The following is a 115,343-nucleotide window of genomic DNA, read 5'->3' as shown; positions in this document are numbered from 1 at the left end:
TTGCCGGCGTGATAATGACAGGAATGGATTTCGAGGTTGGCGTACCGGTGCCGTCGCCAAAACGCGTCAGCGGAACCAGTGGGTTCGTTTCCGGATAATAGGCCGCCAGGTTGCCGCGCGGGATGTCATAAGCGACAAGACGGAAATCCTCAACGCGGCGCTGCACGCCATCAGTCGACTGGGTTTCAATATCCACCCGGTCGCCATCATTCAGCCCAAGCGCGCGAATATCTTGCGGATGCATAAACAGCACGTCGCGCTGCCCATAAACCCCACGGTAACGGTCATCGAGCCCGTAAATGGTGGTGTTGTACTGGTCATGCGAGCGTAATGTCTGCAGGACAAACGGCGCTTGCGTCTCCGGGCAGACCGACAGCGGCAGGGCGGCGGCGCTGAATTCCGCTTTGCCGGAAGGCGTATTAAAACGCAACTCTGCGGCAGCATTCCCCAGCCAGAAACCACCTGGTTCTTCGCAACGAGCATTAAAGTTCTGAAAGCCGGGAATAGTGGCGGCGATATGATCGCGGATCAGGTTGTAATCACCCGCCAGCGCCAGCCAGTCAACCTTGTCACTGCCCAGCGTGGCATGGGCGATGCCAGCGACAATCGCGGTTTCCGAACGCTGCGTGGCGGCCAGCGGTTTGCCAATGCCTTCAGAGGCATGCACCATGCTGAAAGAGTCTTCCACGGTGACGAACTGACGCCCGCTTGCCTGCATATCTTCTTCGGTTCGGCCAAGCGTCGGCAGGATCAGCGACTGTTTACCCGGCATTAAATGGCTGCGGTTCAGTTTGGTGCTAATGTAGACCGTCAGCCCGCAACGGCGCAGCGCGGCGCAGGTAAGTGGCGTATCCGGCGCGGCGGCGGCCAGATTGCCACCGAGGGCAAGCAGCACTTTCACTTCGTCACGCAGCATTGCCGAAATGGCCTCTACCGTATGGTGCCCGTGCTCGCGCGGCGGCTCGAAACTGAAATGGCGAGCAAGGCTGTCGAGCAGGGTAGCCGGCGGTTTTTCGTCAATCCCCATCGTGCGGTTGCCCTGCACATTGCTGTGGCCGCGCACCGGACACAACCCCGCGCCCGGTTTGCCTAAGTGACCGCCAAGCAGTTGCAGGTTGGTGATTTCCCGTACCGTGTCCAGCGAGTGTTTATGCTGGGTAATACCCATCGCCCAGGTACAAATCACCCGTTTTGCGTTCTGCCAGATGGCGGCTGCGTCGCGCAACTGTTGCTGAGTGAGACCGGACTGTTGCTCAATGGTCTGCCAGTCGGTTGCATCGATTTGCGCAAACCACGCGTCAATGCCGTGGGTGTGCTGCGCAATAAAGGCATCGTCAAAAATGCTCGCTTCACCGTTAGCCAGCCGCTGGCGCTGTGTTTCCAGCAACGCTTTCGCCATTCCGCGCACCGCCGCCATATCACCGCCGAGATTGGGCTGATAGTAAGACGAGCTGATCGCACCCGCCATCGGCGTAACCACTTCCAGCGGTTTTTGCGGATCGGCAAATCGCTCAAGACCGCGTTCGCGCAGAGTGTTAAAAGTGACAATGCGCGCCCCGCGATCGGCGGCGTGCCGCAGGCTGTGCAGCATACGCGGGTGGTTGGTGCCGGGGTTTTGCCCGAAGACAAAAATGGCGTCTGCTTTCTCAAAATCGGCCAGGTGAATGGTGCCTTTACCCACGCCAATGCTGCGTTTCAGCCCCGCGCCGCTCGCTTCGTGGCACATGTTGGAGCAATCCGGGAAGTTATTGGTGCCGACCATGCGGCCAAACAGCTGATAAAGCCAGGACGATTCGTTGCTGGCACGGCCGGACGTATACAGTTCGAGCTGATTGGGGTTATCCATTGCCTTAATATGCTCGCCAATCATCGCCAGCGCATCGTCCCAGGAAATTGGTTCGTAGTGATCGGTTTGCGGGTTGTAACGCAGTGGTTCGGTCAACCGGCCCTGGTATTCAAGGAAATAGTCACTCTGGCGGTTAAGCGCTGTCACGCTGTGTTGCGCAAAAAAGGTGGCGTCAATCTGGCGACGGGTCGCTTCCCAGGTCACGGCTTTCGCGCCGTTTTCGCAAAAACTGAAGGTGCTTTTATTGTCATCACCCCAGGCGCAGCCGGGGCAGTCGAAGCCGCGCGCTTTGTTCATGCGCAACAGGTTGCGCATATTTTTCAGCGCGTTTTTACTGTCAATAACGAAGCGCGTTGTCGCTTCCAGCGAGCCCAGACCACCGGCAGCAGCGTGGTAGGGTTTAATTGCGGTTTTGAATTTCATCTCTTCTTCCGGCTGCGGATTGTTACAGCGTTAGTGTAAGTTGCGTAACAACAACCCTTATTCAACAACCTATTTTTATCACACAATTAACGAGTTGTTCACCTGTTGCGCAAACGGAAGAGAAGATAAACCAGCCGGGATCAACCCGGCATCGTTTTGCGAATCGCCGCTATCAGCGCGTGAGCGGCAGGTGGCAGGGGGCTATCCACGCGGGTGATGATGCCAATCGGATCGCCAATACCGGGCGGCGTAATGGGCAGCGCCACCAGCGAGCCCAGCCGCAAATCATCTTTTACCGCACCGGAAGGGACAAACCACACGTAGTCATATTCCACCGTGAGCTGGCGTGACAGCGACGCGGAAAGCGTCTCCAGGCAACCAGACGGCAGCGCGCAGTTCTGGCTGGCGAGCAGATCCTCTGTGTTTTGCCGTGGCACGGTGCCTTCCGGCAAGACCACCACTGGCCATTCCAGCACTTTGCTTAGCGTGACGGTGGTTTGCAGCAATGGATGTCGCGGGCGTACCACCAGTTTTAGCGACTCGAGAAACAGCAGTTCATAACTCAAGCCGCTCATCAAATCCGGGTCTGACATGCGACCAATGCCCAGATCCAGTTCACCGGATTTCAGCCCGGCGAGGATCATCGGGTTATTGGCGGTGGCAACCTGAATGGTGATATCCGGCTGCTGCTTGTGCAGCTGGCCAATGACCGCCGGTAAGATCCCCAGCGCGGCGGTCGGCAGCGCGCCGATACGGATCAGGTCGTTTTTGAGTTCGGTTTTGTGGCTCAGCGACTGCCCGGCAATGTTAACCGCGTCCAGAACGCGAACCGCGTGGGTAAGAAACTGTTCGCCGACCAGCGTGAGTTGCGCGCCCATGCGGCCACGTTCAAACAGGCGCTTACCGGTGAGTTGCTCGAGTTCGTTGAGGGTTTTCGACAGCGCAGGCTGACTTAAGTTAAGGGTTTCAGCCGCGCGCCCCAAAGTTCCTTGTTGAGCGACGGCAACGAATGTATGCAAATGGCGCAGACGAATGCGCTGTGAAAACAGACCGTTTTTTTCCATAAGATGATGTTAAAAACCGTGCAGAACCGCTGGCAAGTTAAGTTGTTTAATTTTGATAACCAGATAGCAAAATATTATTAACATTTAATCTCTTTGAGTTACAAACGGATTCTGCCCGCAATGTGACGTAACCTGCATGTTGATAAGGGTTTTTGGCGGCGCTGTTCCATAATCTTTCGTTATGTTCGTTACCGCGCGGCGCACGCGCGTTTTCTGCCACGATCACACTTTGTAAATTTCCCATCACGCACGTAAAAAGGCTTCTCTACACTCCAGAGAGAACACACTGGAGGGATTACACTATGGCGTACAGCATCACGGCTGATGAGATTCGGGAACAATTTTCACAGGCGATGTCAGCCATGTACCAGCAGGAAGTTCCACAATACGGCACGCTGCTGGAGCTGGTCGCGGATGTGAATCTGGCGGTGCTGGAGAACAATCCGCGTCTGCATGAACAACTGGCCAACGCCGATGAATTAGCGCGGCTCAATGTCGAGCGTCACGGCGCCATCAGGGTAGGGACGGCCGAGGAGCTTTCTACTTTGCGGCGCATGTTTGCCATTATGGGGATGTTTCCGGTCAGCTATTACGATCTCTCGCAGGCGGGCGTTCCGGTGCACTCAACCGCCTTTCGCCCGATCGAAGACGCGGCGCTGGCGCGTAACCCATTTCGTATTTTTACCTCGCTGCTGCGCCTGGAGCTTATCGAGAACGACACGCTGCGTGATAAAGCCGCCGCCATTCTGGCAAAGCGTGACATATTCACCCCGGCATGCCGCCAGCTGATTGAGCTGCATGAACTGAATGGCGGTTTTACCCCGCAGCAAGCTAAAGCCTTTGTTGAGGAAGCGCTGGAAACGTTCCGCTGGCACCGCCATGCCACGGTGGATGCGCAAACCTATCAGGCGCTGCATGATGAGCACCGCCTGATTGCCGACGTGGTCTGTTTCCCTGGCTGCCATATCAATCACTTAACGCCACGCACGCTGGATATTGACCGTGTTCAGGCGTTGATGCCGGAGTACGGCATAGAACCGAAAATCCTCATTGAAGGGCCACCGCGTCGCGATGTGCCGATTTTGCTGCGCCAGACCAGTTTCAAAGCGCTGGATGAACCGGTGCTGTTTAACGGTGAGCACCAGGGCACGCATACCGCGCGTTTTGGCGAAATCGAACAGCGCGGCGTCGCGTTAACGCAGAAAGGGCGCGCACTCTATGATCAACTGCTGACCAGCGCCGGAACCGGCAAAGATAACCTGACGCATCAGTTGCATTTGCAGGAGGTATTTAAAGCCTTCCCTGACAGCGAAATGTTGCTGCGCAAGCAGGGGCTGGCGTGGTTCCGCTATCGCCTGACGCCAACGGGTGAAGCGCACCGGCAGGCGATTCATCCCGGCGACGATCCCCAGCCGTTGATCGAGCGCGGCTGGGTGGTGGCGCAACCCATTACCTATGAGGATTTTCTGCCGGTCAGCGCGGCGGGGATCTTCCAGTCTAACCTCGGCAACGAAACCCAGGCGCGTAGCCACGGCAACGCCAGCCAGGCGCAGTTTGAGGCCGCGCTGGGTTGCCCGGTGTTCGATGAATTCACACTCTATGCGGAAGCCGAAGCGCGCAGCAAACGGCGTTGCGGTCTGCTGTAAAACAGGTAATCTGCCAGAAATCAGTTATTTCTGGATATTGTTATGGAAAATCCATTAACGCCGCTGGCACACACCCGCCAGGGCAGTGTGCTGGGATGCAGTGAAGATGCCTTTCATGTCTGGCGCGGTATTCCCTTTGCCGCGCCGCCCACTGGTGCGCTGCGCTGGCGCGCGCCACAGCCGCCGCAACCCTGGCAGGGGGTGCGCATCCCCGACACGTTTTCCGCCGCCAGCTGGCAAAACAGTGATTACTGCCAGCAGGTCGGCGGCGGCGATCCGGGGCGTTTCTCCGAAGATTGTCTCTATCTGAATATCTGGTCACCGGCTTCGCGGACAAAACCGCTGCCGGTGATGGTCTGGCTGCACGGCGGCGGGTTTACTATTGGCTCCGGCGGGTTGCCGCCGTATGACGGAAAAGCGCTTGCGGCACGCGGCGTCGTGCTGGTGACGATCAATTATCGCCTTGGCCACCTTGGCTTTTTCGCCCATCCGGCGCTTGAGCAGGAGAGCGGTGAGCGTGTCTACAACTTTGGCTTGCTTGATCAGATAGCCGCGCTGCGTTGGGTACAGGAGAATATTGCTGCTTTCGGTGGTGATGCGGCAAATGTGACGCTGTTTGGCGAATCGGCGGGTGCGCGTAGCGTGATGGCGCTGATGGCCTCGCCGCTGGCTGAAGGGTTGTTTCACAAAGCCATTATTCAGAGCAGTTATACCTTGCCGGATACGCCGCGCGAAGCGGCGCTGGCAAAAGGTGAAGCGATTGCCGCACATTTTGGCCTGGAAAATGCCAGTGCCGGGCAGCTGCGCGCGCTGCCGGCAGAAGCCTTCTGGCCGCTGGAAGCGCCATTGAAAATTGCGCCTGCGCCCATCGCGGGTGACTGCGTGTTACCGGAACCGATGCTCGATACCTTTTTCGCCGGTCGACAACACCCGATGCCGGTCATTATCGGGTCGAACAGTGATGAAGCCAGCGTGATGGCCGAGTTTGGCGTCGATCTCGCCGGGCAAATCGAAAAGATGCGCCGCGAACAGCGGCTCGGACTGGGGCTTATCCGCCTGCTTTATCCGGGGGTGAAAGGGGATGCGGAACTGGGTCGCCAGGTGTGCCGCGATATGGCCTTTACCACCCTTGGCCTGGTGGTGATGCAGGCTCAGCAGCGTGTCGGGCACCCCTGCTGGCGTTACTGGTTTGATTATGTTGCCGAAGCGGCACACGACACCTATATCAACGGCGCGTGGCACGGTAATGAAGTGCCGTATGTATTCGACAATCTTATGCTTTCGGAACCGTCCTGCCATTATGTCAACCCGCACGATCTCGCCTTTGCCGCGCATATTGCCGATTACTGGGTCCGTTTTGCCGCCCAGGCCAGTCGCCGTACAGAAGCGTTACCCGGCCCGGTCAACTGGCTGGCCTGCGTGCGCGGCCGCGATCGGTTGTTACGCATGGGATTGAATAAACATGCAGGATTTCGCCTGGTTAACCGCTTTATGCGTGCCCGTCTGAGCTTCTTTCGCCGGGTTATGCGCCACCATGTGAAGCTTGATTAGCCCCCAGCAACCCCTCTCTGAACGCCGCCAGCCCGGCGGCTTTATTCTCCGTTTCCCGCAGCACCAGGCGGTAACTGGCACCGGTTTTGACACTCTGTGAAAACGGGCGTAGCAAGCGTCCGGCCTCGATATCTTCGGCTACCAGCGTCTCATCGGCGATGGCCATCCCCAGTCCCTGAATGGCGGCGGTAATGGCTAAATCCATGGTGTCGAAGTGTTGATTTTTACTCATGACGGGCTGAAAAGCGCTTTGTCTTGCCAGCCACAGCGACCAGTCGGTTTTGTCCCGTGTCGGATGTAATAACGTGGCGGTTTCCAGCGCATTGCGCTGCGCCAGCGCGTGGCTAATCACCGGCGTTAGCGCTTCCTCAAACAGCAGATCCCCGGCGCTTAATTGGGTGCCAAACACAATCGCCGCGTCATAAGGTTCTGTTTTGAAGTTAATGGTGTGATCGGTGGTGGTCGTCAATGCCACCTGTAATTCCGGGGAACGTTGTTCCAGATTCACCAGCCGCGGCACCAGCCAGCGAATCGCACAGGTCGGCGCTTTCAGGCGCACCACCGTTTGTTGCGAGCGCGCCTGGAAGGCGACCGCTACCAGTTGTTCATACGCGCCGCGCAGTTCCGGTAACAGGGCGCTGCCCTGCGGCGACAGGTGTAAACCGCGCGCGTGGCGCTCAAACAGCGGAAAGCCGAACCAGTTTTCCAGCGCGGCGATTTTGCGGCTAACCGCGCCCTGTGTCAGGCACAACTCTTTTGCTGCGTGCGTCAAATTAAGATGGCGGGCGGTGACCAGAAAAGCGTCGATGGCATTGAGCGGCAAAGATCGGGGCGACATGACAACTCCAGCTATGCAATTTATTCATGACTATTATGACAACAATTCGGTTGTCGGCTCAACAGGGTTTAGTTTGAATGGTTATGCACTTTTTATGTGAAAGGATCAGGCATGACTCTGCGTACCCCGGTGAAAACTCGCTCCAAATTACCCGATGTCGGCACCACCATTTTTACCGTTATCGGCCAGCTTTCCGCCAAACATAATGCGATAAACCTTTCTCAGGGCGCGCCCAACTTTCCTTGCGATCAGCAGCTGATTGCCGGGGTGACGCGCGCCATGCAGGCCAATCATAACCAGTACGCATCAATGACCGGTCTGCACCCGTTAAAAGAGCGGATTGCGCAAAAAATCAGCGAGCTGTACCGCACGGATTACGACGTAGACAGTGAAATCCTTATCACCGCCAGCGCCAGCGAAGGGTTGTACTCCGCTATCAGCGGGCTGGTGCATCCGGGTGATGAAGTGATTTACTTTGAACCCTCGTTCGACAGCTACGCACCCATTGTCCGTTTGCAGGGGGCAACGCCTGTAGCCATCAAACTGACGGTGCCGGATTTCGCGGTGAACTGGAACGAAGTGCGCGCGGCAATCACACCGCGCACGCGCATGATTATCGTGAACACGCCGCACAACCCCAGCGGGCAGGTGTTTTCCCGCGCCGATCTTGAGCAACTGGCGGCGATCACCCGGCACACCGATATTGTGATCCTCTCCGATGAAGTTTACGAACATGTGGTATTTGACGGTGAGCCGCATCACGGCATGGCAACCCATCCGCAACTGGCGGAGCGCAGCGTGATTATCTCGTCGTTTGGCAAGACCTACCATGTGACGGGCTGGCGCGTGGGCTACTGCGTTGCGCCTGCGGAACTGATGGATGAGATCTGCAAAGTACACCAGTTTTTGATGTTTTCCGCCGATACCCCCATGCAGCATGCCTTTGCCGATCATATGCGTGACCCGCAGGGTTGGCTGTCGCTGGCGGCGTTTTACCAGCGTAAGCGCGACCTGCTGCAAACCTTGCTCGCTGAGTCGCCGTTTCGTTTACTACCCAGCGCCGGATCGTTTTTCCTGCTGGCGGATTACAGCCACTTCAGCGATGAAAGCGACAGCGAGATGGTAAAAAGGCTGATTATTGACTGCGGGGTCGCCACCATTCCGTTGTCGGCGTTTTATACCGATGGTACAGATAACAAGTTGATCCGCCTCTCTTTTGCGAAAGATGAGGCAACATTAAGAGCAGGCGCGCAGGCCCTGTGTCGTGTTAAGCCACGCTAAGGAGCGTTAATGATGAAATTTAAAGCACTCTGTCTGGGCATGGGTTTGCTCTGCTCATTCTCCTCGTTTGCCGAAAACGCGCTGCGTTACGGCGTGGAAGCGGAATATCCCCCGTTTGAAAGCCGCAACGCGTCAGGCGAACTGGAAGGTTTTGATATCGAACTGGGGAACGCTGTCTGCAAAGCGGCGCAACTGAAATGTAGCTGGGTGGAAACCTCGTTTGACGCCTTGATCCCAGGGCTGACTGCCAAGAAATTTGATGCCATCAACTCGGCGATGAACATTACCGAACAGCGGCGTAAAAGCATCGATTTCACCCAGCCGATTTATCGCATTCCATCACAACTGGTCGGCAAAAGTGGCGACGGCATGGAAGCGACCGCCGAGGGGCTGAAAGGCAAAACCATTGGCGTGTTGCAGGGATCAATTCAGGAAACCTACGCCAAAGAGCACTGGGAAAAGCACGGTGTCACGGTGGTGTCGTATAAAGATCAGAATATGGCGTGGGGAGATTTGCTGAACGGCCGCATTGACGCCTCACTGGTGATGTCGGCGGCGGGGCAGGCAGGTTTCCTCAGCAAGCCGCAGGGGAAAGGGTTTGGCTTTATTGGCAAACCGGTATCGGACGATACGATCCTCGGCAGTGGTATCGGTTTCGGGCTGCGTAAAGGTGATGAGGCCACCAAAAAGCAACTTGATGCCGCCATCGATAAAATCCGCGCTGATGGCACCATCAAAAAACTGGCGGAGAAGTACTTCCCCGGCATTGATGTTAGTGTCAGCGCACAATAAAGCATGACCACTCTGGCGCCTGCCGTTGATGTCCGGCAGGCGCTTTTTTATTTCCGCCGCAAACGCCCACCGTTATACAGATCTTTACGCCGCTTTCGGGCTGCTCTTATCGACAGAAAATATTTCATGTTTCGTTCATATATTCGGCAGCCAACAATTGGATTCTCAATGAATTTTGTCTAGAGTGATGCGTTCATTAATGAACGCTTTTGCCGCTGTTTCGCGCCATCGCGAAATGCCATTTGACGACCAGAAGGACGTGTTACCAGGCATGAACCGCAGACGATTTATTCAAGCATCCATGGCCCTTGCCGCAACTTACGGCACCACCGGTGTTGCATCGCTCTTTTCCCGCGCGGCGTTCGCGGCGGAAACGGACATCGCCGATGGCCAGAGCCGCCGTTTTGATTTCTCCGTGCTGCAGTCCATGGCGCACGATCTGGCGCAACAGCAGTGGGGCGGCGCGCCAAAAGCGCTCCCCAATACGCTGGCGAACCTGACGCCGCAGGCTTACAACAGCATTCAGTACGATGCGCAGCACTCGCTGTGGAACAACGTTGATGGCCGCCTGCTGGACGTGCAGTTTTTCCACGTCGGCATGGGGTTTCGCCGCCGCGTTCGCATGTTCTCCCTCGATCAGGAGACGCACCAGGCGCGTGAAATTCACTTCCGCCCGGAGCTGTTTAACTACCACGACGCGGGCGTCGATACCAAACAGCTGGAAGGGCAAAGCGATCTCGGTTTCGCCGGTTTCCGCGCGTTTAAAGCGCCTGAACTGGCGCGCCGCGATATCGTCTCGTTCCTTGGCGCAAGTTATTTCCGCGCGGTAGACAGCACCTTCCAGTATGGTCTTTCCGCACGCGGCGTGGCGATTGATACCTTTACCGATACGCCGGAAGAGTTCCCGGATTTCACCGCCTTCTGGTTTGAGACGGCAAAACCCGCCGACACCACCTTTACCGTTTATGCGTTGCTAGACAGCCCGAGTATTACCGGCGCGTATAAGTTCGTGATCCACTGCGAAGAGAGCCAGGTGATCATGGATGTCGATAACCGCCTGTATGCGCGCAAAGATATTAAGCAACTGGGTATCGCGCCGATGACCAGTATGTTCAGCTGCGGTAATAACGAGCGCCGCGTCTGCGATACCATTCATCCGCAAATCCACGACTCCGATCGTCTGGCGATGTGGCGCGGGAACGGCGAGTGGATCTGCCGCCCGCTGAACAACCCGCAAAAATTGCAGTTCAACGCTTATCAGGATGAAAACCCGAAAGGGTTCGGCCTGCTGCAACTCGATCGTGATTTCTCCCACTACCAGGATGTGATGGGCTGGTACAACAAACGCCCGAGTCTGTGGGTGGAGCCGCGTAACAAGTGGGGCAAAGGGGCGGTCAGCCTGATGGAGATCCCGACCACCGGCGAAACGCTGGATAACATTGTCTGCTTCTGGCAGCCGGAAAAACCGGTCAAAGCGGGCGATGATTTTGCCTTCCAGTACCGCTTGTACTGGAGTGCGATGCCGCCGGTGCGTTCTCCGCTGGCCCGCGTTTACGCCACCCGTACCGGCATGGGCGGCTTCCCGGAAGGCTGGGCACCGGGCGAACACTATCCGGATAAATGGGCGCGTCGTTTCGCCATTGATTTTGTTGGCGGTGACCTGAAAGCGGCCGCGCCGAAAGGCATTGAACCGGTGATCACGCTTTCAAACGGGGAAGCGAAACAGGTTGAGATCCTCTATGTCGAACCGTTTGACGGTTATCGCATTCTGTTCGACTGGTATCCGACCAATGATTCCACCGATCCGGTAGACATGCGTCTGTTCCTGCGCTGCCAGGGTGACGCCATCAGCGAAACCTGGCTTTATCAATACTTCCCGCCCGCGCCGGACAAACGTAACTACGTTGATGACCGCGTCATGCGCTAAATCCACTTCGCCCCCGTCAGGGGGCGAATGCTTTATGGAGCCGCAATGGACGATACCGTTATACCGGTGAATGACCATCTCACGCTGCATGCCGCCGACGAGCGGTTTGTGCACGATCTGCACCAGTTAATTGTCAAAAACCGCGACTGGCTACAGCAGTTTCTCAACTGGCCGCAGTCGGTCACGTCCGTTGATGACACCCGTAAAACCGTGCAGAGCAATATACTGTTGCACCAGCGCGGCTACGCCAAAATGTTCATGATTGTGCGCGACGATGTGCTGGTGGGCGTGCTGGCGTTTAACGCGATTGAGCCGTTAAACAAAACGGCTTATATCGGCTACTGGCTGGATGAGGAGTGCCAGCGGCAGGGGATATTGTCTCAGGCCATGCAGGCAATGATCGATTTTTATGCCCGCCGCGGCGATATCCGCCGCTTTGTCATCAAATGCCGGGTGGCGAATCATGCCAGCAATCAGGTTGCCGGGCGCAACGGCTTTACGCTCGAAGGCTGCCTTAAACAGGCAGAATTTCTCAACGGCAGCTACGACGATCAGAATATCTGGGCGAAGATCGTCGATAAGGCCTGATCGCGCTAACTGGTGGCCTGCGACACCGCTTTGCGCAGGCCGTTTACCGCCGATGAGTTCATCGGTGTGACCAGCGCGTAGTTGTAGTGATCATCACTCCAGTACTGGGCCATCACATCTTCGGCCTCGCGTTCCCCGTGAGGGAGTTTGACCGGGCTTAACGGGCGGATATACCAGCCGACCCGCGTTCCGTTCCTGTCCTGATACATAATCAGCGCCGCCGGGCCTTGCGCGGTGGCGATAAGCCGCGCACCGGATAAGGTGAAACCATACTGTTCGAGATTCGGCGGCTGGTTACCGTTAATAAAATACCGGGCGACCCAGCGGGTGAGTTCGGTTTGCTGGCTTGCCACCACATCCATTGGCGTGACGGCGGCATTATCAAAAAGTTTATAAGCCTGAACCGCGTCCTCCATCGGCTGATGAGTCATTAACATCTGCGACTCTTTCAGCTCCCAGCCCGTATAACCGCCCACGCTTAACGCCAGTACCAGCGCGAACGCGGTGGCCAGTTTCCACTGTCGCTGCTGGCGTACCTGGCGGCGTAAATAGTATGGCTCCGGTTTTTCCAGGGCGATAGTTTGCTGGCTCATGGCCTGGCGGAGTTGCTGCGCGTCACGCCGCCAGCCTGCAACCTGCGCGGCGGCATCGGGGTTTTCTGCCAGATAGCGCTCGATACGCGCTGAGGTCGCCTCATCGGTTTCGCCATCCATCCAGGCATGCAGATCGTGTTCATCCGGTGGCAACGTCATTTCAGTCTCCTCAGCGGCAGCGGTGCTGCCGTACCGTCTAATTTCTCATGTAGCAATTTACGTGCGCGCGACAGGCGCGACATCACGGTGCCGGTCGGGATATCGAGCGTTTGGGCGACTTCTTTATAACTCAGCCCTTCAATGCTCACCAGCAACAGAATGGCACGATAATCGGTCGGCAGCGTGGCGAACACCGCCAGCGTATCATCCGCCATGGCCAGTGATTCGGTTGACGCGCCGGTGGCCTCCTCGCCGGTGAAAAAGGCGAGGATTTTCATATACCGCCGCTTACGCCGCTCGCCGTCAATAAATTGACGGTAAAGAATGGCGAACAGCCAGGCGCGCAGGCTCCGTTCGCCATCACTATTTGGGCTACGCGTCAGCGCTTTCATCAGGCAGCTTTGCACCAAATCTTCCGCGCTGTGCGGGTTGCGGGTTAGCCACAGCGCAAAGCGTTGCAAATGTGGCATCACCTGACGAATCTCATCATCAGTCAGTTGCATAGCTTGCCTTCATCGCTTGCGGGTTCCCGTCATACTTTCAAAAACGCCATCGCGGAGCACGAGGGCATGAAACAGTGCGGCGGCCAGATGCAGCATCACCGTTGCGAACAGCGCCAGCGCCACCAGGGAATGCAGTGGCTGCAGTAGCGCGTAAGTATCATTATTCACCGGCAGGACGGGCGGCAACACCCAACCGGCGACAGTCACCGGATAGCCCGCTGCCGAGAGCATTCCCCAGCCAATCAGCGGTTGCGCAAGCATCATGGCATAGAGCGCCCAGTGTGAAAGATGCGCCATGGCGCGTTGCCAGCCCGCAAGCGTCGCCGGTAACGCCGGCGTGGCAGTATAAAACCGCAGCCACAGACGAACCAGCACCAGCACAAAAATCATTAAACCCAGTGGCTTATGGATCGACACCAGTAGACTGTGCAGGGATGAGACGGTGGAAACCATCACGACGCCAATAAACAGCATCGCGATGATCGCCGCCGCCATTAACCAGTGCAGCACGCGCAGCGCCGGGTGGAAATAGGCAACCTGTTTCATAAATGAGCTCCAGCCTGGGCGGATTGTTCACGGGTGCGCGCATTGTAAGATTTAGCATAAGCCGCAGAACGCGCATTGAGTAACGGATCGTCGGAGGCGGCAATGCCGTCCGGCAGGATCAGCGGATCGTAATTGATGTCATTGCATGGCCCGTATTGCTGTTCGGTTGCCCGGGTGAGAACCAGCGTTCCGGCGTTGATGGTTTGCCGGTCGGCCGGCCAGACTTTCGCCGCATTGCTGCCATCATCCCCCGGCTGGGCGACGGTGATCAGCAGATCCCATTTCAGTGGCCCCTGCGCCAGACGCTGTTTGAGATCCGTTTGCAGGAAATTATTATCACGTTTTTCGTCGGCGCTGATGGGCTGATAATCGGTGTGTGGCACCATGCTCCAGCGCACCAGATGCGCGACATCTGCTTTATCCATAAACCGGAATGCGTTCAGGCTGTTAAACCGATCGCTGGCCCAGCTCGACGAAGGCACATTCTGTTTTGCCCATGCCAGAAACGGCGCGACCTCCGGGTTGTTTTGCACGAAGGCTTTGAATTTCCCGGCATCCGGTTTGCCGGTTGCCGCATCGGGCAGCGAGGCAACCTGTAATTCATAGAATTGCTCAACGGTGGAGACCGGGAAGAAGGGCATTGCGTTCATGCCGGTGCGCCACTGTTCACCGTTTGCTAACTGAAACGCCAGCGCCAGGCTGCGCACAGGCACAGCATAATCCGGCGCGGCGGGGTTTCCTCCGGCGATGGCAAAACGCCCGGTTACTGGCGTTTCTCCGACAGCAAATACCGAGGCGCGCGATAGCGTGCTGGCATTACCGTTAGAGATAAAACGGCCCGTAACGCAGAGCCCTTTGGCGTGATTTCGCCGATAGCCCGGATGCTCGCCGCCCGCTTGTTGTAAGACATTAACCAGTTTATCTGCGCTCAGGCGCGCAGGAGTTAACCAGCCTCCGCCCCACAGGAACAGCACAATCAACACCAGCGGAACAAATGCGATTGCCGCAAGGCGTGCAAGGATCTGGCCGGTCGTAAAAGGAGTGTTTGTCATAGTCGCTCACCTGCTAATCATGAGCGGATAAGACGAAGCAACGGCGGGTTTATTCCACACGAAAGAAAAAAATTTTTTATGAAAAAAGCCTGCAACAGAGTGTTCGTTGCAGGCCCGGTGTTATCAGGGATGACTCGTCGCAAAGCGAGTGGCAAAGGTGCCGTCTTTGCAGCCAGCCGGGTGACGGCCGCTACGGTTTACAAAAACTGCGCATAGGTTGTTGAAGCGAAAATCCCGCAGCCTGGCAGGAGGAAAGTGAACAGGTCAGGGGGGGGCGTTTTCTCCGCCGGGTGCCTCATAAACCACCTGCAACAATATGAAAAGTCGCGGATAAACGACGTCGGCTTTGATAACAGACAAGCGCCTTACAAAGAGCCAACCAGCGGCGTGCGGGTAATGTGCTGCGTGTCATTAATCACTTTCGGCCCGCGTAACAGAATGCTTTCGCCTTCCTGCGCCTCGACGACCGCATCGCCGTAAATTTCGATCTGATGCTCGATCAGCACATTGCCGTGAATGCGCGCATTGCCCTGAATCACCACTTTTTCATCCAGCTGCAATGGCCCGCCGCGTAGCCAGGCGCGACCGCCTACCAGCACGTGGTGTTTTAAAATACAGTTGCCTTCAACGACGGCGTTTTCGGCTACCTGCGAGCTGTAGCGAATGGTCGGGATCTCATCGTCAAGCGTCCCGGCGACCACGCGTGCGGAGCCATACACTTTGGCGCAGTCGCACACCCAGACATCATTGAGCTCGTTGCCTTCGAGCAGGGCGAAATCAAAGACTTCGGCGCGGTGTTCAATAAAGGCGTAATTGACGATGGCATCGCCATAAATTTGCGCCTGATGCACCACGCGCGAATGGCTGACGGTGGCGCGATCGTAAATCTGTAAAATTTGTTCGTTATCCAGCGTTAAACCTTTCGCGGCAATGATGTCGCAGCCGCTGAGAATGCGCGCATCGCCGCGTAAATGACATCCACCGCGCACCGTAGAGGCCTGAACGGTGACGTTGTCACTTAATTGCGCGCCGTGGCTTATCTCACTGCCGTCAACCCAGGCGTTGTCCGCAATCATGACATCGTGGCAAATCACGCACGGCTGGGTGATCCGCGCATTGCCACGCACTGCGCTGCCAAGAAAAACCATGCTGTTTTCATCGTAAATCCAGCAGTTTCCTTGCTGATCGAGCACGTTTTCATTATCGACCCAGCCACCGGCGCTGCCCGCCACAACATCGTTGAAATCGCGCAGGGCAATAATCTGGCGCAGGGCGACGGATCGCTTCTCGCCGCCAATCTGGTAATGCATTGTCCGTTGCTCATCACTGAGCCGATACTTATTCATGCTACATTTCCCCCATCTGCCTGAGTTAAACGTAGCAAATTTTACGCCGCTGGCTATCCGCCAGCGAAACCAATAAAATGCACAAAAAATGCAACTTATAAATTCGCGACGTATTGAGGAACAGCATGACCACCCGCACTGATAACTACTTTACTGAAAAATACAGCATGACCCCGACCCATTCGGAAGTGCTTAACGCCATGAATTATGTCCAGCCGGGTAAAGCGCTGGATCTCGGCTGCGGTAATGGACGCAACAGTCTGTTTCTCGCCAACCGGGGTTTTGATGTCACCGCGTGGGATAAAAACCCGAACAGTCTGAGCAACTTACAAAATATTCGTGAAACAGAAGGGCTGGAAAACTTACATATTGAGGCGGTTGATCTCAACCATCTCAGTTTTGACGGCGAGTACGATTTTATTCTCTCGACCGTAGTGCTGATGTTTCTGGAAGCGAAAACCATCCCAGGGCTGATTGCCAATATGCAGCGCTGCACCAAACCCGGCGGCTATAACCTGATTGTCGCGGCAATGGACACGGCAGATTTCCCGTGCACGGTCGGCTTCCCGTTTGCTTTTAAAGAGGGGGAGTTGCGCGATTACTACGCCGGTTGGGAACTGCTGAAATACAACGAAGAGGTGGGTGAACTTCACCGCACCGATGCCAACGGTAACCGCATCAAATTACGTTTCGCCACGATGCTGGCACGCAAATCCGCGTAACTTATCCTGCTGCGGCAGTAAAAGCGCCGGAAGCCGGCCTCCGGTTTTTTTACTGCCAGCCCTCCGTATTTCTCTTTCAATCTCTACTGCGCCACTTCCCGCTATTCGCCGGGTAAATGCCTCCTGCAAAGGGTTGAAGGATTACAGTGATGAATTGTCATCGCATGGGTAGCAAATGCCGGATTACAAGGCCATCCGGCAGGTTAGATCGGACTATCATTACGGGGTGAACGCCGTTCCGACGCCATCCCCGGTCTGTTTTAACGCGCCGCCAGCAGGCAGAGCTGCAGCGCAACGTTATAAGAGGCTTCGAAAGCGCGTAGCGGCAGGAACTCAAAACGCGAGTGGAAGTTATGCGCACCGGTGAAGAAATTTGGCGTCAGCAAACCTTTAGCAGAAAGCGCCGCACCGTCGGTGCCGCCGCGCATCGGCGTCGGTTTTGGCGTGATACCCAGTGATTCCATGGCTGTGAACAGTAAATCAATCGCCCGGCGATCTTCGCCAATCGCGTTGCTGATATTGCTGTAGGTATCGCTGATGCTGTACTCCACTTTCGCGGTGGGATACTGAGCCGCAATTTTTGCCGCAACATCGGCGACTTGCTGCTTGCGTTTAGCAAAACGCTCGCTGTCGAAATCACGAATGTTGGCGTTCAGCGTCGCGTAGCTCTGCACGGCATTGATACCGTTAAACCAGATATAACCTTCGCGTCCTTCCGTGTGCTCCGGCGTTTGTTGACGATCAAAGTGGCTGATGTAATCCATTGCCATTAACAGCGGGTTCACCAGCACGCCTTTCGCCGACATCGGGTGCGCGGTCACCCCGGTAAACTGAATTTGCGCGCTGGCGGCGTTAAAGTTCTCGTAAACGATTTCGCCCAGTTCGCAGCAGTCGATTGTCCAGGCAAAATCAACATCAAAACGCGCTAAATCCAGCGCCTTCGCGCCACGCAGGCCCACTTCTTCATCGGGTACAAAGGCCACCACGATATCGCCGTGACGCTGTTCTGGCGTCAGGTTTTCCAGCAGCGTCATCACCACGGTAACCGCGGCTTTGTTATCCGCACCGAGTACGCTGGTGCCGTCACTGAAGATTATCTCCTCATTCGGATAAGCGAGGATCTCCGGATGCTCATCAACGCGCAGCCAGATATCCTGCGCGCGGTTCAGGCAGAGATCTTGCCCCTCAAAGCGCAGGATCTGCGGATGAATATGCGGGGATAAACCGACGTCCACGGTGTCGATATGGGTGATAAAACCAATGCGCGGCGCACCGGGAACATTGCCTTTTTTGACGGCGGTGACGGTCGCGTGATCGTCAATAATGATCTCTTCAAGACCCAGTGTTTTCAACTCATTAGCCAGTTCACGCGCCATATCAAACTGCCCGACGGTGGTGGGTAAAGTGGTGGCCGCCGGATCACTTTGGCTGGTGATGCTGAGATAGCGAAAGAAGCGATGCGTTAATTGACTGGAGAGCGACGACGTCATAGTGATTCCTTCTTTATTCGAATTATCAGGTGTTTGCAAATTCACTTTAATGTTATTTATGAGAGGGCAAACAACAAGCCTTTACAATAAAACAACAGGAAAAACTATGATTAGCAAACCGACAACACTTGCTCTGGCGTTGGCCGCGATGATAGTGAGTTCTTCTGTGGCGGCGAAAACGCTGGTCTATTGCTCGGAAGGCTCGCCGGAAAACTTCAACCCACAAATCTATACCTCGGGCACCAGCGTGGATGCCAGCGCGGTGCCGGTCTATAACCGGCTGGTGGATTTCAAAGTGGGCACCACGCAACTGCAACCCAGCCTCGCAGAAAGCTGGGATGTCAGTGAAGACGGCAAGATTTACACCTTCCATCTGCGCAAGGGGGTGAAATTCCAGAGCAATAAATACTTCACGCCAACGCGCGACTTCAATGCCGATGATGTGATCTTCTCGTTTATGCGGCAAAAAGACGCCAGTAATCCCTATCACAATGTCTCTAACGGCACTTACTCGAACTTTGAAAGCCTGGAGTTCGGTTCGCTGATCACCGCGATTGATAAACTCGACGACCATACGGTGCGCTTTACGCTGGCGCACCCGGAAGCGCCGTTTGTCGCCGATCTTGGCTGGTATTTTGCGTCGATCCTCTCAGCGGAATACGCCGATGCGATGTTAAAGGCAGGAACCCCGGAACGTGTCGATATGGATCCGATTGGCACCGGTCCGTTCCGCCTGGCGCAGTACCAGAAAGATTCGCGCATTCTGTTTACCGCGTTCGACGGCTACTGGCAGGGCAAAGCCAAAATTGATCGTCTGGTCTTCAGCATCACGCCGGATGCGTCCGTGCGGGTGGCAAAACTGGAGAAGAACGAGTGCCAGGTCATGCCATTCCCCAATCCGGCCGATTTACCGCGCCTGAAAGAGAATAAAGACATCACGCTGATGAGCAAAGCCGGGTTGAACACCGGGTTCCTGTCGTTCAATACACAAAAAGCGCCGCTGGATAATGTCAAAGTGCGCCAGGCGCTGGCGATGGCGATCAACAAACCGGCGATCATTCAGGCCGTGTTCCAGGGAACGGGCACCGCAGCGAAAAACCTGCTGCCGCCGGGCGTCTGGAGCGCGGATAGCGAACTGAAGGATTACGACTACGATCCGGAAAAAGCCAAAGCGCTGCTGAAAGAGGCCGGATTTGCGCCGGGAACAACCATCGATTTATGGGCCATGCCGGTGCAACGCCCCTATAACCCGAACGCCAAACGGATGGCCGAGATGATCCAGGCGGACTGGGCGAAAGTGGGCGTGCAGACCAAAATCGTCACTTACGAGTGGGGCGAATACCTGAAACGGGTGAAGGGTGGCGAACACCAGGCAGCCTTGATGGGCTGGACTACCGCCACCGGCGATCCGGATAACTTCTTTGGCCCGCTGTTTACCTGTACTTCTGCCAATGGCGGCTCTAACTCGGCGAAATGGTGCTACGCGCCATTTGACAAAATTATCGCCGAAGCGAAAGCCACGACCGATCATGAAAAACGCGTCGCGCTGTATAAAGAGGCGCAGCAGATGATGCATGATCAAATGCCGGCGGTGATGATTGCCCACTCAACGATTTTCGAACCGGTACGCAAAGAGGTGCAGGGCTACGAAATCGACCCGTTTGGCAAACATATTTTCTGGCAAGTAGATCTGAAGAAATAGCCATCAATGGGCGAGCGAACCCTGTACGTTAGCGGTTTGCTTGTCCATTTCTCTGCGCGTTAACCATGAGGGTATCGGCGTTGTCAACGCTGCCGTTTTTCCCCCACAAAACGCCGCTGCGTTTGCTATACCTTAAGAGCAATTCCGCACTCACAGGGACATCCTCATGCGTACTCATGCATTGGTTAGCGTTGCCGTCTTTTCCGGCCTGCTGGCGTTATCAGGCTGCGCGTCAAAAGTGACGCAACCGGAAAAATACTCCGGGTTTCTAAAAGATTATTCAGGGCTGCAGGAAACCACTTCCGCCACCGGTAAACCGGTACTTCGCTGGGTGGCCCCGGGTTTTGATCCGGCGAAATACGACAGTATTGTCTATCACCCGGTGGTCTATTATCCGCTGGCGAAACCTACCAGCCAGGTAAATCAACAGGTGCTGGATGGCGTTCTCAACTACACCAACAGCAAGTTGAAAGCTGCCGCCGCCGCGCGTAAACCGCTGGTGACATCGCCAGGCCAGCACAGCCTGATTTTCCGCGGGGCGATAACCGGCGTGGACGCCAGCAAACAGGGGTTGCAGTTCTATGAAGTGGTGCCGGTGGCCATGGTCGTGGCGGGAACGCAGATGGCAACCGGTCATCGCACGATGAACACGCACCTCTATTTTGAAGGCGAGCTAATTGATGCGCAGACCAATGCGCCGGTGCTGAAAGTGGTGCGCCAGGGACAAGGGAAAGATGTGAATAACGAAAATGCGCCGGTCACCGTCGACTCTCTGAAACAAGTTATTGACGATATGGCGACCGACGCGACGATGTTTGATATCAGCAAGCGTTAGCTTTTCGCCGTGTTCCGCGCCCGCCCAGCCACGTTTCCGGGCGGGCAAACATCACCAGATTGCCGGTAAGGATCAGCAGTAACCCGGCAACGCCATTGAAATGCCAGATATAGCCCTCGAAAAACGTCGAAACCGTCAGCGCAACCAGCGGAAACAGCAGGGTGCTGTAAGCCGCTTTGCTGGGGCCAATGCGCCCGACCAGCGTAAAATACGCGCCAAAGCCAATCACCGATCCGAACAGCGCCAGGTAGACCAGCGCGCCGAGGTAACTGGCCGTCCATTGCGGGGTGAAATCGTCACCGCGCAGCAGGCCAATCGCTCCCATAATTAACGTCCCGTAAAGCATCGCCCAACTGTTGGTGGTGATGGTTTCCAGCCCTTTGCGCTGATGGCGGAGGCTTATCATATTGCCAAACGAGAAACCCAGCGTGCCCAGCGCCGACAGGCCAATCCCCATCAGTAACGTTATGCTCCAGCCGCTGGTGACCAGATCCTCCCAGAACAGCGTCACAATCCCCGTCAGGCCGAGGAGCGCCGCGACAAAAAAGCGCGCCGGGGGCTTTTGACCAAAAAAGAGATAGCTGTTTACCGCGTTAAATAAGACCGCCATCGAGAAGATCACCGACTCCAGCCCGGTGCTGATCCACGCCGCAGCGGTATAGAAGCACCAGAAGTTAAAACCAAACACGCAGCAGCCCTGGAGCAGGCAAAACAGATGATCGCGCAGCGGCAGGGCGCGCAACTTACGCTGCGCCAGCAGTACCAGCATCATTGCTACTGTGGCCAGTGCAAAGCGCCAGAAGATCGACACCGGCGCGGCGACCGGCCCTTGTTGTAGAAAAATCGCAATCCAGGTTGTCCCCCAGATAACCACCACCAAACCGTACAGCAATGCGTTCATATTGAGTTCCAGTGCGTAAAACGAATGCTGAGTGTGGCAAAACCGCAACGCAGGCGATTGCACCGGTTTGCGCCGGACTTGCATATTCTTGCGCTTTTCTTTACACAACGCTGGTATCCGCCGCCAGCTATTCATAGACTGGAGTTCTGGTGAATTTATGATAATTTCCGTGAATGTCTGAACACTACGAAGCCTTTGAAAACTTGAGTAAACACAACGCCGTATTGCACAACTCGGTGGCGCTGCACTCTGGCATTCAACTGGCGGCCTGGTCGAACAAACGCGACAACATCACCCAATATTGCAATCACCATACCCTGAGTTTGTACGTTGCCGACGGCTATGAGAGCTATCACAAAACCGCCTACGGCTGGAAAAATGGCGGCGGGCCGGATCGCTTTTGCCTGATGCCGAAAGAGAGCGAATCGGTGTGGGATATCCGCGATACGTTGTCCTTTGTCCACCTTTACTGCACCGATGAGCATCTGCGTGAAGTGGGTGAGCAGGTGTGGGATCGCAGCCCGGCATCGTTCACGCTGGATGAGAAAACATTCTCCCAGGATGCGCGTATCACCGCGCTTTATCGCCAGTTTTTGCTCGGTTGCGACTGGCAGCAAAACGCCAACCAGTTAACGCTGAGTACCGCATCGACGCTGTTACTGACGCACCTGGTGCAGCACTACAGCAACGTGCAGTGGCAACTGCCGACCGTAACGGGCGGCTTAGCGCCCGTGGTGCTTCGCACGGTGCTGGAGTATATCGATGCGCATCTGGCAGAACCGCTGCTGCTGGCGGATCTGGCCGCGCAGGCAGCGCTGAGCGAATACCATTTTGCCCGCATGTTCCGCCAGTCAATGGGCGTGGCGCCGCACCAGTTCGTGATGCAACGGCGCATGGCGCGGGCGAAAGATCTGTTGCTTCATAGCGATCAGCCGCTGACCACCATTGCGCTGGCCTGCGGTTTTAACTCGGCCAGCCACTTCAGTAACCGCTTCAAAGCGGCGAAGGGCATTACGCCCTCGCAGTTACGCGCGTCGCGCTAAGCGTAATGCGCTGTAGCAGATCCCGCCGATCGCTAAGCCCCAGAATGCAGAACCAATCCCCAGCAGCGTGACGCCGCTTGCGGTAACCAGAAAGGTGACCATCGCGGCATCGCGATCGCGTTCGGTGATCAGCGCCTGGTGCAGGCTGCCGCTCATCGTGCCCAGCAGTGCCAGCCCTGCCAGCGTCTGGATCCAGCTTAATGGCAAGGCGGTGAGCAGCGAGGTTATCGAGCCGCCAAACAGACCGGCTAGCAGGTAAAACACCCCGGCTGCCGCCGCGGCCAGCCAGCGTTTTTCCGCCTGCGGGTGAGCATCCGGGCTCTGGCAAATCGCCGCCGTGATGGCGGCAATACAGATGGAATAGACACCAAACGGCGAGAACAGCAGTGCCAGCGCGCCGGTAAAAATAATCAACGGTGAAACCGGCACGTGGTATCCCGCCGCCTGCATCGTGGCAAAACCGGGCGCATTCTGTGAGGCCATTGTCACCAGAAAGAAGGGTATACCGATGCTCACCAGCGAGGACCAGTGGAATTCCGGCGCGATATAAGTCGGGGCAACGACCGCGATAGTGATTTTTTGCGTGACAACGTCACCGCTTAGCCACGCCACCAGCCCCCCGACCAGAAGTGTGGCGACAATGGCATAGCGCGGTACCAGCGCTTTGCAGATAAGCCAGGCCAGCAGCATGCTGCCACACAAGACGAAATGCCCCTGAATATTGCTAAACGCCTGCAAACCGAAGCGCAGCAAAATGCCCGCCAGCATGGCCGCGGCCAGCGTGTGGGGAATGATTTTCATCAGCCTGGCGAACAGCCCGGTAATGCCACACAGGACAATTAATGCATTGGCAAAGATAAATACGCCCACCACTTCATTCAGTGAAACCCCTTGTAAGCTGGTCGCCAGCAGCGCGGCGCCTGGTGTTGACCAGGCCGTAAGCACCGGCATGCGATACCAAAGACTTAACACCAGCGTGCTGATGCCCATACCCAGACCGAGCGCGGTCATCCAGCCGGCGATTTGCGTGGCAGTTGCGCCCGCCGCCGATGCCGCTTGCCAGATAATGGCGGCGGAGCTGGCATAACCGACCAGCACCGCGACAAAGCCAGCCAGCAGGCTGGAAAAAGGCAGGGCAGACGCGCGAGTAAAGGTGGCGTGCGACATGAAGTAATCCTTGTGCGTTATAGCATCCGCATAAAATATCACTGGCCGTTATAGCGCACAAGCTGGCAGTGCAATAAGGTATTTAGCGTGGTTATAGTTTCGCTCTCTAAAAAAGAAACGCTGCGCTATACTGCCCCGGATTTTTCTTCCCGGAGGCGTAATGAACATCGCAGACTACCTGGCAAGCACCTTAAAACTTCTCCGTCAGGGCCGTGGCTGGAGCCTTTCCAGGCTGGCAGAAGAAACGGGCGTTTCCAAAGCGATGCTCGGGCAAATTGAGCGTAATGAATCAAGCCCGACAGTGGCCACACTCTGGAAAATCGCCACCGGCCTGAACGTGCCGTTTTCTACCTTTATTGCGCCGCCGGAGAGCGATACCCCGCACGCCTACGATCCTGAACAGCAGGCGATGGTAATCACGCCCATTTTCCCGTGGGATGAAAAGCTGCACTTTGATCTCTTTTCAATTGCACTGGCGCCAGGGGCGATAAGTGAATCGACGCCGCACGAAAGCGGGGTGATTGAGCATGTGATTGTCATCAATGGTGCGCTGGATTTATGTCTCGGCGGGCAGTGGAAAACATTTACCAGCGGAATGGGTGTGCGCTTTGCGGGCGATGAGGCCCATGCCTATCGCAACAGTTCCGCACACACCGTGCATTTCCACTCGTTGATTCATTATCCAAAAGAAAAAGCCGCAAGCACGCCTGCGGCTAAAAACGACGACGATAAATAACATGACAACGTTGACCCGCGATACTTCGGGCTGCAGGAAAGTTCAGCCTCACCTGCAACCGGCAGTACGGTGGATAAAACGTGACGAGGAATGTCCGAGCCACCACTCTATCGCCGCATGAAACGCAGCGGAAATAGCAATTTCGACATTGCATTGCCGACAGACGCAAATTCCCCCTGCGGCAGGTGGTGAAACGCCCCGGTTGTGACTACAATAGCCGCCATTTTGTACATAATGGATAACGACGATTGTATGCGCCTGCACCCCCATCATCTTGAACTGTTAAGCCCGGCCCGCGACACCGCCATCGCCCGTGAAGCGATCCTTCATGGCGCTGACGCGGTCTACATTGGCGGCCCTGGCTTTGGCGCGCGCCACAACGCCGGTAACAGCCTGCGCGATATCGCCGAACTGGTGCCGTTCGCGCATCGCTACGGCGCGAAAGTGTTTATCACCCTGAACACGATCCTTCATGATGACGAGCTGGAACCGGCGCAGAGCCTGATCCATGACCTGTACCAGGCCGGTGTCGATGCGCTGATCGTGCAGGATATGGGCGTACTTGAGCTGGATATCCCGCCGATTGAGCTGCACGCCAGTACGCAGTGCGACATTCGCAGCGTGGAAAAAGCCAAATTCCTCTCCGATGTCGGTTTTAGCCAGATTGTGCTGGCGCGTGAGCTGAACCTGGAGCAGATCCGCGCCATTCATAACGCGACCGACGCCACCATTGAGTTCTTTATCCACGGCGCGCTGTGCGTGGCGTACTCCGGACAGTGCAATATCTCTCATGCGCAGACCGGGCGCAGCGCCAACCGCGGCGACTGCTCTCAGGCGTGCCGCTTGCCCTATACGCTGAAAGACGATCAGGGCCGCGTGGTGGCTTATGAAAAACACCTGTTGTCGATGAAAGATAACGATCAGACTGCCAACCTGGCGGCGCTGATCGATGCCGGTGTGCGCTCCTTCAAAATTGAAGGGCGCTACAAAGATATGAGCTACGTGAAGAACATCACCGCGCATTATCGCCAGATGCTGGACGCCATTATCGAAGATCGCGGCGACCTGGCGCGTGCGTCCGCCGGACGTACCGAACATTTCTTTATTCCCTCGACGGACAAAACCTTCCATCGCGGCAGCACCGATTATTTTGTCAATGCGCGCAAAATTGATATCGGCGCGTTTGATTCCCCGAAATTTATCGGCCTGCCGGTCGGTGAAGTGCTGAAAGTGGCGAAAGATCATCTCGATGTTGAAGTGACCGAACCGCTGGCCAACGGTGATGGCCTGAACGTGCTGGTGAAGCGTGAAGTGGTGGGTTTTCGTGTCAACGTCGCCGAGAAAACGGGCGAGAACCGCTACCGCGTATTCCCGAACGAAATGCCGGACGCGCTGCGAACACTGCGCCCGCACCACGCGCTGAACCGTAACCTTGACCATAACTGGCAGCAGGCATTACTGAAAACCTCCAGCGAGCGTCGCATCGGCGTGGATATTGAGCTGGGCGGCTGGCAGGAGCAACTGGTGCTGACGTTGACCAGCGAAGATGGCGTCAGCGTGACGCACACGCTGGACGGGCAGTTTGACGAAGCCAATAATGCGCAAAAAGCGCTGGAAAGCCTGAAAGACGGGCTGGCGAAACTGGGGCAAACCCGGTATTACGCACAGGCGATCACCGTGAATCTGCCGGGTGCGCTGTTTGTGCCCAACAGTCTGCTCAACCAGCTGCGTCGCGAAACGGTAGAGATGCTGGAAGAGGCTCGGCTGGCGAATTACCAGCGCGGCAGCCGCAAACCGGTGGCGACACCCGCGCCGATTTATCCGGAAACACACTTGTCGTTCCTGGCAAACGTCTATAACCATAAAGCGCGTGAATTTTATCACCGCTACGGTGTGCAGCTGATTGATGCCGCCTTCGAAGCACATGAAGAGAAGGGCGATGTGCCGGTGATGATCACCAAACACTGTTTGCGCTTCGCCTTCAACCTGTGCCCGAAACAGGCGAAAGGCAACATCAAAAGCTGGCGCGCGACGCCGATGCAACTGGTGCATGGCGACGAAGTGCTGACGCTGAAGTTTGACTGCCGTCCGTGTGAAATGCATGTGATTGGCAAAATTAAGAACCATATCCTGAAAATGCCCCTGCCGGGCAGCGTAGTGGCGTCGATAAGCGCCGATGACTTAGTAAAAACGTTGCCAAAACGCAAATAAACAAAGGGTGGCGCAATGCCACCCTGTTTTTTTACTGTCCCTAAAACAATTCTTCTGAATAGCTATAAATTATCCCGCTGCGCTAATAACAAGCATGCGTTAATAACCGTAATACGTTAATCTAGCCGGGCGAAAATAATAAGAAATGGCTTATTGATGATATTCACGGAGAGGAAATGCGTAAATTTACGTTAAGCGCCTTGCTTGTTGCTGGTGCTTTTTTATTGTCTGCCTGTACGCCTGGCCCGCTCGGAACGCAGCGTTATCAGGCCTATACCGGTAGCGACGCGACAGTGGTCTACACCCAGGCGAATAAGGCTCATCAGGGGCTTTTTTATTTCCAGCGTTATAACAAAGAGGGCGACTGCTTTAATTCCGCCGAGATGATTTACATCAGCAATAATATGCTGGAAGGCGTTGTTGACCGGCTTTTTACCAGCCGTCTGAAAGGCGATCAATACTGGACATTAATCGTTCAGGATAATTCAAGCGGCAGGATGTGGATCCATGAGACCGCATTTTTCCTTGAAAAAGGAAAACACTATGTGGCAATCAGCTCCCGCGGCGCGGTCGAAATTCCGGCGGATTTGAATATCACCAGCCAGGACGATCTGGATAAAGTGTATGACCGCTACCAGGATAAACCGGCGAAACCGTGGAATTTACGCCGTGGCATCTGCAAGTCGTGGTTATCCAAAGCGATGGGATCGTAATCTCCTGAGCAAGCGACGTTAAAACCGTATCTGCCAGATAAAAAAACAGGCCTTTCGCCATCACGAAAGGCCTGTTTGCATTGCGGGCTGGATTAGCGGCCGTCACCCGGACGACTTTCTTCCGGCAGCGGTGGTTTCTTACCGTTGTGTTTGTCGCGGTGTTTGTCATCCGGGCGCGGCGGCTTATCTTGCTTATGTTTCGGCGGCGGCGCATCGTGCGACGGTTTTTTATCACCGTTATGCTGCGGGCCATTTTGGTACTGTTCCGGCGGTAGCGGCGGACGTTCGTCTGCAAACGCCATCGAAGAGAAGCTCACCGCCAGAATGGCAGATACCAGTGCACTCTTTTTCATCTTTTTCATCCTTACTCGTTCTGTTGCGTGGCGACGATTTGACGATAAAAAAGTGAAGGGATTATGGAGCGTTACGCCTTCGGGATTATTCCTGGCGGCGCGGTGGAAGATAGCGCCAGTAGGGCGGTGAACCGAAACTCGCCAGTAAAAAGTCGATTACCGTGCGGGTGTTAAGCGACGGGTATTTCCCGCCAGGATAGAGCAACCACAGCGACTGCGGCGTTGCCGAATAACTGGCGGTGAAATCGGGCATGAGCGCTACAAGCTCGTTGCGATTCAACATTTCACCCACTTGCCAGTCCGGGAAAAGTAATATTCCCGCATCACTCAGTGCGGCCTGTAACAGCAATTCCGCGTTATCGGAAACGATTTTGGCCTGCGGCGAAAACTGGACATATTTCTCCTCCCGCTGAAAACGCCAGCGCTGCAAACCACTTTTCCCGCGATACGCCAGTAACCGGTGCGACTGCAACTCCTCTGGCGTGTTGGGTTGACCATAACGGCGCACGTAGGCGGGGGTCGCCACCAAATGGCACTGCTGATGCGCAATCAGCCGACCGTGCAACTCAGAATCCTGCAGCGCCGCGATACGCAGCAGCAGATCCGTACCGTCGGCAAACGGGTCGATATAGTCATCGTTCAGGTTCAGTTCGATATGCAGACGCGGATAGCGCTCGCTCAGTTCGCTGATTTTGGGGCCAATATGGCGCAGGCCAAACGAGATCGGCGCATTAATGCGAATGCGTCCGCCAGGCTCATCGCGACGCTCGTCCACCTGCGTTTGCGCGTCCGCAAGCTGCTGTAACATGGCGCGAAACGTGTCGGCATAGATATGACCCGCCTCAGTGGCAATCACCGCGCGCGTGTTGCGGTACAACAACTGGGTTTCCAGCGCCTGCTCCAGTTGCTGAACCACGCGCGACAGCGATGAGGCCGCCAGACCTTCATTGCGTGCGACTTCGGAAAAATTTCCCTCGCGAACAATGGCGAGAAACAGCTGCATTGAGCGGGCGCTAATTTGACTGAGCTTATTCATCTGTGCGTAATCCGCAAAGGTCCATGGCGCATTGTAGTGTTTTTGCGAACAGGTTTCATCGTTAAGCTACGCGAACAATTAATACGGAGAAGAATCATGAGCACTGTAGTGAAAGCCTTCGATGAAACCGTCCGCCAGCGTTTTTCCGCCCGCGCATTTTTACCAACCCCGTTAACGGACGAGCAAATTCGGGACGTGTTGCAGGATGCGCAATATTCCCCGTCTAACTGCAACACCCAGCCGTGGCATGTGCATGTGGTTTCCGGTGAAACGAAAAATCGTCTTGGAAAAAGGATGACGGAAAACGATCTGCAAGGGCACCAGACGCCGGATTTCACCTTTTCTTATGATGATTTTCATGGCGACTATGTTGAGCGCGCTCATGAGCAAGCGCGGATTTATTACGAGGCGATAGGCGTGGCGCGTGAAGATAAAGCACAGCGCAAAGAGGCTTATCTGCGAAATTATCAATTTTTTAACGCGCCACACGCCGCTTTTCTGTTTATGCCATCTTTTGGCGACAACATCCGCGTTGCCTCCGACATTGGCATGTATGCGCAGAGCTTTTTGCTGTCATTGACGGCGCGTGGTTTTGCCGGAATTCCGCAGACTTTACTGGGTTTTCACGCCGATATGATCCGCGAAGAACTCGGTGTTTCCGCTGATTATCGGCTGCTGTTCGGCATCTCGTTTGGCTATGCTGATATGTCTGCGCCCTCTGCGAAAACACGCATGCCGCGGATTTCCGTTGAGCAAAGTGTGGTGATGCACGGGTAACGCCGTGGTGACCAGAGACGCTAATCACGAGCGTCTCTGGTCGGTGTTATGCCGCACAAAGCGCGCGGGCGCTTTGTTTCCACTCATCAACCTGATCGGGGTGCAGAAAGGAGAAATAAACGGTGGTGTTATCAGGCAGGATATTTTGCAACGCCTGCATGCAGTTGGCTTCGCAGGGGCGTAATTCGATATACACGCTGGTGATCGGCAACTGTTCATCGCCGTTGCCGGCGTTCTCAATGCGTCGTATCGCCGCAATCAGTGCCGCCATTTCGCCATGCAATTTTACCCAGTTATTGGTGTAAATATCCGGTGGCATCTCAATACGCATCTGGCTATTGCCAAAGGCGTAGCGGGAATTACCGCGCAGCGTGTATTCGACGGTGGCGCAGCACGATTCCGGGCCAAAACCATCTTGTTTAACCAACTTCTTTTTGTCTTCCAGCGTACGGCGAACAATCGGGTAACCCGACCGGAGATTGTAAGGCGTCTGAACGAGGTTAATCATTATTTCTCCCTAAACGCATGAAAAATCGCAGCTCTAATGTAAATTTGACAACAAAAAGCGTAGTGAACGATCCCGGAAATTTCTAGCCGGGATCGTGCGTTGCCCATGGCCATTTAGTGCGATTTAAACCCCGCCGCCGACATCAGAAGCCGGAACACCATACTGACCGCAAACAGTGCCAGCACGCTGCCTCCCCAGATTATTAACATCCACAACAGGCGGTTAAAAAACGACTGTTTCATCAATGGTACCCCGCGCCATGTTGCACCTTGCCGCGAAACACGTAGTAACTCCACAAGGTATAAACCAGAATAATCGGGATGATCAGCAGGGCGCCGACCAGCATAAAGCCCTGGCTTTGCGGAGGTGCCGCGGCCTGCCACAACGTGATATCCGGCGGAATAATGTGCGGCCAGATACTGATGCCAAGCCCGCTAAACCCGAGAAAAATCAGCCCCAGTGTCTGCACAAACGGCAGCGTGTGGGAGTCCGGGTTGCCGAGACTGCGCCACAGCCAGGCACTCAGTACCACAACTAACAGCGGTACCGGCGAGAAGAAATAGAGATTCGGCAAGCTGAACCAGCGATCGGCAATTGCGGAATGCGTCAGCGGCGTCCACAGGCTAATCACGGCAATCACCACCAACATCGCCAGCAACAGTTTTCTCGCGGCCTTGCGCATTTTCCCCTGCAACGGCTCTTCGCTTTTCATCACCAGCCAGCTCGCGCCGAGCAGGGCGTAAGTGATGACCAGCCCGACGCCGCAAAACAGGTTAAACGGCGTCAGCCAGTCGAGCGCACCGCCGCTAAACGTACGGCCCGTCACCGGAAAACCGTTCAGCACCGCGCCCACCACCACCCCCTGGGTAAAGGTGGCAAGCAGCGAGCCGGAGAGAAACGCTTTGTCCCAGAACGGCCGGTGCGCGGGTGTGGCTTTGAAGCGAAACTCAAAGGCCACGCCGCGAAAGATAAGACCGATCAGCATTAAGGTCAGCGGAATGGTCAGCGCATCGACAATCACCGCATAGGCCAGCGGAAACGCGCCGAATAACCCCGCGCCGCCGAGCACCAGCCAGGTCTCGTTGCCATCCCAGACCGGCGCGACACTGTTGACCATCACGTCGCGATCGTGAGCGTCACGCGTGACGGGAAACAGGATACCGATACCAAGGTCAAAACCGTCCATCACGATATACATCAGGGTGGCGAAGACGATAATGACAAACCAGATTAACGAAAGATCGATGCCCATTATTTATCCTCATCCGCCTGGAGATGTTCGCCCGCCGCCGACAGCGGTCGCGCCGGAGTACCTTGCGTGGCGTGCTCATCACGCTCCTGCGGCCCTTTGGTGATCAGCCGCACCATATAGCTGTAACCCACGCCAAAAACGGAACAGTAGACAACAAAAAACGCCAGCAAACTGAGGCTCATTTGCAGATCGCCATGGGCGGAAACCGCATCGGCCGTACGCAACAAGCCGTATACCACCCACGGTTGTCGACCCACTTCTGTCGTAACCCAACCGGCAAGAATGGCAATCAACCCCGCAGGCCCCATCCATAGCGCGAAGTGTAAAAACGGTCGCGACTGATAGAGCCGGTCGCGAAAACGCAGCCATAGCGCCGCGACGCCCAGGCCAATCATCAGCACGCCGAGCCCGACCATAATGCGAAATGACCAGAAAACAATCGGGGAATAGGGGCGCTGATCTTTAGGGAAATCTTTCAGCGCCGGCACTTGCTTGTCGAGGCTGTGCGTCAGGATCAGGCTACCGAGCGCCGGGATCGCCACGGCATAACGCGTGCGCTCCTGCTCCATATCCGGCAGGCCAAACAGCAGCAGCGGCGTCGCTTCGCCGGGCGGGTTCTCCCAGTGGCCTTCGATGGCGGCAATTTTTGCCGGTTGATGTTCAAGCGTATTCAGCCCGTGCATATCGCCGACCATCGCCTGAATCGGCGCCACAACCAGCGCCATCCACATCGCCATAGAAAACATCTTGCGGATAGCTGGCGTATTATTGCCGCGTAACAGATGCCAGGCGGCAGACGCGCCGACAAACAACGCACTGCTTAAGAATGCCGCAATGGTCATGTGCATCAGCCGGTACGGGAAGGAGGGATTAAAGATAACCTTAAACCAGTCGACCGGCACCACCTGCCCATTTTCAACGATAAAGCCCTGCGGCGTATGCATCCAGCTATTGGACGCGAGGATCCAGAAGGTGGACATAATGGTGCCCAGCGCGACCATACAGGTGGCCAAAAAGTGCAGGCCAGGGCCGACTTTGTTCCAGCCAAACAGCATCACGCCAAGAAAACCTGCTTCAAGGAAGAAGGCGGTCAGCACTTCATAGGTCAGTAATGGCCCGGTAATGCTACCGGCGAACTGGGAAAAACCGCTCCAGTTCGTGCCGAACTGATACGCCATCACCAGCCCGGACACCACCCCCATACCGAAGTTAACGGCGAAGATCTTCGACCAGAAATGGTACAGCGTGCGCCAGTCCGGGTTGCGGGTTTTAAGCCACAAACCTTCAAGCACCGCCAGATAGCTGGCAAGGCCGATGGTAATTGCCGGAAAAATGATATGAAAAGAAACGGTGAAGGCGAACTGTATTCTCGCCAGGTAAAACGCGTCTAAACCGAACATGCACAACCCCAATGTCAATGTTGTGGCGTCAATGTTAATGAGCACAAGCGTGAACTTGCAGAAACAGATACAGGTAATTTTCGTATAACAGTTCCCTGTAAAGGGTATGGCAGGTTGCGGATTAGTCCAGACGAAGCGGTAACCTGTAACCATAACAGTGCGCATAATGGGCTGTTTTGTATAAACTGATATAGCAAGATGGCGCACCGCGTGCCATGATGTAGTCGTTTTGTTAACACGTGAAAAATCATGAAAAAATACCAGCGCCTGGCGCAGCAAATCGCAGAACAAATTGAGCTTGGGGTCTGGCGACCCGGAGAGAAGCTGCCGTCGCTGCGCGAGCAGGTCGTCAGCAGCGGGCTGAGTTTTATGACCGTCGGTCATGCGTATCAGTTGCTGGAAAGCCAGGGACGGGTGATTGCCAGGCCACAGTCCGGCTATTTTGTCGCGCCAGCGCCTGGCTTGCCGCGTGCGCCGGCGGCCAGGATCACGCGTGACGAAGCGGTGGACATCAATACCTATATTTTTGACGTGTTACAGGCCAGCTGCGATGCTTCGGTGCTGCCGTTTGGTTCCGCCTTTCCCGACCCCAAACTGTTCCCGATGCCGCAGCTCAACCGGTCGCTGGCAAAGGTGAGCAAAAGCGCCACCGCCATGAGCGTGATAGAAAACCTGCCGCCGGGAAACAGCCAGTTGCGCCACGCCATTGCCAAACGCTATGCCCGCCAGGGGATGAACATTTCGCCGGATGAGATTGTTATCACCGCAGGCGCGCTGGAAGCGCTGAACCTCAGCCTGCAGGCGGTGACAGAACCGGGGGACTGGGTAATTATTGAAAGCCCCTGTTTCTACGGCGCGTTGCAGGCGCTGGAACGGCTGAAGTTAAAAGCGCTGTCGGTACCGACTGATGTAAAAGAGGGCATCGATCTTGAGGCGCTGGCGCAGGCGTTAAGCGACTATCCGGTCAAAGCCTGCTGGCTGATGACCAATGCGCAGAACCCGCTCGGGTTTACCTTAAGTGCTGCGAAAAAGGCGCAACTGGTCGCGCTGCTGGCACAACATAACGTCACGCTGATTGAAGACGATGTTTACAGCGAGCTTTACTACGGGCGTGAACAGCCATTACCGGCCAAAGCCTGGGACACGCAAGACATGACGTTGCACTGTTCCTCCTTTTCAAAATGTCTGGTCGCCGGGTTTCGCGTCGGCTGGGTCGCGGCCGGACGCCACGCCAGGCGCATTCAGCAATTGCAATTGATGAGCACTTTATCCACCAGTTCCCCGCTGCAACTGGCGCTGGTCGATTATTTATCGACGCACCACTACGACGCTCATTTGCGCCGCCTGCGTCGACAGCTTGCCGAGCGCAAACATCTGGCCTGGCAGGCGTTGCTGCGGCATCTGCCGCCGGAAGTGAAAATCTATCGTAATGAGAGCGGCTATTTCTTATGGCTGGAGTTGCCCACCGGGCTGGATGCCGGTGAACTGAGCCAGCAGGCGCTGGCGCACCATATCAGCATTGCGCCAGGGAAAATGTTTTCGACATCCGACAACTGGCGTTCGTTTTTCCGCTTTAATTGCGCCTGGGTCTGGGGCGATAAAGAGGAGCGGGCGGCAATGCAATTGGGTGAATTAATTCGCCAGATGATGAATTAACCGCACCCGTCTTTCTTATTTTCTGAATAACTTATTCTCCCGTTAAAAATAACGGCGGCGAAAATATGACGTGCGCCGTCATTATTTTCTGCGCTCCCGAACCTGGTATTCATAGGAAATGTGAATAGCAACACAGATTAACGGACGTTCGCTAACCCCTTGTCTATACTCTAAAAGAGCGCGCAGTAGCATTTTCATTGTTAACGCAATGCGTCATCTGTCACATCCTTGCGAAATTTCCGACGGGCCACATTCATGCCGTCAGCGCGCCGTCTATTTTTATTAAGGGAGATATATTTACGGCAAGGCTGCCGCACTTTTTTCATTGCGACAGGAGTAGAAAATAATGAGCAAGAAATTTGCCCGCAGCAGCCTGTGTGCACTGGGTCTGACCGTCATGACCGCACACGCCGCCGAACCAACCGAAGTGGGAAAGGGAGAAGGTCGGCTGGATATTATCGCCTGGCCTGGCTATATCGAGCGCGGTCAGACCGATAAGCAATATGACTGGGTGACCGCCTTTGAAAAAGAGACCGGTTGCGCAGTGAATGTGAAAACCGCCGCCACGTCCGATGAGATGGTGAGCCTGATGGCGAAAGGCGGCTACGACCTGGTGACCGCCTCCGGCGATGCCTCTTTACGCCTGATCATGGGGAAACGCGTCCAGCCAATAAACACCGCGCTTATTCCCAACTGGAAAACGCTTGATCCGAAGCTGGTCAAAGGCGAATGGTTTAACGTCGGTGGAAAAACCTACGGCACACCGTATCAGTGGGGGCCCAACCTGCTGATGTATAACACCAAAACGTTCCCGACGCCGCCGGATAGCTGGTCGGTGGTCTTTGTGCAGCAAAATCTGCCGGATGGCAAAAGTAATAAAGGGCGCGTGCAGGCCTACGATGGCCCGATTTATATCGCCGATGCCGCGCTGTTCCTGAAAGCCACGCAACCGCAACTCAGTATTGACGATCCGTACCAGCTTACCGAAGCGCAGTATCAGGCGGTGCTGAAAACCCTGCGCGATCAGCATTTGCTCATTCACCGTTACTGGCATGACACCACGGTACAGATGAGCGACTTCAAGAATGAAGGCGTGGTGGCTTCCAGCGCGTGGCCTTATCAGGCGAATGCCCTGAAAGGTGAAAATCAGCCGATTGCCACTGTCTTTCCCAAAGAAGGGGTAACCGGCTGGGCGGATACCACCATGCTGCATGCCGACGCGAAACACCCGAACTGCGCCTATAAGTGGATGAACTGGTCGCTGACGCCAAAAGTGCAGGGCGATGTGGCGGCGTGGTTTGGTTCACTGCCGGTGGTACCGGAAGGGTGCAAAGCCAGCACCTTGCTGGGTGAAAAGGGCTGCGAAACCAACGGTTACAGCTTCTTTGACAAAATCGCCTTCTGGAAAACGCCGGTAGCGCAAGGCGGCAAATATGTGCCTTACAGCCGCTGGACGCAGGATTACATCGCCATAATGGGCGGCCGTTAACCTGCCAGGAGCGCGCTATGACCTATGCGGTAGAATTCCTGGATGTCGCCAGAGTCTATGGTGATGTCCGGGCGGTTGACGGCGTAACGTTCGCCGTCAACGACGGGGAGTTTTTCTCCATGCTGGGGCCATCCGGCTCCGGCAAAACCACCTGCCTGCGGCTGATTGCCGGGTTTGAACAGCTTAGCGGCGGTGCCATTCGTATTTTTGGCCGCGAAGCCAGCGAGCTGCCGCCCTGGGAGCGGGACGTGAATACCGTCTTTCAGGATTACGCGCTGTTTCCGCACATGTCTGTTCTCGATAACGTCGCCTACGGGCTGATGGTGAAAGGCATGGACAAAAAACAGCGCCATGCCCGCGCCCGTGACGCGCTGGAAAAAGTGGCGCTCGGTTTTGTGCATGCGCGTAAACCCTCGCAGCTATCCGGTGGCCAGCGGCAACGCGTCGCCATCGCCCGCGCGCTGGTAAATGAACCCAGAGTGTTATTGCTCGATGAACCCCTGGGCGCGCTGGATCTGAAGCTGCGTGAACAGATGCAACTGGAGCTGAAAAAGCTGCAACAGGATCTCGGCATTACCTTTATTTTTGTCACCCACGATCAGGGCGAAGCCTTGTCGATGTCCAACCGCGTGGCGGTGTTCAATAATGGCCGTATCGAGCAAATCGATACACCACGCGAGCTTTACCTGCGCCCGCGCACGCCGTTTGTCGCCGGGTTTGTCGGCACCTCAAATGTGTTTGATGCGAAGCTTTCGGAAAAACTCTGCGGCATGAACGGGGTTTACTCGCTGCGACCGGAACATATTCGCTTGAATACGCCAGGGGAGATCGAGGCCAGCGCGGTGGTGCAGGCAGTGCAATATCAGGGCGCAGCCACCCGCTTTGAACTGGCGCTGCCGCACGGAGAAAAACTGTTAGTCAGCCAGGCGAACCTCTCCGATGCGTTACTGCCGGAAACGCTGGCACCGGGCCAATCGGTGCGGGTTTCCTGGTCGCGCGAGGCGATGGTGCCGTTACATGGAGCGGGGTGAAAGGGTGATGAGTATTGCGCAACATTCGCCGCGCCGCCTCAATCTTAGCGCCATCTTCTGGCGCAAACCGGTGTACGGGCTGCTTTTGCTGCTGCTCGGCCCGCTGATGTGGTTTGGCATTGTCTATTTAGGTTCACTGCTCACGTTGTTATGGCAGGGGTTTTACACCTTCGATGACTTCACCATGTCGGTCACGCCGGATTTAACGTTCGCCAATCTGCTGGCGCTGTTTAATCCGGCCAATTACGACATCATTCTTCGTACCCTGCTGATGGCACTATGTGTGACGGTAGCGAGCGCCATTCTCGCCTTTCCGATGGCGTGGTATATGGCGCGTTATGCGCAGGGCAAATGGAAAGCCTTCTTTTATATCGCAGTGATGTTGCCGATGTGGGCGAGCTACATCGTTAAAGCCTACGCCTGGACGTTGCTGCTGGCGAAAGATGGCGTGGCGCAGTGGTTTTTAAGCCATCTTGGGCTGGAGCCGCTACTTGCTGCGTTTTTGACACTACCCGCCGTGGGCGGCAATACGCTCTCCACTTCAGGATTGGGCCGTTTTCTGGTGTTCGTCTATATCTGGCTGCCGTTTATGATTTTGCCGGTTCAGGCGGCGCTCGAACGCTTACCCCCGTCGCTGCTGCAAGCTTCAGCCGATTTAGGCGCCCATCCGCGTCAGACCTTCCGTTATGTGGTGTTACCGCTGGCGGTACCGGGCGTGGCGGCCGGTTCGATATTTACCTTTTCGCTGACGCTGGGGGATTTTATCGTGCCGCAGTTAGTTGGCCCGCCGGGCTATTTCATCGGCAGTATGGTTTATTCGCAGCAAGGGGCGATTGGTAATATGCCGATGGCCGCCGCGTTTACCCTTGTACCGATGGTGTTGATAGCCCTTTATCTGGCGTTTGTGAAACGCCTGGGAGCGTTTGATGCACTCTGAACGCGCACCGTTTTTGCTCAAAGTCGCCACCTGGGGCGGCGTCATCTTTCTGCACTTTCCGCTTTTGATCATCGCCATCTATGCTTTCAATACTGAGGATGCCGCGTTCAGCTTCCCGCCGCAGGGCTTCACGCTGCGCTGGTTTAGCGTGGCGGCGGCGAGGGGAGATATTCTCGATGCGGTGACACTGTCACTGCAAATCGCGGCGCTGGCGACGGCAATTGCCCTGGTTCTTGGCACACTTGCTGCAATGGCCTTATGGCGCAGCGAATTTTTCGGTAAAAACGCCATTTCCTTGCTGCTGCTGTTACCGATTGCTTTACCGGGAATTATCACCGGGCTTGCGCTGTTGACCGCGTTTAAAGCGGTCAATCTGGAGCCGGGCTTTTTCACCATCGTCGTGGGGCATGCCACGTTCTGCGTCGTGGTGGTGTTTAACAACGTGATAGCCAGGTTTCGGCGAACCTCCTGGAGCCTGGTCGAAGCATCAATGGATTTGGGCGCGAACGGCTGGCAAACCTTCCGTTATGTGGTGTTACCCAATCTGGGTTCGGCGCTCCTGGCGGGTGGCATGCTGGCGTTTGCGTTGTCATTTGACGAAATCATTGTCACCACGTTTACCGCAGGTCACGAGCGTACGCTGCCGCTGTGGTTGCTCAACCAGTTGGGGCGGCCGCGCGATGTGCCCGTCACCAACGTTGTGGCGTTGCTGGTAATGCTGGTGACGATGATTCCGATTCTGGGGGCCTGGTGGCTGACCCGTGATACCGACACGATTGCCGGAACCGGCAAATAACTGACCATGCTAAAAGGACTGAACTATGCAACATCAACTGCTTATCAATGGAGTACTGGTTAACGGCGAAGGTGAGAAGCAGCCCGTTTATAACCCGGCTACCGGTGACGTGTTGCTGGAGATCGCCGAAGCGTCTGCCGCGCAAGTCGACGCCGCCGTGCAGGCTGCCGATCGCGCGTTTGCCAGCTGGGGGCAAACGACGCCTAAGGTGCGCGCCGAATGCCTGCTGCAACTGGCGCAGGTGATTGAGGATAATGCGGAAACTTTCGCCCGGCTGGAATCCCTCAATTGCGGTAAGCCTCTGCACTGTGTCCTGAATGACGAAATTCCGGCGGTAGTGGATGTGTTCCGCTTCTTCGCTGGCGCAGCGCGTTGCCTGAATGGGCTGGCGGCAGGTGAATACCTGGAAGGGCACACGTCGATGATCCGCCGCGATCCGCTGGGTGTGGTCGCCTCGATTGCGCCTTGGAACTACCCACTGATGATGGCGGCCTGGAAGCTCGGCCCGGCGCTGGCGGCGGGTAACTGCGTGGTGATCAAACCGTCGGAAATTACGCCTCTCACCGCGTTAAAACTGGCGGAACTGGCGAAAGATATCTTCCCGGCGGGTGTACTGAATGTGTTGTTCGGGCGCGGCAGCACCGTGGGCGCTCCGCTGACCGGCCATGAAAAAGTGCGCATGGTTTCCCTGACGGGCTCGATTGCCACTGGTGAACACATTATTGGTCATACTGCCTCGTCGATTAAGCGCACCCATATGGAACTCGGCGGCAAAGCGCCGGTGATCGTCTTTGACGACGCGGATCTCGATGCGGTGGTGGAAGGCGTTCGTACCTTCGGTTTTTACAATGCCGGGCAGGATTGCACTGCCGCGTGCCGTATCTACGCGCAAAAAGGTATTTACGACGCACTGGTGGAAAAACTGGGTGCGGCGGTCGCCAGCCTGAAAATGGGCGCGCCGGACGATGAATCGACAGAGCTTGGGCCGCTCAGTTCCGCAGCGCATCTGGCGCGAGTTAGCAAGGCAGTCGATGAAGCCAAAGCGCTCAGCCATATTCGTGTGGTGACCGGTGGTCAAAGGCATGAAGGCGCAGGCTATTATTACCCGCCAACGCTGCTGGCAGGCGCAAAACAGGAGGACGCTATTGTACAGCGGGAAGTGTTTGGCCCGGTGGTGAGCGTCACGGTGTTTGATGATGAGGAGCAGGTGCTGCGCTGGGCCAACGATTCGCAATATGGCCTGGCGTCATCGGTGTGGACCAGGGATGTGGGTCGCGCGCATCGCCTGAGTGCGCGTCTGCAATATGGCTGCACCTGGGTAAATACGCATTTTATGCTGGTGAGTGAAATGCCGCACGGCGGGCAGAAACTCTCAGGTTATGGCAAAGATATGTCGCTCTACGGCCTGGAAGATTACACCGTAGTTCGCCATGTGATGATCAAACATTAATCCACAAATAAACGCCACGGACGGCGTTTATCGCGTTTATTTCCTTAGGAAACATGAGGTAAATCGCATAGTAAATTAAGTGTGTTGTTATTAATGAAAAACTGGTTTAATAATAGCCAGCCATCAGCGGAGTGGCGAAATAAAAACATTTAAATAAAACCGCACACAGACATTGCCCCGATTGGTTGTCACATGAATGTCATCAGCGCGAAAAATGGCAGTCATTACTGTGGGCAAGAATGTCTGGCTTTTAAAAAAATCAGGCAAGGAAAAAAGAGTAATGAGTAAAATCGTAGTCGTGCTCGTACCAGGGGGCGCGTCTGAATTTTTGACCGTTGAAGATGGCGAAACCTCGGTACAATGGGCGATAGCGGGGCTTGATGGCGGGGCGGCAAGTGCCAGCATGCCTATCGAAACCTACTATTGCGAAGGTGAAGAGTTTTATTTTGCCCGCGTTGAAAGTCTCGCGGGTAATGAAACGGCACCCTCCATGCTGAATTAAAAAATAAGGGCTCATCAGAGCCCTTATTTATTTAACAATGCAATTAATTTGCAGGCTTACCTTTTCAGGAATACTTCATTTTCACGCGGTGCCCAATCTTTCTCTGAAAAATCATAGGTCGAGAAGGGCTCATCTTTTACACCCTGCGAACGCAGAACGGCGCGCACTTCCGCCGGCAGCGTTTCATCGCGGAATAATTCTGCCAGCACGAACATGGCATCAATAAACGAGAGTTGTTTTACTTCAAAGGGTTTCCAGCCGGTGCGTTTAAATATTAAATGATAAAGCGCCTCTTCACCGGCAAGCGGAACGAAGCTGCTGGCGTACTTTTCCCGGTGGCGAGAGAGCAACACTTCAAGGACGAATATCTGCGCGATGCGCTGCCGGGCCGCATTACCCCGGGCGGTATCAGTGGTCATATCGACGTGCGTTATGTCATTGTTTTCACGCACCCGAACTTCTATGGCTTGCCACAGGTCGTCATATTTCTGCATAACCTTACCTTGTTTCATCTGATGTCTGCCTTGCCGGTAGACAATATCAGAGATGATCGCGGCTCGCCAAACTTCCCGACATTATTAGCGGCCGCAATAACACATCAGTTAATCCTTAAGTTAAATTACTGGATATATCGTTTCATTGCCCTTCGTCTACCACGCTGATGCGATACCATGCATTTTCAAACAGGAGACACAGGGCAACGCGGATTAACCTTGTTTTATTATTACTGCCCTCATCGTCAGCCATAAAGTGGCAATGTGCAGCTCAGCAAGCGTTGCCAGATACCGCCATTTATTTGCATTAACATCGTTCCCGAACGCATTGAAGCATCTTGCAAATACTGCTTTGCCCATAATGGTGAAAGCGATCAGATGTTTTATCCTTTTTTATTGTCAGGCGACACGAAAAAAATCAGTGGCTAAATCAGAAAGAGAATGAATACCATCAACAATCACTCCCTGCGTTACTGATAATATGCCACTAAGCATCCGCATAAGCGGTGAAATAAAATTAATGCCAGCGCTGGCAGATGTTTTTGTGTACGGGCTGAACGTTACTGACACCCATTATCATTACGCATACGGCTGCCACGCGAAATAAAAAACAGATTTGGGATTATACTCAGGTGATCTTAATGTGGTGTTAAGGCTGAGAGAATAAATTACCGGCTAACGCAGCTTTTTAATATCAGTAATGTATGAATTATTAATTATTGATTAACAGGAAAACCGCACAATGCATCTGGAACGACACAGTATCGGAACAGTGGGATGGTTAAGGGCGGCAGTGCTGGGGGCAAATGACGGTATCGTGTCTACAGCGAGTCTCGTGCTCGGTATTGCCTCGGCGGGCACTCCATCATCAGGTATTTTGTTGGCAGGGATTGCCGGGCTTGTCGCGGGCGCAATGTCGATGGCAACCGGAGAATATGTCTCCGTTTCCTCCCAGACAGATACAGAAAACGCAGCTCTCGCTCAGGAGAAAAGGGAGCTGGTTGACGACTATGAGGGCGAAGTGCTGGAGCTGACTTCGTTGTACATTCAGCGGGGTCTGGAGCCTCTTCTTGCTCATCAGGTTGCACAGCAGCTTATGGCAAAGGATGCGCTGGACGCACATGCCCGTGAGGAGCTGGGACTGACGGAAACCAATTCGGCACAACCTCTGCAAGCGGCCATTTTCTCGGCGCTGAGTTTTTCTGCGGGCGCGGTGTTGCCGTTGATTGTTGCATGGCTGGCGCCCGCAACACTGGTTTTTCCCTTCGTCATCCTTTCCACACTCTTTTCACTCACTCTCCTTGGCTATATCTCATCGATTGTGGGCAAAGCATCACCATTGAAAGCGATACTCAGAATCACTTTCTGGAGTGCCATGGCAATGGCTGTATCAATGGGCGCAGGCACACTCGCTGGCCATGTACTGGCTTAGAAGATCGTTTAATTCTCAGGAAAGATAAGAAATGAAAAAATATTCGGGTAGTCAGATAGCGTTACACTGGCTGGTTTTATTACTGATTGCGATAACGTACGCAGCGATGGAATTTAAGGGTATTTTCCCTAAAGAGTCTGCAGGGCGTTACTGGATGGCTATTACTCATTATACGTGTGGCGTTTCTATATTTATTCTGATGCTGGTCAGAATGATATTCCGGTTTGTTACGCCGGAGCCACCGGTTGTCCCACCATTACCACAATGGCAGAAACTCAGCGCCACTGTTGTTCATTTTATTTTATATGCGCTTTTTATCGTACTTCCTCTTCTTGGTGTAGTTTCGCTCTATTTTGGGCAGAAAGATTGGGTTTTCTTGTTTATTACAATGCCCGTAGCGGGCGTTAAAAATACCTTTTTACAACACAGCCTGAAGGAAATTCACGAATTACTGGCTAACATCGGTTATTTCATCATTGGTATACATGCCGCGGCAGCCCTGATGCATCACTATATCTGGCGGGATAACACGTTAAAAAGAATGATGCCGGGGAAATTCAGGGATTAAGCAGGCGTCACGAAACTTTTTATTTGAGCAGACCCGAACGCTGGTGACACGCTATGCTGTTCAGCGCTTATCCGCGGCAGAGCAGGGTCTGCAATATCCTTCACTGGCGTCGCCAGATCGCTGGCTCGGCAGCCTTGCAGAATCTTGTAATGAGCGCTGGGTTGTTTCGTCCGGGACAACTCGGCAGTGCCTACCGCCTTAATACAGGCAAGATTTACCATGCTTCTCTTTTTCTTCATACCGACATGTCGCAAGCGATTGCCAGCGCGCTTTGCCCCGAAACGTTTTGTCACTGACAAAATCAGCATTCTGTTCAGCAAATTACACGGTTGTGGCACAGCGGCGTGAAGCGTATTGGCAGGTCGAAGGCCGAGACAGTGCTTACTGCTTCTTTCGAACTATCAGCCTGTTAAATCAAAGCTCGCCGCTACACCTTTCGTGGTAATCCTTATTCGACTTGATATATATCAATAAAAAGAGCATATTGCGTTCGTTTTGTTATTTCTGGGTTAATGTTTGTTATGTCGTTATACCAAAAAATGTTGGTTTTCTACTTTGTCATGGCGCTGATTTGCGCGCTGATAACCTGGTTTCTTTCTCACGATCGTAAACGTATTCGCCTGCTGAGCGCGTTTTTAGTGGGGTCGACATGGCCCATGAGCTTCCCGGTTGCGCTGTTATTTTCCATATTCTAAATTTTGCCAGCAAAGCGTGACGGCGAAAGCGATAACGCCTTGAAAATTAGTGCAACATGTTAGGCGGATGTTTTACCTAAGGACAGGAGACAGACGTTGGAACTCTACACCAAACTGCTTATTTTCTACGTTGTCATGGCGGTGTTATGCGCCGTGGCAACCTGGTTTCTCGCCAAAGATAGCCGCAAAATCCGCCTGCTTAGCGCTTTGTTAGTCGGTGCGACCTGGCCCATCAGTTTTCCCGTCGCGTTACTTTTTTCTCTCTTTTAATCGTGTCCTTGCCATAATGCTGTGATACTGTATATAAAAACAGTATTACAGCAGAGAGGGCAGGTATGAACAGTCTCTATTCGCTCCACGCGCAGGCGCAGGTGCGCTGGCACGCGTTACCGGGCAAAGGCGATCCGGTGGTTTTTATTCATGGGCTGGGCTGCGCGTCTTCGTACGAATACCCGCGCATCGTCGCCGATCCGGCGTTTGCTGGCAGGTGCGCCATTCTTATCGATTTGCCGGGCTACGGTTACAGTGAACGTCCGGCGAGCTTCTCTTATCGCACCAGCGATCAGGCGCAAGTGGTGATTGAACTGCTGGATCATCTTGGGCTCGACGCATTCTGGTTATACGGCCACAGCATGGGCGGCAGTATCGCCATTGAAGTCGCTTCGCGTATCCCGCAGCGTGTCAACGCGCTGGCGGTATCTGAACCTAATTTTCACGCCGGTGGCGGGGCGTTTAGCCGCATTATCGCGGCCCAGGATGAGGCCGATTTTGTCACCTGCGGCTACGCGGCGATGCTGGCGCAGGAAAAAACTGCCTGGGCCGGAAGCCTGCAAAGCAGCGCGCCCTGGGCAGTATGGCGTGGCGCGAAAAGCCTGGTTGATGGTATTGAGCCGTCGTGGATGTCGTTATTTGCCCGGTTTCCGCACCCTAAAACGCTGATTTTTGGCGAGCTGTCACTACCTGATAACGATGCCGACAGTGTGCTGCAACAAGGGATTGAGCTGCGCATTATTCCGCGAGCCGGTCATTCAATGTCTGACGAACAGCCCGCCTTACTGGCACAGTCATTAGCGGCATTTATTGCGGAACACGAGTAAAAAGAAACCCGGCACATTTGCATGGCCGGGTGATTTTCAGGGAAGCAGGGATTTGAGTTTTTTGCGCGCCGCCGGGCTGATATCCAGCGGATGGCTGTAACCAATGTTTTCGATAGCCCGGTGGTACAACGCCACCAGCCAGTCATAAACATAGCGGGTGGCGGCGTGTACCGGCTGTTCGCTCAGACGGGTTAACCGCGCCTGGGTAGCGCCATCCGTACCGCTGGAAAAAATGGTACTGCCTTTGTTGACACGGCTTTCCGGGCGATCCGCTTGTGCGATCTCCGCATAACCCAGCCAGGCGACAAAGTTACCAATCGCGGCGTACAGTTGCGCGGCACATGCGGTATCGCGCTGCATAATTTTTTGCAACTGATCGGGTAAATTCAGCCGGTAGCTGCTGACGATAACAATCTCCGCCATCTGGCGCAGCGTGGCAGGGCTGAGCCCCAGACGCGCGGCATTATCATCGTTGCGGCTCCACTGGCGCACATGGTTGACCCACAAGGCATGCGCCTGCTGACCGATATCTTTCGACACCGCCTGCGGTTCGCTGCTTTCTGCGGATTCAGCAAACAGATCGATAGATTCATTAAACAAGCCGCTGACTTTCTCTTCGCGCGGCTGCTGAACTTTCCACAGCGTATCGAACTGCTGCATATCCGGCTGTAAACCTTCCAGCAACTCACCATGGCGTGAAGCCTGGCCTTGCAGTTCCCGCACCACGGACTCCGCGCTCGCGCGTTGCGCCGCCGCGTCTTTCGCGGCGGTGGCAAGCCAGGGTTGCAGCAGATCGCGAAGGGCGCGCTGATGGCGCTCAGTCAGCGCTTTCAGACGCTGCTGACGCAGGCCAGGCGCTGTCGCCTGCACCAGCCACTCCAGCAGACGCTGCAGACTGCTGGCATCCAGCGCCTGCAACGTTCCCCAGTGCTGACCCGGTTTACCGATGAGCTGTTGTACGGCTTCGTCCAGATTCTGTGCCAGCGTAAAGCGCGCATCCTGCGGCGTAATCGCCCAGACCAGCCCCGGCAGCGCCGTTTCCTGACCGGATTGTGTCTCCTTGACCCAGTTTAATAATGCGCGCGCAGTGGCTGCGGTTGCTGAGCGCTCCAGCGTCGCATTGCAAATCATCAACACATCCGGTTGCAGGCGCTGGCGGTAACTTTCCAGCAACCAGCGGCATTTGCTACGCCACAACGGCTGGCCATCCTGTGGGCCCGGTGTCGGAATATCGAGAATATCCACGGCCGTTAACACCGCGTTTTCCACCGGCAACACCAGTTCGCGCGTAATCAGCGCAAGGGTGGCCAGCGGAATACTGACCGCATTGTGCAACTGCTCGTTTGACCACGGGTGAACCACCACTTCGTCATGGATCTCATCGCTACCGGGTTCCGATGGCGTTAAGAAACCATCCGTTGGCAGGGCAAAGGTATCCACCAGAATACTGAGCGGCGCCGCCAGTTCCTGCGCGTTCCCGGTCTGGTGAAGGGTGTGCGCCAGCGACAACCACTGCTGCGTGAGTTCCTGCTGCTCGCCCCATAACAGCGACCAGGCGCTGGCACGGGCGCTGAGATCGAGGGATGGCAACAGGCAGGCAAACTGATACCACAGCGCATCATCCATCTGTTGCTGCGACGAAGGCACTGCCGCGCGCCAGAAGCGGGCAATCGCGCCGATATCTTCCGCCGTGATCCCCGGCACCGCATTCGGCTGGCGCAGTGAGCGCCATTTCGCGACGCGGTCTTCGATCACCGATTTATCAACGGCGCGCAATTCCGGCTGCTGAACGGCATGAGCGATAAAGATCTGCACCAGCTCGGCTTCGCTGATAATGCGCAGGCACAGCGGGAAACCCTCATCCATCGGCGCGAGATGCTGGCTAAAGCGCAGCGCCATGCTGGTCAGGGCATGGCCGGGATTGATATGGGTGAAGTAATCCAGTGTTTTTTCGCCGGGACGTACATTAAGCCGCCCGTTACCGCTGCCGCACAGGGCTGTCAGCAGATGCGCTTTGGCCGCTTGTGAATGACCATACAACCCAACGGTGCAGGGCGCGTCAACCGCTTCACGCAGCGCGCTTTCCTCGGCGGCGGCAGTCGTCAGACGCGACAGCAGCGCGTCGGCATCATCATCCAGTAAAGGTGCGTGCTGGCGGTTTTCGTTGATCCATGTCGCCAGTGCCTGGGTGGTTTTTACGCTCGCACTCATTTCAGATACACACTCCCGCTGTCGATCCAGTAATGGCTGCCGCTATGGCGGCGATCGGCCAGCGTATTCAGTTTAAAAGTTAACGCGTCTGCGGCGACCGGCGTACCGTCCTGGAGCCAGGCCTCACTCAAGGTGAACGATTCCGGCCCGTGCTGTTTATTGCCGCCGCTGAACTGCAAACGGACATTCAGCACGCCGTCGCCCGCGATGGTTTTCGCCAGTTCCTGCGAGTTGATACTCAGCGTGTAGAGCGGCGTAGCCGGCCAGCGGGCGTTCGCGAGCTGGCGGAAACCGAGCGTAACATTGCCGCGCAGCGGGAAGTGTAAACGCGCGTCCAGTTTCGCGCCGGGTTTATCAAGGTCGATATCGTGATACCAGATATTCTCATCGCGCAAGGTATTGACGACGTTATCCAGCACACCGAGGTAGCGCACGGTGGAATAGGCACCGATGTCCGCCGCTTTAAAGTTAAAACGCGGCAGACGCAAATCGAGCGCCAGGCTGCACAGCATCGCGCCAACGGCGGCGGTTGATTTCGGGTTGCCGATCTTACCCTGCTGGCTGAACGGATACCACTCATGTACGCGGTATTTATCAAGCCAGATCATGCGGTTAACCGGCACGGGTTGCAGGTGGCGAATCAGCGCCTGCACGCCGGGTAAGCAGCCAGGACGGCCGGTGATCAGCAGCACATCGCAGCAGTAGTGGCTGATGGCTTCGCAAACCGCATGCAGCGGAGCGGTCAGGGTAAATTGTCCGGCCAGCATCGCATCCTGCAACTCGCGGAAATTGACCTGCAGCGGGACAGCCAGCACATCGAATTCCGCTGAACCGGACGGCAGCGCATGATCGATCGCCTGCTTCAGGTAGTTCATGACATTGCGCGTCGGCAATTGCGTGAGCAGTTCGCCGAAGGTTGCATGCAATCCGGCGAGCGGATCGTTAATGTCGCTCTCTTCCCACGCGGCAAGAATGGCGTGACCAATCGGCATAAACAGTTGCAGCGTCGTCTGCTGGCGCAGTACGGCCTGAGTATCAATACGCCCGGAATCGCCAAACAGCGTCGCCATGATCGCCGCGGCATCGGTAATGCCCGCTTTCTGCATCTGCGTTTGCAGCGCCGGCAGCACACAGCGCTGAATGATATCCAGCAGAATGTCATCCCCGGCGACTTTAAACCCTTCGCGGAACAGCAGTTGCGGGGTGATTTTGACGTTACTGCCGGTGCCATCATCCAGTTGATAATGGGTGATCGCCATATCTGTCGTGCCGCCGCCGATATCGACGGAGGCCACGCGCAGCGAACGGCCTTTTACCGCGCCAGGAGCTTCTTCGCGATCCGGACGGGCAAGCGAGGCGAAAAACGTTTCAGTTTGCCCGGCAAAACGGGAAATCGCTTCGTTATACAGCCATACCAGTTGGCCACAGCTGGCTTCGTCCCACTCCATCTGAATGTGCGGCACGGGCACCACGCTTTTTTCCTGCTGTTTGCGGTTAGCAAAGTCTTCATCCTGCGGATGCCAGCCCATGGCTTTCCATACCAGCGCGATGGCCTCAAACATGCGGCGACGGAAAATTTCACGCTCCTGCTTCGGCATCGCCGAGGGCAGGGTAAGAATAATGGTGCGCAACTGGCGCGGTGACGCCGGAAAACCCAAACGCAGACGCGTGGCGACACTGTTGATCTGCCCGAGCGCCTGCGACAGCAATTCACACAGCATGTGAGTCATCAGCGTGCTGCGGCTGTACTGGGGGGAGAAGACCGGTAAACGCTCATCCAGCGGCAAGCTATACAGAGGCTGGCCTTCGTCGTTCATCAGGTTCATTAACGGGAAGGCGGTCGCCAGCGGTTCGCGCTGGGTTTTGCTGTTCATCTGGCTAAAGCGCCAGTCCTGCAATACCGGTGTTTCGTCCCACAGATAGCGGCGCGGGCTGGAGATACCGCTATTGCCTTCAGTACCAAGGCGCTGCGTTGCCAGTTTGCGGGCTTCATCGCCCACGCGGACAATAGAAGGCCAAATAAAGGCGTCTTCGCGACCGCTCTCGACCGAGAAGTGCTGTTTGCCGAAGCGCGCTTCAGAAAACTCGAGACGGCTGGTAAACAGCGGCTCATTGAGGAACTGAGGCTCACTGAGCGAACGCACCTGCAATTCCGCCGTCTGGCGCAACCCATCGTTGGCATCGCCGTGATCTTCAATGATCACGCCGCAGGTGTGGGTGTTGCCAACATCCAGAATCAGATCGACCGGGATCGCCGGGGTGCTCAGCGTGTGCGTGACGATTTTGACTTCCGGCACCTGCAATTGCATGCCGAGCAGGCTCATCAGATTCAGCCAGTGCGCCTGGTATTCAAAACCGCGCAATGCCTGGTTAATTTCGCGCTCACTGCGGGTTTCGTGTTGCGTAATGAATTGCAAAAACGCTTCGCGCAGCCAGCCATCGACCCAGGTTTGATCGAGGAAATCCGCCACTTCGTCGTCACGCCAGGCCAGTGAGAACCGCGTACCATTGAGAATATCGTTTTCCTGCGGCGCCAGTGCGGCAGGCGAGTTGCCGTTAATCTGGCTGTCGAGCGCCAGCGCCACGCGGTGGGTATTTCCGGCGCTGTCCGGTTCGCTGAGCTTGCGGATCTGCACGCGCGCCCAGTTATCCGGGCCTTCAACGAAAGTACGGGGCGGGTTGAAACGCAGGAACGGGATCGGCAGCCAGATACCATCGAGGATCGACAACGAATATTGCAGCGAATGTGTGCTTTCGGGTTTTACCACTTCCGGCTGACCGCCGTCGCGGTTCGGCAGCGTATAACGCTCGTTGACCAGATCGAAATCCAGACGCAGCAGCGGGCCGTTGGCGGTTTTACGCACAAATCGACCGCTGTTGGCGGAATCCTGCGGTGTCAGGCCAAAATCAAGAAACTGCACGCCGCTATTGGCAATCAGCGTCACGCTCTGTTTGTAGTCGCAAAGATTAACCAGCATAAACTCAGTCACCTGTTTTTCTGAACGTCACCGGAACGGTGGTGTTGGCGTCAAAACGCGCGCTGCATTCCGCGACGTCATTGCTGCTTGCTTTACAGGAAATTTCCGGCATGGGGTAACGCGTCCCGTCGCTGCAACGTGCGTTGCTGCGGCTCTTAATCAGCAGTTCGCCGGTTTCATGCAGGCCGGAGAACAGATCGGCGCGGCAGGTCACATTTTTACCCATCACAATACGCGCCGTCCCTTTATTGTTCTGGATCTGGTAACGCACGGCAGGGGCTTTGCCAGTGACCGGATCTTTCACATCCATCGTCACACGCCAGTTACCGTTAAGGAATTTGGTGGAGCCAATTTTCACTTCTAGCGCATCCATCACCAGTACATCTTTCGGGATAGAGGCGATAACCACCGGCCCTTTGTCAACCGGTTTGACTTCCGGTGTTTTGACCGCAGGCGCAACAATTTCAGCCTGATGCAGCGGCAATTTCCCCGCCAGTTCAGGCAGCGGCTCGGCTTGCATCGGCGGCGGCGCAATAGCGACCGGCTCTGCTTTTGGTTCGGCGGGGGCAGGGGCAGTCGCAGGCGCTTGTTGTTGCTGATTAAGCACCAGCGGCACGGCAATTGCCGCCGCGACTGCCGCGGCAACGGGCAATGCCCACAGACCGTAGCGGCGGCGTTTTTTCACCACCGGTGCAGGTTCAGGCTGAGGAGCGGGTTCAGGGGCAACCACCGGTGCTGCTTCCTGCACGGGCGGTGCGGCTACGGGCTGCGGTTTGATTTCCGCTTGCGGCGTGAGTAGCGGCGCATCTGCCTGGCTGAATGTCACCTCGACAGCGGGCTCTTCTTCCGGCTCTGGCTCCGGTTCGATAATAATTTCAGGGATTTCTGGCTCCGGCTCTTGCAGGCACTCGAGCACATTTTCGCGGGCGCTTTCATTGAGATTCACAAAGCCCCAGAAGGTGATGACCGGTTTGCCATCAACAAGGAAAACATGGTTTTCGCCGGGGAATTGCAGCGCTTTTTCCAGCAGCGAGCCAAACAGTTGCTGCGCGGTTTTCGGTGATTGCAGGCATTTGCGGCTCAGCGCGGCCGCGCTGTCCAGCGTGCTCTCAAGGTAACGCAGCGCACGGGCGCGCGCCTCGGGTTCCGCCGCTTTCCATGACTGGGCGCGGCCATCAATGGGCGAATACCAGTCGACACGATCCCCTTCATCATTGACCTGGGGTATTGCCAGGCAATCTACCAGCGCCTGCTGCTTACGCAGACGCAGTGCTTCACGAATTTGCAATGCCGAATCGAATACGGCCTGACCGCCGCCGCCAACGGCCTGGAAATCATCCAAATCGCCGCTACGCAAGAGAGTTTTTGCCACGTTTTCATCCCATAGACTTCTTCACGCGTCTACTATACGCAAACTTCTTACCAGTAAAAGGCAGAAGAAAGCGCAAAACCATTGAATTCTCGACGCATTGAGCGCGTCGAACCCGCTTGACGGCACGAAATTTATTTAACGCAAATTTATTCATTAATAATGGTGGATATTTCAGCAAAAACAAATGCTTTAGAATAACCTGATGCGGAATCATTATTTGCCAGTTCTCATCTGCTGTGCTGAGATTAATGCTCCATATAAAAAAAGAAGGCTCCTGATAATGTCCACGGGAAAAACGCTGCTCGCCCTTGCGCTGAGCACACTGTTACCGGCAAGTGCCGCATGGGCGGCGTCCAACGATACAATCATTTACTGCTCCGAAGCGTCACCGGAATCCTTCAACCCGCAAATTGCCAGCTCCGGGCCGACATTTGTTGCCAGCTCGCAGGTGCTTTATAACCGCCTGGTCACCTTTGATCCGGTGAAAAACACACCGGTGCCGTCGCTGGCGACCGACTGGAAAGTCTCTGAAGACGGTAAAACCTGGACCTTTACGCTGCGCCAGGGCGTTAAATTTAATAGCAATAAATATTTCAAACCGACGCGCGACTTTAACGCCGATGACGTCGTCTTCTCTGTGATGCGCCAGATGGATCCGAAACATCCTTATCATAATGTTTCGCAAGGTAATTACGAATACTTCACCGATGTCGGCCTTGATAAGCTGATCAAAGAAGTGAAAAAAATCGATGATAACCATGTTCAGTTTGTACTGAATGAGCCGAATGCCGCGTTTCTTGCCGACTGGGGCATGGATTTCGCCTCGATTCTCTCTGCGGAATACGCGGATGCGATGCTGAAAAAAGGCACGCCGGAAAATGTCGATAACTGGCCAATCGGCACCGGCCCGTACGCCTTGCAGCAGTACAAAACCGACGCGCAAATCCGTTATATCGCCAACCCAAATTACTGGGAAGGTGAAGTGCCTACCAAACATCTGATCTTCTCTATTACGCCGGATGTGCAAACCCGTCTGGCGAAGCTGCAAACCAATGAATGCCAGATTATTCCCGCCCCGGCACCGGTGCAGTTTGATCAGATCAAAAACAACAAAGACTTAACGCTGCATACCATTGATGCGCTGAATGTGGGCTACCTCGCGTTTAACACCGAGAAAAAGCCGTTTGATAATGTGCTGGTGCGCCAGGCGCTGAACTATGCGACCGACAAACAAGCTATCGTCAATGCGGTGTTCCTCGGCTCCGGTACGGTGGCAAAATCACCGCTGCCGCCGAACATGCTCGGGTTTAATAAAGATCTGAAGGATTACAGCTACGATCCTGAAAAAGCCAAAGCACTGCTCAAGCAGGCCGGGCTGGAAAAGGGCTTTGAAGCCACGCTGTGGTCGATGCCGGTGCAGCGTCCGTATAACCCGAATTCGCGGCGCATCGCCGAGATGATTCAGGCAGACTGGGCGAAAGTTGGCGTGAAGGCGAAGATCGTCTCGTACGAGTGGGGTGAATATCTGGCCGGGATGCGCAAAGGGGAACACGATACCGCGCTGTTCGGCTGGATGTCGGATAACGGCGACCCGGACAACTTTGCTGATGTGCTGCTCGGTTGCAACAGCATCAAAACCGGCTCCAACGCCGCCCGCTGGTGCGATAAGGGGTATGATGCCCTGGTGCAGAAAGCCAAAGTCACTGCCGCTCCTGCCGAGCGCGCCAAACTTTACAGCCAGGCGCAGGAGATTTTCTACCAGCAGGCACCGTGGATCGCGCTGGCTAACGGCAAAACGTTTTACGCTACCCGCAGTAATGTCAGCGGTTATACCGTCAGCCTGATGGGCAGCGATTTTTCTAAAGCGAAGCTGAATTAAAGGAGAGGCTATGTCACATCTGGATGAGGTTATCGCACGTGTCGACGCGGCTATCGAACAGGGCGTTATTATCGGGATGAATGCGTTACTGGTTGAACTCAGCGATGATGCGGCACTGAGCCGGGATGAACGCTACACCCAGCAACAGCGCCTGCGTCAGGCAATTGCGCACCATGGTCGGCAGCACAAAGAAGATATGGAAGCGCGACGCGAACAGCTCACCAAAGGTGGCGAGATCCTGTAATTAAAACTGGCGTCTGGCTACCAGCCAGGCGCCAATCACCAGCAGCACTGCGCCGCATACCGGGCCAATCAGCGCTTTCAGCGCCACGCCCTGGCTTCTCACCACATCCATTACCAGACCACCGATAAGCTGGCTTGCCACCAGTACCGCAATGGTGGTTGCCGCACCGACATATTGATAACCGCTGATACTGGCAAAGACAAAAAACGACCCCAGCAGACCGGGAATAAGCGTCCACCATTTAACACTGGCGTACAACTCCTGAAACCCGGCGACACCGTGTTTGATCAGCAAAATAGAGACAAACAGCACAATGCCGACCAACGAATTCAGCAGCATGGCGATAAGGATCGTCGAGGCCGACTGGGTAATGCGCACCATTAACGTGTTTTGCACCACCAGGCCAATACCGGCAGCAATCAAAAAGGTGAGGGTGAGCGACTGATTCATGCAATGGCGTCCGGTTCGGTGCGGTCATCGAGTTGCAGCTGCATAAACGTCAGATCCAGCCAGCGGCCAAACTTCGTGCCGACCTGCGGCATTTGCCCGGTAATCACAAACCCAAGTTTGCGGTGCAAATGAATCGAGCCGTGATTCTGCGCTTCGATACCCGCGACCATCACATGTTTACCGATGCGTTTGGCTTCCTCAATTAAGCGCTCCATCAGCGCAAGGCCGATGCCTTTGCCCTGATGTTCCGGGTGGACATAAACCGAGTGCTCAACCGTGTGGCGAAAACCGTCAAAAGCGCGCCAGTCGCCAAATGAGGCATAGCCGGTGATTGCGCCGTTTTCTTCGCTGACCAGCACCGGATAGCCGAGTGCGGCGCGTGCTTCAAACCAGGCGATACGGTTGTCGACATCGACCGTCTGGTCATTCCAGATGGCTGCGGTATTAACCACTGCATGATTGTAAATGACGGCGATGGCCGCGCAATCTTCTTTCCCGGCGTAACGAATATTCATGGTTGAACCTCAAATTTGTACACTATAGTATTACGTTATGAATACTATCTCAGACAATATAAATCAACGGATCAGTGCGCGAATTCGTGTTGAACGTGAATCACGTAGCTGGTCGCTGAGCGAACTGGCGGAGCGCGCCGGGGTGTCGCGGGCGATGATCCACAAAATTGAACGCGGCGAAAGTAGCCCGACGGCGGCGTTGCTGGCACGGCTTTCCGGCGCGTTTGGCATCAGTATGTCAATGCTGATTGCACGTGCGGAAATGCAGGAAGGTAAACTGCTGCGCCACGCCGATCAGCCCGTCTGGCGCGATCCGCAGAGCCACTATCTGCGCCGTCATGTTTCACCGCGCAGTGATTTACCTATCGACCTGGTGCAAATCGAGCTGCCCGCCAGGAGCGATATTCCGATGCCTGCGTCCGCCTATGCGCTGGCGCGCCAGCTTATCTGGTTACAGGAGGGGGAACTGGTGTTCGTTGAAGGCGACACGCGACATGAGATGCACGCCGGAGATTGTCTGGAGCTCGGCCCGCCAAATGATTGCCGCTTTATCAATGAAAGCCACGCGCCTTGCCGTTATCTGGTGGTACGGCTAAATCCTTCCAGCTCGTAATGTAAACGCGCTCCTGGCCGTCAGGGACTAGTATCAATAGTTAGTCTGACACGTACAGGAGCGAACAATGAAACAAGATCCTCACCGCAACCGCCGCTGGGTACTGGCTTCCCGCCCGCACGGTGCGCCCGTCGCAGAGAATTTCCGCCTTGAAGAAGACGCTATCGCCACGCCAGGCGAAGGGCAGGTGTTGCTGCGCACGGTTTTCCTCTCGTTAGACCCCTATATGCGCGGGCGGATGAGCGATGCGCCGTCGTATTCGCCGCCGGTGAAAATTGGTGAAGTGATGTGCGGCGGCACCGTTAGCCGCGTGGTGAAATCGCAACACCCGGATTTCGCAGAAGGTGACTGGGTGCTGGGCTACAGCGGCTGGCAGGATTACGACATTTCGGGCGGCGAAGGCCTGGTCAAACTGGGAGACAACCCGCCGCACCCGTCTTGGTCGCTCGGCATTCTTGGTATGCCAGGGTTTACCGCCTATATGGGATTGCTGGATATCGGCCAGCCGAAATCCGGTGAAACGTTAGTTGTTGCCGCCGCAACCGGTCCGGTAGGCGCCACGGTGGGGCAAATCGGTAAAATCAAAGGGTGCCGCGTGGTCGGCGTGGCCGGTGGCAGCGAGAAATGCCGGCATGCGGTTGACGTGCTGGGGTTCGATCACTGCATTGATCATCACGCAGAGGATTTTGCCGAACAGCTGGCTGCGGCCTGTCCGCACGGGATCGATATCTATTTCGAAAATGTCGGCGGAAAAGTATTTGATGCGGTGCTGCCGTTATTAAATACCTCCGCGCGAATTCCGCTTTGTGGGTTAGTCAGCGGCTATAACGCCACCGATCTTCCGGCCGGTCCGGATCGTATTCCGTTATTAATGGCAACCCTGCTGAAAAAACGAATCCGTTTGCAGGGTTTTATTATTGGCCAGGATTACGGGCACCGTATTCATGAATTTCAGCAAGAAATGGAACAATGGATACGACAGGAAATAATTCAGTACCGTGAGCAATTGATCGAAGGGCTGGAAAATGCGCCAGACGCTTTTATCGGCCTGCTGGAAGGGAAAAATTTCGGTAAAGTCGTAGTGCAAATCGGGCCTCTCAGCTAAAAGAATGATGGCGGTGAAAAACCGCCATCAGAAATCGTGCAAATTTTTGAGAAACGTCTTTAATTAGATAAGCATAAGGAACTGATGACCTTGTGAAGGCGGTTCCTGGTAGTTGTGCATAATAAATACAAATTGCTTTAACTTTTACGCGACCATCCAAGACCAGGCATGTGTATATAATATATTCATTGACACAAATTACGGACACGCTACCAGGCTGAGAATAAATAAGAAATTATACGGGATACAAACATGCTTGATTTGGAAAAAGCGCAGCGGACCAGTCTCACCATGCAAGTTGAGGCGAGTCTTAAAAGTGCGCTTATTATTGGTGCGCTTAAACCGGGCGCGCGGCTCATCACAAAGGAAATAGCAGATCAATTAGGCACCAGTATTACACCGGTGCGGGAAGCGTTACTGCGGTTGGCCTCCGCAGGTGCGCTGCATGCCACGCCGGCGCAGGCTTTTCTGGTTCCGGAAGTCAGCCTTGATCGCTATAACGAAATTAACCAGATTCGTAAAAATCTTGAGGGCATGGCCGCACGCGCTGCCAGCCAGCATATGACGAAGGAGAAAATTCGTGAGTTGCGTATCCTGGCGGCGAATTTTCATGAAGCAATGAAAAGCGGTAACACGGAGCAGGGACTACAGGCTAACCGCGTGTTTCGCTTTAGTGTTTACAACCATGCCGGGATGCCGACGCTAACCGCATTGATTGAGCAGTTATGGGTTCGTATTGGGCCTTGTTACAATTATCTTTATCCAAATTCTGAGGATTTAACGCGCGTCGAAAATTACAGTGATTTGTTGACCGCGTTAGAAGAGGGAGACGCTTTCGCTAGCGAACGCGCGTTATGGCGTGCGATTGATGAGGGCGCAAACATCGTTCACAAACAATTCTATCGATAAGTTATAATTCAACAACATAATCCTTTCTCTCTATATTGATGCTCCCCGGCAAAAATTTGCGAATGGGGCGCATCAATATCACGTTTTTCACTGATAAGACCAGCTCATGCCTGAACTCCCTGGTTTCATTGCCGATAACAATGTGTGCGTGCAGTTGTTGGGCGCTAACATTGGGGTTTAGCAAGGAGTCCGGAATGTCATTTAGCCAGCGGTTAAGCAACATAAAAATTAGTAGGAAGCTGTCAGTCGGTTTTGGATTAGTTCTCTTTCTGGTTGCTATTGCCACCGTCCTGAGCGTATTGCGTTTCAAAGAAATACGCGACGTCTACGAAAAAACCAATCTTATGTACAACATCAACATTGAAGTATTTCAGGCCAAAATTAACCGTCTGAAATACTTCTATGGCGATGATAAATCAGGGCAGGTGATGGCCAACTATGTGCGTCACGCTTCCGAGCTGACTGCCAGCGCCGACGATATGTCCTGGTCTGCAAACGAAAAACAAATTATTAACGATGTTGCCCGCCACCTGGAACAGTTCCAGAGCGCGATTGGCGAGATGCAAAAAGCCACCGGTGACATCAAAACCGTGCGCGATTCGCTCGATAAACTGGCCGCACAAGATCTCTCGGCGCGCTATACCATGCTGGTGCGCACACCGGTGGCCGACCCGGCGCTGATGGCGCAAATTTACGAACAGTTATTTGCGATCAGCACGGTGCGCGACGCCGCACTGGTGGTGCGTTACAGCCCGGGTAAAGAGTCGAAAGAGGCGCTGGATGCCCGTTTTGGCGCAACGCAAAAGAGCGTTCAGGCACTGGCAAGCCAGTTACCGGGTGAGCTGCAATCACCGTTGCAATCCCTGTGGGATGACACGGTGAAATACCGCGATTTAAGTCTCAACTATCTCAGCGCTTTCCAGGCATTAAAAGCCGCGGAAGATAAAGTGAAAGTGGGTGGGGACGAGAGCAGCGCCTCGCTCAAACAGATCATTACGCTGGTGAAAGCGCACAACGATGAACTGGCGTACACCTCGAGCACCATTGCGTCGATTATCGGTGTGATCGCTATCCTGCTCGGTGTGATTGTCTCCTGGTGGGTTATCCGCCAGATTACGCGTCCTATCGATCGCAACCTGGCGCTGGCAGAACGTATCGCCAGTGGCGATCTCAGCTCACAAATTCGTGCGCAGAGCACCGATGAGCTGGGGCAATTAACCGGTGCGATGGGCCGGATGAACGACACGCTGCGCGATATGATTTTTGAAGTGCGCAACAGCGTGAGCCAGGTTTCGCGTGCAGCGACGGAGATTGCCGAAGGCAATACCGATCTCTCTTCCCGCACCGAGCAGCAGGCAGCGGCGGTGGTTGAAACCGCGGCCAGTATGGAAGAGTTGACCGCCACGGTGAAAAACAACGCCGATAACGCGCGCAATGCCAGCAGCCTGGCCGCTCAGGCGTCGAAAACCGCCAGCGAAGGCGGCACGGTGATGCGCGAAGTGGTGAACACCATGGGCGATATTCATAACAGTTCGAACAAAATTGCCGATATTACTGCTGTGATTAACAGCATCGCCTTCCAGACTAACATTCTGGCACTGAACGCCGCGGTGGAAGCGGCACGCGCCGGTGAACAGGGCCGTGGCTTTGCGGTAGTCGCCAGCGAAGTGCGCAGCCTGTCGCAACGCAGCTCGCAGGCGGCAAAAGATATTGAACAGCTGATTAGCGAATCTGTATCACGCATTAATGTCGGTAGCGAACTGGTGGCGAAAGCCGGTGAAACCATGGATCAGGTGGTGCAGTCTGTCACTCGTGTTAACGATATCATGGGCGAAATCTCTTCCGCTTCCGAAGAGCAGAGCCGCGGTATTGAACAAATCGCGCGCGCGGTGGGTGAGCTGGATAGCACCACGCAGCAGAACGCCTCGCTGGTGAGCGAATCCTCATCGGCGGCGGGTTCGCTGGAAGAGCAGGCACGTTTGCTGGAAGAATTGGTCGCTACGTTCCGTCTCGATCAGAATGGCGCAAAACCGGTCGCCAAAACAGGTAAACCGACCGCCAGGCCCGCTGTGAAGCAGAACGTCGAACCGCGTGAAACCGCCACGAGCGATGAGGGCTGGACTACGTTTTAACTTTTGATACGCGCATCAGTAGCAGCCCGGAAGCGCGATGCAACCGGGCTTTTTTATGGGAAACGGCGGTATGAAATACCCTCTGGTAAAACAACTAAAACAGCACGATACGTTGCGCCAAAGCTTTATTGATTTAGCCGTAGATACCTTCGATTTATCCTTCGAGGCATGGTATCAGGCGGGATTCTGGACGGAAAACTACATTCCCTACGCGCTGGTTGATGACAACCAGGTTATCGCCAATGCCTCGGTTAACGTTATCGATACACGCTGGATGGGCGCCGAAAAACGCTATATCCAGATAGGCACGGTAATGACCGATAAGCGCTATCGCAATAACGGACTCGCCCGTTACCTGCTGACGGAAATCATCCAGGACTGGCAACACCGGGCCGATGCAATCTATTTGTATGCAAACGCCACCGTGCGGAATTTTTATCCGAAGTTTGGCTTTGAGAAAGCGCGGGAATATCAATACACCCTGCGCGCCACGCCGGTGGCGAGTGACTTTCGCCGGCTGGATATGGACGACGCCGCCGACAGGCAGCAGTTGCTGCGCTATTACGCGAAATCTAACCCCTTTTCGGCGCTGCCGATGAATAACAACGTAGGGTTGTTGATGTTTTACTGTGCGTCGTATTTAAAAGCGTGCGTCTACTTTTCAGAAAAATATCAGGCTATCGCCATTGCCACGCAAAACAGAGGCACGCTGCTGTGCTTCGATATTTTTGCCGAACCGGGCACGACATTAACGCAAATCGTTAATGCATTAGCCAATCAACAAACCCAGCGTGTGGTGTTAGGTTTTACGCCCAACGAATCCCGCGAATGCGAATGCACGTTAATCGACGATGAGGACACGCTGTTTCTGTTCAGCGGCAAAGAGAATGTGTTTCGCGACCATCAGGTGATGTTCCCCCTGTTGTCACATGCCTAGTTGTCACACGCCTGAGCGTTATCGCTATTAAAAAAAGCCCCTGCTAACAGGGGCTTTTTTATTATTCAAACTGATACGCGACCGATAAGCCGACGCCGTAATTACGCCCCGGGGCCGGTTCGTAATAACGGTCATTGCCTTCGTTAACGATAACGGAACCGACGTATTTGCGATCAAACAGGTTATCGACCCGGCCAAACACGTCCATCATCCAGTTGCCATAGCTGAATTTATAGCCGGTATTCAACCCGGTGACGGTATAAGAAGGTGCTTTGGCGCTGTTTTCGTCATTGGCCATCAGATCGCTCATATAGCGCACATCTGCGCCCGCGTACCAGCCCTGATCCGGGATCCAGCCCAGCGAGGCAAAGCCCATATTGCGCGCGATACCCGGAATACGGTTGCCATTACATGCACCATCGCATACGTCACTGCGATATGTTGCATCAAGATAGGTCCACGCCAGTTTTGCCCGCCAGTTCCCGGCGAATTGCTGATCGAGGGATAATTCCGCGCCCTGACGACGGGTTTTCCCGGCGTTTTTATAGGTGGTGCGCCCGCCAGTGCTGGTATCGGTCACGATCTCATTATCCGTATCCGTACGGAACAGCGCGGCGGTCAGCAGGCCATTGCCGATGCGCGTTTTGCTGCCGATCTCCACGGTGTCGTTCGTTGACGGTTTCAGCGCGAAATTGAGACCAGTTTTGCCATCCGCGCGGTAGGAGAGTTCATTAATCGTGGGCGTTTCAAAACCGCGACCGGCAGCGGCATACACATTCCAGCCCTCGGTCATGGCATATTTCAGCGACGCGGCAGGCAGCCATTTGTGATAACTGGCTTCGCCGCTGTCATCACCATTTCGCGCTGTAATGTAATGATCGTTGGAATCAAACCAGACGGAGCTGTAACGCACGCCCGCATCCAGCGACAGCTTATCGGTGAGTTGCCAGGCGGTTTGCAGATACGGATCGACGTTCCACATCAGATTGCGTTCGTTACGGCGCAGACTGCCTTTTTCGCCATACACCGGCGTGGTGCCATCCATCACAAAGTTTTCGTAACCTTTGCGCTCCTCGCTCATGTTTTCGTAGTTCAGACCGCCGGTAAAGGTCACCGGTACACCCAGCTCACCACGGTGCGTCCAGCGGGTATCAATACCCTGATAATGGCGCGTTAAATCAATCACGCCGCCCGCGTGGGTGGGGTTGAGCTGCGGGCCGCGCGGAATCGATTGATATTGCGTGGTTTCACGCTCACCGGCGTACATCATCACGCTTAAATCATCCTGGCTGCTCATCTGGCGCTCATAGCGCAGGCCCGCCTGGGTTTGCTTAATGGTTTTGCGCGTATCGTATTGCTGCGCCCGCGGTGACTGGCGCGGGTTATCTTTCCACTCGGACTCGGTTAACCCGCCTGCATCGTTGGCTTTAATGTCAACGCTGTTAAAAATCAGGCTCAGTTTGCTGACGTCATCAATGCGCACGCCCAGTTTCGCGTTGGCGAGATTTTTCCGCGCGCCGCTGCGATCGCGATACCCCTGGGTGACAAAACGGGTGCTGGACACGGTGTAATCGACATCGCCCGCGTGCGTCCCGTCACCCATTGCGCCGGTGGCTTTCAGCCCGTAGCGCCAGCTACCAAAGCTGCCGTAATAGCTGCTGGCTTCAATGGTTGCCGGTTCACGCCCGGTCTGCGTGGTGACATTCATTACCCCGCCAGATGCGTTGCCATACAGCGCCGAGAACGGGCCGCGCAGCACATCAATGCTCTCCACACTGTTTAAATCGATATTCGAAGTTTGCCCCTGGCCATCCGGCATGGTCGCGGGAATGCCATCCACATACAGGCGAATGCCGCGCACGCCGTAAGTAGAACGCGAACCAAAGCCGCGAATCGACAGTTGCAGATCCTGGGCGTAATTTTGCCGGTTTTGCACTTGTAAACCGGGAACGCTGTTCAGCGATTCTGAGAGATTGACGCGCGGCGCAGCCTGGCGGATGTCGTCGCCTTGCACGACGCTCACGGCGGCGGGGCTGTCCAGTTCGGAAACAGTCTGCGGTGTGGCGCTGACAATCATCGTTTGTTCGTTGTCGGCCGCATAAGCGGAAGAAGAGAGCGCAGCCGGTAGCAATAACACCGGCAGGGTGGCCTTTGTGGCGGAAATGATATTCATGACGGAACCAAGTTAAAAGACGAACCAAAAAAAGGAAATACGCCAATATGTTAAAGCGTATGTAAATTATTTGAAAACTTTAAACGCACATTATGTTAACGATGAGTGTAACGGAGGAAACGGGATCCTGCGTCGCGACGATTAACACTCCACTTTTTTGTCATTAATGATTACTATTCTCAACTACAACAATAAGCGAAACCGCCGTTTCGTGCACTGGACGCATGTGAAAACGTAACCATTAAGTTGAACAAAGGGAGTCGTCATGTCTTTACGCCAATTATGCTCACCGCGCTTGCGCCGTACGTTGCTTCTGGGATCGTTACTGCTGGCGGGTTCATTTAACACCCACGCCGCAGAGGAGATGCTGCGCAAAGCCGTCGGCAAAGGTGCCTATGAAATGGCCATCAGCCAGCAGGAAAACGCGCTGTGGCTGGCCACTGCGCAAAGCCGCAAAACGGATAAAGGCGGGGTGATTTACCGTCTTGATCCGGCCTCACTTGCCATCACGCAAGCTATTCACAGCGATGTAAAACCCTTCGGCGCAACGCTTAATCACCGCACGCAGACGCTGTGGTTCGGCAACACCACGGACGGTTGCGTAACGGCGGTAGACGCTAAAACCGGCGTCATTAAAGGCCGCGTGGTGCTGGATGCGCGTAAACGTTCGGAAACGGTGCGCCCGCTCAGTCCGCGCGAGCTGGCGGTGGATGAAGAGACCAATACCGTTTACATCACCGGCGTCGGGAAAGAGAGTGCGATATGGGTGGTGGATGGTGCTGCGCTGAAGCTGAAAACGACCATTACCAGTACGGGGACATACAGCACCGGCCTTGCCATCGATACTGTGGCAAAACGTCTCTACACCACCAATGCTGACGGCGAGCTAATTACCATTGATACCCGCGACAATCGCATCCTGGAACGCAAAAAATTGCAGGATGACGGCAAAGAGCACTTCTATCTCAACCTGAGCCTCGATACCGCCGGTCATCGCGCGTTTATCACCGACTCAAAAGCGCCGGAAGTGCTGGTTGTCGATACCCGTAACGGCAAGGTAGTGGAGAAAATCGCGGTACCAGAATCACTGGCGGTGCTGTTTAATCCGGCGCGCAATGAAGTCTACGTGACGCACCGCGAGGCGGGGAAAGTGAGCGTTATCGACGCCAAAACCTATAGCGTAGTGAAAACCTTCTCCACGCCAACCCATCCGAACAGCCTTGCGCTTTCAGCGGACGGCAACACGCTGTACGTCAGTGTGAAACAGGCTTCAACGCGCGAAAAAGAGGCCACGCAGCCAGATGATGTGATACGTATTGCGCTGTAATCGTTTGATACCTTAAGCTCCCTGCGGGGAGCTTTTTCTTTTACAGCAAGGAAATACGATGCGCAGTACATTGCTTGCCACGGTCGTGACCGCTCTTTTGCTGGCGCTTTTTCTCTTTTTCCGCCTGAGCGAATTTGACGTCCCCGATGCGGGCGGGCAGCAAACCCTGCGCATCACCCACGGTAGCGATTCACTGACAGGAACATTGATCCTGCCCGCAGGTGTCTCGTCGCCGCCGGTGGCGCTGCTGGTTCATGGCGATGGCGCGCAGGATCGCTGGTCTGATGGTGGCTATCTGCCGCTGGTGAACCATCTTGTCTCGCAGGGGATTGCGGTCTTTTCGTGGGATAAACCCGGTGTTGGTGAGAGCACAGGAAACTGGCTGGCGCAAACCATGGACGATCGCGCACAGGAAGCCGCTTTTGTACTGCAACAGTTGCGACAGCAACCGGCGCTGGCGCACAGCCGGTTAGGTTTTGTTGGCTTTTCTCAGGCGGGCTGGGTGGTGCCGCAGGCCAGCCAGTTGGCGCAGGCCGATTTTGCCGTTCTGGTGGGTCCGGCAATAAACTGGCGTAACCAGGGGGCATATTATTTGCGCCAGCGTTTGCAGCTTGCCGGTCAACCTGCGAATGAAATTGCCCGGGCGGTGGCGAACGATACCGCCGCGTTTGATGCGCACTATACGCAAGAAATCACGTCCCGCCCGTGCGCCGCAATCTGTACGCGCGACGATTTTGAACGCCGTAACGCGCTTGCTGATGCGCGTGTTGCCATTGGCAGCATGCAAACGCCGGTCATGGTGTTGATGGGGCAAGACGATCGCAATGTTGATTCAAAGGAAACGCTGGCTGTCTGGCGGGCGCGGTTACCGGTGAAAACGCCACATTGCCTGCGCCTGATCCCGGCGGCCACGCACGGGCTGCTCAACAGCCGCTGGTAGGATTATCAATTAGCGTCCCAGTGGCCAGCGTGGAAACAAGGGGTATTTCTGTTATCAGGGCGCAAGGCGTATGCAGCCGGCGCGCTCGACATGATTTCAGGCTGGATACGCAATGGCGCGTGTCCCGATTAACAACATTCCCAAGGGGATAAGATGGCTATCGATAGAATGGACTGGCACTACGGCGGGCAATATCCGGACGAGCTGCCGATGGAGAACGCCGGTACCCATATCGGCTTTTACCTGACGTGGATTATCGACAACCAGCTCGAAGGGGAGTTTCACCGGGAAGAGTCTGCTGATGAGCTGGCCGCGGTGCGCAATCGCGCGATCACGGGTCGCGATTTTCTCATCAATATGTGTGATGAAAAATTCTGGAAAGAGGATTTAAACGCAGAGGGTCAGGCTTTCACTGATTATTACTACACCACTGAGACGGCAGGGTATTTTGACGATTACGAGCGCGTGCTGGCGACAGGGCTGCCAACGATCTACCACGTGGATAATACCCAGGAAAACTATGCGTTGATTGCACCGCAGATTACTGCCGCCTGGCAACGTTTTAAACAAGCGCAGGCGTAACTTTCGCGCCAACAAAAAAGCCGCAACGTTTCCGCTGCGGCTTTTTGCTTTTATGACGTGTTACGAACGTGTCTTCTGTGCAGAATCCGGGTGAACCGGCGCGGTGCTATGGATCTCATTAACGCGCTTACGCACGCCAAACCAGCCCGCAACCAACAACACCGCGATCAGCGGAATAGAACCGATGGTGTACGTGCCGTTCGGATAATCGAACGCCATCAGCACCAGCACGCTAAGCAGAAACAGCAGCGTCAGCCAGGAGGTCACCGGAGCGCCAGGCATTTTAAAGCTGACATCCGCCGCTTTGCCTTCGTGGATAGCTTTGCGCAGACGCATCTGGCACACCACGATAAAGCCCCAGGAAGCAATAATCCCCAGCGAGGCAACGTTAAGCACGATTTCAAACACCTGCGATGGCACCAGGTAGTTCAGGAACACGCCAACAATATAGACGCAAATGGTCGCCAGAATGCCCGCGTAAGGTACGTGGTGGCGGCTCATTTTCGACATAAATTTCGGTGCGGAACCGCCCATCGACATCGAGCGCAGAATACGCCCTGTGCTGTAAAGCCCGGAGTTGAGGCTGGAGAGCGCGGCGGTCAGCACCACCATATTCATAATGTCGCCGATATACGGCACGCCCAGTTTGGAGAAGAAGGTCACAAACGGGCTTTGCCCCGCCTGGTAAGCATTCCACGGCAGCAACAGAACCAGCAGCACCACGGAGCCGACATAGAACAGACCGATACGCCAGATAACGCTGTTAATGGCTTTCGGCACCATGGTCTGCGGATCTTTACATTCGCCCGCCGCCGTACCAACCAGTTCAATAGAGGCGAATGCGAACACCACGCCCTGCACCAGCACCAGTGCCGGTAACAGACCGTGCGGGAAGAAACCGCCGTTATCGGTGATCAAATGGAAGCCGGTCGCGCCGCCATCGAGCGGTTTACCACTGCCGAGGAAAATCGTCCCGACAACCAGGAACACCACAATCGCCAGCACTTTGACCAGCGCAAACCAGAACTCCATCTCTGCGAACCACTTTACGCCGATCATGTTCATGGTGCCGACAATCGCCAGCGCACCAAGAGCGAACACCCATTGCGGCACATCGCCAAACGCGCCCCAGTAATGCATATAAAGCGCAACGGCGGTGATATCCACGATGCCGGTCATCGCCCAGTTGATGAAATACATCCAGCCGGCGACATACGCGGCTTTTTCGCCAAGGAACTCACGCGCATAAGAGACGAAACTGCCGCTGGAAGGGCGGTGTAATACCAGTTCGCCCAGCGCGCGCAGAATGAAGAAGGAGAAAATACCACACACCAGATAAACGATAGCCAGCGACGGCCCCGCCATCTGCAGTCGGGCACCTGCGCCCAGAAATAAACCCGTACCGATTGCGCCGCCGATAGCAATCATTTGCACCTGGCGGTTACCCATCGCGCGGTTGTAGCCCTCTTCGTGAGAATTGAGCCAGCGTCGTTTCGCGGCGTGATGATCCGTGACGTTGTTGTCTGTTTTCATTGCGTTACCTGTTTACCTGTCTGAACCTTGCGGAATTCCTCAACCCGGCAGGCAGAAAACCAATCGATTGCCTGGCGCGGGAAAATGTTCTGTCTTTCCAGTGTTTCTTCGTATGGATAAGACCAAACATGGCGCAGCATCGTAACCGCAATCGATATACGACGCAAAACATACCAGTGCCATCGCAGCCGACTATTAGCGGAAATTGTGAGGTTGGCAGGGACAAGCAGTGCAAATGATTCAACATGCTGAAAAATGCAACAGAAAAAACCACCATCAGTAATACGAATATGTAACAAATTTGCAAACATATTGCCGGATTGTCTTTCGCACAGAAAGTAAGTGCAGCGCCGGGGAACAACGTCTTTGCAAATTTTTTGCTTATTTAATGTAAATTAATTGTTTCACAGCATGCGCGCGTCGCCCTATTAATGGGGTTATCTTCTCTAACGCGAGTCTATTGCATGTCTTATCGCCTGAGTTTGCTGGATAAAAGCCCCATCGCGGAGCACGAAACCGCACAGGACGCCCTGGCCCGCACGCTGCAACTGGCGCAGCAGGCGGAAAACTGGGGCTATCACCGCTTCTGGATTGCCGAACATCACAACACCACCCAGCTGGCCAGCCCGTCGCCGGAGCTGGTTATCGCCTGGATACTGGGTCAAACGCGGCGAATTCGCGTCGGTTCCGGCGGGGTGATGCTGCAACATTACAGCCCGTTCAAAGTCGCAGAAAACTTCAACCTGCTGGCAACCCTTGCGCCGGGCCGCGTTGATCTTGGCGTTGGCAAAGCCCCCGGAGGCTTGCCGCTCTCCACCCGCGCACTGCAGCAAGGAATAAACAGCGCCGAAAAGGGTAGTTTTGCCGATCAACTCGCGCAGCTGGATAACTGGTTATCCCTGGCAAAAGATGACCACGCGGAAGAAACCGTGCTGGCAACGCCGTTACCCCCGCAACGTGCAGACAGTTTTCTGCTCGGCGCAAGCCTCGAAAGCGCGGTGCTTGCGGCAAAACTGGGCTGGAATTTCGTTTTTGCCGCCCATCTCAACGGGGACAAAGCCCTTTTGCGTGACGTTGTCACGCAGTGGCAGCAGCAGAGCCAGCGCGACACCCTGGTTGCCGTGCAGGTGATCGTCGCGGAAACCGAAGCCCAGGCGAATGCGCTGGCGCAACAGGTTGAAGTCTGGGGCGTTGAGCTGGCAAACGGCCAGCGGGTGAGCGTCGCCAGCGAGGCGCAAGGTCAGGCGTTTGCCCGCCAGGCAGGCAACCCGGCAGTGCGTATCGCAAAACGCGAACCGTCATTGATCGCCGGCACGCCACAACAGGTTCTGGCGGGGCTGGATCACCTGCATCAGCAGTTCGCCATTGATGAATTTATTATCGATACGCCGATCAGCGAAGGCAGCGCGCGGCTGACCTCTGTATTGCGGCTGGCGCAGGCCCACGCCAACACCAAAGCAACGCAGGAGGTGGCAGGATGAGCTTTGCGGAACAACTGATCGACTGGCGACGCGAGTTACACCAGCACCCGGAGTTGTCGTTGCAGGAGTTTGAAACCACCCGGCGCATTCGCCACTGGCTGGAGAGCGCCGGGCTGAGATTGCTGCCGTTAAGCCTGCCGACAGGCGTGGTTGCGGAAGTGGGCAGCGGTGAAAAAGTGATCGCCCTGCGCGCCGATATCGATGCCTTACCGATAGAAGAAGCGGTCGACGTGCCGTTTGCCTCGCGCAACCCTGGCGTGATGCACGCCTGCGGGCATGATATTCACTCCAGCGTCATGCTCGGCGCGGCGCTGCTGCTGAAACAGAAAGAGCCGCAACTGCCGGGCAGAGTACGCATTCTGTTCCAGCCCGCGGAAGAAAATTTTGGCGGCGCGAAACGGCTGATCGACGCCGGCGCACTGGACAACGTTAGCGCCATCTTTGGCATGCATAACGAACCTGGCTTACCGGTCGGATCGTTTGCCACGCGCGGCGGCGCGTTTTACGCCAATGTGGATCGCTTTTCGCTGACCGTCACCGGCAAAGGCGCGCACGCCGCACGCCCGCACGAAGGTAACGACGCCATTTTGCTCGCCAGCCAGCTGGTGGTCGCGCTGCAAAGCATTGCCAGCCGTAACGTCAATACGCTGGAGTCGGTGGTGTTGAGCGTCACCCGCATTCAGGGGGGCAATACGTGGAATGTGCTGCCGGAACATGTCGAGCTGGAAGGCACGTTGCGCACTCACCAGGCGGCGGTGCGCGACACGGTAAAACGCCGCGTCGACGATATTGCCGCCGGTCTGGCGCAGGCGTTTGACGCCAATATCACGGTGCGCTGGTTTGCAGGACCTGCCGCGCTGGTCAATCACGATCGCTGGGCCACGTTCGCCCGCGATGTCGCCGACTGGCACGGTTACCAGACGCAGGAGGCGGATCTGCACATGGGGGGCGAGGATTTCGCCGTCTATTTGCAGCATATTCCCGGCGCGTTTGTCAGCATCGGCAGCGACAGCGATTACGGCCTGCACCACCCGGCGTTTAACCCCGATGAAGCGTTAATCGAAGAGGCGGCGCGTTATTTCGCGCTGCTGGCAGAAAAAGCACTGCTGCAATCCTGATGTGAAATTTGTCTGCCTGGGGCGCACGCTCCGGGCCACCTGTTGCCTGAATATGAGGATCGTTTATGTCTACAGCACGACAACTGCGGCTTGGCACCATATTACATGGCGCGTCGGGAAATATGTCCGCGTGGCGACATCCGGCGGCGCTCGCCGATGCCAGCATTAATTTTGGCTTCGTGCAGGAAACCGCGCGTATTGCCGAACAGGGGAAACTGGACTTTCTCTTTGTCGCCGACGGCTTATATATCAACGAAAAATCGATCCCGCATTTTTTAAATCGTTTTGAACCCATTACAGTTTTATCCGCGCTCGCCAGCGTGACCTCGCACCTCGGTCTGGTGGGCACACTTTCCACCTCCTACAGCGAGCCATTTACCGTCGCACGCCAGTTCGCAAGCCTTGATCATCTGAGCAACGGGCGCGCGGGCTGGAACGTGGTGACTTCGCCGCTGGAAGGCTCGGCGAAAAACTTCTCCCGCGCGCAGCACCCGGATCACGCCTTACGTTACCGCATTGCCGATGAATATCTCGATGTGGTGAAAGGGTTATGGAACTCCTGGGAAGAGGACGCGTTTGTGCGCAATAAAGCGACCGGACAATTCTTTGACGCCACTAAATTACACCCGCTGAATCACCACGGTGATTTTTTCCAGGTTGCCGGGCCGCTTAATATTGGCCGCACACCGCAGGGGCGACCGATTATTTTCCAGGCCGGTGCGTCAGACGATGGAAAACAACTGGCCGCCCGTCACGCCGACGCCATTTTTACGCATCAGGAGACGCTTGATGAAGCTAAAGCGTTTTATCGCGATGTGAAAAATCAGCTGGAAAAATATGGCCGCCGCCATGATGACCTGCATATTTTCCAGGGCGTCAGCGTGATTGTCGGCGACAGCGAAGAAGATGCTGAACAGCAGTACCAGACCACCGCCGCGCTGGTCTCCATTACGGATGCGCTTAACTACCTCGGGCGCTATTTCGAACACCATGACTTCAGCCAGTACACGCTCGACGAGCCGTTCCCGGATATCGGCGATTTGGGGCAAAACAGTTTTCGCAGCACCACCGATGAGATCAAGCGTAATGCGCGCGAGCGTCAGTTAACGCTGCGCCAGGTGGCGCTGGAGAGCGCCTCGCCGCGCCCACGCTTTTCCGGCACGGCGCAGCAAGTGGCCGATGGCCTGCAACAGTGGTTCGAAAGCTACGCCGCCGACGGCTTTATCATCCAGGGCGGTACGCCGGATACGTTCCCGCGCTTTGTCGAAAAAGTGGTGCCGCTGCTGCAGGCTCGCGGCCTGTTCCGCACGGAATACCCCGGCACGACGCTGCGCGAGAGTTTAGGTTTACCGCTGCCTGTTCATCCGTCCTCACAACAATAAAAGAAGAAAACGCTATGCAGAAAACATCGCTATTGCTGGCGGCAACGCTGGCCCTGACACCACTGGCCTGGGCCGAAGATGTCAATATCAACGGGACGGGCGTGAGCCTGGAAGCCAACAAGACGCCGATCACCACCGCGAAAAACGCGCAAGCCATTGCGCAGTTGCCGAAGGATTACCACTTTGTCGTGCCGGGAAAACTGACCGTCGCCGTGGCTGCGCTCAACTCGCCGCCGCTGACGGTCTTTGCGGATGACAATAAAACCCTGCTCGGCAGCGAAGTGGACATTGCCCGCCTGGTGGCCAGCAGCTTAGGTCTGGAGCTGAACGTGGTGCCGACATCGTGGGAGGACTGGCCGCTCGGCGTCACCTCCGGCAAATATGATGCGGCGATCAGCAATATTACCGTCACCAAAGAGCGCAAAGCGAAGTTCGACTTCGCCACTTACCGCAAGGATTCCCTCGGTTTTTACGTCAAATCCACCAGTCCGCTGACATCGATTGAGAAAGCGGAAGACATTGCCGGGCTGCGCATTATTGTCGGCTCCGGCACGAACCAGGAGGCGATCCTGCTGGCGTGGAACGCCGAAAACGTGAAAAAGGGGCTGAAACCCTTTACGCCGGTCTACACCAAAGATGACGCCGCCCAAACGCTGGCGCTGCAATCTGGTCGCGCCGACGCTTACTTTGGCCCGAACGTCATCGGCGCATGGAAAGCGGCGCTGACCGGCAAAACCAAACTGGTTGGCAGCGTGGACGGCGGCTGGCCGAAAGCGGCGCATATCGCGGTCACCCTGCGTAAAGGCAGCGGGCTGGTTGAACCGGTGCAAACGGCGCTCAATGGCGCGATCAAAACCGGCGACTACGACAAGGTGCTCAATCGCTGGGGCGAGGGCGTCGAGCGTATTCCGGCGTCGGAGGTGAATCCGGCGGGGCTTGGCGATTAAGGAGGCAGTCATGAGTGAACGTTTCCGCGATGTCTCGCCAGACGCACCGGAATTGCAGCCGATTTTAGACGGGCTGTTTGGCGAATACGCTGCACGCTATGGCGACTATTTTTCCCGCAGCGCCGAAGTGGAACTCACCGAGTGGTATTTGGCGCCGCAGGGGCTGTTTATTGTGCTGGAGCGTGAGGGAGAAATTATCGCGACCGGTGCCTACAAACCGTTTGATGCCCATACGGCGGAGATCAAACGCATCTGGACGAAGCATGCACTGCGTAAGCAAGGGCTGGCGGCCAGAATCGTGCAGGAGCTGGAGCGGCGCGCGGTACTGGCCGGTTACAGCCACATCTACCTGACCACCGGTTTTCGCCAGCCGGAAGCGGTGCGGCTGTATCTCAGCCAGGGCTATCAGCCGCAGTTTGATATCCATCGCGATCCGGAAGAGTACAGCCAGCCGCCGTTCGACGGTCGGCTGCGCTTTAGCAAAGCGTTGTCGGTTGAGCGTTTAAGCAAAACCGCCTGAGGAGCGACCATGAAGAATACAGAAACCATCAAGGTGGTGCCCGCGCGCTACCCACTGCGTACGGTCGGCGCACTTGTCGCTCTGTTTGTGCTGGCGGCGATTGTTCAGTCCGTGGCTTTTAACCCGCGCTGGGAATGGAAAGTGTTTGCCCGTTGGTTTTTCGACCCGGTGATCCTCGAAGGGTTAGGGCAGACGCTGTTGCTGACCTTGCTCGGCACGGCGCTGAGCGTGATTTTCGGCGGTTTACTGGCGCTAGCCAGGCTTTCGTCGTCGTGGCTACTGAGTAGTCTTGCGTGGAGTTATATCTGGCTGTTTCGCTCGCTGCCGCTGATTGTGGTGCTGATCATTCTTTATAACTTCTCCTATCTGTACGACACCTTATCGCTCGGCATTCCGTTTACCGGCATTGAGTGGGCGAGCTATCAAACCATCAATGTCCTTGGGCAGTTTTCCACGGCGGTTGTCGGGTTGACGCTGGTGCAAAGTGCCTATACCGCCGAGATTATTCGCGGCGGCTTTCTTGGGGTCGATCACGGGCAGTACGAAGCGGCGGCCGCGCTGGGGTTACCCGCCTGGCGGCGCACGCTGCGCATTATTCTGCCGCAGGCGCTGCGCACGATTTTACCCTCCGGTTTTAACGAGATAATCAGCCTCGCCAAAGGCACGGCGATGGTTTATGTGCTGGCAATGCCGGAGCTGTTTTACACCATTCAGATGATTTACAACCGCACGCAGGAGGTTATCCCGCTGCTGATGGTTGGCGCAGTGTGGTATCTGGTGATCACCAGCGTGCTGTCGGCCATTCAGTATCTGGTTGAACGCTGGCTGGCGCGCAGCGAACGGCGTTCAGCCATTTCACCCTCGCGGACTCGTTCCTATTGGCGCAACCGCAGGAGGCTGTTCATGCCAACCTCTCTTAATGGTCATATTTCGATTACCGGCGTCAGCAAATATTTTGGTCGCCATAAAGCACTGGATGAGGTGTCGCTGGAGATCCCGCCCGGTTCGGTCACGGTGATCCTGGGGCCATCCGGCTCCGGGAAATCGACGCTGCTGCGCACCATTAATCACCTTGAGCGCGTGGATGAAGGGTTTATACGCATTGATGGCGAATACATCGGTTATCGCCTGCACGGCGACAAGCTGTATGAGCTGAAAGAGAAGGAGATTTTGCGCCAGCGCGTTAACGTCGGGTATGTGTTTCAGAATTTCAATTTGTTCCCGCACCTGACGGTGCTGGAAAACCTGATTGAAGCGCCGATTGCCCACAAAAAGCTGAGCCGCAAAGAGGCCATCGAACAGGCATACGATCTGCTGGATGTGGTGGGATTGCGTAATAAAGCCGATGCCTGGTCACGCCATCTTTCCGGCGGACAGCAGCAGCGCATCGCCATCGCCCGCGCGCTTTCGCTGCGCCCGCGGGTGATGTTATTCGATGAGCCGACATCGGCGCTGGATCCGGAACTGGTGGGTGAGGTACTGGATGTGATCAAAAAGCTGGCGCGCGCCGGTTCCACGCTGGTGGTGGTGACGCATGAAATCGGCTTTGCCCGCGAAGTCGCCGATCAGGTGGTGTTTATGGTCGAGGGCAAAATTGTTGAACAGGGAAGCAGCGACGAGGTGCTGAATCACCCGCAGCATCCGCGTACACGCCAGTTTTTATCGAAGGTCTTATAAGGAGCCACCATGAAACGATTACTGGCGCTGCTGCTGGTCAGCACGGGCAGTTTCGCCGCCGGACAACTGGATTTAAAGGCTAATGAACAGCCGGTTACCGTGCAGCGCAACGCCGCGGCGATTGCGAAAATCCCGGCGAATTATCGCTTTGTCGAACCGGGAACGTTAACCGTGGCGATCTCGGCGCTTAACTCACCGCCACTGGCGCTGGTCGCCAGCGATAATCGCACACGCATCGGCAGCGATCCGGATATCGCCCGTTTACTGGCGCAAAGCCTCGGTTTAAAGCTCAGGCTGGTGCCAACCGCATGGGAAGACTGGCCGCTGGGTATTACTTCCGGGCGTTATGATGTCGCGCTGGTGAATATCGCGGTTACCGAAGCGCGCAAACAGAAGTTTGATTTCGCCACCTACCGCGCGGATTCACTGGCGTTTTCGGTGAAATCCTCCAGCGCAATTCAGGCCATCCGCTCCGCAGGCGATCTCGCCGGGCGTAAAGTGATTGTTGGTTCCGGCACCAATCAGGAGCGTATTTTGCTGCGCTGGAATGAAGAGAACCAGGCCGCCGGTCGCCCGTTAGCGCAGCCAATTTATCTGACTGATGACGCCTCGGGGAATTTGTATATTCAGTCCGGTCGCGCGGATGTGGTGTTTGGCCCGCAGTCCGTCGCGGCCTATAAAGCGGCGCTTAACGGCAACACAAAAGTTGTCGGCCTGGGGCCGAAAAAAGCCTGGGTGGCGACCACCACGAAAAAAGGGAACGGTCTGGTGTATGCCTTGCAGGCGGCGCTGGATGGCGCAATCGCGCGCGGTGAATATCAACAGGTGCTGGCGCGCTGGGGAGAGCAGGGGGAAGCGGTCGAACATTCGCAGGTCAACCCGCCGGGGATCACTTACGATTAAACCAAAAAACGCTGTTCCGCCGGGAGTACAACTTGCGGAACAGCGTGGCGCATCGGGTCGCCAGTTTCAGGCTGTGGTCGGCGTAAGCGTAATTCGCGCCAGCGAACCAACAATAAACAGATAAGAGAAGAGACCAATCAGCCCCATTGAGCCGACATAGAGGATCGCGTAATCAAAGGAATGGGTATTGGTGAGGATCACACCAATCACCAGCGGTGTAACAATGCTTGCCAGATTGCCGCACATATTGAACACGCCACCGGCTATTCCCAGCACCTCTTTTGGCGACGTATCGCTGAGCACGCACCAGCCAAGGTTGCCAAACCCTTTGGCGAAGAACGCAACGCTCATGGCGGCAATCACCACCACTTCGGAATCGGTGTAATTGGCGAGCACAATCACGCAGGAGAGCAGCATGCCGCAGATAACGGGGAATTTACGCGCGGTGGTCAGGCTGTAGCCGCGCGTCAACAGCCAGTCGGATACCACGCCGCCCAGCAGGCCACCGATAAACCCGGCAATAGCCGGAATGCTGGCGACAAAGCCCACTTTTAAAATCGACATCCCTTTGGCCTGATAAAGGTAGGTGGGAAACCAGGTGAGAAAAAACCAGGTAATTGACGTCACGCAGAACTGACCAATATAAACGCCGATCATCATGCGATTCACGCAGACACTTTTTAGGTGCGCGAAACTGATTTTCGCCGGTCCTTTTTTACTGCCTAATTCCGGCTCGCCGCCGCCATCACGAATATAATCAATCTCCTGCTGGTTAATCTCTTTATGGGATAACGGGTCACGCACTTTAATTAACCAGAATATCCCCAGCACTACGCCAGTCGCGCCAATATAATAGAAAACATAATGCCAACTCAGGGTGTGCAAAATAATCGTCATCAGCGGAGTGATAATACCTAACGAAATATATTGCGCAGCCTGGTAAACCGCCGTGACGAAACCACGCTCTTTATCAGGAAACCACTGCACGCTAAGACGGCTGTTGGCCGGGAAGGCTGGCGCTTCAATGGCCCCCATCATCAGGCGCAGCACAACCAGCACAATAAGCGGGCTGGCATAGAGATAAATCGTACCCTGAAACATCGTGACGATTGACCAGCCAATCAACGCCGCACCATAAACTAACCGTGAACCATATTTGTCCAGCAGCCAGCCGCCGGGAATTTGCATTACCACATAGGAGATACCAAATACGGAAAATGCGAGACCTAACGCTTCGGGATCAAAACCTAACTCTTTACTCATTATTGGCGCGACAACCGAAAGCGTCGCGCGGTCGGCATAATTAAATACCGTAGCAAGAAATAAAAATAACAGAATGCCGTAACGCACATTGGTGCGTTTAATTATTGTATTCATCACAACTCCTTTAACAGGGTTGAATGTCAGGTGTAGGGTACAAAAAAGACGGAAGGGGTCTCCCGTCCGCAATCGATGATTATGGGCGTTTACCGAATTCGCAGCTTTGCTGAGTCCAGGCGCGTGCCTGTTCGCTCAGCGTGAAGCCCAGACCGTGGCGGTCGGAGACATACATCCGGCCATCGCGCAGTTCAAGCTGTTCGTTAAACAGCGGATTGAGCCATTCAAAGTGCTCCAGCCACGGCTCCAGCGGGTAGGCGGCAGACAGGTGCAAATGCACTTCCATGGCAAAATGCGGTGCCAGCTTGCGGTTGTGTCTGGCCGCCAGATCCATGATTTTCAGGAACGGCGAGATCCCGCCAACGCGCGGTGCGTCCGGCTGCACAAAATCGCTGGCGTTGCCGAGGATCAGTTGTTCATGTTCACGGAAACTGGTGAGCATCTCGCCGGTGGCGATCGGCGTATCCAGCGCGGCCGCAAGCTGGGCGTGGCCTTCAACGTCGTAGGCATCGAGCGGCTCTTCAATCCAGATAAGGTTAAATTTTTCCATCTGGCGTCCCATACGAATCGCCGTTTCGCGATCCCATTGCTGGTTGGCATCCACCATCAGCGGGAAGTCATCGCCCAGCGCTTCGCGCACGGCGGTGAGACGGCGAATGTCCTCTTTGGTGTCCGGCTGGCCGACTTTAATTTTGATACCGCCGATGCCATTTTCACGCGAAATAATGACGTTTTTCAGCACCTGCTCCAGCGGGGTATGCAGAAAACCGCCCGAGGTGTTGTAGCACTGCACCGAGTCGCGGTGCGCGCCGAGCAGCTTCGCCAGCGGCAAACCGGCGCGTTTGGCTTTCATATCCCACAGCGCAATATCGATAGGGGAGATGGCCTGCACCGCCATCCCGCTGCGCCCTACGGAGGCACCCGCCCACAGCAGCCTGGTGTAAATCTTGTCGATATCGTTGGGATCTTCACCGAGCAGGTTATCGGCAATCTCTCTGGCATGGGCGTAAATCCCCTGGCCGCCGGCGCGTTTGGAGTAACTAAAACCGACGCCTTCGAAACCGTCGCGGCTGCGGATTTCGGCAATAATAATCGCCACTTCTGTCAGCGGTTTTTGCCGCCCGGTCAGCACTTTCGCATCACTGACCGGTGTCGCCAGCGGTAAAAAGGCGAGGGAGAGTTTTACCCACTCGATACGGTCGCCGGTTTCAGCTGCGGTTTTGACACCGGAGGCGCGGGCGTAGGTTACGGCATCGGAATTAGCACTTACGGTCATGGTTTTGCTCCTGTGAACAACAATAATGTTTGCGCTAACATTTGTAGATTGACAGGAAAACATTCACCAGAAAAAGGAGGGAATTTTGTACAACTGATCACAAACCCGGCGCTAAAAAGGGGGGTATTGCTACCTTAATCACATTTCCCCGTTGATGAGATCGCCTCACGCAATAAAATGATAGCGATAACATTTACAGGATGGTATGCGAGTTAACTCACTGATTTATGAGGGCAGACAGGCAATGAAAGAAGAAAGGGGTATAATACAAACACTGAAACTAATCATCGCCAATAACCGTCTGGTTCTCTGTGAGTGAACATGTCGAAAACCGCCCGTCCTGTACTACCGCGCGCGCCCACGCTGGAAGATGTTGCCCGTGCTGCGGGGCTTTCCTCAATGACCGTAAGTCGGGCGCTTAACACGCCGCAACTGGTACGCCCGAAAACGGTGGAAAAAGTGCTCGCCGCCGTTAAAGCAACGGGTTATATCCCGAACGCGCTGGCCGGTGGCCTGGCATCGCGGCGCAGTAAATTGATTGCCGTGGTTGTCCCGCAGATCAACAACAATATGTTTGTCGATACGATTCAGGCCATCAGCGATGAACTGGCGGTGCGTGGCTACCATATGCTGCTGTGTGTCGCCGGTTATACCCAGCAAACCGAAGCGGATCTGGTCGCTGCGCTGTTGTCGCGCCGCCCGGATGGCATTGTGCTGACCGGTATTCACCACTCAACCGATTTGAAAAAAGTGATCCTCAACGCCAGTGTGCCGGTAGTGGAAATCTGGGATTTAACGCCCACACCGCTCGATATGCTGGTCGGTTTTTCGCATGAAAAAGTGGGGCAGGCTACCGCAGAGTATCTGTTGCGCAAAGGGTATCGCCGTCCGGGGTTGCTGTGGACGGTGGATAAACGCGCCTCGCAGCGTAAAGCCGGGCTGAGTGAAGCGCTGGCGCGTCATGGCATTACCGATCCGCTCAGTGTGGATGTGGCGCTGCCGGCACGATTTACCTCAGGGCGCGAAGGGTTATCGCAGTTGCTGGCGCTGGGTGAGTCCGATGTCATTGTTTGCAGCTCCGACACGCTGGCGCAGGGGGCTATTGTCGAGGCGCAGGCGCGTGGCATGCGCGTACCGCAGGATCTGGCGGTCATTGGTTTTGGCGATCTCGATTTCGCCGCCGGGAATAACCCAGCCATCACCACGGTAAGCGTCGACAGGAAAATCATCGGCCAGCGCGCGGCAATCCTGCTGATGGAACGCATCGAAGGAGCACGTTCCGGGGAGGAGATTGTGGATATCGGTTTTCACTTTATTGAACGGGAATCAGCGTGATCTCATGAGAATTAACGTTATTGGCACCAGCGGCAGCGGAAAATCGACGCTGGCAAAACGTCTGGCCAGCCAGCTCAATGTGCCTTATATCGAAATGGATCTGCTTTACTGGCGCCCCAACTGGCAGGGGACGCCGGATGAAGAGTTGTATGCGCGCCTGGAAAAATTGCTCGAACAACCCGGCTGGGTGCTTGATGGCAACTATAACCGCAGCCGCGATATTAAATGGCGGCACGTTGATCTGGTGGTATGGGTCGATTACGGATTCTGGCGCACGTTGCGCCAGGTGACGCTGCGCGCTATTGCGCGCGCCAGAAGCCAACAGGAGTTATGGCCGGGAACCGGCAATCGCGAAAGCCTGCGTCGTGTTTTTTTGAGCCGCGAGTCGATCATCCTCTGGTCGTTAAAGACCTGGCGCAAAAACCGCGAACGTTATGCGCAGGATATGGCCGATCCCCGCTATCAGCATCTGCGCTTTATCCGCCTTACCACGCCGCAACAAGTTGACGAATTTCTCGCCAGTCTGACCTAAGCTTAAGGCTCATCCTGAACATAAGGAGCCCTTATGATTACGGTTTATGGTGTTCCCGGCTGGGGATCGGCCATCAGCGAAGTGATGCTGACGCTGGCCGAGATCCCTTATCGCTTCGTCAATGTTGATGGCTTCGACAAACCAGGCCCACAGCAAGATACCCTGCGCAAATTAAACCCGTTGTGCCAGGTGCCAACGTTGCAACTGGACGATGGCAGCGTGATGACGGAATCCGCCGCCGTGGCGCTGATGATCCTCGACCAGCGCCCGGATTTCGCGCCCGCCGCAGGCACCACGCAACGCCAGCAGTTCTGGCGGCTGCTGGTATGGCTCGTTGCGAATGTCTATCCCACTTTTACCTACGCCGATTACCCGGAACGCTGGGCAGCGGATGCGCCGGAGCAATTAGTCGAAAATTGCCAGAAGTACCGTAAATCGCTCTATCTGTGGCTCGACACGCAATTGCAGGCGGCACCGTACGCTTTTGGCCAACAACTGACGCTGCTGGATATTTATCTTTGCGTCATGCGCACATGGGGGCCGCGTCATGCGTGGTTCGCCGGGCACACGCCAAATATTACCGCCATCGCGGATGCGGTATGTCAGTTACCGCAATTACAGACTGTGCTGCGAAATAATGAAATTATCCGTTAACCCTTTATTTCGGATTATTTTAATATTCTTAGTATCTCGCATAAGTTGAAGCGGTATATAAAAGTGGGGCGAGGAAAAAATAATTTGAAATCGCCCCGTTTATATGAGACAACATTTGGCGAATTTTCGTCGTTGACGCAATATTGCATTTTTATCGCAAAATCGGAATGGTAATTTAACAGGGTGAAAATGATGGAGTATATTCATTCGTATTTGAAAGGTGGTTCATGGTTTACGCTTGGCGACAGCATAACAGAACGGGGATGGTATCAACCTATCGTCGCAGAGAATTTAGGGCTGGCGCAATGGACAAACTACGGAATTGGTGGAACCTGTATCGCACAAAAAAATGAGCAAGATAATTCAGCCATCTGTTTACGTTATAAAACCATGGGGGAAAATCCTGATCTTATTACTATCTGGGGCGGTGGCAACGATTTCGGTTTTAACTTCGGCTCGGAAGGCGGCACTGAAATAGGCGATAAACACGATAAAACGTCACTGACTTTTTATGGCGCAATGGATCTGCTGCTTACTGGCGTCATAAAAAAATATCCGTTGGCCAGAGTAGGGTTTGTTGTTACGACACCTGTTTCAATTGCGCGTGGTCATGGACAAAAAAATGCCAAAGGATATTATCTGGCCGATTATTGCAACGTGAGCAGAGAAAAGTGTGAGGAATATTCCATACCTTATCTCGACCTGCAAAAAAACTCCGGCTTCAACGAACTCAATATGGATATTATGACCAGTAATACAGCTGGCGTGATTCCCGATGGTTTGCACCCTTCAAAATTAGGCATGGAAAGGCTGGCGACTAAGATTACGCACTTTATCTTATCGCTGTAGGAGAGGTGGCTATGAGAATTGCAACCATCGACCTTCTGAAGATACTCGCGATCTTTCTTGTCATCCTGGCGCACGTGACGTTGTTTTTTCTGAATCGCGACGAAAGCGATGTCGTGTTGTGCTTTTTCAGACAGGCGGGGCTATCTGGTGTTGCCCTTTTTTTTATCTGTAGCGGCTATTTTTTATTAAATAACAAACACGAAAATCAAGCGAACTATGTTATTGCCAAGATTAAAAGCATCGTTGGCGTATTGATTTTCTGGTTACTCTTTTATTACGCCTATGACACCTGGTGGATAAGCCGATTTACCGACGTGCCGGAAATAAATCTTCTTAATTACCTGAATGTCAGCAAAGCCACTACAGAAGCAACGCCACTCTGGTTTATATTTGCCATTATTCCGCTGTACATTTTCACGCCTTTAATGCGCCATGCGTTTAAGAAAGAGCGCGCGGGTGAAATTCTGAAAGTAGTTGTGTTAATGGTAATTATCGCCAATCTGACATTAATCAATGCATGGACTGAAGACAGTTTCCATTTCTCGCTGTTTGCATTTAACTTGCTTATTCCCTTTCAACCGGAAGGGCTGATCTGTTTTTTAATTGGCGGCTATCTCGGGCTGGTTAAACCAACGCTCAGGCCATTCTCCGTGGCGCATATTATGACGTTAATAATGGCAATTGCCGCATTGTTAATATTGGCCTTCATTTCGTCCAGCGCGGGGATCGCCATTTTTTATGGCAAGTTTTATAACTTATTATTACTTATCACATCGGTCGGTTTGTTTTTATTTGTGGTTAACCTGAATATTAACGCCTTGCCGCGCTGGGTGAGTAATGTGAGTGACAGTGTGTTAGGGATCTACCTTGTACATAACATTTTTGTGGTGGAAGTACATAGCGTGTTTATTCATGAAAAGCTGTTAGGAAGCATCCCGGGGGCGAAGAGTTATCTTTATATCATTGCTTACTCCTTACTGGCTTTTATCCTTGCATATGGCCTCTGTGCGCTGCTGAAAAGATCAAAGATAACTGCCAGAATTGTCACACTTTGATAACCTGAATGCGGCGCAATGAGCAGTAACTTGTGCTACTGTCACTCTCTTTATAAAACAAGGAGTTTGCTATGCCGCACGTTGATATCAAATGTTTTCCACGCGATCTGACTGAGGAGCAAAAAAACGCACTGGCGAGCGATATCGCTGAAGTAATTATTCGCCATTTGAACAGCAAAGATAGCGCTGTCAGCGTCGCCCTTAACGAAGTCACGCCGGACGACTGGAAAGCGCAGGTGTGGGACACCGACATTGCGCCGCATATCGACACGCTTATCAAGAAGCCTGGCTATTCACTGTAAATTTCCTGTCGCCTGCGCCTGTTGCGCGGGCTTTTTTTTACCAATAGGTAAAAAAGATACTGTTTTATTTTGAACAACCACCCGAAATATATAATACGCGGCATTCTGATTGTAAATGTAAGCATATCACTTTTTTCATTATTTTCGTTTTCAGAAAATTCATATTTGCGCGTTCTTAAATACAACTCTAGAGTTTTTATTATCTGGCTCGAATTAAAGAACAGAGCAATATAATTTTCACGGAAAGCGCTGGTTGGATTAATTGCGGCAGCAACGCACTAAACAAGGAACGTCATTCATGAAGCCATCTCGTTCTTTCATATTATTATTGCCCTTGTTTGCAGCACTGCCGTTACAGGCCACAGAACCCGCTGCGAAATCACAAAACTGGTATCCCTCTGTTTATGGTGAAAATGACGAAACAGGTGCCGCCAACTTGCTCACGCCTGAGGGTGTTTTACAAGCTATTCGTCTTGTGAAACAGGGCGTTGTGGTGCCGCTGTCGGTAGCGGTTGATAAGAATTTCCCGGCGTTTCAACACTGTTGTTTTCATCTCTACAATATTCAATCCGGCCAGCAGGATGGAAATACACATGGCCCGAATACATCCACCTTTCGTGACGAACAAGTTTATGCACGGACAGGCGTGGGCATGCTGTTAAATGATATTGGCCATATCGACATTAATAATATCTATTACAACGGTAATAAAGCGGCAGATTTTGTCACTATCGATGGGGTTAAAAAATTAGGCATTGAAAAAGTCCCGCCGATGGTAACGCGAGGTGTGGTATTAGATATGACCGCTTTTTATCAACAAAAGATTGTTCCCGGCGGTACAGAGTTTAGCGTCGCGGATATTCAGTCGGTATTAAAAAACCAGGGATTAACCCTCAAGAAGGGCGATATCGTTTTATTCAATACCGGATGGCTGGAACTTGTTGGTAAAGACAATAAACAGTTTCTGGAAAAGGAGCCTGGCATTGGCATGGAAGCAGCAAAATGGCTGGCGGACCAGCAGATCGTCGCGTTTGGCGGTGATACCTGGGCGTCTGAAGTGTATCCAAACCCGGCAACTAAGGAGGAATTCCCGATCAATCACTATCTGTTAGCGAAGCGGGGTATCTACAACCTGGAGTTAATCGATACACGTCCACTGGTCAGCAAGCAAGTTTGGGAATTCTTGTTCGTCCTTGGCCAACCGCTGTACACCGGTTCAACACAGGTCAACATCAACCCTGTGGCGATTTATTAGTGGTTTGTTGTTAGCGCTACCCTGAAGTGGTTTTCATTTTTAGTAAAACATTGTTCTGTGGAGCGGCTCGAATTTCATTTACCGGGTTAATGTTACATAAGCATCTTTGACATGGAGATGATTATGTTCCGGAAACTCAGTTCACTGACATTCGCGCTGCTCCTTTTTTCGCACCCTTCCGTTGCCGCACCAGAGCATTTTCCCGTCTGGCCGCAAGGCGATGCGCCAGGCGCCCAAAGTAGCCCGGTCAGTTTTGTATTAACCGAGCGCAGTACAGATCCTGCGCTTCCCGACCGCGCCGTAACCGGCATTCGAGCGCCGCAAATCACCGTTTACAAACCGCAAAAACCCAACGGTATCGCCATCCTCGTGATCCCGGGTGGTTCCTATAAACGCGTAGTGCTGGATAAAGAGGGCAGTGATTTAGCCGCGCCATTCAATGCGCGCGGTTACACCTTATTTGTAATGACCTACCGCATGCCGGAAGATGGTCACGCCGAAGGTTCAAACGCACCCCTGGCGGATGCACAACGTGCTGTGCGCACCTTGCGCGCGCAGGCAGGATCACGCCATCTCAATGCGAAAAAAATCGGTGTGATGGGTTTCTCCGCAGGTGGGCACGTGGCGGCAAGTCTGGAAACACGCTATGACGAGAAGGTGTACACACCGGTGGACGACATTGATAACCAGCTCGCACGGCCAGATTTTGTAGTGCTGGGTTACCCGGTGATTTCAATGGATCAGTCGATTGCCCATCCCGGCTCGCGAAAAGCGCTGATTGGTGAAACGCCAACGGCGGAGCAGATTAAACACTACTCGCCGGAACAGAATGTGACCGCGCAAACACCACCAACCTTTTTGCTGCATGCCGCGGACGATCCTTCGGTGCCGGTGGCCAACTCGCTGGTGATGTTCAACGCGCTGCACGCGCATCAGGTGCTCACTGAATTACATCTGTTCAGCAAGGGGCAACATGGGTTTGGCGTACGCGGTGTAAAACACCTGCCGGCAGCGGTCTGGCCAGAACTGGCGATGAACTGGATCGAGGCGCTGCCTGAGTAAATGCTTCGTTATTCGCCAGCGGTAATGCGCTTGCCGCTGGTGACGAACGTGCCGCCGCCAAGATGATGAATGGTGTTAAGCTTATCGTCATCAAAATGCCAGCGCCCGTTGATAAACGCACGTTCATCGGCGGCGGCGGAAACCACTTCGCCAAACAGCGTGTCATATTTTTCCTGCGCGGCGGTCGGCGGGAGCAAACGACACTCCATCCACGCCAGGCATTTCTCTTCGATCACCGGCAGGCCGAGCACCGGCCCGGCAAAAGCGGGAATGCCATAGCAATTAAACTTATCTTCATCGCGACCGGTGACGCTGCCGACCGCGTAACTCCAGTTCGTTGCCGCAACGCCTGGCACCACAATGCCAAACATGCCGCTCTGTTCAATCAACTCGCGCGACCAGGCATTTTTATCCACCACTATCGCAATTCGCGGTGGGGAAAATTCCACCGGCATTGACCACGCCGCCGCCATGATATTGCGCCGGTCGATCTGCTCATCGCGGCTGGTAATCAGAATGGTCGGACCATGGTTTAGCAGGCGGCTGGCATGTTCTAACGCCACCGGACGGAAATAGCTCATAGCGGTTCCTCTGTGTAAACGTTTCTGCCATTAAATGGCCGAACAGGCGGCAAAATCAAGACGTGGCGCATTATCCGGTGCTTCTGGCCACCACAATCTGGCCGCGGCCTTGCTCTTTCGCCAGATAGAGCGCCAGGTCGGCTGCCCGGACCAGATTATCCGCGCGCGCGTGGCGCGGCCAGGTCGCCAGCCCAATGGAAACCGATACCGGGCCAATATCCTGTGATTCATACAGCATGTGATGATTGAGGACATTATGCAGCAGCGTCTCAGCCACTTTTTTCGCCTGCACTTCATCCGCACCGGGCAGCACAAGCAGGAACTCTTCGCCGCCATAACGGAACGCAACACTGTTGTCATCCAGCGTTTCGGTGATCAATCGTGACAGCTCACGCAGCACTTTGTCACCCGCGTCGTGGCCGTACTGGTCGTTGAGTTTCTTGAAATAATCCACGTCGACCATCAGACAGCTCAGCGTCGTGCCTTCCACCATCGCCTGGTCGAGCATATTGCGCAGCGTCTCATCCAGGCTGTGGCGGTTGAGCAGGCCGGTCAACGAATCATGCATGGCGCGTTCCGTCAGCGTATCGCGCAGGATCTGATTGGCCAGCGCCAGGGCCAGCGTTTCTGCCAGCAGCTCAAGGTAGATATAGGGCGGCTCTTTGCCCGGCGTGTAATTATCGAAAGTGAGCAAACCAATGCTTTTATTCTGCGCATTAAGCGGCACACAAATCGCGCGTGACGCGAGCTCTGGCTTGATATGTTCACAGGGCATATCAACGCCACCTTTGGCGGGACTATGCAACTGCCCGCGTTTCAGTGCCCAGCAATGTTCGGCCGGGAAGGGGGCGTCTTCGCCCGGCGGCAAACCCCAGCGCGCCACGCACTTCATGCGCTTAGTGCGGGGATTAAGTACAAACAACCGTCCGCCCATATCCGGGATAATTTGTGGCGCAAAGCGGCTGACCACGCGAAAAATCGCGCTATGGGAATCACACCCCTGAAGTCGCTGCGTCATTCGCGCCAGCAACGTGCGCGTGGCCCACTCCGCGTCGCGCTCCTGTTCCAGCCGCTGTCGGGTCAGGCCGTTTTCGCGAAATATGCGAATGGCCTGCGCCATATCGCCAATTTCATCCACCTGCGCCAGTACCGGCGCTTCTACATTGTAATCCTGGGTCGCGAGGCGGTTAACCACATCACTCAGCGTCACCACCGGGCGCAAAATGCGGTGTTTGATGATAAAACCAAGCACAAACAGGAACAGCAGCGCTGTCAGCCCGACCATAATTTCTGATAACGTGCGCAAGCGTAAAGAGCGATCGGTTGCTTCGCTTATCGCGCTCTGGACACGCTGATCCGACAAGCTGCGGAAGTGGGCGAAACGGTACTCCGCTTCGGAAAGCCGCTCTTCATAGCTGGCGCTGTACAACAGATTCATCGCCTCGTCCGTTTTCCCGGCTTCAATATCGGCGATGGCGATGCGCTGCTCATCTTCGAGTTGGTCCAGCGTCGACAGCCCATCGCGCAGGATCAGTAACTCTTCATCGGAAGCGCCACGGTCACGCAGGGCGACCAGATGATTTTCCAGAGCGATATCCTGCTGCTGGCGGGTTTTCCAGCTTTGAATCACTTCCGGCTGCTTCTTGATCACCGCTTCACGCGCCAGTTCGCTCAGCGCATAAGCCTCTTTTTCCAGATCGTCCGTCAACGTATCGAAAACGCGATTTTGCGCCACGGCGTCACGCTCGGCGCGTTCCGCATTCGACGCCATAAACAGCGCCACGCCGGAGGTCAGCGTTAATACCACGGTCGCGGTATAAGCAAAATTGGTGATCGTAGCGATGCGCACGGGGGATCCTTTTCGACGTGAGTGCGGGAATATGCCTATCAGTTTAGACATTCAGTTAAAAATCAATGCGCAATATTGACGTCATTTCTTCGTCATATTCGCTGCCTATAGTCAGCCGCAATCAAATCCCAAAGAGGATAACAATATGTTTGCTCCCCTGACTTTTGTGCAGGTGGATGCGCCCCGTCGGATGAAGACCGCGGGTACGTCACGACTTTCTGTTACGGGAGGGCGTGAATGAGCGCATTCACAGACATCCGCTTACAAGGCGTTTCCTACGCCTTTGGCGCACATACCGTTCTTAATCACATCGATTTACATATTCAACCTGGCAGCATTGTCGCGCTGCTCGGCCCTTCAGGCTGCGGCAAAAGCACGTTGCTGCGCTTGCTGGCAGGGCTGAGCGAACCGGCGGAAGGTGAGATCTGGTTTGGCGATCGCCTGGTGGCGAAAGCGGGCTGGACGCTACCGCCGGAAGCGCGCGATATCGGCATGGTATTTCAGGATTACGCGCTGTGGCCACATATGAGCGTGGCGCAAAACGTCGCTTTCCCGCTGAAAATGCGCAACGTGCCGCGCGCAGAGCGTGAACAGCGCGTGTCGCAGGCGCTGGAAAGGGTTGGGCTGGCGGAATTTGCCGGGCGCAAACCGGCAGGCCTTTCCGGCGGGCAGCAGCAGCGCGTCGCGCTGGCACGCGCCATCGTCGCCGAACCCGGCGTCCTGCTGTTTGACGAGCCGCTCTCCAATCTCGACACCGCGCTGCGCGAATCCTTATGCCTTGAGATGGCGCGACTGCTGCGCCAGCTCGGCACCACCGCCGTGTATGTCACTCATGACCACCGCGAAGCACAGCTTCTTGCCGATCGCATTGTGCATTTAGCGTCCGGGACCGTTGAATCTGTACGAACCGTTACTTCATCCTCAGGGGAAATTGCATGAAAGCCTTACTGTCCGTGAAAAAAGGAGTCGCTTTAGCCATGGTGCTGTCGTCGATGATGATCTCCAGCGCGCACGCGCTGACTGTTTACACCGCAGGTCCTGGCTCGCTGGCAAAAAGCCTGGCCAGCGGCTTTGAGCAAAAAACCGGCGTTAAAGTTAATATTTTCCAGGCCACCACCGGCAAAGTGATGGCGCGGCTGGAAGCCGAGCAGGCCAATCCACAGGCCGACATTCTGATTTCTGCCTCGTGGGATACCGCCGAAGATCTGCATCATCGCGGCTGGCTGCTGCCGTTTACCAGTGCCAATGCCCAAAATGTCCCGCAGACACTGAAAAGCGCCGACTATGTGGCGCAGGGCATCTCCGCGCTGGGGATTGTCTGGAACACCAAGAGCGGCACCCCGGAGCCGAAAGAGTGGAACGATCTGACATCTCCTGACTTTAAAGACAAAGTGACTACGCCGGATCCGTCACTTTCCGGCGCCTCGCTTGATCTGCTGATCGGTCTGCAAAATGGCATGGGCGACCGCGCATGGCAGTTGTTCGGGGCGCTGAAAAAGAACGGCATGGTGGTGAGCGGCCCGAACGCCCAGGCGGTAACGCCGGTGATGCAAGGGGCGAAAGCGGCGGTGTTTGGCGCGGTCGACTATGTCACCTATGGCAATATCGCGCAGGGCGAATCGCTGAAAGTGATCTTCCCGGCCAGCGGCACCGTTATCGCGCCGCGCCCGATGATGATCCTCAAAACCACCCAACACGCCGATGACGCTAAAGCGTTTATCGATTATGTGCTGTCGCCGGAAGGGCAAAAAATGGTCGCCGACGCGTGGCTGATGCCTGCCCGCACGGACGTGGAAGCGAAACGCCCGCTGTTTACCGAACTGAAAGTGCTGCCAACCCAGAGCAGCGGCACCAGTGAACGTGGCGAGGTTCTGAAGCGCTTTAACGCGCTCTTTGCTCAGTAATCCTTTCGATCTTTGCGGGGGCAACCCCGCTTTCAGGATACCCGTTGTGAACCAGAGATTGATTGCGCAAGCGACGCTGGCGCTGCTGCTGATACTGGTGGCGCTGCCGTTGCTGTTTATTGTGTTGCAGGCGGTATTCCCGCACTTTAGCGCCGGAAAATTCAGCGGCGCATTTTCCGCCATGCCCGCCTTATTGTCAGAGCCGCAACTGCCGGCCATGTTCGGCGGGACACTACAGATAGCCTGCGGTGTGGCGCTTTGCAGCGCACTGATTGGTTTGCCGCTTGGCGTCGCGCGCGGGTTATTTACTTTACCGTGGCCGAAATTGTGGGATCTGCTGTTTTTGATCCCGTTCTTAACTCCGCCCTATATTGCCGCGCTGTCGTGGATGCTGGTGCTGCAAACCCAGGGCTACCTGATGCAGCTCACCGGGCTGGATCTCAACAATCTGCTGTTTAGCAAGAGCGGCATCATTCTGGTGATGACGCTGAATATCTTCCCGGTGGTGTACTTTGCCGTATCGCGCAGTTTGCTTGCCAGCGGGCAGCGCCTGGCACAAGTCGCCCGCGTTCATGGCGCCACGCCGTGGCGCGCATTTTGCCATATCACCTTGCCGTTACTTTCCCCGGCGCTGGCGGCAGGGATGTTGCTGGCCTTTACACTGGCGGTGGAAGAGTATGGCGTGCCCGCCGCGCTGGGTACCCGTTCCGGCGTGGTGATGCTGACGGTCGGTATCGAAGAGAAACTCGCCGACTGGCCGATCGATTTGCCCGGCGCGGCGCTGCTGTCGGTAGTGCTGATCGCCATTGCGCTGTGCGGATGGTGGCTGCAACGCAAACTGACCGGCGATAAAGACGTCACTAGTGTTTCCGGGAAACCGACCGAGCTTGTCGGGGCGAAACTCGGTTTTGCCACTTTACCGGTACTGCTGGTGATGGCGGCGGTCGGTTTTCTCGCCGTGGTGCTACCGGGGTTATCGATGGCGTTCACCGGCTTTAGCTCTACGCTTTCCGGCGGCGTGTCGCTGGATAATCTCACCATGAAGCATTTTGCGGCGCTGTTCGAACAGCGCGGTGATGCGCTACCCGCGCTGGGCACCAGTTTATCGCTGGCATTCGGCGCGGCGCTGATTACCGGCGCGCTGGGCTTGTGCGCCGCCTGGCTGGTGGTGATGCAGAAGATAAAAGGGCGCTCGGTAATTGATGCGTTATCGCTGATGCCAGCCGCGCTGCCCGGCGTGGTGGTTGGCGTTGGGTTGATTTTGCTGTGGAACCGCAGCTTCTGGCCGGTTTCGCCCTACAACAGTTGGGCAATTTTGCTTATCTCTTACTGTTGCCTGCTGCTGCCGTGGCCGGTGCGTTATATCGGCAGCGCCCTGCGTCAGCTAGGCGGCAACCTGGAGCCTGCCGCCCGGGTTCACGGTGCCAGCGCGTTCCAGGCACTGCGTCTGATTGTGCTGCCGCTGGTTTTCCCGGCGATGCTCGCCTCCATGTTAATGGTGTTCGCCATTGCCTCGCGCGAGCTGGTCACCTCGCTGTTGCTGGCGCCGGCGGGTACACAAACCGTGGCGGTATTTATCTGGCGGCAATTCGAGCAAGGCTCAGTAGGTCAGGGGATGGCGATGGCGACACTGACGCTGCTCACCGGGCTGGTATTGATGCTCACCGCGCTCGGCATTATGCAGCGCAGCACAAAGGGATAAATCGAGGGCACGAAATCGACGGTAAAGCGAAAAAAATGCGCTATAACAACGGGACACCATTCGCAAGGAGCCTGTATGACCCCTTTTTTGACCGCTTATCTGGCCCGTATTGGCTGGGAGCAAACGCCCGATGTCTCACTGGAAACGCTGCGGGCGCTGCATTTACATCACAACGGCGCTATCCCTTTTGAAAACCTCGATGTGGTACTGCCGCGCGAAATTGAACTGAGCGATGAGGCGATTTTCCATAAACTGGTGGTTGCCCGTCGCGGTGGCTACTGTTTTGAGCAGAACGGGCTATTTGAGCGCGTGCTGAAAGAGGTGGGTTTTACGGTGCGCAGCCTGTTAGGACGGGTGGTGATTGCTAATCCACACCAGATGCCACCGCGCACGCACCGTATTTTGCTGGTGCAGATTGCGGGCGAGCCGTGGATCGCCGATGTCGGATTTGGCGGGCAGACACTGACCGCGCCAATCCGCTTACAGGAGGATATTGAGCAGGCCACGCCGCATGGCGTCTACCGCTTGCAGCGCAAGGGGGAAGACTGGGTGCTCCAGTTCCGTCACCACGAACGCTGGCAGTCGATGTATCAGTTTGAGATGGGGCAGCAGTACCAGGCCGATTTCGTGATGGGGAATTTTCACTCCGCACACTGGCCGGCATCCCATTTTCGCCATCACTTGCTGATGTGCCGCCATCTGCCGGACGGCGTAAAACTGACGTTAACCAACTTCCATTTTACCCACTGGAAAAACGGTCAGGTGCTGGAAGAGGTGACCTTTGCAGATGTTCCGGCACTGTATGACGCGCTGCAACAGCGCTTTGGGCTTGGTGTGAACGACGCACAGTATGGCTTTAGCCTGCAACAGCTGGAAACGGTGATGGCCGGTTTCGATTTGCACGGCGAAAAAGTTTAACGGAGTTCGTTGTCAATCATGACGGCCAGATGGCGATTGAAGGCAGCTTCATCGACATCTGGCATGCCCAGCATGCAAATCCCGTCCAGCCCGCAGACCAGCGCCATCAGGCGCCAGGCAATGTTTGCCGCCGTATCGGTATCCGTGAATTCGCCTGCCGCACGGCCTTGCTCAATCAGTTGCACCACTTTGACGTGCCACATCTCCATGGTCAGCAGGTACGCGCCTTTGAATTCCGGCTCTTTACTCGCCAGCAGTAACGCTTCACGCCACAAATGCACATAAGGTTCGAGACCGCCTTCATCGCTGCCCAGCATCGCGTGCAACTGCTCGCGCCATGGCGCGGTCGCGGGTACTACTTCCACCTCCAGCAGTTCCGCAATCAGGCGGATAAAGGCCTCGGCTTTTAATGCATTCGCCGAGGTGAAATGGTGGTGGACCTGGCCGGTGGCAACCCCGGCTTCGCTTGCCACGCGGCGAACGGTCATGGCGGAAAAACCTTCCGCCAGCGCTACGCGCATCGCGGCTTTCAGGATCACCTCCCGGCGATCATCCTTGTTCAGATAGCGCATACAACCTCGGTTAAATAGAGCGTCAACGGAGTTTAACAAAAAGCTGGACATGCGTTCAACTTTACGTAGGATCGCGATTCTGGACATCTGTCCAGGAATGAAAAAACGATGGAGAGAAGTATGTTTCGTCAGTGGTTAACGCTGGTCATCATTGTGCTGGTTTATATTCCGGTCGCGATTGATGCGACGGTGCTGCACGTTGCCGCGCCCACACTGAGCGCGGAGTTAAATGCCAGCGGAAATGAACTGTTATGGATAATTGATATTTACTCGCTGGTGATGGCCGGTATGGTGCTGCCGATGGGCGCGCTGGGCGACAGAATTGGTTTTAAGCGGCTGCTGCTTGTCGGCAGCGGCCTGTTTGGCGCAGCCTCGTTACTGGCGGCCTTTGCCGCGAGCGCCAGTTGGCTGATTGCCACGCGCGCGCTGTTAGCTGTGGGCGCGGCGATGATCGTGCCGGCAACCCTTGCCGGGATCCGTAACACCTTCTCGCAGGCACAGCAACGCAATACGGCGCTGGGCGTCTGGGCGGCAATTGGTTCCGGTGGCGCGGCGTTCGGCCCATTAATTGGCGGTATGTTACTGGAGCATTTCTACTGGGGGTCGGTATTTTTAATTAACGTGCCGATCGTCATTGCTGTGATGGCGCTGACTGCACACTTTGTACCGCGCCAGCAGGGCCGCGCCGATCAGCCGTTACACCTGAACCAGGCGTTGAGCTTAATTGTCGCCATCTTACTGCTGGTGTGGAGTGCCAAAACGGCAATGAAAGGCACGCTTCCGCTGTGGATCGTAGCGAGCACGTTACTGGTTGGTGCCACCTTGCTGACCGGGTTTGTCCGCATTCAGCTGGCCGCCAGTACGCCGATGATCGATATGCGTCTGTTTACGCATCGCGTGATTTTGAGCGGTGTATTGATGGCGATCACCGCGATGGTCACGCTGGTCGGTTTTGAACTGCTGATGGCGCAGGAGCTGCAATTTGTCCACGGTTTCACGCCATTTGCCGCCGGGGTGTTTATGCTGCCGGTGATGCTGGCAAGCGGGTTTAGCGGGCCGATTGCCGGGGTTCTGGTGTCAAAACTGGGCTTACGCCGTGTCGCCGCAGGCGGAATGGCGCTCAGCGCGCTGAGTTTTCTTGGTCTTTCCGCGACCAATTTTGCCACCCAGCCGTGGCAGGCCGGAGTATTGATGGCGCTGCTCGGTTTCAGTGCGGCGAGCGCGTTACTGGCTTCAACGGCGGCGATTATGGCCGCTGCGCCCAAAGAGAAAGCGGCAGCCGCCGGGGCGATAGAAGCGATGTCTTACGAGCTGGGCGCCGGACTGGGCATTGCCGTGTTTGGGCTGATTTTGAGCCGCAGTTTCTCCGCCTCGATCCAGCTTCCGCAGGGGTTAAGCAGCGAGACCGCCGCGCAGGCTTCATCCTCCATTGGCGAAGCATTCCGCCTGGCGCAGGAAGCACCACCTGCACTTGCTGAAGGGATCATCTCGGCGGCGAAAACGGCGTTTACCGGTTCGCACAGCATTGCACTGAGCACCGCCAGCGCACTGTTAATGCTGCTGGCGGTAGGGATCTGGTTTAGCCTGGCGCGAGTGGAAAACGCGTAGCGTTTGGCCGGATCACGCCCGCTGGCGGGTTGAGTACCAGCAGAGCAGCGATCCGGCGCACACCATCAGCGCGCCCTGCCAGAAAGAGAACGAGAGCGGGGCGCTTAACACCACCGCCGCCAGCGCGGAAGAGAGCACCGGCGTGAAATAGGACGCGGCGGCCAGCACGGTGACGTTGCCGTGCAAAATACCAATATTCCACGCGGCATAACCACAACCGAGCGCAATGCCGGTCATCAATAATTTCACCACAACCGGCAGCGTAAAAACCATTTCCGGCTGCGGTGTGAGCGCGAATTTCACCCATAATGTCGCGGCTGTCAGCAATACAAACAGCGTAATGCCGTTCGCGCCGTTGGCGTATTTGGTAGTAACGGTGCAATAAATCGCCCAAATAAACGCCCCGGCAAATGCCAGCGCATAGCTCAGCGGGCTGGAGATAATATTGTGCTGGATTTCAGAGATATTAAGGCCGCTTTCGCCGCCGAGCACCCAGCTCACGCCCAATAACGCCAGTAATAAACCGGGAATAACCCATAAACTGGCTTTTTGACCGTTGAATAATATTGCGCAAAGAATCGTCAGACTCGGCCATAAATAGTTGACCATGCCCACTTCAATCGCCTGCTGGCGCGTCGCGGCAAAGCCCAGCGAGAGCGCCAGACACAGTTCATAACTGACAAACAGCACGCTTCCGGCAATAAGGTAACGAGCTGAAAAACGGCGTAAATCCGGGATACCGACGATGACAGCCAGCAGCAAGCCGCTTAAGGTGTAGATCATCGCCGCACCGCCAACCGGGCCAAGCCCTTCGCTGACGGCGCGAATAAAACCGACCATCGTGCTCCAGAGTAATACCGCCAGTAAACCAATCAGCGTTGCTTTATTTTTATTCATTACCGCACTTAACCGCCTGAAACAAAGCCTCAATGTATAACACGCGTGAATGCTTAAACGAAATGAATCGCATGCCATCTACTCCTTTCGAGTCATGAAAAGAGAACGCTCGAGACTATTAGGTATCAAGCGCCAGGCGTTATTGATTTACCGCAATTAATTCACCGCGTGGAATGTTTAGTTTTCCGGCCGCAGTCAAAGACAATAATTGAGGAAAACAATGGACGTCAGCCGCAGACAATTTTTTAAAATCTGCGCGGGCGGAATGGCAGGAACCACGGCGGCCGCGTTGGGATTTGCTCCCAAAATGGCGCTGGCGCAGGCGCGAAATTATAAATTACTGCGCGCCAAAGAGACGCGAAATTCCTGTACATACTGCTCCGTGGGTTGCGGGTTATTAATGTATAGCCTGGGCGATGGTGCGAAAAACGCGAAAGAGGCCATCTATCATATCGAAGGCGACCCGGATCATCCGGTCAGCCGCGGCGCGCTATGCCCGAAAGGGGCCGGCCTGCTGGATTACGTACACAGTGAAAACCGCCTGCGCTACCCGGAATACCGTGCGCCAGGCTCTGACAAATGGCAGCGCATTAGCTGGGAAGACGCCTTTAACCGCATCGCCCGTCTGATGAAAAACGACCGCGACGCCAACTTTGTTGAAAACAATGCCGCAGGTGTAAAAGTCAATCGCTGGCTGTCAACGGGCATGTTGTGTGCCTCAGCGGCGAGTAATGAAACCGGCATGCTGACGCAAAAATTCGTGCGCTCTCTCGGCATGCTGGCGGTAGATAACCAGGCGCGCGTCTGACACGGACCAACGGTAGCAAGTCTTGCTCCAACATTTGGTCGCGGTGCGATGACCAACCACTGGGTTGATATCAAAAACGCCAACGTGGTGATGGTGATGGGCGGTAACGCCGCTGAAGCCCACCCGGTCGGTTTCCGCTGGGCGATGGAAGCCAAAAACAATAACGACGCCACGTTGATCGTCGTCGATCCGCGCTTTACGCGCACGGCATCAGTTGCCGATATTTATGCGCCAATACGTTCCGGGACGGACATCACTTTTCTCTCCGGCGTGCTGCGCTACCTGATCGAAAACAACAAAATCAACGCCGAATACGTCAAACACTACACCAACGCCGCGTTGCTGGTGCGGGACGATTTTGCCTTTGAAGACGGCTTGTTCAGCGGCTACGACGCGCAAAAACGCCAGTACGACAAAACTTCGTGGAACTACCAGTTTGATGAAAACGGCTACGCCAGACGTGATGACACGCTGACCGATCCGCGCTGCGTATGGAACTTGCTGAAACAGCACGTGGCCCGCTATACGCCGGAAACGGTCGAAAACATCTGCGGTACGCCAAAAGCGGACTTCCTGAAAGTGTGTGATGTGCTGGCCTCAACCAGCGCGGCGGACAGAACCACCACCTTCCTGTACGCCCTGGGCTGGACGCAACACACCGTCGGCGCGCAGAACATCCGTACCATGGCGATGATCCAGTTGCTGCTCGGCAACATGGGGATGGCCGGTGGTGGGGTAAACGCCTTGCGCGGGCACTCCAACATTCAGGGGCTGACGGATCTGGGGCTGTTATCAACCAGCCTGCCGGGTTACCTGACGCTGCCGTCGGAAAAACAGACCGATTTACAGCAGTACCTGGCGGCGAATACGCCAAAAGCGCTGTTGCCGGACCAGGTGAACTACTGGAGCAACTATCCCAAGTTCTTTGTCAGCCTGATGAAGTCGTTCTACGGCGACGCGGCGCAGAAAGAGAATAACTGGGGCTTTGACTGGTTGCCGAAGTGGGATCAGGCCTGGGATGTGATCAAGTACTTCAACAAGATGGCGAAAGGCGAAGTCAACGGTTATATCTGCCAGGGCTTTAACCCGGTGGCGTCGTTCCCGGACAAAAACAAAGTGGTCAGCACGTTGAGCAAGCTGAAGTACCTGGTGGTTATCGATCCGCTGGTGACCGAAACCTCCACCTTCTGGCAGAACCACGGTGAGATGAACGACGTCAACCCGGCGGATATCCAGACCGAAGTGTTCCGTCTGCCATCGACCTGCTTTGCCGAAGAGGATGGCTCGATCGCCAACTCCGGCCGCTGGTTACAGTGGCACTGGAAAGGCCAGGACGCGCCGGGCGAAGCGCTGAACGATGGCGAAATCCTCGCCGGGATTTACCACCGCCTGCGCGAGATGTACCGCACCGAAGGCGGCAAAGGCGCGGAGCCGCTGCTGAAGATGTCCTGGAACTACCGCCAGCCGCACAACCCGCACTCGGAAGAGGTGGCGAAAGAGAACAACGGCTACGCGCTGGCGGATCTCTATGACGCCAACGGGCAACTGCTGGCGAAAAAAGGCCAACTGCTCAATAGCTTTGCGCTGCTGCGCGATGACGGCACCACCGCCTCATCGTGCTGGATCTACAGCGGGAGCTGGACGGAGCAGGGTAACCAGATGGCGAACCGCGATAACGCCGATCCGTCCGGGCTTGGCAATACGCTCGGTTGGGCGTGGGCGTGGCCGCTGAACCGCCGCGTGCTCTACAACCGCGCGTCGGCGGATGTGCAGGGTAAACCGTGGGATGCGAAACGGATGCTCATCCAGTGGAACGGGACGAAGTGGGTCGGCAACGACATCCCGGACTTCAACACCGCGCCGCCGGGCAGCAATACCGGGCCATTCATCATGCAGCAGGAGGGGCTGGGGCGGCTGTTCGCCCTCGACAAGCTTGCGGAAGGGCCATTCCCGGAACACTACGAGCCGGTGGAGACACCGCTGGGCACCAACCCGCTGCATCCGACCGTGATCTCCAGCCCGGTAGTGCGTCTGTTTGAGGACGATGCCAAACGGATGGGGAAAAAAGATCAGTTCCCGTATGTCGGCACCACCTACCGCCTGACGGAGCATTTCCACACCTGGACCAAGCATGCGCGTCTCAACGCCATCGCCCAGCCGCAGCAGTTTGTCGAAATCAGCGAAACGCTGGCGGCGGCAAAAGGCATCGCCAACGGCGATCGCGTGACGGTGAGCAGCAAGCGCGGCTTTATTCGCGCGGTCGCGGTGGTGACGCGTCGTCTGCGGACTTTGCAGGTTCATGGTCAGCAGGTGGAAACCATTGGTATTCCGCTGCACTGGGGCTTTGAAGGGGTGGCGCAAAAAGGTTATATCGCCAATACCCTGACGCCGAACGTGGGCGACGCAAACTCGCAAACGCCGGAGTACAAAGCGTTTTTAGTCAATATCGAGAAGGCGTAAAGGAGCGAAATAATGGCTATGGAAACGCAGGACATACTGAAACGCTCCGCCACCAACCCGGTCACGCCGCCCCCGCGGGCGCGTGATTACAAAGCGGAAGTCGCCAAACTTATCGACGTTTCCACCTGTGTGGGCTGCAAAGCCTGCCAGGTGGCCTGTTCGGAGTGGAACGATATTCGTGACGAAGTGGGGCACTGCGTCGGGGTTTACGATAACCCGGCCGATCTGAGCGCCAAATCCTGGACGGTGATGCGTTTTAGCGAAACCGAGCAGAACGGCAAACTGGAGTGGCTGATCCGTAAAGATGGCTGTATGCACTGTGCGGAACCGGGCTGCCTGAAAGCCTGCCCGTCGGCGGGCGCGATTATTCAGTACGCCAACGGTATTGTCGATTTCCAGCAGGAGAACTGTATCGGCTGCGGGTACTGCATCGCCGGGTGTCCGTTTAATGTGCCGCGCCTCAACAAAGAGGATAACCGCGTTTACAAATGCACGCTCTGTGTCGATCGCGTCAGCGTCGGCCAGGAGCCCGCGTGTGTGAAAACCTGCCCGACAGGGGCGATCCATTTCGGCACCAAAGCCGAGATGCTGGAGCTTGGCGAGCAGCGCGTGGCAAAGCTGAAGGCGCGCGGTTACGCCAGTGCGGGCATCTACAACCCGCAGGGCGTGGGCGGTACGCATGTGATGTATGTGCTGCATCACGCCGATCAGCCGGGCCTGTACCACAACCTGCCGAAAGATCCGCAGATAGATACCTCGGTCAACCTGTGGAAAGGGGTACTGAAGCCGTTGTCGGCGGCGGGCTTCCTCGCCACCTTCGCCGGGCTGATTTACCACTACATCGGCATCGGGCCGAACAAAGAGGTGGACGACGATGAAGAGGAGCACCATGAGTAAGTCAAAAATGATTGTGCGCACCACGTTTATCGACCGCGCCTGTCACTGGACGGTGGTGATCTGCTTTTTCCTGGTCGCGCTGTCCGGCATTTCGTTTTTCTTCCCGACGCTGCAATGGCTGACGGAAACTTTCGGCACGCCGCAGATGGGGCGCATTTTGCACCCGTTCTTTGGCGTGGTTGTCTTCCTCGCGCTGATGTTTATGTTTGTGCGTTTTGTACATCACAACATCCCGGACAAGCAGGATCTGCCGTGGCTGAAAAACATTGTCGAAGTGCTGAAAGGCAACGAGCACAAGGTGGCGAAAGTCGGCAAATACAATGCCGGGCAAAAGATGATGTTCTGGTCAATCATGAGCATGATTTTTGTGCTGCTGGTAACCGGGGTGATTATCTGGCGCCCGTACTTTGCGCACTACTTCCCGATTCAGGTGATCCGCTACAGCCTGCTGCTGCACGCCACTTCGGCGATCATTTTGCTGCACGCTATCCTGATCCATATGTATATGGCGTTCTGGGTGAAAGGCTCCATCAAAGGGATGGTTGAAGGGAAAGTGAGCCGCCGCTGGGCGCAGAAACACCACCCGCGCTGGTATCGCGATGTGGAGCGTCTGGAAGCGAAAAAAGAGAGCACCGAAGGCATTAAATAATCTGCAAACCGCTCCGGATAACCGTTCGGAGCGGTTTTTTCTTTCCTCACACCTGCGTTTCCCCCTTTTGCGCTTTATTCATTAATCTGCCCGAATGCATGGATTTATATGTCAGCCCGGCCATTTCAACTGGTCGCTGTGGCATGAATAGTCAATAATGCCTGTCGCAAACTTTTAACAAGTGGTTAGTGGTATGAAAAAAACCGTTTTTTCGTTGGCACTTGCGACCTTTGGTCTGGGCATGGCGGAGTTCGGCATTATGGGCGTGTTGACCGAACTCGCGAACAATGTCGGCATTTCAATTCCTTCGGCGGGGCACATGATCTCCGCTTACGCCTTTGGCGTGGTGATTGGCGCACCAATCATGGCGCTCTTTTCGAACCGCTTTTCGCTGAAAAACACGCTGCTGTTTCTGGTGGCGCTGTGTCTCGTCGGTAACGCCATTTTTACCTTCTCCAGTTCCTACACCATGCTGATTATCGCGCGCCTGATTTCCGGTTTCCCGCACGGGGCGATTTTTGGCGTGGGGGCGATAATCCTCTCTAAAATCGCACCGCCGGGAAAAGTGACCATGGCGGTAGCCGGGATGATCGCCGGAATGACCGTCGCCAATCTGATTGGCATTCCGCTCGGCACGTGGATCGGGCACGCGTTCAGCTGGCGCTACACCTTCTTGCTGATCGCCGTCTTTTTCGCGCTGGTGATCGTCTCGGTGATTGCCTGGGTGCCGTCGCTGTTTGATACCAGCGAAAGTCGCCTGAGCGAGCAGTTTCACTTCCTGAAGAAACCAGAACCGTGGCTGATTTTTGCCGCCACCATGTTCGGCAACGCGGGCGTATTCGCCTGGTTTAGCTATGTGAAGCCGTTTATGGTCAATGTTTCCGGTTTCAGCGAAAGTGCGATGACATTGATCATGATGCTGATGGGGCTCGGCATGGTGCTGGGCAATATGTTCAGTGGTCGCTTATCAGTGAAATTCAGCCCAGTGCGCATCGCGGCGGTAACGGAATTACTGATTATGCTGGCGATGCTGGCGCTGTTTGTCGCCGGTGAAAGCAAAGTGGGGGCGTTGTCGCTTGGTTTTGTCTGCTGCGCCGGGCTGTTCGCGCTCTCTGCGCCGCTGCAAATCATGCTGCTGCAAAATGCGAAGGGCGGTGAAATGCTCGGTGCGGCGGGGGGACAGATGGCGTTTAACCTCGGCAACGCGGTCGGTGCCTGGTTTGGCGGGTTGATTATTGCGTTTGGTTTCACTTACAGCTACCTGACGTTACCAGCGGCGGTGCTGACATTTGCCGCCATGACCTCGCTTCTGATCTATGGTCACCGAAAAACAAAGCATCAACCGCAACAGGCTGTTCAGCACTCATCCTCCACCCGGTGAGCCTTGTGCCCACCGGGTCAATCACTCACGGCAAATACGGCTCGCCAAGCGTTAACATCAAGCGGTTCGCCCATGCGAAAAACGCAGCAGACTGGATAAGATCCAGTTGCTGCAAGGTATCCAGCCCCTGAGCATTGAGTCTTTCCAGATGCGCCACCGTTAACGCAGGCGGCGTTACCGACAGCGCGGCAGCGGCATCAATTTCTGCCTGCCAGCGCGTCGATTGTCCCTCGCTCAAAATCCCGCCCGGCTGCACGGCCAGCAAGGTTTCCACGGCATTATCATCCTTCGATAACTGGCTGGTTTTACGCGCATGGACCGAAGCGCAGTAGATACAGCCGTTAATTTTACTGGCCGCGGTGGCCGCCAGCTCGCGTTCCGCTCGCGGTAAACCACCCGGCGTATAGAAAATGCCTTTATCGGTTAAGGTGCGCTGCTCCAGCACCGGCAGGTTACGGCCCAGCAGGCGGAAATAGTCGGAATCCGTATGGCCAAACTTCGCCAGGATCGCCTGTTCGTCGGGCGTGAATTCCGCCAGCGGTTTTGCCGCCAGCCACGGCTCCCAGCCTAATTCCTGTCGCGTAAATTGTACCGGCGCGGCTTTGCCGCTTTGCGTTTTCGCGCTGGTGTGCCAGGCACCGGCCACCACCGCAATATCGCTGTCAGCTACCGTTTTTCCGTTTAACAGCCGCAATCCGGCCAGTAGCCGGCTCTGGAAGCTGACAAACGCAACCAGTTGCGCCAGTGTGACAATACTCTCTTTCTTCCAGCCCGCGGCAACCAGTGTGTTCAGCGCCTGAGGCGTCGCTTTCACCGGCGAAAAAGTCAGTAAGCGGGCGAATTCCAGCGCCGGGGTTAAGCGTGCCGAAGTCGGGTCGGCGAGGCCAAAACCGGCGTAGTGTGCCGCCAGCTCATTGGCGTTGTGCCATTTCGCCACTTTCGCCGCCACGCTATAGCGCTCATCGGCGGTGAACGCCTCTTCCTGAATATCAAACAGCGCCTGGTAACTGCCTTGCGCATGCTGCGTTGCGGCATCACGCGTGTCACGCGCCTGAGCCACAGGAGAGCCGGGAGCGATCTCCGCCAGTTCGGCAAGAATGTCCTGAGTAAACGCCATAACCACTCCTTATAAAATCTGCGGGGCGATCCGCCCGGCGATCAGTTCGATGGAACGCAGGGTGTCCTGGTGCGAAGGTTCGACCGAATGCACCTGGAAAGAGATATCGGTGGCGCGCGCCAGCACGCTGTCTTTGCCGAGCGAATCCAGAACGGTTTTCGCATCACCGATATGGGCATCAAATTGTTGAATATAATCAGTGACGTTGTCACCATTTACGCGATAGCCCGCCGCGCGGTGCTGTTGCGCTTGCTTCGTAAGGCCCGGTGCGGCGACATGAAGCGCGTAATCAACGCTGTCGGCAACAAACGCGGTGCGCGACGCCAGAATGCGCGGTGTCACACCGGATGGCAGCGCGGCAAGGTAGGCATCGATCATCGGGTTCTGGATAGCATCCAGCGTCAGGAAGGGTTCATCGGCCGGACGCGGTTGGGTGCGCGACAGCATTAATCCGTGACCGCCTTGCGCTGCCCGGATAGCCCCTTCAACCGAAAAGGTGGCGATCCACACGCGCTCCGCCAGTTGCGGCGCAGGCGGGTAGAGGTGGTTATCCGGGTGAGTGAGCGAATCCCCGCGCCACGCACTCTGGATCAAATGCAGACCGTCGGCAAAGGCTGTCGCACGTTCGTTAATCGTCAGACCAAACGGCAGAAAGGATGTCGGCGTCCCGCCGGAGCCAAAGCCCACTTCCAGCCGTCCGTCGCTGAGCAAGTCCAGCACCGCCGCGTCTTCCGCCACCCGCAGCGGGTTTTCCAGCGGCAGAGTGATGATGGCAGTGCCGAGCCGAATGCGTTCAGTGTGCGCGGCAACGTGCGCCAGAAAAACCAGCGGCGACGGTAAACCGCCTTCGTGCTCATGGAAATGGTGCTGCGCAATCCACGCCGTATCGAAACCGTGGCGTTCGGCATGGCGGATCTGTTCCGTCGCCAGCCGGTAGCGCTCTTTCGGCACGGCGTTATCAAGCAGGCGGGTAAAAAAGCCCAGGCGTTTTCGCGTCATGCGAACTCCTCCGTAGCGGGTGAAAAATGGGGAATGGCGTTGATTAATTCGCGGGTATAGTCGTGCTGCGGCGCGGCAAACAGTTGCTCAACCGGACCGTGTTCGACAACGCGACCATTACGCAGCACCGTGACGCTGTGACCAATACGGCGCACGGTCGCCAGATCGTGGGTGATAAACAGATAAGTCAGCCCCAGTTGCTGCTGCAGTTGCTGAAGCAGGGCGAGGATCTGCGCCTGTACCGTGACATCCAGCGCAGAAGTGGCCTCATCCAGCACCAGGATGGATGGCTCAAGGATCAGTGCGCGGGCAATCGCAACGCGCTGACGCTGCCCGCCGGAAAGCTCCCGCGCCGTGCGTTCAAGTAGCGACAGCGGCAGCGCGACCCGGCGGGCAACGGCCTCCACGCGCGCCATGCGTTCCGCTTTCTCAATACGCTCAAAGTTCTTTAACGGCTCTTCGATAATCTGTGCCAGCGTCTGGCGCGGATCGAGCGAGGCGAAAGGGTTCTGATAAACGAACTGGATTTTGCGCCGCAGTTGCCGGTGCGCCTCCGGGCGCAACTGCGTGGCATCGATATCATCAATGATCACTCTGCCGCTATCCGCTTGTTCAAAGCCCAGCAGAATGCGCGCCAGCGTGGTTTTACCGGAACCGGATTCACCCACCAGCGCGTGGGTGCTGCCGCGGCGTACCTCAAAGCTCACGGCGTCAAGCGCCTGTAACGTGTGGCCTTTACCGAGCGAAAAGCGTTTATCGATATCCAGCAAACGGATTGCCGGTGAGGAGTGCGGCTGGCCGGAAACCGGCGCGATAGTCAGTGATTGCCCGTGCACATCGCTGAGCAACTGGCGGGTGTAGGCATGCTGCGGCGCGCGCAAAATATCCGCCGTCTTACCCTGTTCCTGAATGTCGCCGTCACGGAAAACCAGCAGCCGATCGGCGTGCTCGGCGGCCAGCGCCAAATCATGCGTCACAAACAGCACTGCCGTGCCGGATTCGCGGCGTAGCACATCCAGCAGATCGAGAATGCGTTTCTGCACGGTGACATCCAGCGCGCTGGTCGGTTCGTCGGCGATAATCACATCCGGTTGCAGAGCGATAGCCATGGCGATCAGGACACGCTGTTTCATGCCGCCGGAAAGCTGGTGCGGATACTGTTTGATGCGTTGCTCTGGATGGCTAAGTCCCACTTTGCTCAACAATGCCAGCACCTGCGCGTCGCACTGTCGGGCAGTGAGTTTGCTGTGCAGATGGAGCACTTCCGCCACCTGCGCACCGATCGTTTTGACCGGGTTGAGCGAATTTCCCGGATCCTGCGGCACCAGACTGATGCGCGCACCGCGCAAGCTGTTCAGCCGCCTGGCCGACCACTGGCTTATCACTTCGCCGTTAAGCACAATGTTGCCACTGTCGCGCCGGGCATTCTCAGCGAGCAGGCCAATAATCGCCTGCGCCGTGGTGGTTTTACCGGAACCCGACTCGCCGACAAATGCCAGCATTTCACCACGCTGGAGAGTAAAACTGACCTGATGCACCACTTCGCGCCATTCTCGCCCGGTGCGATAACTGACGCGTAAATTTTCTACCGATAACACTGTCATGCGCGGCCTCCGCGAAACTGGCGGCTGATGCGGTTTACCGCCAGCACCACCACAACCACGACTACACCCGGGAAGGTCGTCAGCCACCAGGCAGTGGATAAATAATTGCGTCCTTCCGCAATCAGTAAGCCCCATTCCGGCACCGGCGGCGGGGTGCCGTAACCGAGGAAACTGAGAGTGGAAAGGGCGAGGATCGCCTGGCCGAATTGCAGTGTGGCGAACGCCAGTACCGCCGTGAGCGAGTTGGGTAAAATGTGTCGCCACAGCACGGCCAGGAAGGTGCCGCCGCTGCCTCTGGCCGCTTCGACATAATCGGTATGGCGAATGCGCACCACTTCGCCACGCGACAGGCGGGCAAAACTGGCGACCGAAGCCACGCCGACGGCAATTGCCGCGTTCACCGTGCCAAAGCCAAGCAAAATAATGACCGTCAGCGACAGCAACAGCGAAGGAATTGAGAGCAGAACATCCACCAGACGCATCAGTACCGATTCGACGCGTCCGGCAAGCGCTCCGGCGATAACGCCGGTCAGCGTGCCGACAATCAACCCCATCGCCACCGCCGCCAACGCAGCCGAAAGGGAATGCGACGCGCCATAAACAATGCGCGCATACAGGTCGCGTCCTAGCTGGTCGGTGCCCAGCCAGTGACCGGCTTGTGGCGCCAACCGCTGCGCGCCGGCGATACCTTCTGTCGGGCTATACGCGGTAAACAACGCAGGGAATAACGCGGCCAGAACCGCCAGAATAATCACCGTCCACGCCAGCCATAATCCTGGCTGCCAGCGCAAACCCGACCAGACAGGAACCCGCTTGCGTGCGGCGATAGCGTAATCAACCAGGCTCATAACGCCCCTCCGCTAACGGTTTGCAGCCGCGGGTCAAACCACGGCATCAGTAAATCAACCAGCAGGTTGATCAGCACAAAGCCGAGCGCGGAGATCATCACCACCGCCTGCAACACCGCGATATCCTGATTATTTACCGCCTGCTGAGTAAGCTGGCCTAAGCCGGAACGGCCAAACACGGTTTCGGTAATTAGCGCCCCGGCAATCAATTCACCCAGCAGCAACCCGGCAATGTTCAGCACCGGCAGCAGGGCGTTGCCCGTCACATGCCGCCACAGCACGCCGGTTTCGCTAAAGCCTTTCGCGCGTGCTACCGCAACAAAGGGTTGCGCGGCAACCTGATCGATACTGCGCATGAAAATTTGCGCCAGCGGTGCACTAATCGGAATGGCAACGGTAATAATCGGCAGGATCAGTCCCTGTAGTGGCGAAGGGTTAATCACCGGGATCAACCGCCAGTGAAATGAGAACAGCTGAATCAGCGCGATCCCCAGCCAGAATGTCGGTAAGGAGATCAGCAGCACCGGAACAGACTGAATCGCATTACTAAGCCCGCGCAGCGCCGGAAGTCGGGAGGCAAACGCCAGCGTGAAGGCCAGTGCTACCGCGAGCGCAAAGGCGGGGAGCGCCAGCTGGAGCGTGTCCGGCAAATTGCTGGCGATAAGCTCGCTGACCGGTACACCCGCTTGCACCGAATAGCCAAAATCTCCGCGCACCATGGCAAGCAGCGTATGAAAATATTGCTGCCAGAGTGGACTGTTTGCGCCATAGGCCACGCGCATCTCTTCGATTTGCGTCGGGCTGAGGCCCAGATCCGGGTTCTGAAACTTAATCAGCACCGCGTCGCCCGGCAGCACCTGAAGCAGCACGAAAGAGAGAGTAAACGCGGCCCATAACACCAGCAGACCTTGCCCGGCGCGCCGCAGAAGATAGTGGCTCATCGCCTGCCTCCTCAGTGTTTTTCAATCCACGCGCCGTAGAACGACGGGCGACCTACGGCTTCAAAGCTTGCGCCTTTTAGCCATGGCGCGCCGGCAAAGACCTGCGGCTCTTCAAAAATCGGGATCACATAAGCGTTATCCAGCAGATAACGCTGCGCGTCACCGGTCAGTTGCAGACGTTTTTGTCCATCCACTTCGGCGGAAATGCTCACCAGCAGGTCGTTAAGTTTGTCGTCGCGGAAATTTTTCACCTTGTCGCTGGAGCCACCTTTTTGCAGCAGCGCGTCGCGGTTTGCCGGATAGAACATGCTTTTCACCACATCCGGATCGGCACGCCCGACCTCGGAAACAGTGAGTGGTGTTTTCAGCGGGTCGAGGTTATCCAGCGTATGGCTACCCGCATCGCCGGCTTTTACGCTCAACGCCACGCCAACCTGTCGCCACTGCTGCGCCACCAGTTGCAGCACCTCTTTGTTTTGCGGCTGCGGCAAGGATTCATACACTGCCAGCGCCAGTCGTTGTCCGTCTTTGCTGCGAATACCGTCCGCGCCTGTTTTCCAGCCCGCGTCGTCCAGCAGTTGCTTCGCTTTCGCCGGATCGAATGTCAGTTTGTCGCGCAGATCGACGTAACCGGCGGCAGAATGAGCAATCACAGAGGTTGCCTGCGGATAATTCGGCGAGAAAAGGGTATCGACAACTTGTTTAGCGTCAGTGGCGTGCAGCAGCGCCTGGCGGACCCGCACATCGGCAACCAGCGGGTTATCGGGGCGGAAACTTATGCTGTCATTCACGCCACGTGTCGGCGCGGCATAAATGTTGAAACCCTGATCGGTGGCCTGCTTTTCGTCGTATGCCTGCACCTGGCGAATAAAGCCCGCCTGACCCGACAGCAAAGCGCCGATGCGCACACTGTCTTCCGGGGTGACAATAATTTTTATGCCATCAAGATTCGCCGGGCCTTGCTGGGTAAGGTTTTTCGGCCCCCACTGATAATCTTTACGCGCGGTGAGGGTGACTTCACGCCCCAGTTTTTCATCGCTGACGACAAACGGCCCGGAACCAATAATCTGCCGCGCGTCGCCCAGTTGTTCGAAGTTACGCTGTAACGTACTGAGCGATACCAGACCAGAGCCAATGGTAGCGGTGCCTTGCAGGAAGCCCGGCGACGGTTTTTTAAAGTAGAATTTAACGGTCTGCGCATCGATCACTTCACTGTGATCGTAGTTATTGATCACTTCCGATACCGGCAGGCGTTGCGCTTTGTTGCCAAGGCCGTAGGTGTCGAAGTTTTTCGCTACAGCGTTGGCATCAAGCGGCGTGCCGTCGGAAAAGGTCACCCCCGGGCGAATTTTAAAGGTGTATTCGGTCTTATCGGCGTTGGTGCTCCAGCTTTCAGCAATCCACGGCTCCACCTGTAATGTTTTGGGGTTCTGCCAGGTCAGCTTGTCGGTGATTTGATTAAGAATGCCGCCGTTGGGGTAAAAACCCCCGGCTGGAGGGTATAAATTGGTGTGCGCCTGCTGCTCAAGATAAATTAGCGTGCCACCTTTAACCGGCGTCTGTGCCGCCCAGCTCTGAACGGAAGCGGCCGTTATCAGCACCGTCAGCAGCGGCAAGCGAAAAGGGATGTGCATGGTGAATTCCTTTGTTATCTATTGTCTTAACGTCGGATTCATCATCCGGTGCGCGCTATAACAAGGGAACAAAGGAATTGAGATAAGCATTTCAGAAAAGCGCAAAACCGGGGCACGCCCCGCTAAGACAGCGCGTTAACGCAGCCAGGGCGTAATGGTCAGCCCGACCAGTACCCCTTCAGGCGCAAGCAGGCGCGTGACGCTCTGCCCCCAGGGTTCCAGACGGTTAGCAACCAGCAGTTGATACCCTTTGTTGACCAACACATCGGTAGCGGTAGCCAAATCCTGCACTTCAAATTCAACCCAGCTTTGCGGAACGGGGTGGGAATCCGGCCATTTCTCTGCGCCAAAGCACGACGCGGCGGCGTGATGCAGCGGCCACAGGGCGAAGTGTTTTGCGCCGTCGAGCGCATCGTGGTCGGCGACGAGGTAATCGCTCGCGCCCTCCATCGGTTTCAACGGCAGCCCAAGGGTGTGCTGGTAAAACGCCTGGCTGTCGGCAACGTTTTGCGGAATGGGGCCGAAACCGGCGATAAACAGCACTTCAAGCCCGGGGATAGTGGGGATCATAAACACCTCTGTGTCAGAAAAAAGGGGGCAGTCATGCCCCCCGATTATAGGCAATGCCCGGTGATTAATGGCGGAGGTCGATCACCATACGACCACGGATCTGGCCCTGTTCCATCTCTTTAAAGATGGCGTTGATATCTTCCAGCGGGCGCAGCGCCACTTTCGGCACCACTTTGCCTTCGGCGGCGAACTGGAAGGCTTCGTGCAGATCCTGACGCGTTCCGACCAGCGAACCAACGACCTGAATGCCGTCCAGCACCAGGCGCGGAATATCGAGGCTCATTGCTTCTGGCGGCAGACCCACGGCCACCACGCGACCACCGGCACGCACGGCATCAACAGCCGAGTTAAAGGCTGCTTTTGCCACCGCGGTAACTACGGCGGCATGTGCACCGCCGGTTTTTTCATGCACCACTGTTGCCGCATCTTCGCTGCGTGAGTTGATGGTGAGATCCGCGCCCATGCTGGCAGCGAGTTTAAGCTGCTCATCATTTACGTCGATGGCGATCACTTTGGCGTTAAACACATTTTTAGCGTATTGCAGCGCGAGGTTACCCAGCCCGCCGAGGCCGTAGATAGCAATCCACTGGCCCGGTTTAATCTGCGAAACTTTCACCGCTTTATAGGTGGTCACGCCCGCGCAGGTGATGCTGCTGGCTGCGGCGGAGTCCAGACCGTCCGGCACTTTCACCGCATAATCCGCGACCACAATGCACTCTTCCGCCATGCCGCCATCGGCCGTGTAACCAGCGTTGACTACCTCACGGCACAAGGTTTCGTTGCCGCTGTTGCAATATTCGCAGTGGCCGCAGCCCTGAAAAAACCACGCCACAGAAGCGCGATCGCCCACTTTCAGCGAGGTCACGCCTTCGGCCACCTGGGTGACAATACCAATGCCTTCGTGTCCGAGGATCACACCGGTTTTGTCGCCGAAATCCCCGTTTTTCACGTGCAAGTCCGTATGGCAAACGCCACAGCACTCCATTTTCAGTAACGCTTCGCCATGTTTCAGCGGGCGTAATGTTTTTTGAGTCACTTCAACCTGATGATCTTTTGTAACAACAGCAGCCTTCATGGTGTTTCTCCTGTGATGAGGCATGGAACTGAGATCCGGGTGTGGCGTATGGCTTCATCCGTAATATACGTCTTTAGAATTAATGGTTTAGGAGGGACATTCAAGAGCAGGGCAACATGCTGTAATACTTTCAGCGCCTTTCCCCTGGTTTAGGTAGGGTAAATAATCAGTAACCATGCTGTTAATAAGGTTATAGAGTTCGCAGCATCTATGTCATGCTACTGTCATCAATTGCCGCCAAATTGTTGCTTTCTATAACAAAAGAGTGATTAACAATGCATCTGGTGAAAAAACTGCTGGCCGTCAGCGTTCTCTTATCCGCCTCGGTTCAGGCACACAATATTCTTGCGTTTCCGCAGCCGGAAAATAACCCGGAAGAGTTCTATGCGGTAACGGAAATCCCGGCGGGCGGCATTATTAAGTATGAAACGGACGCCGAAACCGGCTTTATCGTGGCTGATCGCTTTCAGTCAATGCCGGTGGCTTACCCGGCGAACTACGGCTCGCTCACCCAGTCGCTGGCGGGGGATGGCGATCCGCTGGATGTGATTTTCTACACCCGCGCGCCGCTGGCACCGGGAACGCTGATTAAACTGCGCCCGATTGGCGTGCTGAAAATGATTGATGGCGGCGAAACGGACGACAAAATTGTTGGCGTACCGGCCAGCAAAATCGACCCGACCTATGACGACATTAAAAACATCACCGATTTGCCTAAAATCGAGCAGCAACGGCTGGAAGCGTTCTTCCGCATTTACAAACAGTTGCCGGACGGACGTAAAAAAGTGGAGCTGAACGGTTTTAACGACGCGGCAACCGCAAAGCAGGAAATCAAACAGGCATGGGAGGCCTGGAAAGCGAAAAAAACGCAGCAGTAAGAAACCGCCTGCATACCGCTGACATGGGTTGCGCTTTTTGAGTGACGTCCTCACTAAAAAGTCTCTGCCGGTTCTGCATGATGTCGATCCGAGGACACGCAGGGTGTTTCCTCCGCGCGAAAAGAATAAACCAGCACCTGTTGCTAACCCGCAGCACAGGCTGATGTTAAAAAACAGGCGCCGTAAGGCGCCTGTTTGCTGTGGTACTACAACCGTTGTTGCAGGCGGGCAATCTCCTCGCGCCACTGCGCCTGAAGTTGCGGTTTCTGGTGCTTCGCTTTACGCGCCAGGTCTTCTGCCAGTTGGGTTTCAAGCTTAATTAAACGCTCCAGAAGGGCATCAATATCCTCTGGCTCAGCGGCGACGCTAAGCGCCTCCGGCGCTGTCTGCTCGTGGCGGACACTTTCGCGCAGGCGTTCGAACACCGCCTCAGCATCATGCCATTCGCTCAGCTCACCGTTTTCCACCAGCCAGAAGCGGTTACAGCTACTGCTGATAAGCGCTCTGTCGTGGCTGACCAGCAACACACCGCCGCTGAACTGTTGCAGCGTTTGCGCCAGCGCCTCTTTGCCTGCCATATCCAGATGGTTGGTTGGCTCATCCAGCATCAGCAGGTTAAAGCGCGCCAGCGACAGACCGACAAATAATAACCTGGAGCGCTCACCGCCGCTGAGTGTCGCCACGCGTTGCCCGTGACGCGCCCAGGCAAAACCGGCGCTGATGAGCGCCATTTTGCGATCCTGTGGCGCGGGGGCAAACGGCTCTAGCGCGTCAAACAGCGTGGCGTCATCCGGCAACTGATGCAGCGTCTGGTCGTAGTAACCGGCGTTCAGCCGGGGATGCAGACGCAACCCGGATGCGCTTTCCTGCTGGTAAGCCCGCCAGATAAGACGCAGAAGCGAGGATTTCCCGCAGCCGTTACGCCCGACAATGGCGACCCGATCGCCGCTTTTCAGCCGCGCAACCGGCACCCGGAACAAGTCCGGTAATCCGGGCGCAGGCGGAACAGCGAGCTGTTCCATCTCCAGCAGACGATCCGCCCTGAGTTCCTCGCCATGCAGCGCCAGCCGCCACTGGCTGCCCTCGGTCAGTTCGGTCTGGTTCTCTTTCAGGCGTTCAACCTGGCGCTCCATCTGTTTCGCTTTGCGCGCCAGATCTTCGTTGTCATAGACGCGCCCCCAGGTGGCCAGCCGTTTGGCGCTGGCGGTAACGCGGTCGATCTCCTTTTGCTCCGCTTTGTGACGCAGGGCATCGCTCTCATCCCGCGCTTCCAGCGCCTGCCGCGCCGCGCTACAGGGGAGCGCGAAGCTGTGCAGCGTATGGTCACGCAGGATCCAGCTGCCATTGGTCACCGCATCCAGTAACGCCGCGTCGTGCGACACCATCACGAAACTGCCGGACCAGCTTTGCAGAAACTGTTCCAGCCACAGCAATGTGGGCAGATCGAGGTGGTTGCCCGGCTCATCCAGGAGTAGCAGATCCGGTTCGCGGATAAGCGCCCGCGCCAGCAGCAAGCGGGTATGTTGCCCGCCGCTCAGCGTGGCGGCCGTTAAGGCGATTTCATGCGGACTCAGTCCCATGCTGGCCAGTAATGCTTCGCCGCGCCAGCGCTGGCTGTCGCGCTCCGTCGACGGGAGCTGTGCAAGTACTGCATCAAGCAGCGTCATCGATAACAGGGCATCGGGCAGATGTTGCTCAACGCGCGCCAGCAGGCACTGGTTTGCCACCGTCACGTTGCCGGAAAGCGGCGACAGCGAACCGTCCAGCACTTTTAGCAGCGTACTTTTGCCGCAGCCATTGTCGCCAATTAGCCCGAGGCGATCGCCTTTTTTCAGGGTGAAGGAGAGATCGGAAAATAACGGACCAAACGCCGTTTCAACACGGATAGATTGTGCAGATAGTAATGTGCTCATTGCTTACTCAAGAGTTACAGGCACGAGCGTGCCTCGTCAAACATCGCTGACGATAACCTGGTAAGCCCAAGGGAAGGGATTGTTGTCTTCGCTCAAGCCGAAGTTATCGCAGCACGAAACCGATAACGCTTGAGCTGGCGCGATCGCCAAAGGCATGTGAATAGTCAAACAATTCACAATACAGCATAAGTAGCCTCCTTTTTTATATTCAGTAAGTTAATGGGTGAAAAGGAGTTTAGCGGGGAAATGAATGTTTTACCAGCAGGGAAAAACCCGGCGCACTGCGGCGCCGGGTGCGGAGATTAAATAGAAGTACGGCGGTAGCTGCGGTACTTCGGCTCCCAGAAGTTTTCGTCAATGGATTGCTTCAGCGCTTCGGCCGAGGTTTTTGCCGCCAGACCTTGTTGTTGCGCCATTTTGCCAACGGCAAAGGCTATGGCGCGTGAAACTTGCTGAATGTCTTTAAGCTCCGGCAGCACCAACCCTTCGCCATTAAGCAGCAGCGGGGAGTATTCCGCCAGCGTTTCGCTTGCCGCCATCAGCATTTCATCCGTAATGCGTGACGCGCCGCTGGAAATAACCCCAAGACCGATGCCCGGGAAGATGTAGGCGTTGTTGCACTGGGCAATCGGGTAGGTTTTCTCTTTCCACTGCACGGGCGAGAACGGGCTGCCGGTGGCAACCAGCGCCATCCCATCCGTCCAGCTAATGATATCCTGCGGCGTTGCTTCCACGCGCGAGGTCGGGTTCGACAGCGGCATGATAATCGGTCGCGGGCAGTGTTTGTGCATTTCACGGATGATCTCTTCCGTGAACAACCCGGTCTGTCCAGAAACACCGATCAGAATATCCGGTTTCACGTTTCGCACCACATCCAGCAGGGAAAGGGCTTCATTCTGCGCGCCGGTGTCCCAGTTTTGCAGGTTTTCGCGTTTTTGTACCAGCTTACTCTGGAACGGCAGCAAATTCGGCATTTCGTCCGTCAGCAGGCCGAAACGGTCAACCATATAGACCTTCTGACGGGCGTCCGCTTCGCTCAACCCTTCACGCTGAGTCTGCGCAATGATTTGTTCCGCAATACCGCAACCGGCGGAACCCGCGCCAAGGAAGACGATTTTCTGCTGGCTGAGCTGGCTGCCCGCCGCGCGGCTGGCGGCGATCAGCGTCCCGACAGTGACTGCCGCCGTGCCCTGGATGTCATCGTTAAAGCAGCAGATTTCATCGCGATAACGGTTCAGCAGCGGCATGGCATTTTTCTGCGCGAAGTCTTCAAATTGCAACAGCGCGTCCGGCCAGCGCTGTTTCACCGCCTGAATAAATTCATCCACAAAAGCGTAGTAATCATCGCCAGTGATACGCGGATGACGCGAACCCATATAGAGCGGATCGTTAATCAACTGCTGGTTGTTGGTGCCAACATCCAGCACGACGGGCAGGGTGTAAGCCGGGCTGATACCGCCGCAGGAGGTGTAAAGCGACAGCTTACCAATCGGAATACCCATGCCGCCGATGCCCTGGTCGCCAAGACCGAGGATGCGTTCCCCGTCGGTCACCACGATCACTTTGATGTTGTGATTCGGCACGTTTTGCAGGATGTCGTCCATGCTGGCGCGGTTCTGCCAGGAAATGAACACCCCGCGTGCGCGGCGGTAAATATCAGAGAAACGCTCGCACGCCCAGCCGACGGTTGGGGTATAGATCACCGGCATCATCTCTTCGAGATGATTTTCGACCAGCCGATAGAAGAGGGTTTCATTGGTGTCCTGAATATTGCGCAGATAGATGTGCTTATCGATGTCGGTTTTAAAGCCCTGATACTGCAACCAGGCGCGTTCGGCTTGTTCTTCAATGGTTTCAACCACTTCTGGCAGCAGGCCAAGCAGGTTGAAGTTGCTGCGCTCTTCCATGCTGAAGGCGCTGCCTTTGTTCAGCAACGGAAACTCCAGCAACACGGGTCCAGCGTAAGGGATATATAACGATCGGTTTTTATTATGCTTTGCATTCATCTTACAGCTCCTTGATCAACTTTCTCCCGTGGGGGTGAGTCACGGGCAGGTACAGCGGCGGGCGCAAGTATAAAGCATCGCTTCAGCAAATACTTCCCGATCGCGGTATTCGTTGATTGAATTTTTAGCAATAACAAGGAGAGGGGGGGATAAAACACCACCCCGGACGGGGTGGTGAGGGTGGACAAATCAGCCTGCGCGGCGATGACGCCCGGAGCGGTGAGTGACCACCGTCTCTTCCTGGTTGTCTTTCGTGACAACTTTGCGGGTGTTCGACACTTTGTAATCCAGCCCCATAAGATGACGTGCCTGACGGTTCGATTTCATGCTTACTCCTTAATCCAGTTCAATGTTTCAAGGACAAGCCCGGTGACTGACCGGGCGAAATTCAATCTCATCATTGCGCGGTACAAAAAACATACCGAACTGTTATCCTCGGACATCCCGGTATAAAGTGCAATAAGAAAAGTTACCTTTAGGTTTTATCGCGATAAATAATAAAGCCTCTCTAACAGATTAAATTCCTGCACACTATAGGGTTTGCGAGTAAAAATTCCGAATGGCCTCAATTAAAGTAGAATATTCTTGAGTTTAAACGCCTTCACAAAGTTGCTTAATGGTTACAATAATTAAATTGATATATTACGGATGAAACATCATTTCGCTTTTTTATGTGACGAAAAGTAAAAAAATGACATTATCTTCAACATTGCGATGCCAACCACTTTAAACCCAGGCCGTAATATGCTTTTCTTAGCA

Annotated in this window: 103 protein-coding genes and 2 pseudogenes (1 of these 105 cut by a window edge); 62 read left to right on the top strand and 43 right to left on the bottom strand. The window is 55.4% G+C overall.

Features of this window, described 5'->3' with window-relative positions:
- Window positions 1-2,269 carry the 5' portion of an FdhF/YdeP family oxidoreductase gene (locus RT644_RS02505; protein WP_313625459.1) on the bottom strand. The gene continues 29 nt to the left of window position 1, outside the view, so the window shows 2,269 of its 2,298 coding nt (coding positions 1-2,269); it begins with the start codon at window positions 2,267-2,269; its stop codon lies beyond the left edge, outside the window.
- Window positions 2,270-2,409: 140 nt separating this feature from the next.
- Window positions 2,410-3,333 (bottom strand): LysR substrate-binding domain-containing protein, encoded by a 924-nt coding sequence (locus RT644_RS02500; protein ID WP_016495954.1) that lies wholly within the window; start codon window positions 3,331-3,333, stop codon window positions 2,410-2,412.
- A gap of 302 nt (window positions 3,334-3,635) precedes the next feature.
- On the opposite strand from RT644_RS02500, the gene RT644_RS02495 reads away from it, so the two are divergent.
- Both RT644_RS02495 and RT644_RS02490 read left to right on the top strand, forming a co-directional pair.
- Window positions 3,636-4,979, top strand: a complete 1,344-nt coding sequence (locus tag RT644_RS02495; protein WP_313625455.1) for a VOC family protein — start codon at window positions 3,636-3,638, stop codon at window positions 4,977-4,979.
- A 42-nt stretch (window positions 4,980-5,021) separates the two neighbouring features.
- A complete protein-coding gene (locus RT644_RS02490; RefSeq protein ID WP_313625453.1) occupies window positions 5,022-6,530 on the top strand; it encodes a carboxylesterase/lipase family protein in 1,509 nt (502 codons plus the stop codon).
- Here the strand turns inward: RT644_RS02490 and RT644_RS02485 are convergent.
- A complete protein-coding gene (locus RT644_RS02485) occupies window positions 6,502-7,368 on the bottom strand; it encodes a LysR family transcriptional regulator (RefSeq protein ID WP_313625451.1) in 867 nt (288 codons plus the stop codon). The genes RT644_RS02490 and RT644_RS02485 overlap by 29 nt on opposite strands.
- A 111-nt stretch (window positions 7,369-7,479) precedes the next feature.
- Here RT644_RS02485 and RT644_RS02480 point away from each other — a divergent pair, with 111 nt between their 5' ends.
- The 4 genes from RT644_RS02480 (at window position 7,480) to rimL (ending at window position 11,956) form a co-directional block, all read left to right on the top strand.
- On the top strand, window positions 7,480-8,649 hold the full coding sequence (locus tag RT644_RS02480; RefSeq protein WP_313625449.1) for a pyridoxal phosphate-dependent aminotransferase: 1,170 nt from the start codon (window positions 7,480-7,482) through the stop codon (window positions 8,647-8,649).
- A gap of 12 nt (window positions 8,650-8,661) precedes the next feature.
- Window positions 8,662-9,441 carry an ABC transporter substrate-binding protein gene (locus tag RT644_RS02475; protein ID WP_097406822.1) on the top strand — a complete coding sequence of 260 codons (780 nt, stop codon included), beginning with the start codon at window positions 8,662-8,664 and terminating at the stop codon, window positions 9,439-9,441.
- Between the two features lie 271 nt (window positions 9,442-9,712).
- Window positions 9,713-11,368: a glucan biosynthesis protein D gene (locus tag RT644_RS02470; RefSeq protein ID WP_044489646.1), complete on the top strand. Its 1,656-nt coding sequence runs from the start codon at window positions 9,713-9,715 to the stop codon at window positions 11,366-11,368.
- 45 nt (window positions 11,369-11,413) lie between these two features.
- Window positions 11,414-11,956, top strand: coding sequence for a 50S ribosomal protein L7/L12-serine acetyltransferase (rimL, locus tag RT644_RS02465; RefSeq protein WP_045508174.1), 543 nt, complete (start codon window positions 11,414-11,416; stop codon window positions 11,954-11,956).
- A gap of 5 nt (window positions 11,957-11,961) precedes the next feature.
- On the opposite strand, the gene RT644_RS02460 is transcribed toward rimL, so the two are convergent.
- From RT644_RS02460 to ydcK, 5 genes are all read right to left on the bottom strand, one after another.
- Window positions 11,962-12,708 (bottom strand): anti-sigma factor, encoded by a 747-nt coding sequence (locus RT644_RS02460; RefSeq protein ID WP_313625447.1) that lies wholly within the window; start codon window positions 12,706-12,708, stop codon window positions 11,962-11,964.
- Window positions 12,705-13,211 (bottom strand): RNA polymerase sigma factor, encoded by a 507-nt coding sequence (locus RT644_RS02455; protein ID WP_016495963.1) that lies wholly within the window; start codon window positions 13,209-13,211, stop codon window positions 12,705-12,707. The genes RT644_RS02460 and RT644_RS02455 overlap by 4 nt, the downstream gene beginning before the upstream one ends.
- 9 nt (window positions 13,212-13,220) lie before the next feature.
- On the bottom strand, window positions 13,221-13,757 hold the full coding sequence (locus RT644_RS02450; protein ID WP_313625445.1) for a cytochrome b: 537 nt from the start codon (window positions 13,755-13,757) through the stop codon (window positions 13,221-13,223).
- Window positions 13,754-14,809, bottom strand: coding sequence for a catalase family peroxidase (locus RT644_RS02445; protein WP_313625443.1), 1,056 nt, complete (start codon window positions 14,807-14,809; stop codon window positions 13,754-13,756). The genes RT644_RS02450 and RT644_RS02445 overlap by 4 nt, the downstream gene beginning before the upstream one ends.
- A 365-nt stretch (window positions 14,810-15,174) precedes the next feature.
- Entirely contained in the window at window positions 15,175-16,155 is a 981-nt protein-coding gene (ydcK, locus tag RT644_RS02440) for a YdcK family protein (RefSeq protein ID WP_313625441.1), read from the bottom strand.
- A 125-nt stretch (window positions 16,156-16,280) separates the two neighbouring features.
- Here ydcK and tehB point away from each other — a divergent pair, with 125 nt between their 5' ends.
- Complete coding sequence (tehB, locus tag RT644_RS02435) at window positions 16,281-16,877, top strand: tellurite resistance methyltransferase TehB (RefSeq protein WP_097406674.1); 597 nt, start codon at window positions 16,281-16,283, stop codon at window positions 16,875-16,877.
- A gap of 260 nt (window positions 16,878-17,137) precedes the next feature.
- On the opposite strand, the gene pepT is transcribed toward tehB, so the two are convergent.
- Window positions 17,138-18,367, bottom strand: coding sequence for a peptidase T (gene pepT, locus RT644_RS02430; protein WP_313625439.1), 1,230 nt, complete (start codon window positions 18,365-18,367; stop codon window positions 17,138-17,140).
- 106 nt (window positions 18,368-18,473) lie between these two features.
- Here pepT and RT644_RS02425 point away from each other — a divergent pair, with 106 nt between their 5' ends.
- Window positions 18,474-20,069 carry an ABC transporter substrate-binding protein gene (locus RT644_RS02425; RefSeq protein WP_313625437.1) on the top strand — a complete coding sequence of 532 codons (1,596 nt, stop codon included), beginning with the start codon at window positions 18,474-18,476 and terminating at the stop codon, window positions 20,067-20,069.
- Between the two features lie 166 nt (window positions 20,070-20,235).
- A complete protein-coding gene (locus tag RT644_RS02420) occupies window positions 20,236-20,904 on the top strand; it encodes a DUF3313 domain-containing protein (protein WP_016495970.1) in 669 nt (222 codons plus the stop codon).
- On the opposite strand, the gene RT644_RS02415 is transcribed toward RT644_RS02420, so the two are convergent.
- On the bottom strand, window positions 20,891-21,805 hold the full coding sequence (locus RT644_RS02415; RefSeq protein ID WP_097406676.1) for a DMT family transporter: 915 nt from the start codon (window positions 21,803-21,805) through the stop codon (window positions 20,891-20,893). The genes RT644_RS02420 and RT644_RS02415 overlap by 14 nt on opposite strands.
- Window positions 21,806-21,978: 173 nt before the next feature.
- On the opposite strand from RT644_RS02415, the gene RT644_RS02410 reads away from it, so the two are divergent.
- Entirely contained in the window at window positions 21,979-22,848 is an 870-nt protein-coding gene (locus tag RT644_RS02410; RefSeq protein WP_045508204.1) for a helix-turn-helix transcriptional regulator, read from the top strand.
- Here the strand turns inward: RT644_RS02410 and RT644_RS02405 are convergent.
- Window positions 22,831-24,015: a benzoate/H(+) symporter BenE family transporter gene (locus RT644_RS02405; protein ID WP_016495973.1), complete on the bottom strand. Its 1,185-nt coding sequence runs from the start codon at window positions 24,013-24,015 to the stop codon at window positions 22,831-22,833. The genes RT644_RS02410 and RT644_RS02405 overlap by 18 nt on opposite strands.
- Before the next feature lie 160 nt (window positions 24,016-24,175).
- Between RT644_RS02405 and RT644_RS02400 the strand changes: the two genes are divergently transcribed.
- The 3 genes from RT644_RS02400 (at window position 24,176) to RT644_RS02390 (ending at window position 27,675) form a co-directional block, all read left to right on the top strand.
- Complete coding sequence (locus RT644_RS02400) at window positions 24,176-24,751, top strand: helix-turn-helix domain-containing protein (RefSeq protein WP_016495974.1); 576 nt, start codon at window positions 24,176-24,178, stop codon at window positions 24,749-24,751.
- A gap of 252 nt (window positions 24,752-25,003) precedes the next feature.
- Entirely contained in the window at window positions 25,004-26,962 is a 1,959-nt protein-coding gene (locus RT644_RS02395) for a peptidase U32 family protein (RefSeq protein WP_097406678.1), read from the top strand.
- 176 nt (window positions 26,963-27,138) lie between these two features.
- Complete coding sequence (locus RT644_RS02390) at window positions 27,139-27,675, top strand: hypothetical protein (protein WP_016495976.1); 537 nt, start codon at window positions 27,139-27,141, stop codon at window positions 27,673-27,675.
- Between the two features lie 92 nt (window positions 27,676-27,767).
- Here the strand turns inward: RT644_RS02390 and RT644_RS02385 are convergent, their stop codons facing one another.
- Both RT644_RS02385 and RT644_RS02380 read right to left on the bottom strand, forming a co-directional pair.
- Window positions 27,768-28,028, bottom strand: coding sequence for a hypothetical protein (locus RT644_RS02385; RefSeq protein WP_160270164.1), 261 nt, complete (start codon window positions 28,026-28,028; stop codon window positions 27,768-27,770).
- An 85-nt stretch (window positions 28,029-28,113) separates the two neighbouring features.
- A complete protein-coding gene (locus RT644_RS02380) occupies window positions 28,114-29,064 on the bottom strand; it encodes a LysR family transcriptional regulator (protein ID WP_313625425.1) in 951 nt (316 codons plus the stop codon).
- Window positions 29,065-29,160: 96 nt separating this feature from the next.
- On the opposite strand from RT644_RS02380, the gene RT644_RS02375 reads away from it, so the two are divergent.
- Window positions 29,161-29,841, top strand: coding sequence for a nitroreductase (locus RT644_RS02375; RefSeq protein ID WP_313625423.1), 681 nt, complete (start codon window positions 29,161-29,163; stop codon window positions 29,839-29,841).
- A 46-nt stretch (window positions 29,842-29,887) separates the two neighbouring features.
- Here the strand turns inward: RT644_RS02375 and RT644_RS02370 are convergent, their stop codons facing one another.
- The 4 genes from RT644_RS02370 to RT644_RS02355 all read right to left on the bottom strand — a co-directional run bounded on the left by RT644_RS02370 (window position 29,888) and on the right by RT644_RS02355 (window position 33,001).
- Window positions 29,888-30,349, bottom strand: a complete 462-nt coding sequence (locus RT644_RS02370; RefSeq protein WP_269231037.1) for a hypothetical protein — start codon at window positions 30,347-30,349, stop codon at window positions 29,888-29,890.
- A gap of 113 nt (window positions 30,350-30,462) precedes the next feature.
- The gene (locus RT644_RS02365; protein ID WP_313625420.1) at window positions 30,463-30,591 is read right to left on the bottom strand and encodes a DUF2474 domain-containing protein; all 129 of its coding nucleotides are present in this window, start codon (window positions 30,589-30,591) and stop codon (window positions 30,463-30,465) included.
- On the bottom strand, window positions 30,591-31,601 hold the full coding sequence (gene cydB / locus RT644_RS02360) for a cytochrome d ubiquinol oxidase subunit II (protein WP_097406681.1): 1,011 nt from the start codon (window positions 31,599-31,601) through the stop codon (window positions 30,591-30,593). The genes RT644_RS02365 and cydB overlap by 1 nt, the downstream gene beginning before the upstream one ends.
- Window positions 31,601-33,001, bottom strand: coding sequence for a cytochrome ubiquinol oxidase subunit I (locus RT644_RS02355; RefSeq protein WP_097406682.1), 1,401 nt, complete (start codon window positions 32,999-33,001; stop codon window positions 31,601-31,603). Before RT644_RS02355 ends, cydB begins: the two co-directional genes overlap by 1 nt.
- A gap of 249 nt (window positions 33,002-33,250) precedes the next feature.
- Between RT644_RS02355 and RT644_RS02350 the strand changes: the two genes are divergently transcribed.
- The 7 genes from RT644_RS02350 to RT644_RS02320 all read left to right on the top strand — a co-directional run bounded on the left by RT644_RS02350 (window position 33,251) and on the right by RT644_RS02320 (window position 40,862).
- The gene (locus RT644_RS02350) at window positions 33,251-34,657 is read left to right on the top strand and encodes a PLP-dependent aminotransferase family protein (RefSeq protein WP_313625416.1); all 1,407 of its coding nucleotides are present in this window, start codon (window positions 33,251-33,253) and stop codon (window positions 34,655-34,657) included.
- A gap of 346 nt (window positions 34,658-35,003) precedes the next feature.
- Window positions 35,004-36,146 carry a putative ABC transporter substrate-binding protein YdcS gene (gene ydcS / locus RT644_RS02345; protein WP_313625414.1) on the top strand — a complete coding sequence of 381 codons (1,143 nt, stop codon included), beginning with the start codon at window positions 35,004-35,006 and terminating at the stop codon, window positions 36,144-36,146.
- A gap of 17 nt (window positions 36,147-36,163) precedes the next feature.
- Complete coding sequence (locus tag RT644_RS02340) at window positions 36,164-37,177, top strand: ABC transporter ATP-binding protein (RefSeq protein ID WP_313625412.1); 1,014 nt, start codon at window positions 36,164-36,166, stop codon at window positions 37,175-37,177.
- Window positions 37,178-37,184: 7 nt separating this feature from the next.
- Window positions 37,185-38,114: an ABC transporter permease gene (locus RT644_RS02335; protein ID WP_313625410.1), complete on the top strand. Its 930-nt coding sequence runs from the start codon at window positions 37,185-37,187 to the stop codon at window positions 38,112-38,114.
- The gene (locus RT644_RS02330) at window positions 38,104-38,910 is read left to right on the top strand and encodes an ABC transporter permease (RefSeq protein WP_313625408.1); all 807 of its coding nucleotides are present in this window, start codon (window positions 38,104-38,106) and stop codon (window positions 38,908-38,910) included. Before RT644_RS02335 ends, RT644_RS02330 begins: the two co-directional genes overlap by 11 nt.
- A 25-nt stretch (window positions 38,911-38,935) precedes the next feature.
- Window positions 38,936-40,360, top strand: coding sequence for an aminobutyraldehyde dehydrogenase (patD, locus tag RT644_RS02325; RefSeq protein WP_313625406.1), 1,425 nt, complete (start codon window positions 38,936-38,938; stop codon window positions 40,358-40,360).
- A 280-nt stretch (window positions 40,361-40,640) separates the two neighbouring features.
- The gene (locus RT644_RS02320; RefSeq protein WP_016495990.1) at window positions 40,641-40,862 is read left to right on the top strand and encodes a hypothetical protein; all 222 of its coding nucleotides are present in this window, start codon (window positions 40,641-40,643) and stop codon (window positions 40,860-40,862) included.
- A 56-nt stretch (window positions 40,863-40,918) separates the two neighbouring features.
- Here RT644_RS02320 and RT644_RS02315 read toward each other — a convergent pair whose 3' ends face one another.
- Window positions 40,919-41,374, bottom strand: a complete 456-nt coding sequence (locus tag RT644_RS02315) for a hypothetical protein (protein ID WP_016495991.1) — start codon at window positions 41,372-41,374, stop codon at window positions 40,919-40,921.
- Between the two features lie 724 nt (window positions 41,375-42,098).
- Here RT644_RS02315 and RT644_RS02310 point away from each other — a divergent pair.
- The 6 genes from RT644_RS02310 (at window position 42,099) to RT644_RS02285 (ending at window position 45,148) form a co-directional block, all read left to right on the top strand.
- Entirely contained in the window at window positions 42,099-42,788 is a 690-nt protein-coding gene (locus RT644_RS02310) for a VIT family protein (RefSeq protein ID WP_016495992.1), read from the top strand.
- 31 nt (window positions 42,789-42,819) lie between these two features.
- Window positions 42,820-43,356, top strand: coding sequence for a cytochrome b561 (cybB, locus tag RT644_RS02305; RefSeq protein ID WP_313625403.1), 537 nt, complete (start codon window positions 42,820-42,822; stop codon window positions 43,354-43,356).
- A 53-nt stretch (window positions 43,357-43,409) separates the two neighbouring features.
- Complete coding sequence (locus RT644_RS02300; protein WP_313625401.1) at window positions 43,410-43,652, top strand: hypothetical protein; 243 nt, start codon at window positions 43,410-43,412, stop codon at window positions 43,650-43,652.
- A gap of 225 nt (window positions 43,653-43,877) precedes the next feature.
- Window positions 43,878-44,051, top strand: coding sequence for a GhoT/OrtT family toxin (locus RT644_RS02295; protein ID WP_071925283.1), 174 nt, complete (start codon window positions 43,878-43,880; stop codon window positions 44,049-44,051).
- A gap of 96 nt (window positions 44,052-44,147) precedes the next feature.
- Entirely contained in the window at window positions 44,148-44,321 is a 174-nt protein-coding gene (locus tag RT644_RS02290; protein ID WP_017456865.1) for a GhoT/OrtT family toxin, read from the top strand.
- A 65-nt stretch (window positions 44,322-44,386) separates the two neighbouring features.
- Window positions 44,387-45,148 carry an alpha/beta fold hydrolase gene (locus RT644_RS02285; protein WP_313625399.1) on the top strand — a complete coding sequence of 254 codons (762 nt, stop codon included), beginning with the start codon at window positions 44,387-44,389 and terminating at the stop codon, window positions 45,146-45,148.
- Between the two features lie 36 nt (window positions 45,149-45,184).
- On the opposite strand, the gene RT644_RS02280 is transcribed toward RT644_RS02285, so the two are convergent.
- From RT644_RS02280 to RT644_RS02270, 3 genes are read right to left on the bottom strand one after another with little or no spacing between them, the layout of a single operon-like run.
- Window positions 45,185-47,359, bottom strand: coding sequence for a virulence factor SrfC family protein (locus RT644_RS02280; RefSeq protein ID WP_313625397.1), 2,175 nt, complete (start codon window positions 47,357-47,359; stop codon window positions 45,185-45,187).
- Window positions 47,356-50,337, bottom strand: a complete 2,982-nt coding sequence (locus tag RT644_RS02275; protein WP_045508256.1) for a virulence factor SrfB — start codon at window positions 50,335-50,337, stop codon at window positions 47,356-47,358. The genes RT644_RS02280 and RT644_RS02275 overlap by 4 nt, the downstream gene beginning before the upstream one ends.
- Window positions 50,338-50,341: 4 nt before the next feature.
- Complete coding sequence (locus RT644_RS02270) at window positions 50,342-51,709, bottom strand: SrfA family protein (protein ID WP_313625394.1); 1,368 nt, start codon at window positions 51,707-51,709, stop codon at window positions 50,342-50,344.
- A gap of 280 nt (window positions 51,710-51,989) precedes the next feature.
- On the opposite strand from RT644_RS02270, the gene RT644_RS02265 reads away from it, so the two are divergent.
- Both RT644_RS02265 and RT644_RS02260 read left to right on the top strand, forming a co-directional pair.
- Complete coding sequence (locus RT644_RS02265; RefSeq protein ID WP_016496001.1) at window positions 51,990-53,588, top strand: ABC transporter substrate-binding protein; 1,599 nt, start codon at window positions 51,990-51,992, stop codon at window positions 53,586-53,588.
- A gap of 10 nt (window positions 53,589-53,598) precedes the next feature.
- Window positions 53,599-53,832 (top strand): DUF2526 family protein, encoded by a 234-nt coding sequence (locus RT644_RS02260; RefSeq protein ID WP_016496002.1) that lies wholly within the window; start codon window positions 53,599-53,601, stop codon window positions 53,830-53,832.
- On the opposite strand, the gene RT644_RS02255 is transcribed toward RT644_RS02260, so the two are convergent.
- Window positions 53,833-54,282 carry a DMT family transporter gene (locus RT644_RS02255; protein ID WP_016496003.1) on the bottom strand — a complete coding sequence of 150 codons (450 nt, stop codon included), beginning with the start codon at window positions 54,280-54,282 and terminating at the stop codon, window positions 53,833-53,835.
- Complete coding sequence (locus RT644_RS02250) at window positions 54,279-54,797, bottom strand: N-acetyltransferase family protein (protein ID WP_313625391.1); 519 nt, start codon at window positions 54,795-54,797, stop codon at window positions 54,279-54,281. Before RT644_RS02250 ends, RT644_RS02255 begins: the two co-directional genes overlap by 4 nt.
- A 37-nt stretch (window positions 54,798-54,834) precedes the next feature.
- Here RT644_RS02250 and RT644_RS02245 point away from each other — a divergent pair, with 37 nt between their 5' ends.
- From RT644_RS02245 to RT644_RS02225, 5 genes are all read left to right on the top strand, one after another.
- Window positions 54,835-55,410: a helix-turn-helix transcriptional regulator gene (locus tag RT644_RS02245; protein ID WP_313625389.1), complete on the top strand. Its 576-nt coding sequence runs from the start codon at window positions 54,835-54,837 to the stop codon at window positions 55,408-55,410.
- A 67-nt stretch (window positions 55,411-55,477) separates the two neighbouring features.
- Window positions 55,478-56,515, top strand: coding sequence for an NADP-dependent oxidoreductase (locus RT644_RS02240; protein WP_313625387.1), 1,038 nt, complete (start codon window positions 55,478-55,480; stop codon window positions 56,513-56,515).
- A gap of 252 nt (window positions 56,516-56,767) precedes the next feature.
- The gene (locus tag RT644_RS02235) at window positions 56,768-57,424 is read left to right on the top strand and encodes a GntR family transcriptional regulator (protein WP_313625385.1); all 657 of its coding nucleotides are present in this window, start codon (window positions 56,768-56,770) and stop codon (window positions 57,422-57,424) included.
- Between the two features lie 194 nt (window positions 57,425-57,618).
- Window positions 57,619-59,556 carry a methyl-accepting chemotaxis protein gene (locus tag RT644_RS02230; protein WP_313625383.1) on the top strand — a complete coding sequence of 646 codons (1,938 nt, stop codon included), beginning with the start codon at window positions 57,619-57,621 and terminating at the stop codon, window positions 59,554-59,556.
- Between the two features lie 70 nt (window positions 59,557-59,626).
- The gene (locus tag RT644_RS02225) at window positions 59,627-60,493 is read left to right on the top strand and encodes a GNAT family N-acetyltransferase (protein WP_313625381.1); all 867 of its coding nucleotides are present in this window, start codon (window positions 59,627-59,629) and stop codon (window positions 60,491-60,493) included.
- A gap of 61 nt (window positions 60,494-60,554) precedes the next feature.
- Here the strand turns inward: RT644_RS02225 and pqqU are convergent, their stop codons facing one another.
- On the bottom strand, window positions 60,555-62,666 hold the full coding sequence (gene pqqU, locus RT644_RS02220; protein WP_313625379.1) for a TonB-dependent receptor PqqU: 2,112 nt from the start codon (window positions 62,664-62,666) through the stop codon (window positions 60,555-60,557).
- Window positions 62,667-62,931: 265 nt separating this feature from the next.
- On the opposite strand from pqqU, the gene RT644_RS02215 reads away from it, so the two are divergent.
- The 3 genes from RT644_RS02215 to RT644_RS02205 all read left to right on the top strand — a co-directional run bounded on the left by RT644_RS02215 (window position 62,932) and on the right by RT644_RS02205 (window position 65,515).
- Window positions 62,932-63,993 (top strand): YncE family protein, encoded by a 1,062-nt coding sequence (locus tag RT644_RS02215; protein WP_313625377.1) that lies wholly within the window; start codon window positions 62,932-62,934, stop codon window positions 63,991-63,993.
- Window positions 63,994-64,051: 58 nt separating this feature from the next.
- On the top strand, window positions 64,052-64,933 hold the full coding sequence (locus tag RT644_RS02210) for a serine aminopeptidase domain-containing protein (RefSeq protein ID WP_313625375.1): 882 nt from the start codon (window positions 64,052-64,054) through the stop codon (window positions 64,931-64,933).
- Window positions 64,934-65,086: 153 nt separating this feature from the next.
- Entirely contained in the window at window positions 65,087-65,515 is a 429-nt protein-coding gene (locus RT644_RS02205) for a hypothetical protein (protein ID WP_269231023.1), read from the top strand.
- A 60-nt stretch (window positions 65,516-65,575) separates the two neighbouring features.
- Here RT644_RS02205 and ansP read toward each other — a convergent pair whose 3' ends face one another.
- Window positions 65,576-67,048, bottom strand: a complete 1,473-nt coding sequence (gene ansP / locus RT644_RS02200; protein WP_016496014.1) for an L-asparagine permease — start codon at window positions 67,046-67,048, stop codon at window positions 65,576-65,578.
- Window positions 67,045-67,359, bottom strand: a complete 315-nt coding sequence (locus RT644_RS02195; protein WP_313625372.1) for a hypothetical protein — start codon at window positions 67,357-67,359, stop codon at window positions 67,045-67,047. The genes ansP and RT644_RS02195 overlap by 4 nt, the downstream gene beginning before the upstream one ends.
- A 153-nt stretch (window positions 67,360-67,512) precedes the next feature.
- On the opposite strand from RT644_RS02195, the gene RT644_RS02190 reads away from it, so the two are divergent.
- From RT644_RS02190 to RT644_RS02160, 7 genes and pseudogenes are all read left to right on the top strand, one after another.
- Complete coding sequence (locus tag RT644_RS02190; protein ID WP_313625370.1) at window positions 67,513-68,529, top strand: LLM class flavin-dependent oxidoreductase; 1,017 nt, start codon at window positions 67,513-67,515, stop codon at window positions 68,527-68,529.
- Window positions 68,526-69,647: an amidohydrolase gene (locus RT644_RS02185; RefSeq protein WP_016496016.1), complete on the top strand. Its 1,122-nt coding sequence runs from the start codon at window positions 68,526-68,528 to the stop codon at window positions 69,645-69,647. The genes RT644_RS02190 and RT644_RS02185 overlap by 4 nt, the downstream gene beginning before the upstream one ends.
- A 65-nt stretch (window positions 69,648-69,712) precedes the next feature.
- A pseudogene (locus RT644_RS02180) lies at window positions 69,713-71,976 on the top strand (NtaA/DmoA family FMN-dependent monooxygenase).
- Window positions 71,977-71,986: 10 nt separating this feature from the next.
- Complete coding sequence (locus tag RT644_RS02175) at window positions 71,987-72,496, top strand: GNAT family N-acetyltransferase (RefSeq protein ID WP_016496019.1); 510 nt, start codon at window positions 71,987-71,989, stop codon at window positions 72,494-72,496.
- Window positions 72,497-72,505: 9 nt separating this feature from the next.
- Window positions 72,506-73,416: pseudogene (locus RT644_RS02170) on the top strand (amino acid ABC transporter permease).
- Window positions 73,400-74,173 carry an amino acid ABC transporter ATP-binding protein gene (locus tag RT644_RS02165; protein ID WP_016496021.1) on the top strand — a complete coding sequence of 258 codons (774 nt, stop codon included), beginning with the start codon at window positions 73,400-73,402 and terminating at the stop codon, window positions 74,171-74,173. The pseudogene RT644_RS02170 and the gene RT644_RS02165 overlap by 17 nt, the downstream one beginning before the upstream one ends.
- A gap of 9 nt (window positions 74,174-74,182) precedes the next feature.
- A complete protein-coding gene (locus tag RT644_RS02160; RefSeq protein ID WP_016496022.1) occupies window positions 74,183-75,076 on the top strand; it encodes a transporter substrate-binding domain-containing protein in 894 nt (297 codons plus the stop codon).
- A 66-nt stretch (window positions 75,077-75,142) separates the two neighbouring features.
- Here RT644_RS02160 and RT644_RS02155 read toward each other — a convergent pair whose 3' ends face one another.
- Window positions 75,143-76,453 carry an MFS transporter gene (locus RT644_RS02155; RefSeq protein WP_269231018.1) on the bottom strand — a complete coding sequence of 437 codons (1,311 nt, stop codon included), beginning with the start codon at window positions 76,451-76,453 and terminating at the stop codon, window positions 75,143-75,145.
- A 79-nt stretch (window positions 76,454-76,532) separates the two neighbouring features.
- Window positions 76,533-77,729, bottom strand: coding sequence for an L-talarate/galactarate dehydratase (locus RT644_RS02150; protein WP_313625366.1), 1,197 nt, complete (start codon window positions 77,727-77,729; stop codon window positions 76,533-76,535).
- Between the two features lie 321 nt (window positions 77,730-78,050).
- On the opposite strand from RT644_RS02150, the gene RT644_RS02145 reads away from it, so the two are divergent.
- The 8 genes from RT644_RS02145 to RT644_RS02110 all read left to right on the top strand — a co-directional run bounded on the left by RT644_RS02145 (window position 78,051) and on the right by RT644_RS02110 (window position 84,773).
- The gene (locus RT644_RS02145) at window positions 78,051-79,064 is read left to right on the top strand and encodes a LacI family DNA-binding transcriptional regulator (protein ID WP_313625364.1); all 1,014 of its coding nucleotides are present in this window, start codon (window positions 78,051-78,053) and stop codon (window positions 79,062-79,064) included.
- 4 nt (window positions 79,065-79,068) lie between these two features.
- A complete protein-coding gene (locus RT644_RS02140; RefSeq protein ID WP_313625362.1) occupies window positions 79,069-79,596 on the top strand; it encodes an AAA family ATPase in 528 nt (175 codons plus the stop codon).
- 33 nt (window positions 79,597-79,629) lie between these two features.
- Window positions 79,630-80,250, top strand: coding sequence for a glutathione S-transferase family protein (locus tag RT644_RS02135; RefSeq protein WP_313625360.1), 621 nt, complete (start codon window positions 79,630-79,632; stop codon window positions 80,248-80,250).
- Between the two features lie 189 nt (window positions 80,251-80,439).
- Entirely contained in the window at window positions 80,440-81,099 is a 660-nt protein-coding gene (locus RT644_RS02130) for an SGNH/GDSL hydrolase family protein (protein WP_233500374.1), read from the top strand.
- Window positions 81,100-81,110: 11 nt separating this feature from the next.
- Window positions 81,111-82,154 (top strand): acyltransferase, encoded by a 1,044-nt coding sequence (locus RT644_RS02125; RefSeq protein ID WP_313625358.1) that lies wholly within the window; start codon window positions 81,111-81,113, stop codon window positions 82,152-82,154.
- 71 nt (window positions 82,155-82,225) lie between these two features.
- Window positions 82,226-82,456, top strand: coding sequence for a tautomerase PptA (gene pptA, locus RT644_RS02120; protein ID WP_097406709.1), 231 nt, complete (start codon window positions 82,226-82,228; stop codon window positions 82,454-82,456).
- Window positions 82,457-82,754: 298 nt separating this feature from the next.
- A complete protein-coding gene (locus RT644_RS02115) occupies window positions 82,755-83,711 on the top strand; it encodes a cyclase family protein (protein WP_313625356.1) in 957 nt (318 codons plus the stop codon).
- Between the two features lie 123 nt (window positions 83,712-83,834).
- The gene (locus RT644_RS02110) at window positions 83,835-84,773 is read left to right on the top strand and encodes an alpha/beta hydrolase (RefSeq protein WP_313625354.1); all 939 of its coding nucleotides are present in this window, start codon (window positions 83,835-83,837) and stop codon (window positions 84,771-84,773) included.
- Between the two features lie 8 nt (window positions 84,774-84,781).
- On the opposite strand, the gene RT644_RS02105 is transcribed toward RT644_RS02110, so the two are convergent.
- Both RT644_RS02105 and RT644_RS02100 read right to left on the bottom strand, forming a co-directional pair.
- The gene (locus RT644_RS02105; protein ID WP_313625352.1) at window positions 84,782-85,354 is read right to left on the bottom strand and encodes a flavin reductase family protein; all 573 of its coding nucleotides are present in this window, start codon (window positions 85,352-85,354) and stop codon (window positions 84,782-84,784) included.
- A gap of 70 nt (window positions 85,355-85,424) precedes the next feature.
- A complete protein-coding gene (locus tag RT644_RS02100) occupies window positions 85,425-87,203 on the bottom strand; it encodes a sensor domain-containing diguanylate cyclase (RefSeq protein WP_045508331.1) in 1,779 nt (592 codons plus the stop codon).
- A 237-nt stretch (window positions 87,204-87,440) separates the two neighbouring features.
- On the opposite strand from RT644_RS02100, the gene RT644_RS02095 reads away from it, so the two are divergent.
- From RT644_RS02095 to nhoA, 4 genes are all read left to right on the top strand, one after another.
- Complete coding sequence (locus RT644_RS02095) at window positions 87,441-88,142, top strand: ABC transporter ATP-binding protein (RefSeq protein WP_065368490.1); 702 nt, start codon at window positions 87,441-87,443, stop codon at window positions 88,140-88,142.
- A complete protein-coding gene (locus tag RT644_RS02090; RefSeq protein ID WP_045508334.1) occupies window positions 88,139-89,107 on the top strand; it encodes an ABC transporter substrate-binding protein in 969 nt (322 codons plus the stop codon). Before RT644_RS02095 ends, RT644_RS02090 begins: the two co-directional genes overlap by 4 nt.
- Before the next feature lie 46 nt (window positions 89,108-89,153).
- The gene (locus RT644_RS02085) at window positions 89,154-90,809 is read left to right on the top strand and encodes an ABC transporter permease (protein ID WP_045508337.1); all 1,656 of its coding nucleotides are present in this window, start codon (window positions 89,154-89,156) and stop codon (window positions 90,807-90,809) included.
- A 75-nt stretch (window positions 90,810-90,884) separates the two neighbouring features.
- Window positions 90,885-91,727, top strand: coding sequence for an N-hydroxyarylamine O-acetyltransferase (gene nhoA, locus RT644_RS02080; protein WP_045508340.1), 843 nt, complete (start codon window positions 90,885-90,887; stop codon window positions 91,725-91,727).
- Here nhoA and RT644_RS02075 read toward each other — a convergent pair.
- On the bottom strand, window positions 91,724-92,299 hold the full coding sequence (locus RT644_RS02075) for a TetR family transcriptional regulator (RefSeq protein ID WP_045508343.1): 576 nt from the start codon (window positions 92,297-92,299) through the stop codon (window positions 91,724-91,726). The genes nhoA and RT644_RS02075 overlap by 4 nt on opposite strands.
- A gap of 120 nt (window positions 92,300-92,419) precedes the next feature.
- On the opposite strand from RT644_RS02075, the gene RT644_RS02070 reads away from it, so the two are divergent.
- Window positions 92,420-93,907 carry a SmvA family efflux MFS transporter gene (locus RT644_RS02070; protein ID WP_313625587.1) on the top strand — a complete coding sequence of 496 codons (1,488 nt, stop codon included), beginning with the start codon at window positions 92,420-92,422 and terminating at the stop codon, window positions 93,905-93,907.
- 12 nt (window positions 93,908-93,919) lie between these two features.
- On the opposite strand, the gene yddG is transcribed toward RT644_RS02070, so the two are convergent.
- Complete coding sequence (gene yddG, locus RT644_RS02065; RefSeq protein WP_045508349.1) at window positions 93,920-94,804, bottom strand: aromatic amino acid DMT transporter YddG; 885 nt, start codon at window positions 94,802-94,804, stop codon at window positions 93,920-93,922.
- Window positions 94,805-95,024: 220 nt separating this feature from the next.
- Between yddG and fdnG the strand changes: the two genes are divergently transcribed.
- The 4 genes from fdnG to araJ all read left to right on the top strand — a co-directional run bounded on the left by fdnG (window position 95,025) and on the right by araJ (window position 100,999).
- A complete protein-coding gene (fdnG, locus tag RT644_RS02060; RefSeq protein WP_313625343.1) occupies window positions 95,025-98,072 on the top strand; it encodes a formate dehydrogenase-N subunit alpha in 3,048 nt (1,015 codons plus the stop codon).
- A gap of 12 nt (window positions 98,073-98,084) precedes the next feature.
- Window positions 98,085-98,969: a formate dehydrogenase subunit beta gene (fdxH, locus tag RT644_RS02055; RefSeq protein WP_016496044.1), complete on the top strand. Its 885-nt coding sequence runs from the start codon at window positions 98,085-98,087 to the stop codon at window positions 98,967-98,969.
- Complete coding sequence (gene fdnI / locus RT644_RS02050; RefSeq protein ID WP_045508358.1) at window positions 98,962-99,618, top strand: formate dehydrogenase-N subunit gamma; 657 nt, start codon at window positions 98,962-98,964, stop codon at window positions 99,616-99,618. The genes fdxH and fdnI overlap by 8 nt, the downstream gene beginning before the upstream one ends.
- 193 nt (window positions 99,619-99,811) lie before the next feature.
- Complete coding sequence (gene araJ / locus RT644_RS02045) at window positions 99,812-100,999, top strand: MFS transporter AraJ (RefSeq protein ID WP_097406719.1); 1,188 nt, start codon at window positions 99,812-99,814, stop codon at window positions 100,997-100,999.
- A 25-nt stretch (window positions 101,000-101,024) separates the two neighbouring features.
- Here araJ and RT644_RS02040 read toward each other — a convergent pair whose 3' ends face one another.
- From RT644_RS02040 to adhP, 8 genes are all read right to left on the bottom strand, one after another.
- A complete protein-coding gene (locus tag RT644_RS02040; protein ID WP_313625340.1) occupies window positions 101,025-102,116 on the bottom strand; it encodes an alkylhydroperoxidase domain protein in 1,092 nt (363 codons plus the stop codon).
- A gap of 9 nt (window positions 102,117-102,125) precedes the next feature.
- On the bottom strand, window positions 102,126-103,115 hold the full coding sequence (locus tag RT644_RS02035; protein ID WP_313625338.1) for a putative FMN-dependent luciferase-like monooxygenase: 990 nt from the start codon (window positions 103,113-103,115) through the stop codon (window positions 102,126-102,128).
- Complete coding sequence (locus tag RT644_RS02030) at window positions 103,112-104,719, bottom strand: ABC transporter ATP-binding protein (protein ID WP_313625336.1); 1,608 nt, start codon at window positions 104,717-104,719, stop codon at window positions 103,112-103,114. The genes RT644_RS02035 and RT644_RS02030 overlap by 4 nt, the downstream gene beginning before the upstream one ends.
- Complete coding sequence (locus RT644_RS02025; RefSeq protein ID WP_313625334.1) at window positions 104,716-105,567, bottom strand: ABC transporter permease; 852 nt, start codon at window positions 105,565-105,567, stop codon at window positions 104,716-104,718. The genes RT644_RS02030 and RT644_RS02025 overlap by 4 nt, the downstream gene beginning before the upstream one ends.
- Window positions 105,564-106,508 (bottom strand): ABC transporter permease, encoded by a 945-nt coding sequence (locus tag RT644_RS02020; protein ID WP_045508373.1) that lies wholly within the window; start codon window positions 106,506-106,508, stop codon window positions 105,564-105,566. Before RT644_RS02020 ends, RT644_RS02025 begins: the two co-directional genes overlap by 4 nt.
- 11 nt (window positions 106,509-106,519) lie before the next feature.
- Window positions 106,520-108,142, bottom strand: a complete 1,623-nt coding sequence (locus RT644_RS02015; RefSeq protein ID WP_016496052.1) for a TIGR04028 family ABC transporter substrate-binding protein — start codon at window positions 108,140-108,142, stop codon at window positions 106,520-106,522.
- A 135-nt stretch (window positions 108,143-108,277) separates the two neighbouring features.
- On the bottom strand, window positions 108,278-108,712 hold the full coding sequence (locus RT644_RS02010) for a glyoxalase/bleomycin resistance/dioxygenase family protein (RefSeq protein ID WP_016496053.1): 435 nt from the start codon (window positions 108,710-108,712) through the stop codon (window positions 108,278-108,280).
- Window positions 108,713-108,776: 64 nt separating this feature from the next.
- Complete coding sequence (adhP, locus tag RT644_RS02005; protein ID WP_016496054.1) at window positions 108,777-109,787, bottom strand: alcohol dehydrogenase AdhP; 1,011 nt, start codon at window positions 109,785-109,787, stop codon at window positions 108,777-108,779.
- Window positions 109,788-110,062: 275 nt separating this feature from the next.
- On the opposite strand from adhP, the gene RT644_RS02000 reads away from it, so the two are divergent.
- Window positions 110,063-110,665 carry an inorganic diphosphatase gene (locus RT644_RS02000; protein WP_313625330.1) on the top strand — a complete coding sequence of 201 codons (603 nt, stop codon included), beginning with the start codon at window positions 110,063-110,065 and terminating at the stop codon, window positions 110,663-110,665.
- Window positions 110,666-110,871: 206 nt separating this feature from the next.
- Here the strand turns inward: RT644_RS02000 and RT644_RS01995 are convergent, their stop codons facing one another.
- The 3 genes from RT644_RS01995 to sra all read right to left on the bottom strand — a co-directional run bounded on the left by RT644_RS01995 (window position 110,872) and on the right by sra (window position 114,911).
- A complete protein-coding gene (locus tag RT644_RS01995) occupies window positions 110,872-112,578 on the bottom strand; it encodes an ABC-F family ATP-binding cassette domain-containing protein (RefSeq protein ID WP_313625328.1) in 1,707 nt (568 codons plus the stop codon).
- Window positions 112,579-112,880: 302 nt separating this feature from the next.
- Window positions 112,881-114,584 (bottom strand): NAD-dependent malic enzyme, encoded by a 1,704-nt coding sequence (locus RT644_RS01990; RefSeq protein WP_016496057.1) that lies wholly within the window; start codon window positions 114,582-114,584, stop codon window positions 112,881-112,883.
- 189 nt (window positions 114,585-114,773) lie between these two features.
- Window positions 114,774-114,911 carry a stationary-phase-induced ribosome-associated protein gene (gene sra, locus RT644_RS01985; RefSeq protein WP_016496058.1) on the bottom strand — a complete coding sequence of 46 codons (138 nt, stop codon included), beginning with the start codon at window positions 114,909-114,911 and terminating at the stop codon, window positions 114,774-114,776.
- Between the last annotated feature and the right edge of the window lie 432 nt (window positions 114,912-115,343).

The sequence above is a fragment of the Kosakonia sp. genome, assembly GCF_032104925.1.
Lineage (GTDB): Bacteria > Pseudomonadota > Gammaproteobacteria > Enterobacterales > Enterobacteriaceae > Kosakonia.
This window is presented reverse-complemented; position numbering and strand designations above follow the sequence as displayed.

Excerpts from the sequence above, each read along its gene's own strand:
- RT644_RS02420 (WP_016495970.1), top strand. The coding sequence starts at position 20,236 with ATGCGTACTCATGCATTGGTTAGCGTTGCCGTCTTTTCCGGCCTGCTG.
- RT644_RS02230 (WP_313625383.1), top strand. The coding sequence starts at position 57,619 with ATGTCATTTAGCCAGCGGTTAAGCAACATAAAAATTAGTAGGAAGCTG.
- RT644_RS02160 (WP_016496022.1), top strand. The coding sequence starts at position 74,183 with ATGAAACGATTACTGGCGCTGCTGCTGGTCAGCACGGGCAGTTTCGCC.
- RT644_RS02455 (WP_016495963.1), bottom strand. The coding sequence starts at position 13,211 with ATGCAACTGACTGATGATGAGATTCGTCAGGTGATGCCACATTTGCAA.
- araJ (WP_097406719.1), top strand. The coding sequence starts at position 99,812 with ATGAAAAAAACCGTTTTTTCGTTGGCACTTGCGACCTTTGGTCTGGGC.
- RT644_RS02135 (WP_313625360.1), top strand. The coding sequence starts at position 79,630 with ATGATTACGGTTTATGGTGTTCCCGGCTGGGGATCGGCCATCAGCGAA.
- RT644_RS02475 (WP_097406822.1), top strand. The coding sequence starts at position 8,662 with ATGAAATTTAAAGCACTCTGTCTGGGCATGGGTTTGCTCTGCTCATTC.
- RT644_RS02350 (WP_313625416.1), top strand. The coding sequence starts at position 33,251 with ATGAAAAAATACCAGCGCCTGGCGCAGCAAATCGCAGAACAAATTGAG.
- RT644_RS01995 (WP_313625328.1), bottom strand. The coding sequence starts at position 112,578 with ATGAGCACATTACTATCTGCACAATCTATCCGTGTTGAAACGGCGTTT.
- RT644_RS02320 (WP_016495990.1), top strand. The coding sequence starts at position 40,641 with ATGAGTAAAATCGTAGTCGTGCTCGTACCAGGGGGCGCGTCTGAATTT.
- RT644_RS02340 (WP_313625412.1), top strand. The coding sequence starts at position 36,164 with ATGACCTATGCGGTAGAATTCCTGGATGTCGCCAGAGTCTATGGTGAT.
- RT644_RS02380 (WP_313625425.1), bottom strand. The coding sequence starts at position 29,064 with ATGAATAAGCTCAGTCAAATTAGCGCCCGCTCAATGCAGCTGTTTCTC.
- RT644_RS02210 (WP_313625375.1), top strand. The coding sequence starts at position 64,052 with ATGCGCAGTACATTGCTTGCCACGGTCGTGACCGCTCTTTTGCTGGCG.
- RT644_RS02250 (WP_313625391.1), bottom strand. The coding sequence starts at position 54,797 with ATGAATATTCGTTACGCCGGGAAAGAAGATTGCGCGGCCATCGCCGTC.
- pepT (WP_313625439.1), bottom strand. The coding sequence starts at position 18,367 with ATGACGTCGTCGCTCTCCAGTCAATTAACGCATCGCTTCTTTCGCTAT.
- RT644_RS02000 (WP_313625330.1), top strand. The coding sequence starts at position 110,063 with ATGCATCTGGTGAAAAAACTGCTGGCCGTCAGCGTTCTCTTATCCGCC.
- RT644_RS02450 (WP_313625445.1), bottom strand. The coding sequence starts at position 13,757 with ATGAAACAGGTTGCCTATTTCCACCCGGCGCTGCGCGTGCTGCACTGG.
- RT644_RS02370 (WP_269231037.1), bottom strand. The coding sequence starts at position 30,349 with ATGATTAACCTCGTTCAGACGCCTTACAATCTCCGGTCGGGTTACCCG.
- cydB (WP_097406681.1), bottom strand. The coding sequence starts at position 31,601 with ATGGGCATCGATCTTTCGTTAATCTGGTTTGTCATTATCGTCTTCGCC.
- RT644_RS02025 (WP_313625334.1), bottom strand. The coding sequence starts at position 105,567 with ATGAGCCTGGTTGATTACGCTATCGCCGCACGCAAGCGGGTTCCTGTC.
- RT644_RS02165 (WP_016496021.1), top strand. The coding sequence starts at position 73,400 with ATGCCAACCTCTCTTAATGGTCATATTTCGATTACCGGCGTCAGCAAA.
- RT644_RS02115 (WP_313625356.1), top strand. The coding sequence starts at position 82,755 with ATGAAGCCATCTCGTTCTTTCATATTATTATTGCCCTTGTTTGCAGCA.
- RT644_RS02010 (WP_016496053.1), bottom strand. The coding sequence starts at position 108,712 with ATGATCCCCACTATCCCCGGGCTTGAAGTGCTGTTTATCGCCGGTTTC.
- RT644_RS02495 (WP_313625455.1), top strand. The coding sequence starts at position 3,636 with ATGGCGTACAGCATCACGGCTGATGAGATTCGGGAACAATTTTCACAG.
- RT644_RS02405 (WP_016495973.1), bottom strand. The coding sequence starts at position 24,015 with ATGTCGCACGCCACCTTTACTCGCGCGTCTGCCCTGCCTTTTTCCAGC.
- RT644_RS02485 (WP_313625451.1), bottom strand. The coding sequence starts at position 7,368 with ATGTCGCCCCGATCTTTGCCGCTCAATGCCATCGACGCTTTTCTGGTC.
- ydcS (WP_313625414.1), top strand. The coding sequence starts at position 35,004 with ATGAGCAAGAAATTTGCCCGCAGCAGCCTGTGTGCACTGGGTCTGACC.
- RT644_RS02415 (WP_097406676.1), bottom strand. The coding sequence starts at position 21,805 with ATGAACGCATTGCTGTACGGTTTGGTGGTGGTTATCTGGGGGACAACC.
- RT644_RS02015 (WP_016496052.1), bottom strand. The coding sequence starts at position 108,142 with ATGCACATCCCTTTTCGCTTGCCGCTGCTGACGGTGCTGATAACGGCC.
- tehB (WP_097406674.1), top strand. The coding sequence starts at position 16,281 with ATGACCACCCGCACTGATAACTACTTTACTGAAAAATACAGCATGACC.
- RT644_RS02070 (WP_313625587.1), top strand. The coding sequence starts at position 92,420 with ATGTTTCGTCAGTGGTTAACGCTGGTCATCATTGTGCTGGTTTATATT.
- RT644_RS02265 (WP_016496001.1), top strand. The coding sequence starts at position 51,990 with ATGTCCACGGGAAAAACGCTGCTCGCCCTTGCGCTGAGCACACTGTTA.
- RT644_RS02190 (WP_313625370.1), top strand. The coding sequence starts at position 67,513 with ATGTCTTATCGCCTGAGTTTGCTGGATAAAAGCCCCATCGCGGAGCAC.
- RT644_RS02300 (WP_313625401.1), top strand. The coding sequence starts at position 43,410 with ATGCTGTTCAGCGCTTATCCGCGGCAGAGCAGGGTCTGCAATATCCTT.
- RT644_RS02285 (WP_313625399.1), top strand. The coding sequence starts at position 44,387 with ATGAACAGTCTCTATTCGCTCCACGCGCAGGCGCAGGTGCGCTGGCAC.
- RT644_RS02125 (WP_313625358.1), top strand. The coding sequence starts at position 81,111 with ATGAGAATTGCAACCATCGACCTTCTGAAGATACTCGCGATCTTTCTT.
- RT644_RS02355 (WP_097406682.1), bottom strand. The coding sequence starts at position 33,001 with ATGTTCGGTTTAGACGCGTTTTACCTGGCGAGAATACAGTTCGCCTTC.
- ydcK (WP_313625441.1), bottom strand. The coding sequence starts at position 16,155 with ATGAATAAGTATCGGCTCAGTGATGAGCAACGGACAATGCATTACCAG.
- RT644_RS02315 (WP_016495991.1), bottom strand. The coding sequence starts at position 41,374 with ATGAAACAAGGTAAGGTTATGCAGAAATATGACGACCTGTGGCAAGCC.
- RT644_RS02020 (WP_045508373.1), bottom strand. The coding sequence starts at position 106,508 with ATGAGCCACTATCTTCTGCGGCGCGCCGGGCAAGGTCTGCTGGTGTTA.
- RT644_RS02500 (WP_016495954.1), bottom strand. The coding sequence starts at position 3,333 with ATGGAAAAAAACGGTCTGTTTTCACAGCGCATTCGTCTGCGCCATTTG.
- yddG (WP_045508349.1), bottom strand. The coding sequence starts at position 94,804 with ATGAATAAAAATAAAGCAACGCTGATTGGTTTACTGGCGGTATTACTC.
- RT644_RS02185 (WP_016496016.1), top strand. The coding sequence starts at position 68,526 with ATGAGCTTTGCGGAACAACTGATCGACTGGCGACGCGAGTTACACCAG.
- RT644_RS02075 (WP_045508343.1), bottom strand. The coding sequence starts at position 92,299 with ATGCGCTATCTGAACAAGGATGATCGCCGGGAGGTGATCCTGAAAGCC.
- RT644_RS02095 (WP_065368490.1), top strand. The coding sequence starts at position 87,441 with ATGAGCGCATTCACAGACATCCGCTTACAAGGCGTTTCCTACGCCTTT.
- RT644_RS02295 (WP_071925283.1), top strand. The coding sequence starts at position 43,878 with ATGTCGTTATACCAAAAAATGTTGGTTTTCTACTTTGTCATGGCGCTG.
- RT644_RS01990 (WP_016496057.1), bottom strand. The coding sequence starts at position 114,584 with ATGAATGCAAAGCATAATAAAAACCGATCGTTATATATCCCTTACGCT.
- RT644_RS02155 (WP_269231018.1), bottom strand. The coding sequence starts at position 76,453 with ATGAATACAATAATTAAACGCACCAATGTGCGTTACGGCATTCTGTTA.
- sra (WP_016496058.1), bottom strand. The coding sequence starts at position 114,911 with ATGAAATCGAACCGTCAGGCACGTCATCTTATGGGGCTGGATTACAAA.
- RT644_RS02480 (WP_313625449.1), top strand. The coding sequence starts at position 7,480 with ATGACTCTGCGTACCCCGGTGAAAACTCGCTCCAAATTACCCGATGTC.
- RT644_RS02030 (WP_313625336.1), bottom strand. The coding sequence starts at position 104,719 with ATGACAGTGTTATCGGTAGAAAATTTACGCGTCAGTTATCGCACCGGG.
- RT644_RS02260 (WP_016496002.1), top strand. The coding sequence starts at position 53,599 with ATGTCACATCTGGATGAGGTTATCGCACGTGTCGACGCGGCTATCGAA.
- RT644_RS02235 (WP_313625385.1), top strand. The coding sequence starts at position 56,768 with ATGCTTGATTTGGAAAAAGCGCAGCGGACCAGTCTCACCATGCAAGTT.
- RT644_RS02335 (WP_313625410.1), top strand. The coding sequence starts at position 37,185 with ATGAGTATTGCGCAACATTCGCCGCGCCGCCTCAATCTTAGCGCCATC.
- RT644_RS02375 (WP_313625423.1), top strand. The coding sequence starts at position 29,161 with ATGAGCACTGTAGTGAAAGCCTTCGATGAAACCGTCCGCCAGCGTTTT.
- RT644_RS02365 (WP_313625420.1), bottom strand. The coding sequence starts at position 30,591 with ATGAAACAGTCGTTTTTTAACCGCCTGTTGTGGATGTTAATAATCTGG.
- adhP (WP_016496054.1), bottom strand. The coding sequence starts at position 109,787 with ATGAAGGCTGCTGTTGTTACAAAAGATCATCAGGTTGAAGTGACTCAA.
- RT644_RS02280 (WP_313625397.1), bottom strand. The coding sequence starts at position 47,359 with ATGAGTGCGAGCGTAAAAACCACCCAGGCACTGGCGACATGGATCAAC.
- RT644_RS02130 (WP_233500374.1), top strand. The coding sequence starts at position 80,440 with ATGATGGAGTATATTCATTCGTATTTGAAAGGTGGTTCATGGTTTACG.
- RT644_RS02255 (WP_016496003.1), bottom strand. The coding sequence starts at position 54,282 with ATGAATCAGTCGCTCACCCTCACCTTTTTGATTGCTGCCGGTATTGGC.
- RT644_RS02035 (WP_313625338.1), bottom strand. The coding sequence starts at position 103,115 with ATGACGCGAAAACGCCTGGGCTTTTTTACCCGCCTGCTTGATAACGCC.
- RT644_RS02040 (WP_313625340.1), bottom strand. The coding sequence starts at position 102,116 with ATGGCGTTTACTCAGGACATTCTTGCCGAACTGGCGGAGATCGCTCCC.
- cybB (WP_313625403.1), top strand. The coding sequence starts at position 42,820 with ATGAAAAAATATTCGGGTAGTCAGATAGCGTTACACTGGCTGGTTTTA.
- RT644_RS02225 (WP_313625381.1), top strand. The coding sequence starts at position 59,627 with ATGAAATACCCTCTGGTAAAACAACTAAAACAGCACGATACGTTGCGC.
- pqqU (WP_313625379.1), bottom strand. The coding sequence starts at position 62,666 with ATGAATATCATTTCCGCCACAAAGGCCACCCTGCCGGTGTTATTGCTA.
- RT644_RS02330 (WP_313625408.1), top strand. The coding sequence starts at position 38,104 with ATGCACTCTGAACGCGCACCGTTTTTGCTCAAAGTCGCCACCTGGGGC.
- fdxH (WP_016496044.1), top strand. The coding sequence starts at position 98,085 with ATGGCTATGGAAACGCAGGACATACTGAAACGCTCCGCCACCAACCCG.
- RT644_RS02460 (WP_313625447.1), bottom strand. The coding sequence starts at position 12,708 with ATGACGTTGCCACCGGATGAACACGATCTGCATGCCTGGATGGATGGC.
- RT644_RS02385 (WP_160270164.1), bottom strand. The coding sequence starts at position 28,028 with ATGAAAAAGAGTGCACTGGTATCTGCCATTCTGGCGGTGAGCTTCTCT.
- pptA (WP_097406709.1), top strand. The coding sequence starts at position 82,226 with ATGCCGCACGTTGATATCAAATGTTTTCCACGCGATCTGACTGAGGAG.
- RT644_RS02445 (WP_313625443.1), bottom strand. The coding sequence starts at position 14,809 with ATGACAAACACTCCTTTTACGACCGGCCAGATCCTTGCACGCCTTGCG.
- RT644_RS02140 (WP_313625362.1), top strand. The coding sequence starts at position 79,069 with ATGAGAATTAACGTTATTGGCACCAGCGGCAGCGGAAAATCGACGCTG.
- RT644_RS02410 (WP_045508204.1), top strand. The coding sequence starts at position 21,979 with ATGTCTGAACACTACGAAGCCTTTGAAAACTTGAGTAAACACAACGCC.
- nhoA (WP_045508340.1), top strand. The coding sequence starts at position 90,885 with ATGACCCCTTTTTTGACCGCTTATCTGGCCCGTATTGGCTGGGAGCAA.
- RT644_RS02490 (WP_313625453.1), top strand. The coding sequence starts at position 5,022 with ATGGAAAATCCATTAACGCCGCTGGCACACACCCGCCAGGGCAGTGTG.
- RT644_RS02470 (WP_044489646.1), top strand. The coding sequence starts at position 9,713 with ATGAACCGCAGACGATTTATTCAAGCATCCATGGCCCTTGCCGCAACT.
- RT644_RS02215 (WP_313625377.1), top strand. The coding sequence starts at position 62,932 with ATGTCTTTACGCCAATTATGCTCACCGCGCTTGCGCCGTACGTTGCTT.
- RT644_RS02145 (WP_313625364.1), top strand. The coding sequence starts at position 78,051 with ATGTCGAAAACCGCCCGTCCTGTACTACCGCGCGCGCCCACGCTGGAA.
- RT644_RS02110 (WP_313625354.1), top strand. The coding sequence starts at position 83,835 with ATGTTCCGGAAACTCAGTTCACTGACATTCGCGCTGCTCCTTTTTTCG.
- patD (WP_313625406.1), top strand. The coding sequence starts at position 38,936 with ATGCAACATCAACTGCTTATCAATGGAGTACTGGTTAACGGCGAAGGT.
- ansP (WP_016496014.1), bottom strand. The coding sequence starts at position 67,048 with ATGAAAACAGACAACAACGTCACGGATCATCACGCCGCGAAACGACGC.
- RT644_RS02240 (WP_313625387.1), top strand. The coding sequence starts at position 55,478 with ATGAAACAAGATCCTCACCGCAACCGCCGCTGGGTACTGGCTTCCCGC.
- RT644_RS02205 (WP_269231023.1), top strand. The coding sequence starts at position 65,087 with ATGGCTATCGATAGAATGGACTGGCACTACGGCGGGCAATATCCGGAC.
- RT644_RS02275 (WP_045508256.1), bottom strand. The coding sequence starts at position 50,337 with ATGCTGGTTAATCTTTGCGACTACAAACAGAGCGTGACGCTGATTGCC.
- rimL (WP_045508174.1), top strand. The coding sequence starts at position 11,414 with ATGGACGATACCGTTATACCGGTGAATGACCATCTCACGCTGCATGCC.
- RT644_RS02400 (WP_016495974.1), top strand. The coding sequence starts at position 24,176 with ATGAACATCGCAGACTACCTGGCAAGCACCTTAAAACTTCTCCGTCAG.
- RT644_RS02105 (WP_313625352.1), bottom strand. The coding sequence starts at position 85,354 with ATGAGCTATTTCCGTCCGGTGGCGTTAGAACATGCCAGCCGCCTGCTA.
- RT644_RS02245 (WP_313625389.1), top strand. The coding sequence starts at position 54,835 with ATGAATACTATCTCAGACAATATAAATCAACGGATCAGTGCGCGAATT.
- RT644_RS02150 (WP_313625366.1), bottom strand. The coding sequence starts at position 77,729 with ATGACCGTAAGTGCTAATTCCGATGCCGTAACCTACGCCCGCGCCTCC.
- RT644_RS02395 (WP_097406678.1), top strand. The coding sequence starts at position 25,004 with ATGCGCCTGCACCCCCATCATCTTGAACTGTTAAGCCCGGCCCGCGAC.
- fdnI (WP_045508358.1), top strand. The coding sequence starts at position 98,962 with ATGAGTAAGTCAAAAATGATTGTGCGCACCACGTTTATCGACCGCGCC.
- RT644_RS02310 (WP_016495992.1), top strand. The coding sequence starts at position 42,099 with ATGCATCTGGAACGACACAGTATCGGAACAGTGGGATGGTTAAGGGCG.
- RT644_RS02390 (WP_016495976.1), top strand. The coding sequence starts at position 27,139 with ATGCGTAAATTTACGTTAAGCGCCTTGCTTGTTGCTGGTGCTTTTTTA.
- RT644_RS02175 (WP_016496019.1), top strand. The coding sequence starts at position 71,987 with ATGAGTGAACGTTTCCGCGATGTCTCGCCAGACGCACCGGAATTGCAG.
- RT644_RS02425 (WP_313625437.1), top strand. The coding sequence starts at position 18,474 with ATGATTAGCAAACCGACAACACTTGCTCTGGCGTTGGCCGCGATGATA.
- RT644_RS02195 (WP_313625372.1), bottom strand. The coding sequence starts at position 67,359 with ATGTTTGCAAATTTGTTACATATTCGTATTACTGATGGTGGTTTTTTC.
- RT644_RS02090 (WP_045508334.1), top strand. The coding sequence starts at position 88,139 with ATGAAAGCCTTACTGTCCGTGAAAAAAGGAGTCGCTTTAGCCATGGTG.